Below are 114,335 nucleotides of genomic sequence, written 5' to 3' on the forward strand. Positions count from 1 at the left end.
CGCTCGTCACGGATAGCCCGGCCACGCTCGCGGCACCAGATATAGCCGCGGCTCTTGTGGCGCATGCGAAATTCGAACACGTACTCGCCGCTGCCGCCGGGGGCGACGATTTCACGCTCGAAGATGGCCATGACACCCGGCAGGTCGTCGGGGTGCGAGATATTGACCTGAGTGTCCCAGCCGTCGGGCAGTTCGTGCGGGGCATAGCCCATCAAGGTGCGAAACGGGTCGGAGATGCGCATCAGGCTCGCCGGATCGTCGATGCGGCCATTGGCAACCCGAATGTCCCAGAAGCCTTCGGTCATGGTCGATTGCAACAAGGTCCAGGCCCGCTGCTCTTGCTGAGCCGCCTGCACGCGCTCGTGCAATTGACGATTTTCGTCCTGCAAGGCCTGAACCTGCTGTTGCAGACACAAGTGTTCGGACTCCAGCGCCTGGCGCGCCTCATGCTCGCTGCACAATTGTGCCTGCAGTGCGGCCTGCCCGGCAGCTTCCTGGCCGACCCGCTCGCGCAAGCCAGCGTGCTGATCAGCCAGTTGCGCCAGATCATCAAGCACGGCCGGAAAACGCTGCAAGGTCGTCCCCTGCACCTCACCCACCGGCTGACCGGCGGCGATGCGTTGCAGCACCCGCCGGAGCTCATCAACCCACGTAGTGTTCTTGAAAAACATCGGTGCACTCCGGACATAAAGACTTCAACGCCAATCTGATCCCGGATCGCCCCCCGCGTGCATGTGCATGGCTGCCAACCTGCTTGCATCGCCCTGCCAAAGTGGCGGATAGGCAAGACCCCGACACAGGGTCAGGGTCTTGGGTCAATCACGGCAGGCCCTTCAGCCGTTGCGGATCACCGCCTGCAAGACGTGCTTGAAGGTGTCGATCTGCGCCTGACTGAACTGGCTGAACACCTTGTCTTGCTGTTCGCGGGCAATGCTCCACAGCCCCTCGGTCTCGTCCACGCCCTTGGGCGTCAGGCACACGCGCTCGTCGCGGTCGCACACCAGCCCCTTGCGTCGCAGGTTGGCCACGGCCTCGTCGATTTCGCGGACCGGCATTGCCACTTCGCGTTGCAGTTCGCTCAGGGCCAGCCCTGCATCGTTTTCCAGCACCATCAGCATGCGCGCCTCACTGGTGCGCAACCCGGTGGACAACTGGCGCGGCTGGTAACCGGCCTGATAGGCCCGCAGCGCCTGGGTCATCAGGTAATACAGGTTGTGCTGCAGGCGGCCCTGGAAGTGGCTGCTCGGTGGCTGGCCTTCTTCTCTTTTGGTCATCCGCGTGTGCGGCAGCACCATCGAGTAGGCACCCTGGTGATACAGCAAGGGCGAGCGGCCAAAGTCGTCGAAGGCCACCACCTTGCCGATCAGGATCCAGTGATCGCCGCCGTCGATCTGCTGGTATTTCTCGCAGTCGAAACGCGCCGAACAGTCAGCCAGCAAGGGCGAGCCGCCCACACCCGGCTCATGCTCGATACCGGCAAAGCGGTCGTCCTTGGGTCGGGCAAAATTGTTCGACACATCAATCTGGTCGGCCGCCAGGATGTTCACCGCAAAGTGCGAGGCCTCGGCGAACACTTCATGGCTGGTAGAGCGCTTGTCCAGGCTCCAGAGGATCAACGGCGGGTCCAGCGACACCGAGTTGAAACTGTTGGCGGTGACGCCGACCTTCTGGCCGGCTTCGGTGGCGGCGGTGATCACCGTGACGCCGGTGGCGAAGTTGCCCAGGGCACGGCGAAACGCGCGGCCGTCCAGCGGGTTGTTGGCGGCAGGTGCAGCAGTGGCTGATTCGGACATGCAAGACTCCCGGGCAGCGCTCGACACGCTGCCCTGCTGACGATTTTTATGAGAATGAAGGGAGGACGCCGCGGATCAGGCCAGCGACGGATCGGGCTCCAGGCCCATCAGTTCACGACCCAGAATCTGCGCACAGACGTCATAGTCGGTGTAGGCGTGCGCGCCGGTCATGTGCACGTCGCGGAACAAGCGCTGCATCTCGTTGCTTTCGTACCAGGCGGTGCCGCCGGCGGCTTCGAACAGGCGGTCCACGGCCTGGATGCACATCTTGACCGCGTAGGCCTGGTTGGTGCGCCAGAAGGCCAGGGTTTCACGCGCCGGGTACTGGTGACGCTCGCTATGGTCAGCATGTTCCTCCCAGGTCTTTTCCAGAAAAGCCCGTGCAGCCGCCACCTGATGGGTCGACTCGGCCAGGCGCATCAGCGCAGGCGTGGCGGCGCCCACCGAGGCACCGGTGTAGGCGCGCACACGGTTCTGGGTCTTTTCGCGGAAGGCCACCAGCATGCGCTCGGCAACGCCCAGGCTGATGGTCGAAAAGCCACTGGCGAAATACGGGCGGTACGGCGAATAGAAGATCTTGCTGTCCGGGTACAGGCCAAAACCTGCGGACTTGCCTTCCATCATGTCCTTGGCTTTCTCGATGCGGTACTCGGGCACGAATACGTTGTCGATGATCAAGGTCTTGGTGCCGCTGCCCTTCATGCCGGCGGCGTACCAGTCATCACGAATCTCATAGTCGCTGCGCGGCAATACAGCGAAGCAGTAGTCCTGGGTGCCTTCGGCGTTCTTGCGCCGAAAACCGACGATGGCCCACTCGGCATGGTCGCTGCCGCTGCTCCAGCCCATCTCGCCGCTGAACATCACGCCGCCCTCGGTCTCTTCGGTGCGGCCGAACGGCGCCACGCTGCTGCTGGCGGTGGCGTCGCGATCTTCGCCCCAGACTTCATCCTGCAGGCGGGACGAGAACATGGCCAGTTGGTGACTGTGGGTGCACAGCAGGCTCATGGCCCAGGCGGTGCTGGCACAGGCGCCGGCCAGCAGGGCGATGCAATCACCGAACTGTGGCAGGGAAATCTCCAGGCCACCGTAATGGCGCGGCTGGAAGGCACGGTGCAGGCCGATGCGCTTGAGCATGGCGATGTTCTCGTCAGGCACCTGGCGGTCCTTCTCGGCCTGGGCGGCATTGGCCGCGATGGCTGGCAGGATTGCACGCAGGTCTTCGAGCAGCGGATTGGGCTTTTTCATGAGGGGGCTCTGCTTATTATTGGAAAACGCTTTGCGGGCTGGCGCATCGGGCATCACCTTGAAGGTATTGCCCTGCCACCCGAACACGACTTCAGTATGGGCGTCGCCCACGCCGTGGAAAATGCACCTTCCACATGGAAGATTGCACTTTTCATAGCGTGCGTCCCTGCATTGGCCTGCTTCCATCTGGCAGGCAGAGACAAGCCCGGGTCAGGGACGATCAAGATTGCCGGCCAGCCGAAAAGTACCCTGAACGCCTGCGACTTTCCCTTTCTGCCGCCGCTGCTGCCCGAGGTACATTGCATGTCCGATATTCAACTGCTTCCCCAGGTCCAGGCCTTTCTGGACCGTGACCATGGCCTGTTCATCGATGGCCGCCACGTTGCTGCGCACGGCAGCGAGAAAATCGACGTGGTCAGCCCGGCCAACGCCCAGGTCATCTCGCGGGTCAGCAATGCCAACAGCGAGGACATCGACGCGGCGGTGGCCTCGGCGCGCCAGGGTTTCAAGACCTGGTCACAGACAGCACCGGCGGTGCGCAGCAGCGTACTGCACAAGCTGGCCGACCTGATGGAGCAGCATGGCGAAGAGCTGGCGCAGATCGAGACCCTGCAATCGGGCAAGATCATTCAGATCTCGCGGGCCTTCGAAGTCGGCATGGCCGCCAATTTCCTGCGCTATTTCGCCGGCTGGGCGACCAAGATCACCGGGCAGACCATCACCCCGTCATTGCCATCATTCAACGGTGAGCAGTACACCGCCTACACCCTGCGCCAGCCGATCGGCGTGGTCGTCGGCATCGTGCCGTGGAACTTCTCGACCATGATCGCCATCTGGAAACTGGCCTCGGCGCTGACCACCGGCTGCAGCGTGATCATCAAGCCGAGCGAGTTCACCCCGCTGACCATCCTGCGCATCGCTGAACTGGGCATGCAGGCCGGGCTGCCGGCCGGCGCGCTGAACGTGGTAACCGGCATGGGCAAGGTCGGCCAGGCGCTGATCGAACACTCGGGCACCGACAAGGTGTCGTTCACCGGCTCTGTACCGACCGGCATCGCAGTGGGCAAGACGGCCTTTGGCGCCAACCTGACCCGTGCCACGCTGGAGCTGGGCGGCAAGAACTCGGTAGGTTTCCTGGCCGATGTGGACATCGACAAGGCGGTCAACGGCGCCATTGAAGCCGGTTTCCTGCATTCGGGGCAGATCTGTGCAGCAGCCGAGCGCTTCTTTGCGCCGCGTCACCGTATCGATGAACTGATGGACAAGCTGTCGCTGCGCCTCAAGGCCTTGAAGATCGGCTCGCCGCTGGATGAAAGCACCGAGTTCGGACCGGTCACCAATCGTGTCCACCAACAGAAACTGGGCGCGTTCTTTGACAAGGCGCGCGCCGAACACTGCACCATCGTGCATGGCGGCCGGCTGATCGAGCGTGAGGGGTTCTATGTCGAGCCGACCGTGATCCTGGCCAACTCGGTGAACGACAGTCTGCTCAACGAAGAAACCTTCGGCCCCATCGCCACCTTCCTGCCATATGACGACGAGGAGGAAATGCTGGCCCTGATGAACAACACCCCTTACGGGCTGAGCGCCAGCCTGTGGACCAACGACCTGGGCAAGGCCATGCGCATGGTGCCACGCATCGAAGCCGGCACCGTGTGGGTCAACATGCACACCCTGCTCGACCCGGCCGTGCCGTTTGGCGGCATCAAAGCCTCAGGTATCGGCCGTGAGTTCGGCGAGGCGTTCATCGATGATTACACCGAGCTCAAATCGGTGATGATCCGCTACTGATCGAGACGTGCTGTAGCGCCTTGGCAGGAGCGACCGGGCGGTGAACCGCTTTGGCCGTAAAGGGCATGGCACAGGCGTGTGGTGCGCCCTTCCCGGCTAAAGCCGGTCCTACAGCACCCTCGGGACGGTGAAACGAAACTCGCTGCCCTGTCCCACTTCGCTTTCGGCCGTCAGCACCCCACCATGAGCCTTGATAATGCCCTGGGAGATGTACAGTCCAAGGCCGGTGCCACTGGGGTTGTTGTCCTTGAGCGTCCAGTACCGATCAAAAATGTGCGGCAGTTGCTCAGGGGCAATCCCTTCGCCACTGTCGCGCACACTGAAGGCAATATCGCTGCCGCACGGCTCGGCTGTGACGGTGATACGGCCCTGCTTGGGGCTGAACTTGATGGCATTGCCGATCAGGTTCGACAACACCTGGAACAGACGCTCCGGGTCGGCATTGACCCTGAGGTCCAGGCACGGCATGAACACCAGTTCGACAGCCTTGTCCAGCGCCAGGGGCGACAGCAGCGTATAAGCCTCATCGAGAATCTGACTGACCTCCAGGTGCCTGGGGGTGATGGTGTAGCGACCGGCTTCGATCTTCGAGGTGTCGAGCAAGTCTTCGAGCAGCACATTCATGCGGCTGGCCGCCTGTTGCATGGTGTCGAGTGCCGAAGCGATGCGTCTTGAAGTGTGCGGCCCTTCAGAGCTGAACGACTTTTGCATCATGCCGCAAAGCATGGAAATCACGGTCATGGGGCTGCGCAAGTCATGGGAAACCACCGCGACCAAGTCATCGCGGGCCCGGACAGCCTGCTGTTCACGCAAGACCTGACGAGCCAGATCGTTTTCCAGGGCCGAACGGCGCAGGTCCTGGGCAGCGAACAGGTCACCATGACTCCACGGCGCGGCAATGCCGGCCACCTCGACCTTCCAGATTTCGAACGAGGTGCGTGGCCGCAGGCGCGGCGTGCCTTCGGCATCACTCATGTCCAGCGGCTTTTCCGGGTTGCCGCTCCACGGAATGCTTTCCTTGACCTCCCGACGAAACCACAAGACCCCGTTATCCACCGGCTTGGGCAGGCTCATGGCCAATACACCGCTGGCCTCTTTCTGGTAATCGGCGGCCGGTGCATACACGCTGGACAGATGATGGCTGGCGAACACCGGCTCGCCCTGCGCCCGCAGCCAGGCGTGCAAGGCATGGATCTGCCCGGGCTCGGGGCACTTGCCATATCGGTGCAAGGTCGTGCCCTCGATGATCGCCACGCCGCTGGCATCGACCATGTCCATCAACGTTTGCGGCTCTGCACTCAAGCCTTCGAACACCGTGTCTTGCGCATTGACCATCAAGGCATTGAGCCGCGCCAGGGTCTGCAACTTGGTTTCACGCTGGCGGCTGACTTCCAGCGCCTCCATGGCACTGATCTGCAACGACAGCACCTGCCCCAGGGTCTGACAGGCGCTGCGCAGTTCAGGTGGCACATACAGCGGCGTACGGTGGCCGCAGGTAATCAACCCCCACAGCCGGTCGCCCTTGAGCAGCGACACACTCATGGACGAACGCACGCCCATGTTGCGCATGTACTCGCAATGCACCGGCGACACGCTGCGCAGCGTGGCAAAGCTCATGTCCAGCGGCTGGCCGGTGTCGGGACGCAGCGACGGCACCAGCTCGACCGCCGTGTAGTCGGCGTCGGGAATGATCCGCAACCAGTTGCGCCGGTACAGTTCACGCGCCTGCTCGGGAATGTCGGAGGCCGGAAAAAACAGGCCGTTGTACAGTTCCATGGCCGGCGAAGACGCTTCGGCAATCACCTGGCCGTGACCTTGCGCTTCGAAGCGGTAGATCAGCACCCGATCGTAACCGGTGAGCCGCTGAATCTCGTGCACGCAGGCTTCATACAAGGCCGGCAGGCTTTGTGCGGCCTGCAGGTTACGCAGAATGCGCCCCAGGTTGCGGCTCGTGGCCTTGTCGTCGACCGGCATGGCCGGCAGGTCCTGGCGCTCGAGTTCCAGCACCAGCACACCCTGGTGACGATGCAGCAAGGCTTCGAAGGCGTGGCCCTGGATACTGACCCGCAAGGGCGAGGCATCGGCGAATGACTCGGCGGTGCAAGCCTCGGCAATGCTGGCCGCCTGTACCGGACCCAGCAGGCAGGCCAGGGGCTGGCCCAGCACCTGCGCCGGTTGCACGCCGAACAGGGGTTCGATGTTGGCGCTGACCTGCAACAGCTCAAGGCCCGGCTCGCTCAGCGTCAACAGCACACCGTGGGGCTGGATGGCCCCGGGATATTGAATCGGCTCGCTGGCACAGTTGGCCAGTAACTGCTTGAAGAGTGCCGGATCGTGAGGGCTCATGACAGGACTCCCTGACGTTCAAGCCATTGCTCGAAACAGTTGAACGTGGCACACGCGGCCTGGGCGGCGGCCTGATGCAAGGCAGGGTCTGCCGGCTGCTCGTCCAGCAGCGCCAGAAAGGCCTTCCAGCGTCGACCGGTCTCGGCACCGTAGACGTTCATGAACGCAGCGCCTGTGTGCTCATCCAGCCCCAGAGTGACGTGCATCTGCCGACGCAAGACCTGGCCGCCCAGGGTCGCCCCTTCCAGTACATACAGCACCCCCAGGCACGCGCCGGGACTGTCGATACACGGCAAGTCCTGGCACACAGGCCATTGCGCGAACGAGTGGACGTCATGGCCCAGGGCTTGAAGGTCGCGCTGCAGGGTCGGGGCCTTCAGGCGCAGGGCCAGGTCGAGCCCGGACGGCGCGCACATGCAGTCCATGAGCGCCGCTTCCAGCGGCTGGTAGAAACCGTAATAGGCTTGAATCAGGCGGACATACAGCGCGTGATTCATGCCGGGCGAGAAAAACGGCATGCGCTTTTCCAGCCGGGTGTGCAAATGGCCTGTCTGCGCCCTGAGTGCATCAAGCATTCTGGGCGAGTCCAGGCGAATAGGCGTTGCCGACATCCGGTAAGGCTCTCAGAGGGTTGGACCGCAAAACGCATCCCAGCGATCAAAGCGCCTCAACATACAGGCGCAAAGCCATTGCCAACAGCCATTTCATTGCGTAATAAACACAATCAAGGGCTGTCGGCGACCAAAGGGCATGTTTCAGCCACTTTTTCTGAGGCAGGCACCGGTCTGGAAAGGTTCGTTCGATGAAAGCACGGGGCTATACGATGGCGGGCTCACTTGCCGGGCAACCCCCAGTAGCCTGGTATAGGCACGCAAACTTTGCGCAATGTTCTGTAGAAAAACCGGATGCCGGGCAAAGCAGGCACTGGCCAGGCTGTCAGCGCCCCAGACCTGGCGAAAGGCCGGGATACGCAACAAACGCTGCATGATGTCGACCGGTACGGCCGCAAGGTCTTGATCCTCACTCGACGGTGCGTCACTACTGACGCGGATGAGTGCCTCGATCTGACGATCGTCGGCGCTGTAGAGCACAGGCTCCTGGACACTGCCCTGGGCCGGCCAGCCTCTGGCCAAAGCGCCCTGCGGATCCGGCGCCAGGCCCGGAACCATCAGCCAGGTGGCCTCGCTGTAGCCAAGCATGGCACCGCTCAAGGCCCGATACAGGGCAACCTCGGCCCAGCGCTGTTCGGTGGCCGACAGTTCAATGCCAAACTGCGCGGCCTGCATCTTGAATTCAGGGTGAGCCATCAAACCGGTATAGATGACGCTGATCAGATGCCGGGTACGCTTGAGGCAGACGCCCTGGCTCAAGGCTCGTTGGCGCCCGCGCCGAATGGCCGCCAGCCCCGCCCGCAGTTGTGCCACGCTGAAACACAGGCTGGCATTGACCGCATGACCGGTGGCGACCAATTCTTCGATGACCTCACACCCCATTTCGCTGAGTGGCACGCTGACCATGATATTGGGCATCAGGTTGGCCAGCTCGCGCGCGCGCCTGAGCGTGCCAGCGGCGCTGTGATACTCACTCGGCTCGATCTCCACGGCCACCCAGCCACGCACCGCCTCACTGGCCTGCCAGGCGTCGAACAGCAATTCGGCGCTTTCGCGCAAGGCGGCTTCATAGAGCGTTCGATGCAGCGGGGCCGGCGTCAGTAACTGACTCCAGGGTCGGGCACGACGCGCCCAGTGCTGCAGATTGGAATTGAGATAGGTATTGATCGAAGCCAGGGTCGTGATCGCGCCACCGATACCCGCCTCGGCCGAGGCAAATCCCACAGGCAGAAGCGTCTCGATGCGGTGATGGGCTTGCGGGTAGTCCTTGAGCATCCGCGCCTTGAACACCGGGTAAGACGCCGGTGCGCCCTCCCACCAATAATATGACTGGCAACGCCGACGGTTGAAGTCGTGCATCAGGCTATGCGATTCCATGCATCCTGCCCTAACAAAGTGATAGTTTGAATGGTTCAGGGCCTGTGCCCCGAATGCTTATAAGCGAACCTGGCAGCGGATTAATACAGATTAAACAGGGTTTCCTGCGGTCACGAAAACGCACCGCCAGCGCACCCTTGACGCACTGTAATTATTATAAGAATGGGCCACGCAACGAGGATGCTGCCACCACGGATGTACGCACCCGCCAATGGCCTTGGTCACCGGCCAACACATGCTTCAAGTGCGCCAGAGCCGGTGCACTAGAGGGCTTAAATAGCCTGTCAACGGGCGTTAGAATGTAGCAGCATTATTCAACTGTCAAACCATTGGGCGGCACTTTCTCGTCGCACAAACGGCCTGAATTTATCGATTATTTTAATACTTCATTTTTATGACAGCATTGAACAACTGCAACCCCCTCAAATAACCTTTTCCCTGACTGACAAAAAAAGGATGCCCCCTCATTTGAGGGAACATCCCTTTTATTACACAGATCGTTATAACCCGGGATCAGAACGTGCCGCGTACGGTCACTTCCAGGCTGCGCGGTTCGCCCCAGTAATAACTGGTGGCCGTCGTGCCAATCTTCTTGTAATAGGCCTTGTCGAACAGGTTATTGGCATTGAGCTGCACGGAATAATGGTCATTGAGGCGATAGTTGGCCATGGCGCTGTATACCGCATAGCCGCTCTGGGTGGCCAGGGCATTGCCGCTGCGCGAGTAGATATCGCTCTGCGCCCGCACCCCGCCACCGACGGTAAGGTCCGACCAGGCGCCAGGCAGGCGATAGCTGGTAAACAGCTTGAGCATGCGCTTGGGGTCGGTGGAGCGCAGCACGTTACCGGTATTGCTGATCGTGTCCTTGAGGTATTCGGTGCTGGTGTAGGTGTAGCCACCGGACACCTGCCAGCCGGGCAGGACCTCACCGGACACTTCGATCTCAAAACCGTCGCTGCGGCTCTTGCCGCTGGCCGTCTGGCAGTAGCCGGAGGCGTAGAACGGCGGGCACGGGTTGGGGCTGTTGATGTCGTCGAGTGCCTTGCCCACCTGATTGATGCGGAACAGCGCCAGCGAAGTGTTCAGGCGCCCCTCATAGAACTCGCCCTTGATGCCCATTTCATAGGCCTCACCGGTGATCGGCTCCAGCACCGAACCGGCCGCGTCCGTGGCGCTTTGCGGGTTGAAGATCTCGGTGTAGCTGGCGTAGGTGCTGAAATTGTCGTTGAGGTCATAGATCAGCGCCGCGTACGGGACGATTTCCTGGTTGACGCTGTAGTCGCCGGTGGCGGTGGTCGACTGGTCGTACTTCCACCAGTTCATGCGCGCACCGAGGATGGCGGTCAATGGCTCGGCCAGCGAGAGGCGCCAGGTGGCGTGGGCGCCTTCCTGGGTGGTGCGGGTCATGACCGGGCGGGCGGTGATGTTGATGGCAGGCTCGGCAATCGCCTTGGGGTCCCAGTTACGGATATCGAAGTCACTCAAGACACCTACGACCCGATTGGTGGCCGAGGCGGTGGAATCATTGCGAATACGTTCGAGGCCCAGCATCAGTTCATGCTGGCGACCGAACAGATCGAATGGACCGTTAAGCGTGGCGCTGAGATTGGTCTGCTCGCTTTCACCACCATCGCCCTCGGTCACTTGCATGTTCATCAGGTAAGGGTTGGTGGTACTGGCACGCTCGATAAAAGTCTGTTTGAAGCCATTATTATCCAGGCGAAAATGCGTGCGCGTGCCGGACAGTTTCAGTGCCCAGTCGTTATCGAACAGATGCTCGAGCTCGACAAAAGTCTGCAGGTTGCTGCGGTTCCAGCGGTTCCAGTCGGCCCCCAGGTAGGTGCTGCGCGACAGCTCCAGCGGCTGGCCGCTGAAATCCGCCGGCAACCCGCCCCAGGCGCCGGTGGCGTCCAGCTCGGTGTACTCGATGCCAGTGGTCAGGGTGGTGCGCTCGCCGAGGTCGGCAGCCAGCGAGCCGTAGAGCACGTTCTTGCGCTCCATACGGCTGTCCTGAAACAGGTCGCGGTCATCGTGCACCGCGATCATCCGGCCACGCAGGGCACCTTCGGCGGCCAGCGGGCCGGACACATCCAGTACATAACGCTGGGCATCCCAGGAACCGGCGGTGACGCTGGCCGAACCCTGGAACTCGCGTGTCGGGCGCTTGCGCACCATATTGACCGTGCCGGACGGGTTGCCCGAACCGCGCAGCATGCCGGTGGCGCCACGCAGCACCTCAACGTGGTCGATGATGGCCGAGTCGCTCTGGATGAATGAGCCGCCACCACTGCCCTGCACCACTGTCGCGCCATCGTACTGGATCGCGTCGATCTGGTAGCCGCGCGAATAATAGGTAACCCGTTCACTGTCGACATAATCGACGACCACGCCCGGCGTCTGCTCCAGCACTGTGGTCAGGTTGGTCAGGCCTTGATCCTGCAAGCGCTGGCTGGTCAGCACCGTGACCGATTGCGGGGTACGGCGCAGGGTCTGCGGCGACTTGCCGATGCTCACGGCACCGGTGGTATAGGAGCCTGAGTTCTCGGTCACGCTGCCCAGACCGCTGCCGGTCACACTGATGGCGCCCAGTTCGATGGCGCCGTCAGCCAGTGCCTCGGGCCTGGCGATCAGCACATAACTGCCGTTACCCTGCGCCACCACCTGAAAGTTGCTGCCGGCCAGCAGCGTGGCAAAGCCTTCATGGAGGCTGTAGCTGCCACGCAAGCCCGGCGACTGACGCCCCTGCAATTGCGCGGCATCGAACGAGATGGCCGCCCCGGCCTCGACGGCAAAGCGGCTGAGCACTTCGGTCAGGCTGCCGCTGGCAATGTCATAGCTGCGCACACGGCTTTCGCTCGCGGTTTCGGCGGCCACCGTCTGCAACGATGGCATCAGGCAGACAGCCCCCAGGCCGAACAGGCAAACGCGAATGGCCGTGCTCAACACGCTGTATTTGGGCTTGCAAGGTGTCATGTGTCCCCTCCCCTCGGGTATGTAATGACCGGTATCGAGGGGTTAGCCGAACGGGACACCCGATTAATGCAAAGACGATGCATTTTTATTTGCGCACGCTTGCCCTGTTGCGAAAACAGCCTCTGTCAGGCGCGGCTGACGGTTACCCACAAGGCGGTATGGCGCACCACTTTCAGGCCCAGGCCGCTTTCCAGCGCCGCCAGGGCGATGTCGGTATTGGCCAGCGGAAAGGCACCCGACACCTTGAGTCCGGCCACGGCCGGATCGCAGCGCAACCAGCCACGCCGGTAGCGGCTCAGCTCGGCCAGCAGCTCGCCCAAGGGTTGTTCGATGGCCAGCAGGCTGCCGTGCTGCCAGGCAGCCGTGGCCGGCGTATTGGGCCGCACGGCCTCGATATGTTCGCGGTCGAACTGCACCTGCTGGCCCGCCTGCAGCGATTGCGCCGGGCCGCTATCGGGCAGGTGCACCTCGGCACTGTTGCGCAGCACCGAGACCTGCGCGCCGTGCCCGAGCACGCGCACGGTCAGGCGAGTGTCCTGCGCCTGCACGCGACCATAGGGGGTTTGCACCCACAGCGGCCGGCCCAATGAATCGGGGGAGGCATTGACCAGGATTTCGCCGGCACGCAGGGTCAACTGCCGCTGCCGGGCATTGAAGTCGACATCCAGCGCGGTGTCGGTATTGAGCTTGATGACGCTGCCGTCGGCCAGTTGCAGGTCGCGCTGCTCGCCCACAGCGGTACGGTACTGGGCGAGCAAGGCGGCCCCGGTGTCGCTGCGCCAGCCGGCAATGCCCAGGCCGCCGGCAGCGGCCAGCAGCACCACGCTGCGCAGCACCTGGCGACGCGACTGGCCGCCGCGTAGCACGGGCGCCGCGACCTGGCCGGGCACCCGGGCAAATTGCGAACTGACTGACTCGACCCGTTGCCAGGCTTGCCGGTGCAGCGGGTCGGCATCATGCCAGCGTTGCCAGCCCTCGCGGTCATGCTCGCTGTCTTCGCCACTGGCCAGCCGCGCATACCAGTGCGCGGCCATGCGAATGGCTTCGCGCTCGGGGCCGGAAGGGCTCACGTCGGCGCCATCATGAAAACTGCATCAGGCAACAATGCTCCATCGCCTTGGCCATGTGGTTGTTGACGGTGCGCACCGAAATACCCAGGCGCTCGGCAATGACCGGGTAGGTCAGGCCGTCGAACTGCGCCAGCAGGAAGGTCTGCTTGACCTTGCCACCCAGGCCGTCAAGCATGCGGTCGATCTCGATCAGGCTCTCGACAATGATGGCCTGGTCTTCCAGCGACGGCTGCTCGCCCGGCGGCACGCTGGCCAGCCACTCCAGGTAACTCTGTTCCAGGGCACGTCGGCGGAACAGGTCGATCAGCAGCCCACGGGCAATGGTCGACAGATAATGACGTGGCTCGCGCACTTCCAGCGCCGTGCGCGCCTTGAGCAGACGCACGAAGGTGTCCTGTGCCAGGTCCGCCGCATCGCTGCGATTGCCCAGGCGCTGGCGCAACCAGCCTTGCAGCCAACCGTGGTGCTCGATGTACAGGTCGTTGACGGCACAGCGCAAGGAAGGAGAATCGACAGTCATGGGACTTCATTCGATGGGAATGAAAGTGATTATCAGATACGTGTACAGCATTTTGCAACCGCCTGTGATCAGACAACCCCTACAGCCCTGACGCGTGCTGTAGGAGCGCGCTCTGCCCGCGACCGGCTGCGTTAGCAGTCGTAAAATTGTGGCGTTTCGCAGATTTTAAAGTGTTCATAGCCGTAAATCTGTGGCGTTTCGCAGATTTTAAAGTGTTCACAGCCATAAATCTGTGGCGTTTCGCAGATTTTACGAGCGCTACGCACTCGGTCGCGGTGGTCCGGCATTCCGGCAGAGCGCGCTCCTACTAGCGTTGCTGTGCGTAGATATTCACTGCGGGCTTGCGGCGGGCAAAGGCGATCAACAGGATGGCGCCTGTCACCGCAGCCGTCAGCAGGGTTTCATAGCGGTAGCTCGGGCTGATCAGCATATAGCCCAGCACCAGGGTGATCAGGCCGATGACCAGCCAGGTCAGCCACGGAAACAACCACATCCTGAAGGCAATCTCGGTGCCCTGGCGTTCCATGATGGCGCGCATGCGCAGTTGCGAAACGGCAATCACCAGGTACACCAGCAAGGCAATCGCCCCGGTGGTGGACAACAGGAAACCGAACACCTGACCCGGAAAGGCATAGTTCACGAAGCAACCGACAAAACCTGCCAGGGTCGACAGCACCACCGCCACGGTCGGCACGCCATTGCCCGAAACGCGACGTACCGCATCAGGCGCCTCGCCGCGCGCGGCCAGTGAATACAGCATGCGCGAGGCGGTATACAGGCCCGAGTTCATGCAACTGGTCACCGCCACGAACACCACGATGTCGACCATCAGCTTGGCGCCAGGCACGTTGAGCACTTCCAGTACGCGCTGGAACGAGCCGACCTTGAGCAGTTGCGGGTCGTTCCAGGCCACCAGCGAAACGATGAAGAAAATCGAAAAGATGTAGAAAATCGCGATGCGGTACACCACCAGGTTGGTGGCGCGACGGATCTTTTCCTTGGGGTTGGCCGTTTCGTCAGCGGCAATGGTGACGATCTCGGCCCCGAAGAACGAGAAGATCGTGACCAGCACGCCGCCCAGCACGGCACCAAAGCCATTGGGCATGAAGCCACCGCTCTGCCACAGATGCTGCACGCCAGAGACTTCGGCCAGTGGCCAGAAGCCCAGCACCGCCGCGCTGCACACGCCAATGAAGGCCAGGATGGCGATGACCTTGACCAGCGCGAACCAGTACTCAAACTCACCGAAGTTCTTCACGCTGACCAGATTGGTACCGGCCAGCACGATCATGATCAGGAAGGCGAACAGCCAGGAAGGCACGGCGGGCATCCAGGCGTGCAGGATGTCGGCGCCGGCAATGGCTTCGACCGGAATGATCAGCACCCAGAACCACCAGTACAACCAGCCGATGGTAAAGCCGGCCCATGGCCCGATGGCCTGGCCTGCGTAGGTAGAGAAAGAACCGCTGTTGGGATTGGCGATGGCCATTTCACCCAGCATGCGCATGACCAGCAGCACCAGAGTGCCGGCGATCAGGTAGGAAATCAGGATCGCGGGGCCGGCCGTGGCGATGGCATTGGACGAACCGATGAACAGCCCGGCGCCAATGATGCCGGCAATCGAAATCATTGACACCTGACGCGAAGTCAGGCCGTGCTTGAGTGAGCGGTGCTCGTTTTTCTTGTCGGTAGTCATGGTGTTCTCTCAACGTGGACGCCCAATTGCACGCAGCCGAGACCGCGCCGCGCCACAAGGCGACGTAATGCTGAATCAGCACTGTGATGGGCTTGAAGGCAGGCTCGCCGATAGGACAAGCCTGCTTATTGCATCGAGGGCTGGCGCCGGCACGCAGGCGGACATCAGCGGATGAAATGAAGCCTTATTGTTGTTTTAGCCGGCGCGCCTGATCAAAGCACTACGCGCAGGCATTGGCCGGCGTGGTACAGCGAAAAGCCAGCCTCATACGCCAGGCTGCGCAACGAGTTGCCTGCCGCCGCCTTACCGGTGGTGAACGACACGGGCAAGGCCCTGGCATCGTTGTCGCCCAACAGGTAGTCGGCAAAGCACTTGCCCACCAGGGTGCCGGTGGTCACGCCACGCCCGTTGAAACCGGTGGCGGCCAACAGCCCCGGCGCTGGCTCGAACAGCCGCAGCAAATGGTCGGGGGTAAAGCCGATGCGCCCGGTCCAGGTGCACTCCCACTCGACCTTGTTGCCCAGTTGCGGGAAGTAATGCTGCTGGATGCGGTCGGCCCACTGGCGAATGAACCACAGTGGGTAATTGCCGGCATTGCCCAGGCTACCCAGCACCAGGCGCCCGTCCACATCGCGACGGATGCTGCTCAGCACCGTGCGGGTGTCCCATGACCCCTGGCCGCCCTTGAGAATGCCGGCCTGTTCGGCACCCTGCAGCGGGGTCGATGCCACCTGGTAGTAGTAACCGGCAAAGATGTGGCTCTTGATGTCGGTCCATTCCCCTTCGGTATAGGCATTGGAGGCGATGATGACCTTTTCGGCACGCACACTGCCGCGCTCGGTGGTCACCTGCCAGCCATCGCCCGTGCGACGCAAGCCGTTGACCGGCGAATCGCCATACAGCTCGCCGCCCTTTTTCACCACGTTGAGCGCCAGCCCCGAGACATAAGCCATCGGGTTGACAGTGCCCGCACGGTGGTCGAGCACGGCACCGGCGATTTTATCGGTGCCGCAGGCGTCTTCGCAGGTCTTGCCGGTCAGCAATTCGACCGGCGCGCCCCGGCGCTGCCACTGTTCGACACGGCTGCGCAGATCGTCCAGCCCCTTGGCGTTGTGCGCCATGTGCAAGGTCCCGGTGCGGGTGTCCTGGCAGTCGATGGCGTACTTGTCGATGGTCGAGAACACCAGCGACGGCGCCGCCCCCAGGGCCGTGTTGAGGCGCGTGGCCTCGGCACTGCCCAAGGCTTTGTCCAGGTCGTCGGGGGCGACCCAGGTGCCGGCATTGACCAACCCGACATTGCGCCCCGAACCGCCATGGCCGACCTGATGCGCCTCGACGATACACACCGACTTGCCGCCTTCAAGCAACTGCAAGGCGGCCGACAGGCCGGTAAAGCCGGCGCCGATGATGCAGACGTCGGCGCTGCGCTCGCCTGTCAATGGCGGATGGATCGGGCGCTGTGGGGTCAACTGTTCCCAGAGACACCCTTGACGAAATTGCGCCATGCAAGAACTCCCCGGCAATGGCCAGAATAAAAGACAGGTAGGAGCGCGCTCTGTCCGCGACCGAGTGCGAAGCGCTCGCAGAAATCTCGAAAACGCTGAAAATCTACGACTGCTGCGCAGCCGGTCGCGGGCAGAGCGCGCTCCTACGTCAGACCGCTTGCCAGCCGATCAATCAAACACAATGCCCTGGGCCAGTGGCAGCTCGCGGGAATAGTTGACGGTGTTGGTCTGGCGACGCATGTAGCCTTTCCAGGCATCGGAGCCGGACTCGCGACCGCCGCCGGTTTCTTTCTCGCCGCCAAAAGCGCCACCGATTTCCGCACCGCTGGTGCCGATGTTGACGTTGGCAATGCCGCAGTCGCTGCCGGCCGAGCTCTGGAAGGCTTCGGCTTCACGCACGTCGGTGGTGAAGATGCACGACGACAGGCCTTGCGGCACTTCGTTGTTCAGGCGCAGGGCGTCTTCGAACTCGTCGTAGGCCAGCACATACAGAATCGGCGCGAAGGTTTCGTGGCGTACCACAGCACTCTGGCCTGGCATCTCGGCAATGGCCGGGCTGACGTAGTAACCGTTGGGGAATTGCTCGGCCAGTTGCCGCTCGCCGCCGAACACCTGGCCGCCTTCGTCGCGGGCCTTGGTCAGCGCATCCTGCATGGCACTGAAGGCCTGCTTGTCGATCAGCGGGCCGATCAGGTTGCCTTCACGCGGGTCACCGATGCGCACCTTGGCGTAGGCGGCCTTGACGCGGGCCACCACTTCGTCCTTGATCGAACGGTGCACGATCAGGCGGCGCAAGGTGGTGCAACGCTGGCCGGCGGTGCCGACGGCGCTGAACAGGATGCCGCGTACGGCCAGGTCCAGGTCGGCGCTCGGCGCCAGGATCATGGCGTTGTTGCCACCCAGTTCGAGGATGCTGCGGCCAAAACGGGCGGCCACACGCGGGCCGACTTCACGGCCCATGCGGGTGCTGCCGGTGGCGCTGACCAGCGGCACGCGCGGGTCGTCGACCAGCACTTCGCCGGCTTCACGGTCGCCGATGATCAGTTGCGCCAGGCCTTCGGGCGCATCGCCGAAGATTTTCAGCGCCTTGTCGAACAGCGCCTGGGAGGCCAGGGCCGTCAGCGGGGTCTTTTCCGACGGTTTCCACAGCACGGCGTTACCGGCCACCAGTGCCAGTGCGGTGTTCCAGGCCCAGACGGCCACCGGAAAGTTGAAGGCACTGATCACGCCGACCACGCCCAGCGGGTGCCAGGTTTCACGCATGTGGTGGCCTGGACGCTCGGAGGCGATGGTCAGGCCGTACAACTGGCGCGACAGGCCGACGGCGAAGTCACAGATGTCGATCATTTCCTGCACTTCGCCCAGGCCTTCCTGAGTGATCTTGCCGGCCTCGATCGACACCAGCTCGCCCAGCTCGGCTTTGTGCTCACGCAGCACCTCGCCCAGGATGCGCACCAGCTCGCCACGACGAGGGGCCGGCACACTGCGCCACTTCAGGAAGGCGTCGTGGGCGCGCTGCACACGGGCGGCGACCTGCTCTTTGCTTTCGAGGGTGACGGAAGCGATCTGGCTGCCATCGATGGGAGTGAAGACGGCATGATTGCCGCCCGTGTAGGCACTTTTATCCACGCCCAGACTTTCTAACAATTTGGCAACCACGTTGATTCTCCTGCGTTGACACTGGTTGAAAGCATTGATGTCGGTCAGTATTGATCCACACCCGCCATCGTCACAAACGACGATTTAGAAAAACATGATTCCGTTTTGGAATGTTCTACCTTAGCAGGAACCCACCGATGTCCAAGCGTCTGATGCCCTCCACCACCGCCCTGCAATGTTTCGAGGCAGCGGCCCGGCATCTGAGCTTCACCCGCGCCGCGCAGGAATTGCACCTGACCCAGAGCGCGGTCAGCAAACAGGTCGCGCAGCTCGAAGAAATGCTCTGCCATCCGTTGTTCCAGCGCATTCGCCGGCGCCTGCACCTGACCCCGGCCGGCGAGCTGTACATGGCCGAGGTGAACAAGATCCTCATCCAGGTCGACATGTCCAGCCGCTACATCCTGACTTACGGTGGCGAGACCGAAGTCTTGAAAATCGCCACCCAGCCGACCTTCGGCGACCGCTGGCTGGTGCCCAACCTCAAGGGCTTCAGCAGCCACAATCCCGGCATCCACCTGGACATCCGCAGCGAGCTGGAGCCGTTCGACCTGGTGCGGGCCAAGGCTGACGTGGCGTTCTTTTTCGGCCAGGGCACCTGGCCCGGCGCCACCTGCATCGAGCTGTTCAAGGAACAGGTGGTGCCGGTCTGCGCCCCGGAGATCATGGCCCGCCATGTGTTCGAGAGCGCCGAGGCCTTGACCGGACACTTGCTGCTGCAATGCACCTCGCGCCCCGAGGCCTGGCACGAATGGTTTCTGGAGCAGAACCTGCATTCGCAGAACAGCTACCATGGCCCGCGCTTCGACACTTTCTACATGTGCATCCGCGCCGCGCAGGCCGGGTGCGGCATCGCGCTGGTGCCACGTTATCTGGTCAATGAAGAGCTGGCCGAGGGCAAGCTGGTCATTGCCTGGAATCATCCGTTGCAAAGCGACGGTTCGCATTTTCTGGCACACGCCGAACATGCCGCCCAGGTGCCCAAGGTCAAGGCATTCGTGGACTGGATCCGGCACAAGGTCAACGCCGGTACGTCATGAGGCAGGCATCGGCGACTTCCCGAATTATTGGAATGACACAGCGATTTTATTTCGTTTGCGGGGCCGGCCGGTTGTTCGCTTAGATAGAGAAAACGTCCAACAGCCAGGATGAACCATGTCTTCGCACGCCGGCATGCCGCATGCCCCCGCTTCATGTTCTACCCACATTGCGCTCACGAGGTTCATGCCATGAGCCGCGAGAACATCAGCCAGTCGATCTCGGCGGTGCACCCGCTGACCCTCTCCCACGGCCGCAATGCCGAAGTCTGGGATACCGCCGGCAAGCGCTACATCGACTTCATGGGTGGCATTGGCGTACTGAACCTGGGGCACTGCAACCCGGACGTGGTCAGGGCCATCCAGGACCAGGCCGGCAAACTGACGCACTATGCCTTCAATGCCGTGCCGCACGATCCGTATATCCGGTTCATGGATCGGCTGGAGGCGTTCATGCCCGTGAGCTACCCGCTCAGCGGCATGCTCACCAACAGTGGCGCGGAAGCGGCCGAAAATGCGCTGAAAATCGTCCGTGGCGTGACCGGCCGCACCGGCGTGATTGCCTTCGACGGCGGTTTTCATGGCCGTACCCTGGCGACCCTGAATCTCAATGGCAAGGTCGCGCCTTATAAACAGCGCATCGGCGTGCTGCCCGGCCCGGTGTTTCATGTGCCGTACCCGAGCCAGGACACCGGTGTCACCTGCGAGCAGGCCCTCAAGGCCATCGACCGCTTGTTCAGTGTCGAGATCGATGTCAATGAAATCGGCTGCTTCATCATTGAGCCGGTGCAAGGCGAAGGCGGCTTTCTGGCGCTGGAACCGGCATTCGCCGTGGCCTTGCGCACCTTGTGCGATGCCCACGGCATTCTGTTGATCGCCGATGAAATCCAGTCCGGTTTCGGTCGTACCGGCCAGCGCTTCGCCTTTTCTCGCCTGGGCATCGAGCCGGACCTGATCCTGCTGGGCAAGAGCATCGCTGGCGGCATTCCATTGGGTGCGGTGGTCGGACGCCGCGCCTTGCTCGACACCCTGCCCAAGGGCGGGCTGGGTGGCACCTATTCCGGCAACCCGATTGCCTGTGCGGCGGGCCTGGCCTCGCTGGCACAGATGACTGACGAAAACCTGGCCTTATGGGGCCAGCGCCAGGAACAGGCTATCGTCAATCGCTACCACACCTGGCAGGAAAACGGGCTTTCGCCTTACCTGGGACGTCTGACCGGTGTGGGCTGCATGCGTGGCATCGAACTGGCGACGCCCGAAGGCGCACCGGGCACTGCGCAACTGGCGCAATTGCTGGGTGCCGCCCGCGAGGCCGGGCTGTTGCTGATGCCCAGCGGCAAGGCGCGACACATCATCCGCCTGCTGCCACCGCTGACCACGGAGCTGGCAATTCTTGAAGAAGGCCTGGACATCTTCGAGCGCTGCCTGGCCGAACTGAACTGACAAGCCCCCGTTGACTGACCGGATTTTGTGCGGAGAAACATCCTTGATGAGCACTGCAAATTTCGCTGACCGCGACCTGATTCGCGCCAGCTTTTCCCGCGCCATGTCGCACATGTACCAACAGGAGGTGCCACTGTACGGCACCTTGATGGAACTGGTGGCCGAGACCAACGCTGACGTATTCAAACACCAGCCCCAGCTCCTGGACAGCCTGAAGAAAACCGGCGAAATCGAGCGCCTGGACATGGAGCGTCACGGCGCCATTCGTGTCGGCACCCCGCAGGAACTGGCGACTCTGGCGCGCCTGTTTGCGGTCATGGGCATGCAGCCGGTGGGCTATTACGACCTGACCCCGGCCGGCGTGCCGGTGCACTCCACCGCTTTTCGTGCCGTGCATGAAGACGCCCTGCAGGTCAGCCCGTTCCGGGTGTTCACCTCGCTGCTGCGCCTGGAACTGATCGATAACGCCGAGCTGCGCGCTTTCGCATCTCAAGTTCTGGCCAAGCGTTCGATCTTTACCCCGCGTGCGCTGGAACTGATCGCCCAGGATGAGCGCGATGGCGGCCTGAGCGAATCCGAGGCGGCCGAGTTCGTCGAACAAGCGCTGGAAACCTTTCGCTGGCACAACACCTCGACCGTGTCGCTGGGCGAATACCAGCAACTGCTGGCCCAGCACCGGCTGATCGCCGACGTGGTGGCCTTTCGTGGTCCGCACATCAATCACCTGACCCCACGCACCCTGGACATCGACACCGTGCAGAGCGGCATGCCACTCAAGGGCATCACACCCAAGGCGGTGGTCGAAGGTCCACCGCGCCGCCAGCACCCGATCCTGTTGCGCCAGACCAGCTTCAAGGCGCTGGAAGAGCCGATCACCTTTGTCGGCCAGGGCGTCAACGAGTCAGGCAGCCATTCGGCACGCTTCGGCGAGATCGAACAACGCGGGGCCGCGCTGACACCCAAGGGCCGTGCGCTGTACGACCAGTTGCTCAATGCGGCGCGTGATGAACTGGGTGAATTCCCCAACGAAGCCAATGCCGTGCGTTACGCGCAGTTGCTGGAGAAGGCCTTCAAGGATTTCCCCGATGACCTGCACGCCATGCGCACGCAGGGCCTGGCCTACTTCCGCTTCTTCGCGACCGATAAAGGCCTGGACGCGCGCAGCAGCGAGCTGCCGCTCAAGGATCTGGAAGCCTTGATCGAGGCCGGCCATATCGATTTTGCGCCACTGGTGTACGAGGACTTTCTACCCGTCAGCGCGGCGGGTATTTTCCAGTCCAACCTGGGCGACGACTCGCAGGCGCACTACTCGGCCAGCTCCAACCAGCAGCAGTTCCAGCTCGACCTGGGACGCGAGACCATCAATGAGTTGAAGCTGTACGCCGACACCCAGCGTCGTTCACTGCTGGAATGCTCGACACAACTGCGGGTGCCGCCGCTGGTATAAACCGCTTCAGCCACGACTGGCTAAAACACCCTGCTGCGCCGTTCCCGCTTTCCCGGCTGAAGCGGTTCGCCCCCGGCCGGTCCTGCAGGAATGGCGTCTACATCAGGTTGCGCCGTTCCCGGCCAGCACCGATCCTGCACCGGCTTCATTCACCAGCCAGTCGTGCACTGCACGGCGGGCCGGGGTGTTCAGGGCGCCTTCGCGGTAGACCAGCACGTACTTCTTGCGTGCCTTGATCGGCTGGCCGAACGGCACGATCAGCGAGCCTTGCACCAACTCGTCGGTGATCAGGGTCTTGCGCGCAATCGCCACGCCCATGCCCATACGCGCCGCCTCGATGGTCAGGTGGTTGCGGTTGAAGGTATGCCCGCGCCGCACATCCACGCCGGCGGCCCCGATGGCGGCCAGGTAGAACTCCCACTCGGCATATTCATAACTGCCCCGCCAGGCAGTGATGTCGTGCAGCAACGGGTAATGCACCAGTTGCCCGGGGCCGTCCAGCGGCGGGCGGCCTTCGAGCAAGGCCGGCGAGCAGACCGGAAACAGTTCCTCCTCCAGCAGCGGCGTGGTCAGAAGCCCCGGATAGCTGCCGTCATTAAGATCGATGGCCAGGTCGAAATCGTCGTCGCGCAACGAGCCACTGCTGTCTTCGGCAATGATGCGCAGCTGGATATCGGGAAAGGCTTGCTGCAAGCCCGGCAGGCGCGGCATCAGCCATTTATGCAGGAACGAGGGAATCGAGCGCAGCTTGAACACGCCGCCGATACGCCCCGAATACAACAGCCGCAATTCATCGCTGATGCGGCTTTGCACCTCGTTGGCCACCAGCGCCAGGCGCTGGCCTTCAGCGGTCAATTCCAGCCCGCGCCCAACCCGGTGAAACAGGGCAAAGCCCAGGCGCTCTTCGAGCTGGCGCATCTGCTGGCTGATGGCTCCCGGGGTGACGTGCAGCTCATCGGCGCAGCGGGTAAACGACAGGTGCCGCGCCGCACAGGCAAAGACCTGCAGCCACGCGTGCATCTGGGCATTGAAGATTCGGCTCATTGAGGAGTTCTGCTAATACGTTGCATAGGAACAATCGTTTGTCGTTTCACGGTGCCCAGCCAAAGATAGCCCCATTACAGATGAGGTCATTGCGCCTCAGGCTACTTATCCCAAGGGTGCACCAGATGGCTATCAGCGTCTTCGACATGTTCAAAATCGGCATCGGGCCTTCCAGCTCGCACACGGTAGGGCCGATGCGTGCCGGAGCATTGTTCGTCACCGACCTGCGCGAGCAAAACCTGCTCGACAGCGTAGAGCGGATGGAGGTGCGATTGTACGGCTCTCTGTCGGCCACTGGCATCGGCCATGCTACTGATCGCGCGACCGTCATGGGCCTGATGGGCGAATGGCCCGACCAGGTTGATCCCAGCGCAGTCAATGAGCGGATCGAAGCCCTGCTTCACACCCACCAGTTGCTGCTGGGCGGCGAACGGGAAATTGAATTCGTCTGGCAACGCGATATGCGCCTGCTCGACGAAAGCCTGGACTTCCATCCCAATGGCATGACCCTGTGCGCCTATGGCAAGAGCGGCGAGCTGTACGAGCAGACCTACTATTCGATCGGGGGCGGCTTTGTCATCGACGCCCGGCAAGCGGCCAGCGGCACACTGGATGGCGACAGCACCGTGCTGCCTTATGACTTTTCCAGCGGTAAGGAACTGCTGGCGCTGTGCAAGACCCATAACATGAGCATCTCGACGCTGATGATGGAGAACGAAAAGGTCTGGCGCAGCGAAGCCGAGATCCGTGAAAAACTCATGGGCATCTGGGAGGCGATGCAGGCCTGCGTCAACAAGGGCCTGAAGGAACAGGGCATTTTGCCCGGCGGGCTGAATGTACGCCGCCGTGCCTATCGCCTGCACCAGAACCTGTTGAATCTGGACAACCCCAATGTCATCGGTTCGACCATGAGCGCGATGGAGTGGGTCAACCTGTTCGCCCTGGCAGTCAATGAAGAGAACGCCGCCGGCGGGCGCATGGTGACGGCGCCCACCAATGGCGCGGCCGGCATCGTGCCAGCCGTGCTGCACTACTTCATGAAATTCAATCCGGCCGCCAACGAAGACGACGTAGTGCGGTTTTTCCTCAGCGCTTCGGCCGTCGGCATCCTGTGCAAGAAGAATGCGTCCATCTCTGGTGCTGAAGTCGGCTGCCAGGGCGAGGTGGGCTCGGCCTGCGCCATGGCTGCCGCCGGTATCGCCGAAATTCTCGGTGCCACGCCCTCGCAAGTAGAGAACGCTGCCGAAATCGGCCTGGAGCACAACCTCGGCCTGACCTGCGACCCGGTGGGCGGCCTGGTCCAGGTGCCCTGCATCGAGCGCAATGCCATCGCCGCCGTCAAGGCCATCAACGCCGCGCAGATGGCGCTGCGCGGCGATGGCGAACACTTCATCTCCCTTGACCAGGCAATCCGCACAATGCGTGATACCGGTGCCGACATGCACGACAAGTACAAGGAGACCTCACGCGGCGGCCTGGCGGTCAGCCTCGTGGAGTGTTGAGCGACTGCTTGTCAGCGTCGCGCCCGGCAGGTCTTTGCCGGGCACGTGCCTGATCGTCTTCTTCGGTCGCCTGCCCGGCGCTCTGTTCGGCAATCATGGTCAGCTTCTGATCGGCAGACTTCTCTTCGTCCAGCGTCTTGCGCAATAGCTTGGCGGCGTCCTTGATGCCGAGCTGATTGGCCATGGCGATCAAGGTGCCATAACTGGCGATTTCATAGTGTTCCACCTTCTGGCAGGCCGCGATCAGGCCGGCATCGAGCACATGACCACGCTCGACCTCCTCGATCAACTCCTTGCCCTCCTCGATCAGGCCTTCCATGGCCAGGCACTTGACGCGCTTGAGTCTGAAATTCGAAGCCTCGACCAACTGGTCGATGCGCTCGATCTGGCCTTGGGTTTCTTCCAGATGAGACTTGAAAGCCTCCTGCAATGCTTCATTGGTGGCGGCACGAGCCAGTTTCGGCAGGGCCTTGGTGAGTTGTTTTTCGGCACTGTAGACGTCGGACAGTTCGTGGATAAACAGGTCGTCCAGCGTCTTTCTGCTTGCTGTTCTGCTCATCGCGGGTTTCATCCCTTCAGATTGACGGCGTGAGATTGACGGCACGGGAGGCACAGTACGCTTCCCTCGTGAAGTCGACCGGGCGCGCAGCCACCCTGTTCAGCACAGCCGACGAACAGTCATGGGACGGACATGTATTTTGGGAGTGGGGACGAGGCGGGATGCAGACAAGGTGTCATGAATCGATGGTCAGGCGGAGGCTGACCCAGATGCTGGAATGTGTCCCCTGCAGGAATCGAACCTGCATCTAGCCCTTAGGAGGGGCTCGTTCTATCCGTTGAACTAAGAGGACTCAACATCAACTGAAATGACCTGAAGACTTGCCATCAGGTGCTGGGCATTTTACGCAAAAACAAGGATTTAGCAAAAACTTCGTGCCCTCGCTGTGGACCCGAGACGCTGAACGGTATCCTGCATGAATAGCCATCCCTCTGTCTTGTCAGCCATTGCCGACACAATCCTGAGGATACGGTTCCGTGCCCTTGTCGTGCAATTTGCAATCTCCCAAATGGCCAGCATTGCAAAACGCAAGGCCAAGAGCTTTGAATGCAAGAGTAAACCATTGATTTATATGATTTTTTTTAAGTAAAGAAACTGGCATGCACGCTGCATTATCTCTTTCAAGCGAGCAGACTTTTTTCTACCCTCCGGCGCAGGTACTCAAAATGAACATGATCCTCACCGCGTTGAACGCAACAGCCCTGGTGGCCCTGGTGACTTTTCATTTTCAAGGCACTGCCAGCCAGGAGACCCAGCTGAACAATCATGCACAGATCCAGCACACCCTGCGCCAGACGCCTCAACTGGCAATCATGGCTGACAAAGGCGCCAACCCGGCTATGCTGACCAATGACGCGCAACAGATGCCCCAGGCAACAAGCAGTGCGGCACAGCGCTGGGTCTTCTGAACCGTCTCTAGCAGCATCATCCCCACATGAGAGAGCCGCCATGTCGAAATCCGCACTGTCATTTCTGATCCTGACCCTGATGGCCATTGCCACTGACCTGCTGTTACTCGACCAGGCCCCCGCCTTCAGTACTGCAGCCAAGGCTATCGCCGGGGTATCTGGCAGCCTGTTCTTCGGCGCCCTCATCATCGGCCGTCGCTTCAAGTTCGATCCGGTATTGCGCTGAGGCTGAATCTGTCGCATCGCACCTTCAGAACCTCCTGCCCCACCCAGAGTTCAATCAACCTTTCACGCTGATGGTCGTACTGGTCTGACGTCATGGCCAGGCATCGGCGACATGATCCAGCCCTCTCTCTGCTTCACCCTCTCCTGCTCCCAGTCATGACGCTCGCCCTTCACAGCGCGTTTGTCGGACCGGATTCGTATTCGTTTCCATAACCATCTACGCTCTGAATACAGGTAGCCATGATGGCAAAAAGCAGTCAGACGTTCACCACACCGACAGCAAAGCGACAGCTTCCCCGCTATGCAAAGTAATTCGCAATTCTGATAATCGGTGCTGGCCAAACGCCTTTATCTGAGTCAATATTTGTCACAGATTTGACGCCAAGTAATCGTCGTAATGGGGCATGATGCTGACCCCCCGATAGCGCGGTTGAACATTTGGCCAAATGGATTGTCATACGTGGACAAGCTTGCGGCCATTTGCTAGAACCGCTTCCCCTGAACTAACCGGTTAAATATATGAGCCCTATGAAACAGGCTACTTATTCCAGCCGTACGGCTGACAAGTTCGTCGTCCGTCTACCCGATGGCATGCGTAATCGTGTGCAAGAGGTGGCCAAGAATCATCACCGCAGCATGAACTCGGAAATCATTGCTCGCCTCGAGCAGAGTCTGATCCAGGAAGGTGCCTTTGGCGACGAGCCAAGCGTGCGCCTTGATAGCCCTGAGCTGACCCTGAACGAACGCGAACTGCTTCAGCGTTTCCGTCAACTTTCACACCGGCAACAGACTGCACTGGTATCGCTGATTGCACACGATACCGAACTTGCGAACGAAGAGTCGTAAGCGATGTGCACGCTGTTAAAGCCAGCTCACTGCTGGCTGTTTTAAGGTTATAAAACGCCCCGTTAGTTGTAGGACGTTTCTTCAGGCCACAAAAAAACCGCTTTAAAGCGGTTTTTTTGTGCGTGCCATTTAACCAACTAAAGCAGAAAGACCGTTGCCAGCCCCAGGAAGATAAAGAACCCTCCACTGTCGGTCATGGCCGTGATCATCACGCTGGCCCCCATTGCCGGGTCACGCCCGAAACGCACCAGGGTCATCGGAATGGTCACGCCCATGAAGGCTGCCAGCAGCAGGTTGAGGGTCATCGCAGCGGTCATCACCACACCCAGCGACCAGCTGTCATAGAGCAGGAAAGCCACGACCCCGATCACACCACCCCACACCAGGCCATTGACCAGCCCGACCGCCAGCTCTTTGCGCAACAGGCGCGCGGTATTGCCGGTACTGACCTGATCGAGCGCCATGGCGCGTACGATCATGGTAATGGTCTGGTTACCGGAGTTGCCCCCGATACCGGCGACGATCGGCATCAGCGCTGCCAGCGCCACCAGCTTCTCGATGGAACCCTCGAACAGGCCGATGACCCGCGACGCCAGGAAGGCGGTGATCAGGTTGACGGCCAGCCACGCCCAGCGGTTGCGCAATGAACGCCAGACCGAAGCGAAGATGTCTTCATCCTCACGCAGACCGGCCATGCTGCGCACTTCGCTTTCGCTTTCTTCACGGATCAGGTCGACCATTTCATCGATGGTCAGACGGCCGATCAGCTTGCCGTTCTTGTCCACCACCGGCGAGGAAATCAGGTCATAACGCTCGAATGCCTGCGCGGCCTCGTAGGCGTCACCTTCAGGGTGGAAGCTGACCGGGTCGTTGGCCATGACATCGGCGACCTGCCGCTCCGGGTCGTTGACCAGCAGGCGCTTGATCGGCAGCACGCCCTTGAGTACGCCATCGCTGTCGACGACAAACAGCTTGTCGGTGTGGCTGGGCAGCTCCTTGAGCCGGCGCAGGTAGCGCAACACCACTTCCAGGCTGACATCCTCGCGGATGGTCACCATCTGGAAGTCCATCAGCGCACCGACCTGCTCCTCATCGTAGGACAGCGCCGAACGCACACGCTCGCGTTGCTGGGCATCCAGCGTTTCCATCAATTCATGGACCACATCGCGCGGCAGCTCGGCCGCCAGGTCCGCCAGTTCATCGGCGTCCATGTCGCGGGCAGCGGCCAGCAACTCATGATCGTCCATGTCGGCGATCAGGGTTTCGCGTACCGCGTCCGAGACTTCAAGCAGGATGTCGCCGTCGCGCTCGGCCTTGACCAGCTGCCAGACCGTCAGGCGGTCTTCCAGCGGCAAGGCTTCAAGGATATAGGCGACGTCGGCGGAGTGCAGGTCGTCGAGCTTGCGCTGCAGCTCGACCAGGTTCTGCCGGTGTACCAGGTTTTCCACGCGGTCCTGGTGCTGGCTTTCCTGACGATGGGTCAGGTCTTCGACAAGACGCTGGCGGTGCAGCAGGTCGATGACTTGCGCCAGACGATCCTGCAGGCTTGCCTGCGTTTTTTTTACTTCTCTTTCGGTCATAGGCGAACTCCACCCCCAGCAGCGGAGCACGCCAGGGGATCAATCAGGTGAGACTTGATTGGTGAAATGTGATGTCAAGTAACTACTGGGTAAGTCCATGGAGGTATTCCATAAGCCCCGGCGGGGCTGACGGGCGCAATGATACACCGCTTTGGCCGGATAGCATGTGAGAAAATTCGGGCAAGAACAGATGCTTGCAGCACAAACCTAACAATCGTGCGAGTCAGTATTACTACGACGTCACATCCTGCGAAGAAAACACGCTCGCCGCTGCAATCAAGTCGCACTAGGCTGTGGCGGATCAGTCATGGAGGACTCGACGATGCCTATTCAGACCGCCCGCACCCTGATAGGTGCCCTGCTCTGCCTGCCGCTTGCAAGCCAGGCCACCAGCACTGTCCAGCGCTGCGAGGACGCCAGCGGCGCCATCACCTACACTTCGCTGGGCTGCCAGGCCGAGCAGCACAGTCAGCAGGTCAATGCCTACAACGCACCACCTGGCAGCCTGCAGCACCTGCTGCCTTCGGGCAGAGCCGACAGAGCGGCACGCACAGCGCCCAGAGAGCTTGTGGTGGTCGGCCAGCACGATGACGGTTGCGGCAACCGCCTGAGCGCGGAACAACGGCGCAGCGCGATCATCAACCAGCGCACCCCGGCCGGCATGACCCGGCGCGACGTCGAAAGCCTGCTGGGTCGTCCCGACAAGGTCTCCCAACGCAACGGCGAGATGCGCTATCACTACGCACAGAAAGGTGGACGCAGCCACCAGGTAACATTCGACGAAGACGGCTGCGTAAAAGGAAAACGCTGACCAAACAAAAAGCCCGTATCTTTCGATACGGGCTTTCTGATGTTTGGTGCACTCGACAGGATTCGAACCTGTGACCGCTCGGTTCGTAGCCGAGTACTCTATCCAGCTGAGCTACGAGTGCATTTGTTGGTGCGCATTATAGGCCAGGAAATTATTCTGTAAAGCGATTTTTTAAAATAAATTCAACGACTTACGACAACAGAAAATAACCGGGCTTTGTTGAAATACAGCAGCCGGAAAAGCAGAAAGCCCATACCTTTCGATATGGGCTTTCTGGTGTATGGTGCACTCGACAGGATTCGAACCTGTGACCGCTCGGTTCGTAGCCGAGTACTCTATCCAGCTGAGCTACGAGTGCAGGTATGTTTTTAGACCAGACCATCTCTGGTTGAAACAGGTTACTTGCCAGAACTTGAGCGACCAAGCCCGGTTCTTGCAAACAACCTTTAAATGGTGCACTCGACAGGATTCGAACCTGTGACCGCTCGGTTCGTAGCCGAGTACTCTATCCAGCTGAGCTACGAGTGCATATTCAGTGTTGCGCATTTTAGGTCGTCGAATCGTTTTGTAAAGCGCTTTTTCCATCACCCCGAGTAGAAGGTTTCAGGTAAAGCCGGACTCGACGCACTACACAAATAATGGCGGAGAACGGGGGATTCGAACCCCCGACACCCTTTTGAGGTGTACTCCCTTAGCAGGGGAGCGCCTTCGGCCACTCGGCCAGCTCTCCGCAACACGGGGCGTATAATAACCACGCTTATCCCGCTTTGCAAACAAAAAATTCAAATAAATTAATGGCTTGGTTCCTGGTCCTTCTCTTTCTTGATCCGCAGGTAGATTTCCTCACGGTGAACCGCGACTTCCTTGGGCGCATTCACACCAATACGCACCTGATTACCCTTGACGCCGAGCACAGTCACGGTGATCTCACCATCACCAATGATCAGGCTTTCTGCGCACCGACGAGTCAGAATCAGCATACTTTTCTCCTCACGCAATACATTCAGGAACAACAGTCTGCACCACCACCCGGCAACAGCTGGCGACAAGAAAGCCACGAGCCAAGCCTGAGTATTGACCAACCCACCGAAAAGAACAGGCTGTGTGCGCCATTCAAAAAGCACAAGGCGCGGTCATGCCGCGCCTTGTGTCAGTTGCAGCTCACTCGCCCTGACGAGGGGCATCCAGCTCGAAGGCCGTGTGCAGCGCGCGTACGGCCAGCTCGAGGTACTTCTCCTCGATGACGACCGACACCTTGATCTCGGACGTGGAGATCATCTGGATATTGATGCTCTCCTTGGCCAGGGCTTCGAACATGCGGCTGGCGACACCGGCGTGCGAGCGCATGCCGACACCGACGATCGACACCTTGGCGATCTTGGTATCGCCGGAGACTTCACGGGCGCTGATTTCGCGCGCAGTGTTCTCCAGGATCTGCAAGGCCGCCTGGTAATCGTTGCGGTGCACGGTAAAGGTGAAGTCGGTGGTGTTATCGTGCGAAACATTTTGCACGATCATGTCGACTTCGACATTTGCGGCACTGACAGGGCCCAGGATCTTGAAGGCCACGCCCGGGGTGTCTGGCACGCCACGGATCGTCAGCTTGGCTTCATCGCGGTTGAAAGCGATGCCGGAAATGATCGGCTGTTCCATGGATTCCTCTTCGTCAATGGTAATGAGGGTGCCCGGACCCTCCTTGAAGCTGTGCAGAACGCGCAGCGGGACATTGTATTTGCCGGCGAACTCGACGGAACGGATCTGCAACACCTTGGACCCGAGGCTGGCCATTTCCAGCATCTCTTCGAAGGTGATCTTCTCCAGCCGCCGCGCCTGTGCCACGACCCGAGGGTCGGTGGTGTAGACGCCGTCGACGTCGGTGTAGATCTGGCACTCACTGGCCTTCAGGGCTGCCGCCAGGGCCACGCCCGTGGTGTCCGAACCGCCACGACCGAGAGTCGTGATGTTGCCGCTCTCGTCGACCCCCTGGAACCCTGCGACCACCACCACGCGACCGGCCTTGAGGTCGGCGCGAATCTTCTGGTCATCGATGTCCAGGATACGCGCCTTGGTGTGCGCACTGTCGGTCAGGATCCGCACCTGGTTGCCGGTGTAGGACACCGCCGGCACGCCACGCTTGATCAGGGCCATGGCCAGCAGACCAATGGTCACCTGTTCGCCGGTGGACACGATCACGTCCAGCTCGCGCGGGACCGGCTGATCGGTGATCTGCCGGGCCAGGTCGATCAGCCGGTTGGTTTCGCCGCTCATGGCCGACAGCACGACCACCAGGTCGTCACCGGCCTCGCGGAACTTCTTGATTTTCTCGGCCACCTGTTCGATCCGCTCGACAGTGCCGACGGAGGTGCCGCCAAATTTCTGTACGATCAAAGCCATCTCAATGCCGCCTCAGAGCCTTTAAAAGGCACCCGTTAACATTCAATCCAGGCCCGGCCTGCCGGTTGTCCGACAGGCCGGCACGCCGGGTCAGATACCCTGTTCCACGAAAGGCACGGTCAATGCCAGCGCCGCATCCAGCGCCGTCGCATCGACGCCACCGCCCTGGGCCATGTCAGGACGACCGCCGCCCTTGCCACCGACCGCCGCGGCCGCCTGCTTCATCAGATCACCGGCCTTGAGTTGGCCGGTCAGGTCCTTGGTCACGCCTGCAACCAGTACGACCTTGCCATCCTGCACCCCGCCGAGCAGGATCACTGCGCGACCGAGCTTGTTCTTCAACTGATCGACCAGCGCCAGCAGCGCCTTGCCATCCTGACCATCCAGGCGGGCAGTCAGGACCTTGACACCCTTGACGTCCACTGCGGTCGACGACAAATCGTCGCCGGCTGCGCTGGCCGCCTTGGCCTGCAGTTGTTCCAGTTGTTTTTCCAGCTGACGATTGCGCTCCAGCACCGCCGAGAGCTTGTCGAGCAGGTTGTCGCGATTACCCTTGACCAGGGTCGCCGCTTCCTTGAGTTGTTCCTCGGCCGAGTTCAGCCAGGCCAGTGCCGCTGCACCGGTGATCGCTTCGATACGACGCACGCCGGCGGCCACGCCGCTTTCACTGACAATCTTGAACAGCGCGATATCGCCGGTGCGATTGGCATGGATACCGCCGCACAGCTCGACGGAGAAATCCCCGCCCATGCTCAGTACGCGCACGGTGTCGCCATACTTCTCGCCGAACAGCGCCATGGCGCCCTTGGCCTTGGCGGTTTCGATATCGGTTTCTTCGGTCAGCACTTCAGTGTTCTTGCGCACCTCGGCGTTGACGATGTCTTCGAGCTGGCGCAACTGCTCGGGCTTGATGGCCTCGAAGTGGCTGAAGTCGAAACGCAGGCGCTGGCTGTCGACCAGAGAGCCTTTTTGCTGCACATGCTCACCGAGCACGCGGCGCAGGGCCTCGTGCAACAGGTGGGTGGCCGAGTGGTTCAGGGACGTGGCCTGACGCACCTCGGCAGTCACCTGAGTCTGCAGCCGGTCGCCTACTTTCAGGCTGCCAGAGGCCACGACGCCATGGTGCAGGAACGCACCGCCGGTCTTGGTGGTGTCACGCACGTCAAAGCGCACATCGCCCGCCTGCAGGTAGCCACTGTCGCCGATCTGGCCGCCGGACTCGGCGTAGAACGGCGTGGTGTCGAGGATGACTACGCCCTCCTCGCCTTCACCGAGCTGCGTGACTGCCTGGCCATCCTTGTAGAGCGCCACCACAGCGGCATCGCCGCAGGTGGCTGCATAGCCGGTGAACACGGTCGGCACATCGACCTTGACCAGGCTGTTGTAGTCCATGCCGAACGAGCTGGCCGAACGCGCACGCACACGCTGGGCTTCCATCTCGCGCTCGAAGCCGGCCTCATCCAGGGTCAGCTCGCGCTCGCGGGCGATGTCGCCGGTCAGGTCCATCGGGAAACCGTAGGTGTCGTAGAGCTTGAACACCACTTCACCCGGCACCACGGTGCCCTTGAGCTCGGCCAGGTCCTGCTCGAGGATTTTCAGGCCCTGCTCCAGGGTCTTGGCGAACTGTTCTTCCTCGGCCTGCAACACGCGCTCGATGTGCGCCTGCTGCTGCACCAGCTCCGGATAGGCGTGGCCCATCTCGGCCACCAGCGCGGCGACGATCTTGTGGAAAAAGCTGCCCTTGGCGCCCAGTTTGTTGCCGTGACGGCAGGCACGACGAATGATGCGACGCAGCACGTAGCCGCGACCTTCATTGGACGGCAGCACGCCGTCGGCGATCAGGAAGCCGCACGAGCGAATGTGGTCGGCCACGACCTTGAGCGATGCCTGGGCATCGTTGCTGCAACCGATGGCCTGGGCCGAGCCGGCCAGCAGGTTCTGGAACAGGTCGATCTCGTAGTTCGAATGCACATGCTGCATGACCGCACTGACCCGCTCCAGGCCCATGCCGGTATCGACCGACGGCGCTGGCAATGGATGCAGCACGCCATCGGCAGTGCGATTGAACTGCATGAAGACGTTGTTCCAGATCTCGATGTAGCGGTCTCCGTCTTCTTCGGGCGAACCGGGCGGACCGCCCCAGATGTCGGCGCCATGGTCAAAGAAGATCTCGGTGCACGGGCCGCAGGGACCGGTGTCGCCCATGGTCCAGAAGTTATCCGAAGCGTAAGGCGCGCCCTTGTTGTCGCCGATGCGCACCATGCGCTCGGCCGGTACGCCGACTTCCCTGGTCCAGATGTCGTAGGCTTCGTCGTCGGTGGCGTAGACGGTGACCCACAGCTTTTCCTTGGGCAGGTTCAGCCACTTGTCGGAGGTCAGGAACGTCCAGGCGAAGGTGATGGCATCACGCTTGAAATAGTCACCGAAACTGAAGTTGCCCAGCATTTCGAAGAATGTGTGGTGACGGGCGGTGTAGCCGACGTTTTCCAGGTCGTTGTGCTTGCCACCGGCACGCACGCACTTCTGGCTGGTCACGGCACGGGTGTAGGCCCGCTTTTCCTGGCCCAGGAAGCAGTCCTTGAACTGGTTCATGCCGGCGTTGGTGAACAGCAGGGTCGGGTCGTTGCCCGGGATCAGGGAGCTGGAGGCAACACGGGTGTGGCCTTGCTCTTCGAAGAAGCTCAGGAAGGCTTCACGGATTTCTGCGCTTTTCATTAGGTTCTTCCACGGAAACTGCAGCCAGGCCCGTACACAACGTCACGCGACGTAACGACGGCAAAGGGCCGCATTATATAGGCGTTACCGCCTCGGTACAGTGTGTTTGTGTGATAGGGACGTTCAATTGGACTATCGGGCACCTCAGAAACTACAGGCGTTGTCATCGCCGGCGCTTTCAAAGGTGCCTTGGGGGCTTCAGGCGCGGACAAAGCCTGCAAATACTTCCAGCACCTGCTCGATCTGCGCCGCCGAGACATCCAGGTGCGTCACCAGGCGCAAGCGCGGCGCGGCACTCACGATCACGCCGTGCGCAGCGCAATACGCCTTGAGTGCGGCGGCACGCTCGCCCATGTGCACGTAGACCATATTGGTCTGCACCGGCTCGACTTCCAGGCCCAGCGCGCTCAGTCCCTCGCCCAGACGGGCAGCATGGGCGTGGTCGTCCGCCAGACGCTGCACCTGGTGATCCAGGGCATAGAGCCCTGCGGCCGCCAGCAGGCCGGCCTGGCGCATGCCGCCGCCGACCATCTTGCGCAACCGCGCCGCCTTGCCGATCAGCGCCTGCGAGCCGCACAGCACCGACCCTACCGGCGCGCCCAGGCCCTTGGACAGGCATATCGAAACCGAGTCGAAATACCGGGTGATTTCCCGGGCATCGACACCCAGTCGCACCGCGGCGTTGTACAACCGGGCGCCGTCCAGGTGCAGGGCCAGGCCGTGCGCGTGGGTCAACTGGCGGGCGGCGGCCAGGTAATCGAGCGGCAGCACCTTGCCCTGCATGGTGTTTTCCAGGGCCAGCAAGCGGGTGCGGGCAAAGTGGAAATCGTCCGGCTTGATCGCAGCCAGCACCTGCTGCAGATCCAGAGAGCCATCGGCCTGCACTTCCAGCGGCTGTGGCTGGATGGAACCCAGCACCGCCGCGCCGCCGCCTTCGTATTTGTAGGTGTGTGCCTGCTGGCCGACGATGTATTCATCGCCTCGCTCGCAATGGGCCATCAGGCCCAGCAGGTTGCTCATGGTGCCGCTGGGCACGAACAACGCCGCCTCGAAACCCAGGCGTTCGGCCAGCACCGCTTGCAGGCGATTGACGGTGGGGTCTTCACCGTACACATCATCGCCCAGCGGTGCCTCGGCCATGGCCTTTCGCATACCGACAGAGGGCTGGGTAACCGTGTCGCTGCGCAGATCGATCGTGATCATGAAAAACTCCCTGGGCAAAACGCGGACATCGTGGCAGAGCGCCGCCGTTATAAGCAAAATGCATGAACACCATACTAAAGTGTCCAAGCATCTTGGCCATAACTGTGATAAAAATCCTGCGCCGGCGCCACACAGTGTCGGCAACGTTCTCAGGGCGGGGTGCAAGTCCCCACCGGCGGTAATGACGCACAACGTCTAGCCCGCGAGCGCTGCAGCCTCATGGCCGCAGGTCAGCAGACCCGGTGTGATCCCGGGGCCGACGGTCATAGTCCGGATGAAGAGAGAACGGGATGTGTGTCGACCGTATCGAGTGTTTTATCGAAAGCCTGCAAGGTTTCGATGCGCTCATGCGCCACCGGTATCCCCTTCGATCAAAACGCCCTGTTTTATTGATAAACAGGAGTCAGAACACGTGCAACCTACCGCTATCAACAGCAAGAGCCACGCCAACGAACGCATCGCGTTCATCCAGGCCAGCTGGCACAAGGACATCGTCGACCAGAGCCGCAAGGGCTTTCTCGCCGAAATCACCCGCCTGGGCTACAGCGAAAACGACATCGACCTGTTCGAAGTCGGCGGTGCCTTTGAAATTCCCCTGCACGCCAAACTGCTCGCCAATACCGGCCGCTATGCCGGCATCGTCGCTGCAGGCCTGGTGGTCGACGGCGGTATCTACCGTCACGAATTCGTCGCCCAGTCGGTGATCAGCGGCCTGATGCAAGTGCAGCTGGAAACCCAGGTGCCAGTGTTCTCGGTGGTTTTGACCCCGCACCATTTCCACGCCGGCGAAGAACACCACAAATTCTTCTTTGAGCACTTCGTGCACAAAGGTGAAGAAGCCGCGCGCACCTGCGCCGATACGCTGGCCAAGGTACGTCAGCTGCATCACCTGGCCGCGCCGCAGAAAGCGGCAGGCTGATTCTGCCCCGGATTGGGGAGGCCACTCCCCAATCGCCCTTTGCTTACCCTCCCCACTCTGCCCTGCCCTGCTTTTCCTGCCTGCTCGCCCATCGGCACACCCTCCTTACTCATCATATCTCTACGCTCTGATCGAACGATCCAGTCTTTTTCGACCTTTCACCTTAACGCTGAATATTGGCCCAAGTTCTTTAAAACCGGCTGTATGACGCGCGTATCGAAGAAGTAATACTGGTCATTGCAGAAAAAAAATTTCTGGTGTCATACTATGTCCTACAACAAAACGGGTGCCATTACGGCCCGAGAGATCTTCACGAAAGGCGAGCATTTTCATGGATTTTGAAAGTCGACGCGTCAAACAGATTTCTTCATCTCCCAGCATGGTCATCTCGATGCGTGCCAAGGAGCTGGCCAGCCAGGGCCGCGACATTGTCGACATGAGCATCGGCGAACCGGACTTCGATACCCCCCCTCATATCATTGAAGCCGCCCACCAGGCGATGCTGGCCGGCCATACCCGCTATACCGCGCCGCAAGGCACGCTGGCATTGCGCAAGGCCATCGCCGGCAAGCTTCAACGCGAAAACGGCCTGACCTACAGCATCGATGAGATCACCGTGGGCAATGGTGCCAAACAGGTCATCTACAACACCTTCGTAGCGACCCTGGAACCTGATGACGAAGTCATCATTCCGGCGCCGTACTGGGTCTCCTACTCCGACATCGTCACGCTCAACGGCGGCATTGCGCGGGTCATTGCGTGTGACATCGATGCAGGCTTCAAGCTCACGCCCGCCAGGCTGCAAGACACGCTGAACAACAAGACCCGTTGGCTGATCCTCAACTCGCCTTGCAACCCCAGCGGCGCCATCTACTCGCAGGACGAGCTGCAGGCCCTGGGCAAGGTCCTGGAAGCGTTTCCGAATGTGCTGATCATGTCCGACGAGATCTACGAGCATGTCGTGCTGGCGGACCAGCCTTTTGTGTCATTCGCCAACGCCTGCCCGCATCTGCGCGAGCGCACCCTGCTGATCAATGGCGTAGCCAAGGCCTACGCCATGACCGGCTGGCGGATCGGCTATGGAGCAGGTCCCAAGGCACTGATCGCCGCCATCAGCAAGATCCAGTCGCAAAGCACCTCGGGCGCCAGCGGGATCTCCCAAGAAGCTTCACGCGTAGCACTTGAAGGCCCTCAGGATTTTGTCAGCCAATGTGCAAAAGAATATGCCGAGCGCGGCCGATTGCTGGTCGACGGCTTGAGCGAATGCGACGGCCTGCGCGTGAGCGCACCGGCAGGTGCCTTTTATGCGTTTCCCGAATGCAGCCAGCTGTTCGGGCGCACCACCCCGGATGGCCAGGTGATTGACAACGATGTCCAGCTGTCTGCCTACCTGCTTGATCAAGCGGGCGTCGCGGTGGTGCCGGGTATTGCATTCGGCCTGCCGGGATACTTTCGACTGTCTTTTGCAACCTCTCGCGAACACATAACAAAAGCCGTCGGATCCATTCGCGAAGCCCTGGCAGCCCTGCGCTGACAGCCTTTGCTTTTTGCTGCACCCAAAGCTGCCAATAACAACGTCGGAGATCCTCATGTTTGATCACCAGAAAAAGCTGCTTGCCCTTATTGTGACCGCTTGCGTGGCGTGCAGTGCCGCCCAGGCCGAAGACCTCACCGGCACTCTGAAAAAGATCAAGGAGTCGGGCACCGTCACCCTCGGTTACCGCGATGCATCGCTGCCGTTTTCCTACCTCGACGATGCCCAGAAACCTATCGGCTACAGCATCGAGCTGTGCCAGAAGATCGTTGACCAGATCAAGGTCAAGGTCGGCGAGCCGAACCTCAAGACTGAATATGTTTCGGTGGTGGCCGCGACCCGTACCCCGCTGCTGATCAACGGCACCATCGACATGGAGTGTGGCGTCACCACCAACACGGTCGAACGCCAGAAACAGATCGGTTTCCTGCTGACCAGCTATGTTGCGAGCGCCAAGTACGCCGTGAAAAAGAGTGCCGGCATCAATAGCGTGGCCGACCTCAAAGGCAAGTCGGTGGTCGTCATCACAGGCGGCAGCGGTGAGTGGATCACCAAGAACCTTGACCGTGACAAAGCCATGGGCCTGAAGCTGCTCAATGCCAAGGACGGTGCTGAAGCATTCCTGATGCTGGAGACCGGCCGCGCCGTTGCCTACATCAATGACGATGTGCAGTTGATGGCCACCATCGCGCAAAGCCGCAGCCCGGACGCTTACGCACTGCTGCCTGAACCGATGTCGGCAGAACCCTACGCCATCGGCATCCGCAAGAACGACCCCCAGTTCAAGACGTTCGCTGACGACGTGCTGCGCAACCTGTACAGCACAGGTGTGATCGACACCCAATACCCCAAGTGGTTCTTGCAGCCGATCCCGCCGAAAAACGCTGTGATCAACCTGCCCATGAGCGATGCCCTCAAGCAGCTTATCGCCAACCCCAACGACACGGGCGTCTGATCCGACATCATCCGCCTGACAGTAATGCGGCCTCTGCCCGTTACTGCCAGGCACACCCCCCTGCCTTTTCAGTCCCACTCAAACGCTGGTGCCTGCATGGATTACAACTGGAACTGGGGCATTTTCTGGGAATTCGCACCCGGAGAAACCTCCTCTTATCTGCAATGGCTGCTCACCGGCACGGCCTGGACCCTGGCGACCACTGTGGTTGCATTCGGCCTGGCGCTGGTGATCGGTGCGCTGGTCGGCACCTTGCGGACCGGCACGATCATGCCGCTGGTGTGGTTGTGCAACCTGTACACCGAGGTGTTTCGCAACATTCCCTTGCTGGTGCAGATGTTCATCTGTTTCTTCGTCATCCCCGAACTGCTGCCGGTCAGCATGGGTGATTACCTCAAGCAAGATCTGCCCTACCCCTCTTTTTTCAGTGCTGTCGCGGCACTGACCCTGTTCACGTCGGCCAAGCTGTCGGAGCTGTTCAAGGCGGGCATTGAATCGATTGCTCACGGTCAGCGTGGTGCGGCCCTGGCGCTGGGACTGCGGCCGCGGCAGATGTACATGAACGTGCTGCTTCCCCAAGCGATCCGGATCGTATTTCCACCCCTGACCTCCGAGGCGCTCAACACACTGAAAAACTCCTCGGTGGCATTGACCATCGGGCTCATGGAGTTGACCGCACAAGCCCGTAACGTCAGTGAGTACTCGTTCAATACCTTCGAGGCCTTCAGTGCGGCAACCCTGATCTATGTGGTTGTCTCACTGCTGGTGACTTTCGTCATGGGGCGCATTGAGCGCGCCTTGACCCTGCGCGGCGCGGTGAGGTAGTCATGTTCGATCTTGACCCAAGCGTTATCGTCCGGGCCCTGCCGGCACTCTGGAACGGACTGAAATTCACCTTGCTGCTGACAGCGGTCGCCATGTCGGTGGGCATCGTGGCCGGCACGCTGGTCGCCCTGATGCGTCTGTCGAGCAATCGGTTATTGCGCGGCTTCGCCCTGGGCTATGTCACCGTCATGCGCAGCATTCCGCTGGTGCTGGTGATTTTCTGGTTCTACTTCCTGATGCCGCTGCTGCTGCAAATGGCGTTCAACAGCGAACGGCCCGTACAGATCGGGCCGGTGGTGACCGCTTTTGTCACCTTCTGCATGTTCGAGACAGCCTATTACAGCGAGATCGTGCGCGGTGGCATCCAGAGCATCAGCGCCGGACAGCGACAGGCCGCCGCCGCGCTGGGGCTGCGCCCGACACAATCGATGCTGTATGTAATCCTGCCCCAGGCGCTGCGGCGCATGCTGCCACTGTTGCTGACCCAGACCATCATCCTGTTCCAGGACACCTCACTGGTCTACGTGCTGTCCATCGCCGACTTCACCGGGGCCGCGAGCAAGTTCGCGCAACGTGACGGCCGCCTGGTCGAGCTGTACCTGTTCGTGGCCCTGGTCTACCTAGTGATCTGCTACGGCCTGTCGCGCCTGAGTAAGCGGCTGAAAAGAAATACGGAGCTCAAAGCATGATCCAGCTGAACAATCTGAGCAAATGGTACGGTGATTTCCAAGTGCTGAAAAACTGCACCACCCAACTGTCGCGTGGCGAAGTGGTGGTGGTCTGTGGGCCGTCCGGCTCGGGCAAAAGCACCCTGATCAAATGCGTCAATGGCCTGGAGCCGGTGCAGGAAGGCGAGATTCTCATCGACAGCCAACCGGTGACTGGCCGCGGCGTCGATCTGCCGAAACTGCGTGCCCGCGTGGGCATGGTGTTTCAGCACTTCGAGCTGTTTCCGCACCTGAGCATCATCGACAACATCAACCTGGCACAGATCAAGGTCCTGGGCCGCGACCGTGATACGGCCACACAAAAAGGCCTGGCGCTGCTTGATCGGGTAGGCCTGAAAAGCCATGCGCATAAATTCCCGATCCAGCTTTCAGGAGGACAACAACAACGCGTTGCCATCGCTCGCGCCCTGGCCATGGACCCTATCGCCATGCTGTTCGATGAACCTACTTCGGCGCTCGACCCGGAAATGGTCAATGAGGTGCTTGATGTCATGGTCGAGCTGGCCCGCGAAGGCATGACCATGATGTGCGTCACCCACGAAATGGGTTTTGCACGCAAGGTGGCTGATCGTGTCGTGTTCATGGACGGCGGTGAGATCATTGAAGACGTGAAGTCTGAAGATTTCTTCAGCGCCCCACGCTCGGACCGGGCACGCAACTTCCTGTCAAAGATCCTCCAGCACTGACAAGCCGCCCGGCGCCGCCGGGCCGGCAACCGCCTGGCGGCTGGCCGGTGCCAGCACGTCCTGATCGACCGGTACGATCAGGATCGCGGCCCGCAAGCCACTGGCCACCCGCGGATTGGGAAAGATGATTCGCGTCCCCTTGTGCTCGATCACCCAACGTTTGCCACCGATGTCCTGCGCCAGCACATAGCCTTTTTGCAACACTGAAAAATTCTCTACATCCTCGGGCAGGTGCAGCAGGAAACTCTCACTGTACTTGATCACCTCTTCAGACACCTGAAACAACTGCAGCCCTTGCAGCGAATTGTCGGTTTCAGGCTCGCGGCCTTCGATCATCTGCATCAGGCGTTCGCGCAAGGCTGACAGGTCGACCTGCTGGTTTTGACCAAAGGGCCGGGACTTGCCCAGCTCCAGCGTAAAGGCCTGGGCATCGAGTCGATCACAGGTGTAGGCGCTGAATACGGTGGAAGGCTTGCTCTGGATCAGCACGGCACCCATGCCTGCGGCGTGCAAACGCGCCAATTCGACACGCGAAGGCTGGCGCCCTTCTTTCCACGGGCACAGGGCAAACTGCTCGATCGCCGAGCCACGAATCGCCGTGTGCAGGTCGTAATGCACACGCTCGCGTCCGGGCAGGCTGAAAAAGCTGGCTGCCAGCCGTTCCAGCAGGCAGGCACGCAGCGCTTCAAGGCCACTGCTTTGCTCGTGACCGCCACTGAACAGCCGGTTGACGTCCTGCTCGACATAGCGCACCCCACGGCGCATGGCCTCAGGGTTGCCGAACAGGAAAAGAATGCGGGCCCGGGGCTTGAGTTCACCCCGGGCAATGGCGCGGATCAGCGCATCGAGCAGTTCGATGGGCGCGGTTTCGTTGCCATGGATGCCGGCCGACAGTAACAGGTCCAGGCCGTTGTCGCGGCCCTCGGGTGGCCGCACTTCCAGCGCGCCTTGGTCCAGCCAGCGCAGGCGTACGCCGCCGACGGTCAGTTGAGTCTTTTCTGCAGGCTCGCGGCCCGCCAGAGTCAGGTCAAGCAGTTTACCGAGGGCGAGCATAGGCAGATCCTCAATGGTTGCAGTCCGGACCGTGGACATGGTCGTCACCGGCGTCAGGGTCAGCCGGTTCCATCTCCAGCTGCAGGCTGACCAGGTTGGTGGCCAGCGGACGCAGCAGCAGGTTGGCGTACTCTTCGTCGTCCTCTTCGACATCGACCCCGATCAGCAACTGGCCACGGCCGTCCTGCTGGATCCACACTTGCTTGCCTTGCCAGACCACGGCCAGGCGCGTCGAAGAAATCTCGGTCTGCTTGCCGTCGGCATCTTCAAGAATCAACTGCAGGGTGTCGCTCATAACGGGGATGCTCCAGGCAAATGAACCTCAGCGCACGATCACGCTGTATCGTCAGTTCTGTTGAAAAGGGTAAACGGACCCCAGTGTAAGGATTTGCGTCAGTTGATCCAATGCCGTGCGGCATTCAAGCAGCAATTGCGGGTCGGCCAGGTCGTGTTCGTGCATGCGGTCGCGGTAATGCCGCGCCACCCAGCCGGTCAACTGTTCATACAGGGCCTCATTCAATATCACGCCCGGATTGACCGCCGCCAGCTCCTGCTCATTCAGCACCACGCGCAAGCGCAGGCAGGCCGGCCCGCCACCGTTGCGCATGCTTTGCTTGAGGTCGAAGGCTTTGACTTGCGCGACGGGACCACCCTCGGCCAACAGGCCTTGCAGGTAGCTCCAGACACGAGGGTTGTCCTGGCACTCCTGGGGCACCACCAGCAGCATCGAACCGTCGCTTCGGGTCAATAACTGGCTGTTGAACAGGTAAGAGCGCACGGCATCGTCGACACTGACGGCGGCGCGCGGCACGACGACGGGCTGCAAGTGCCCACCGACCCGCTCCAGTTTGCCGTGCAACTCGTCCAGCAGCGCCTGGCTGTGCAAAAAGGCGTCCTGGTGATACAGCAGCACCTGGCCATTGCCCACGGCGATGACATCGTTGTGAAACACACCCTGATCGATCACCGACGGGTTCTGCTGGCCGAACACCACACGCTCATCGCTCAGCCCGTGCAGGCGTGCCACGGCTTTGGAGGCTTCCAGGGTCTGGCGCGCCGGGTACTTGTGCGGCGCGGTGTAGCGGGTGTCGAACGCGCTGCGGCCAAAAACGAAGAATTCGACGCCGGGCTGGCCATGGTCGCGGCACAGCCGGGTATGGTTGGCCGCGCCCTCGTCGCCAAATTGAGTCACGTCCGGCAGCGCCGGATGATGGGCAAAATACCGGGCATCGGCGAACATCGCCTCCAGCAGCCGGCGGGTGGTCGGATGCTCCAGGCTGCGGTGGTATTTGCAATTGAGGTTGGCGGCGGTGAAATGCACCCGGCCATCGGCGGTGTCGGCGCTGGGGCTGACGGTGGCGGCGTTGGCCACCCACATGCTCGATGCTGAACAGGTCGCCGCCAGCAACGGCATGTCCTGGCGCGCGGCCTTCTCGATGACCTGCGCATCACTGCCGGCAAAGCCCAGGCGGCGCAGGCTGGCCACGTCCGGGCGCTCTTGCGGGGCGATCAGCCCCTGGGTAAAGCCCAGATCCATCAGGGCCTTCATCTTTGCCAGGCCCTGCAAGGCGGCTTCACGCGGGTTGGAGCTGAGCTGGCTGTTGTTCTGCGAGGCCACGTTGCCGTAGGACAACCCCCCATAGTTGTGGGTCGGACCCACCAGGCCGTCAAAATTGACTTCACGGGTTTTCATCAAGCACGGCTCCATGGATCTGTTTTTTATCAGGCCGACACCCGGACACTCAGTCCAGACGGATGCCCGGCGTCAGGCTGCCAGGCAGGGTCAGGTCCGCAGCCTCCAGCGAAGCCACCGGCCACGCGCAATAATCGGCGGCGTGGTAGGCGCTGGCGCGGTGATTGCCAGAGGCGCCCACGCCGCCGAACGGCGCGGTGCTGGCGGCGCCGGTCAGTGGTTTGTTCCAGTTGACGATCCCGGCGCGGCTGTGCAACCAGAACTCGCGGTAGCGCGCTTCGCTGTCCGACAGCAATCCGGCGGCCAGGCCGAATTGCGTGGCATTGGCCTCGGCGATTGCACCCGCAAAATCACGGTAGCGGATCACCTGCAGCAGCGGCCCGAACAGCTCCTGGTCAGGGCGCTGTTCCACTTCGGTGACGTCGAGGATGCCAGGGCCGAGCAAGGCGGTGCCCGGTTGCAAACGGGTCATTTCCAGCAACGCCACCGCACCACTGGCCAGCAGGTCATGCTGGGCCTGCAACAGGCTGTCGGCGGCTGGCAAGGAAATCACCGCGCCCATGAACGGCGCTGGCTGCTGGTCGAAAGCCGCCACCTGCAAGGTTTTGCTCACCGCCACCAGGCGTTGCAGGAACGCATCGCCCCAGGCACCCTCGGGCACCAGCAGGCGCCGGGCACAGGTGCAGCGTTGGCCGGCCGAAATGAAGGCCGACTGGATCACGGCGTATACCGCCGCGTCCACGTCACGCACTTCATCGACCACCAGTGGGTTATTGCCACCCATTTCCAGCGCCAGGATCTTTTCCGGACGCCCGCCAAACTGTTGGTGCAAGGCCTGCCCGGTGCGGCTGGAGCCCGTGAAGAACAGCCCGTCGAGGCCCGCATGCGCGGCCAGCGCCATGCCAGTGTCGCGCCCCCCCTGCAACAGGTTGAGCACGCCGGCCGGCAAGCCGGCCTCGACCCAGCACTGCAGGGTCAGCTCGGCCACGCCGGGGGTCAGCTCACTGGGCTTGAACAAAACGGTGTTGCCGGCCAGCAGCGCCGGCACGATATGGCCGTTGGGCAGATGACCGGGAAAGTTATAGGGGCCGAACACCGCGACCACGCCATGCGGCTTGTGGCGCAAGACCGTCCGGGCGTCGCCGAGCACACCGCTCGTTTCGCCGGTGCGCTCGCGATAGCTCTGCACCGAAATGGCGATCTTGTTGACCATGCTGGTCACCTCGGTGGCCGATTCCCACAGCGGCTTGCCGGTCTCGGCACCGATACGATAAGCCAGCTCGTCGGCCCGGGCCTTGAGGCGGGCGGCAAAAGCTTCGAGCAGGTCGATACGTGCCTGCAAGGGCCGCAAGGCCCAGTCGGCAAAGGCCCGGCGAGCGGCCTGCACGGCCTGGTCGACCTGGCCTGCGCTGGCGGCTTCACCGGCCCAGATCACCTGCTGGCTTACCGGGTTGCGCGAAGCAAACGCCTCGCCCTGCCCCGGCTGCCAGGCACCGTCTATGTACAGGGCACTCATCAGGCACCTGCCGCCATCGGCACGGCACGCACATTATCGCCAGGACTCATGCGCAGACGCCGGGCGGTGGCCGGATCGACCACCAGCGTGCCGGCCACCGAGCGGGCGCGGCCCACGGTGATGCGGCAGTCTTCACGCTTGCGGTTATGAATCAGGAACAGTGGCGCCTCTTCGCCGGCGGTGCCGATGGCCAGCACCAGGGTCTGGCTGTCACGCACCGCGCGGACCTTGCCAGTCTCGCACTCGATGGCCGGTCCGGCATCGAAGATGTCGACATAGCCCTGATAGGTGAAGCCTTCGCTCTTGAGCATGGTCAGCGCCGGTTCCGTCTCGGCATGAACCCGACCAATCACCTGGCGCGCCGCCTCGGACAGGAAACAGGCGTACAGCGGAAACTTGGGCATCAGTTCGGCAATGAATGCCTTGTTGCCGACCCCGGTCAGGTAATCGGCCTGGCTGAATTCCATCTTGAAAAAGTGCCGGCCCAGGCTTTCCCAGAACGGCGAATGGCCCTGGTCATCGGAAATACCGCGCATTTCGGCGATGAGCTTGGGACCGAACAGGTCGGGAAACTCGGCGATGAACAGCATGCGCGCCTTGGATAGCAAGCGGCCGTTGAGGCCGGTACGCGCGTCGCTGTGCAGGAACAACGAGCACAACTCCGAGTTGCCGGTCAGGTCATTGGCCAGGAACAGGGTCGGGATCTCGCGATAGATGTTCAATTCCTGCGAAGCGTTGACCGTCAGGCCCACACGGTAGTTGTACCAGGGCTCGCGCAGGCCGACCGCGCCGGCGATGGCGGAAATACCGATGACCCGCTCCTGATCATCTTCCAGCACAAACAGGTAATCGGAGTCGGCCCGCTCGGCCTGGCCGCGAAAGCTTTTTTCGGCCCAGCCAACGCGGTGCGTCAGGCGTTGCTCGTTGGCCGGCAGGGTCGTCAGGCCCGCACCGGTGCTGCGCGCCAGGTCGATCAGCGCGGGCAGGTCAGTGCTGCGTACAGGACGAACGATCATGTTTTCTCCTCATGAGGCTCTGCGAGCCCCGACAAACGAACCGACCGCTGCCAGTCAGACCGCGACAATGCGCACACTGGCGCCTTCACCGACACCCAGTGCCTCAGCGGCCTGCGTATTGAGCACCACCGGACGCCCCGGGGCCCAGTCCAGCTCCAGCAAGACCGCCCGGTAATCCTGCAGCAGGTCGTTGGCGACCAGGTACGGTCGCCCGCCACGCACGACCTCAGCGCCCTGCCCGACCTGGATCTTGACCGGCACCAGGCGGCTCTGGGCAATCGAGCGGATCCCTGAAGTACGTGCATGCAAGGTGGGACCGCCATCGAAGATATCGATGTAATGGTCGGTCTCGAAACCTTCGCGCATCAAGATATCGAAAGTGACTTGCGCACGCGGATGCACCTGACCCATGGCCTCTTGCGCATCATCAGACAGCAAGGGCACATAGATGGGGTAATGCGGCATCAGTTCGGCCAGGAAGGTCCGGCTCTTGAGCCCGCAGAGGCGCTCGGCGTCGGCGTAGTTGAGGTCGAAGAAGTGTCGCCCGATCGAGTCCCAGAACGGCGAATCGCCATGCTCGTCGCTGTAGCCGACGATTTCGGTGACCACCGAGTCGGCAAAGCGCTCGGGATGACTGGCAATGAACAGCAACCGGCCACGGGAGTTGAGTTCCGACCAGGCACTGCCGACCAGTTCGGGAATGACATAGAAACTGGTCAACAGGCTGTTGCCGGTCAGGTCGTGACACAGCGACAGTACGTGTGTCTTGTTGTGAATCTTCAGTTCACGCGAGGCGTGGACGAACGTCTCGTTACGAAAGCTGTAGAACGGCTCGGAATAGCCCGCCGAGGCGACGATGCCCGAGCAGCCCACCAGGCGACCGGTGTCGCTGTCTTCAAGGACGAAAAAGTAGGTTTCCTCGCCGTTGAAGCTCACTTCGGCGGCAAACGAAGACTCCGAAGCGACAATCTTGTCGCCCAGCCGACCGGCATCGTCAGGCAGGGACGTGACACCGATCGGGCTGTCAGCGGCCAGCCGCTGGACCTCGGCCAGGTCAGCCATTTGCGCGGGGCGCATCACCAGCATGGTGTCACTCCTTGGCGTTCAGTAAATGGGATATTCGGTAGCAACCGGTGCAATCGTTGTAGGAGCGCGCTCTGCCCGCGACCGGCTGCGTTAGCAGTCGTAAATTTGTGGCGTTTCACAGATTTACAGTCGTAAATTTGTGGCGTCTCGTCAATTTTGCGAGCGCTGCGCACTCGGTCGCGGGCAGAGCGCGCTCCTACGCCCTGTCAGGCCACCAGTTTGGCGATGGCGCGCTCGAAGCGGTCGAGACCTTCTTCGATGTCGGCGTCCAGAATCACCAGGCTGGGTGCAAAGCGGATCACGTCGGGACCGGCCTGCAGGATCATCAGGTCTTCGGTCTCGGCAGCAGCAAAGATGTCCTTGGCCCGGCCTTTCCAGGCATCCGACAGCACCGCGCCGATCAGCAGGCCCAGACCGCGCACCTCACTGAATACACCGTATTGCTGGCCGATGCGCTCCAGGCGCTCGCGGAACAGTTGATGCTTGGCATTGACGCCTTCGAGCACCTGCTCGGTGTTGATGATGTCGATCACCGCCTCGCCCACCGCGCAGGCCAGCGGGTTACCACCATAGGTGGTGCCGTGCACGCCGACGGCAAAGTGCTTGGCCAGCGTCTCGGTGGTCAGCATGGCCGCCAGCGGGAAACCACCGCCGATGCTCTTGGCGCTGGACAGGATGTCCGGAGTCACGCCGTAGTGCTGATAGGCAAACAGCTTGCCGGAGCGGCCCATGCCGCTTTGTACTTCATCGAAAATCAGCAGTGCGTTGTGCTGGTCACACAGTTCGCGCGCGCCTTGCAGGTAGGCAAGATCGGCCGGCAGTACGCCGCCCTCGCCCTGGATCGGCTCCAGCACCACGGCGCAGGTCTTGTCGCTGACGGCGGCTTTCAGCGCCTCCAGATCGTTGTACGGCACATGTGAGATGCCGGTGATCTTCGGGCCGAAGCCATCGGAATACTTGGGCTGGCCACCGACGCTGACAGTGAACAGGGTGCGGCCGTGGAAGCTGTTGAGCGCGGCGATGATTTCGTACTTTTCCGGGCCGAACTTATCGTGTGCCACGCGGCGTGCCAGCTTGAAGGCCGCTTCGTTGGCCTCGGCGCCGGAGTTGCAGAAGAATACGCGCTCGGCAAAGGTGGCTTCGACCAGCTTGTGCGCCAGGCGCAGGGCCGGCTCGTTGGTAAAGACGTTGGAGACGTGCCAGAGGCTGTTGGCCTGTACGGTCAGCGCGCCGACCAGGGCCGGATGGCAATGACCCAGCACATTCACCGCGATACCGCCGGAAAAGTCCACCAGTTCACGACCGGCCTGGTCCCAGACCCGCGAGCCTGCCCCGCGTACGGGAATGAACCCGGCGGGTGCATAGTTGGGGACCATTACCTGGTCGAAGTCGGCGCGTTGCACCGCAGCATGCTCAACGGACATCAGAGTCTCCTGAAGAGAAACACCTGCCGGGACCCGGCAAGCGATTGATAAGGGATTGTAAGGACTGCATTTTGCGCGGCCTTGTCATCAGGCGACAAGTTGTTACAGCGGTTGGATACGGTTTTATCCGTCAACCGCGCTCGGCCGGCACCGACGACAGTTCGAACGGGCTGTTGCTGCGCCGCTGGTTGCGGTCTTCGCGCGGGGTGGCACCAAAGAAATTGCGGTAGGCGCTGGAAAAGTGCGGCCCCGAGGAGAAACCGCACGACAGGCCGATCTGGATGATCGACTTGCTGGTCTGCATCAGCATCTGGCGGGCCTTGTTCAGGCGCAGCTCCAGGTAATACTGGCTCGGAACGCGATTGAGGTACTGCTTGAAGATGCGCTCCAGTTGCCGGCGCGACACGCAGACATGCTGGGCGATTTCATCGGTGGTCAGCGGCTCTTCGATATTGGCTTCCATCAGCAGCACCGCCTGGGTCAGCTTCGGATGGCTGGAGCCCAGGCGATTCTGCAAGGGAATGCGCTGGCGCTCGCCGCCTTCGCGGATGCGCTCGACCACCAGCTCTTCGGACACCGCACCGGCCAGTTCCGCGCCGTGATCACGCGACAGCACGGCCAGCAACAGGTCCAGCACCGACAACCCGCCACAGGCGCTCAGCCGGTCGCGATCCCAGTCAAACAGATGACTGGTGGCAATCACCTTGGGAAAGCGCTCGCTGAAGTCATCCTGCCAGCGCCAGTGCACCGCTGCCCGATAACCATCGAGCAACCCCAGCATGGCCAACGGGTAGACGCCTGCCGACAGACCGCCGACCAGGCAGCCACTGCGCACCAGTTGCTTGATCGCGCTGCCCAGCGCCGGCGCAACGGCCGTCGGCGGCTCATCGGCAATCACGAACAACTTTTGCAGGCCCTCAAGGCGCGCTGTGCTCCACAGCTCGCCGGGCAGGCGCCAGTCCGCCGCACCGGCGCCAGCCTCGATCGCTTCGGCGTGCAGGATCACCCGCTCGTACGACACGTCGGGATGGACATGCTGGGCGACGCTCAAGGCTTCTTCAGCCAGCGCCAGGGTCAGGGCCTTGGTGCCGGGCCAGATGAGAAAACCTATTCGATGGGCAGTCATTGGGACATCCAGTACGTATCGCCACTCAACGGAACTCTGTCGCCCCCAGGGGCCGACGCAGCATGCCTTGTTCCACATCCAAAAGCACCAATCTGGTGCAAATCACTTCAGGCTTCCCGACAGGAACTGCTGTAACCGCTCCGATTGCGGATTGCTCAGCACTTCACGCGGGTCACCATGCTCCTGCACCAGCCCCTGATGCAGGAATACCAGTTGGTTGGACACTTCGCGGGCAAAGCCCATTTCGTGGGTCACCACCACCATGGTCCGGCCTTCCTGGGCCAGGCTCTGCATGACCTTGAGCACGTCACCCACCAGCTCAGGGTCCAGCGCCGAAGTCGGCTCGTCGAACAGCATCACCTCAGGCTCCATCGCCAGCGCCCGGGCAATGGCCACGCGCTGCTGCTCACCCCCGGACATATGCCCGGGGTAGGCGTCCTTGCGATGCGCCACACCGACCCGGGCCAGATAATGCTCGGCCTTTTCCAGCGCCTCGCGGCGCGGCACGCCAAGGACCTGCACCGGGGCTTCGATAACGTTTTCCAGGGCGGTCATGTGCGCCCACAGGTTGAAGTGCTGAAACACCATGGTCAGCCGCGAGCGCATGCGCTGGAGCTGTTTAGGCTCGGCGGCGTGCAGGCTGCCGTCCTTGCCGGGCACCAGACGCAGTTCCTCGCCATTGAGCAGGATCTTGCCGGCATGGGGCTGTTCAAGCAGGTTGATGCAACGCAGGAAGGTACTCTTGCCCGAGCCACTGGAACCGATGATGCTGATGACATCCCCGGCCCGGGCGGTCAGAGACACACCCTTGAGCACCTCGTGGGTGCCATAGCGCTTGTGCAGATCCTGGACTTGCAGTTTGATCATCTGAGAGTTCTCGAAAATACGGTCAGTCGCTGAGCAGGCGCCCGTGTCGTCGCGCCGTGCGCCCCGCCACCTTGGCCAGCCAGAAACCGGGTTGAGCGTAACGAAGCCGCTCGACGGCGAACAACACGCCGGCAGTGGACGAACACACGGTGCTGGCCTGGTCGGACAGCGGGTCGATGACCTCGAACAACGGTTCGCCCGCCTCGACCCAGACACCCGGCGCACGCAGGTAAGTCACCACACCCGGGTGCGGTGCATGAATCAGTTCGGTGCCTTCGAAGGGCATGCCTTCGCACGGCTCACCCGCCGGGGCCGCCACGTCTCCATCGATCAGGCCCTGTTCGGCAAGAAACGCCAGGATGCCCTCGGCATGCGCGCAGGCCTGGGCCTGGCCGGTGTCGGCCTGACCGCCCAGCTCCAGCGTGGTCGCAAGGCACGCCAGGGGAATCTGCGCCTGCGGGAAAATGCGCGACAGGCGCAGCCACGGCAGCGAGCAGGCCTCATCGAACGAGCTGCCACCCGAATCTTCAGCCAGCAAGGCGACGGTCATGCGCAAGTGCGCCGACAGCGAGCGCCACTGCGGCCAGTGCTGCGGCAAGGCATACATATGCAATGACGCCTCGGCATCGCAATGCAGGTCCAGCACCACATCGGCGTCGCAGGCATGGCTGAGCAGTAACCGCTGCAAGCCTTCCAGCTCGCTTTGCGCCGCCGGTAGCCCGGCCAGCGCCTCACGCATGGCCTGACGGATCATCTGCACGTTGGCCCGCGGATCATCGCCCAGCCGGCCTTCGAGTTGCGCGGCCACCGGCTCGCTCAGCTCGGCAAAGTCGCGGTTGAAATTCTTGCCGCTGCCGAACTCGAAACGCCCTTGATGCGCGCCCTGGATCAACTGGCCCAGCCCCAGCGGGTTGGCCACCGGCACCAGCTCGATAATGCCTTTGAGCCGGCCTTGGGCTTCAAGCTCGACCAGGCGCTTTTTCAGTTCCCAGGCGGTGCGCATGCCGGGCAACTCATCGGCGTGCAGGCTGGCCTGCAGATAAGCCTTGCGCTCGCCGGCGCCGAAACGGAAGACGCTCAAGTGGCGCTGGGTGCCAAGGGTGCTCCATGGCAGTGGGTGATCGATTCGTTGCATGTCAGACCTTCCTTGGGGCCAGGTAACCCAGCCAGCGCCGCTCAGCCAGCCTGAACAGCCGCACGAGAATGAAAGTCAGGCACAGATAGAAAACGCCTGCGGTGATATAGGCCTCGAAAGGCAGGTAATACTGGGCATTGACCGTGCGTGCAGCACCGGTCAGGTCGATCAGGGTCACGATCGACGCCAGGCTGGTGGCCTGCATCATCATCAGCACTTCGTTGCTGTACTGCGGCAAGGCCCGGCGCATGGCCGACGGCAACAGGATGCGCCGGTACAGGGTGACCGATGACATGCCCATGGCCCGCGCGGCCTCGATCTCGCCGGCCGGCGTGGCCCTGAGGCTGCCGGCCACGATCTCGGCGGTGTAGGCGCTGGTGTTGATGGCAAACGCCAGGCACGCACAGAAGGTCGCGCTGGACAGCCATGGCCACAGGTAACTGTCGCGCACCCCTTCGAACTGCGCCAGCCCGTAGTAGATCAGAAACAACTGCACCAGCATCGGCGTGCCACGAATCACATAGGTGTACAGCCACGCCGGGAAGTTGATCCAGCGGTTCTTCGATACGCGCATGATGCCCAGCGGCAGCGCCGCGAGCAGGCCGAAGAACAGGGAAATCCCCAGCAGCTTGAGGGTGACCAGCAGGCCGCCCAGGTACAGCGGCAGGCTGTCCCAGATCACGTTGTAGTCGAACATCATAGGTCAGCCGCCCTTACGCCCACGCTGTAGCGTTTTTCCAGATAGCGCAGCACCAGCAACGAAACGCTGGTGATCAGCAGGTACAACGCCGCCACCGTCAGAAAGAACGTGAAGGGTTCGCGGGTGGCATCGGCGGCCTGCTTGGCCTTGAACATCATGTCCTGCAAGCCGACCACGGAAATCAGCGCCGTGGCCTTGACCAGCACCAGCCAGTTATTGGTGAAGCCGGGAATGGCCAGGCGCACCATCTGCGGCACCTGGACACGCCGGAACACCTGGAAGCGGCTCATGCCATACGCGGCACCGGCCTCGGCCTGTCCCTTGGGAATGCCCAGGAAGGCGCCACGAAAAGTCTCGGACAAATAGGCACCGAAGATGAAGCCCAGGGTGCAGATACCGGCGCCCAAGGGGTTGAGATCGATGTACTCGTCGTAGCCGAGCAACGGCCCGACGCGGTTGATCAGGTCCTGGCCGCCATAGAAGATCAGCAGGATCAGCACCAGGTCGGGAATCCCGCGCACCACGGTGCTGTACAAGTCACCCAGCCAGGCCAGCCAGCGCACTGGCGACAGGCGTATGGCCACGCCGATCAGCCCCAGGACGATGGCCAGCGCCATCGACGCCAGGGCCAATTGCAGGGTCAGCCAGGTGCCTTCGAGGATCACGGCCCCGTAGCCTTTCAACATGGTGTACGGCCCTCAAGCATGAAGATAAAAAATGGCGCAAGCAGGATGTCCCGGCTTGCGCCATTTTCGACAGTGACTGGCGAGGTTTTACTGGCCGTAGATATCAAAATCGAAATATTTGTCCTGGATGGCCTTGTACTTGCCATTGGCGCGAATGGCCGCGATAGCCGCGTTCAGACGCTCCAGATTCTCTTTGTCACCCTTGCGCACGGCAATGCCGATGCCTTCGCCGAAGTACTTGGGATCGGTGAAGGACGGGCCGACGAAGGCGTAGCCCTTGCCCGAATCGGTCTTCAGGAAGCCGTCCTGCAGCAGCGTGGCGTCAGCCAGGGTGCCATCCAGACGACCGGCGCCGATGTCCAGGTAGATTTCGTTCTGCGAACCATACGGTTTGACCACGGCACCCAGCGGCGCCAGCACTTCGCGGGCATAGCGCTCATGGATGGAGCCGCGCTGCACGCCGATGTTCTTGCCCTTGAGTTCGGTCAGGCCGTCGCTGACCACTACACCGTCCTTCATGACCAGGCGTGCCGGGGAATTGTAGTACTTGCCGGTGAAGTCCACGGACTTCTTGCGATCGTCCGTGATGGACATCGACGACAGGATGGCGTCGATCTTGCGCACTTTCAGTGCCGGGATCAAACCGTCGAATTCCTGCTCGACCCAGGTGCACTTGGCTTTCATTTCTTCGCACAGGGCGTTGCCGATGTCGTAGTCGAACCCGACGATACTGCCATCGGCAGTCTTGGAGGCGAACGGAGGGTAAGCGGCTTCGATACCGATCTTCAGTGGTTTTTCATCGGCAAAAACCGGCTGCGCGAGCACAGACAATGCCAGTGCGCCGAAAAGCATGAGCTTTTTCATTCCTGAGACTCCGTCGTAAACAATCGGGTGGCAGATTGAGCAAAGCGCTCAATATACGAAGAGGCAGCGAGCGTGCGGTGCCAAGGGCTGGAACTTGAAAACCGGGCATCGCGGATGGGCGGGCATTCTAGCGGCAGGTGGCCAGCCAATAGTTCTTCAATGCGACAACTAATTACAGATGCCGCCTCATATCACACAGGCGCTATTGACAACGCCCCGCAAGCCTGAACACACAGCGCAGTATTCAAACCCGCCCGGCAAAAAGCGCGCCCATTATTGGCAATGCCTTGGCATACGGCAAGTCTGCGGGGTGATCGTTCATCGATCCATCGACCTTTATCATCAAGCCCATGAAAAACGCCCCGTACGGCAAGGCCGGACGGGGCGTGATCAGACCAGCAAGCCTCAGGCCACTTTCATGGTCTTGTGAGTATCGATCAGGTGCTGCACCACACCCGGATCAGCCAATGTGGAAATATCACCCAGTGCGTCGTATTCGCCGGTGGCGATCTTGCGCAGGATACGACGCATGATCTTGCCCGAACGGGTCTTGGGCAGACCAGGCGCCCACTGGATCACGTCCGGGGACGCGATCGGGCCGATTTCCTTGCGCACCCAGTTACGCAGCTCGATGCGCAACGCTTCGTCCGGCACCTCACCGGAGTTGAGCGTCACATACACATAGATGCCCTGCCCCTTCAGGTCGTGCGGCACACCGACCACTGCCGCCTCGGCGACTTTCGGGTGCGCGACCATGGCGCTTTCGATCTCGGCAGTGCCCATGCGATGCCCGGAAACGTTGAGCACATCGTCGACGCGACCGGTGATCCAGTAGTAGCCGTCCTCGTCGCGGCGCGCGCCGTCACCGGTGAAGTACATGCCACGAAAGGTCTTGAAGTAGGTGTCGACGAAACGGTCATGGTCGCCGTACAGGGTGCGCGACTGGCCCGGCCAGGAGTCGAGGATCACCAGGTTGCCCTCGGCGGCACCTTCGATCAGGTTGCCCAGGTTGTCGACCAGCGCCGGAATCACGCCAAAGAACGGCCGGGTCGCCGAGCCTGGCTTGAGCGCGGTGGCGCCCGGCAGCGGGCTGATCAGGATGCCGCCGGTCTCGGTCTGCCACCAGGTGTCGACGATCGGGCAATTCTGCTTGCCCACGGTGTCGTAGTACCAGCCCCAGGCCTCGGGGTTGATCGGCTCGCCCACCGAGCCCAGCAGGCGCAGGCTGGAGCCGTCGGCGCCTTCGACCGATTTGGTGCCTTCGGCCATCATCGCGCGAATGGCGGTCGGCGCGGTGTAGAGAATGTTGACCTTGTGCTTGTCGACGATCTTCGACACGCGGGTGATGTCCGGGTAGTTCGGCACGCCTTCGAACAGCAAGGTGGTCGCGCCATTGGCCAGCGGACCATAGACGATGTAACTGTGGCCGGTGACCCAGCCGACGTCGGCGGTGCACCAGTAGACTTCGCCGGGCTTGTAGTCGAACACGCGCTCGTGGGTCAGCGCGGCATACAGCAGGTAGCCGGCGGTGGTGTGCAATACGCCCTTGGGCTTGCCGGTGGAGCCGGAGGTGTAGAGGATGAACAGCGATTCTTCGGCACCCATCTCTTTGGGCGCACAGGTGCTCGACGCCACTTCCAGCAGCGCGTGGTACCAGATGTCGCGGTGGCGGTTCCACTCGATCTCGCCGCCGGTGCGCTTGCAGACGATGACCTTCTGCACGCTGCTGGTTTCCGGGTTGGTCAGGGCGCGGTCGACGTTGGCCTTGAGCGGCGTCTTCTTGCCACCCCGCAGGCCTTCGTCGGCGGTGATCACCACCTTGGAGCTGCAATCGATGATGCGCCCGGCCAGGGCCTCGGGCGAGAAGCCGCCGAACACCACCGAGTGGATCGCGCCGATGCGGGCGCAGGCCAGCATGGCCACCACGGCTTCGGGGATCATCGGCATATAGATGGTCACCACATCACCGCGGTGCACGTCCTGGCCACGCAGGGCGTTGGCGAACTTGCAGACTTCGGCGTGCAGTTCGCGGTAGGTGATTTCGCGATGCTCGGACGGATCGTCGCCCTCCCAGATGATCGCGATGCTGTCGCCGCGCTCTTCCAGATGACGGTCCAGGCAGTTGTAGGCCACGTTGAGGGTGCCGTCGGCAAACCATTTGATGTCGACGCGGTGGTCATCAAAGGAGGTCTGCTTGACGTGGGTGAAGGGCTTGATCCAGTCGAGGCGCTTGGCCTGTTCGCGCCAGAAGCCATCGGGGTTGACCACCGATTGCTGGTACATGGCCTTGTAGGTGGCCTCGTCGGTCAACGTATTGGCCGCAACTTCTGGGCGCACGGGGTACAGGGAAGCTGCACTCATCTTGGTTACCTCGGTGAATAGTTGTTGTTGTATGCCTGTGTTTTATCCCGCCACAGAGTGTGGGGCCATTCGACGATGGTCTTACCGTACACCCCGCGCACCGTAACAGCGCCAGGCCAGGGACGTTTGCAGCATTGTTGCAGTTTTGCCAAAAACGCTTATCAGTCTGGCACCTGTATCCCGGATTGCCACCTCCCTAGAATGGACCTCGCCAACCGGCAACCCCCCACGCAGACAGGCTGAACCCATCGATCCGGACACGGATCGATGCGGCCTCTCTCGCACTCGATAAAGGTCCCTACATGAAACGCTCACTCTGGGTTTTGGCACTTTGCGGTTTCAGCCTGCAGGTACTGGCTGATCAAGCTTCGACCGAAACAGTCAACCAGACCGACCCCGTTGCCGTCGATACCGTCGAAACCTACACCTACGATTCGCACCCGGATATTTCGCGGGTCATCTCCATCAGCCCGACGCCGAATGTCTGTGGGGTCGTGCCAGCGCGCATGACTTATGAAGACTCCCATGGGCAGCGGCATGTGATGCGCTATCAGGTCATGGCCAACGGCTGCGGCAACAGCTGACCTGTAGCCGGCCTGTAGACAACAACAAGAAAACGCCTCCCGGGCATGCCCGGCGAGGCGCTTTTGTCTGGCAGCGACAAGGGTCTGGCGTGCGCTATGGTGTAATCATCGTTTTCTTGCCCAGGACTGCCACCATGACCGACCTGCACCAGCAAACCTGCCAACCCTGCCACGCCAATGCCCGGCCTGTGGAGGACAAGGACCTGCCAGCCTTGCTGGTGCAACTGCCCGACTGGCAGCTCGAAACCCGTGATGGCGTCAAGCAGTTGGAAAAGGCCTACGCCTTCAAGGATTTTGCCAGCGCACTGGCGTTTACCAACACGATGGGCGCCCTGGCCGAAGAACAGGACCACCACCCGGCCCTGCTCACCGAGTGGGGCCGGGTCACCGTCACCTGGTGGACGCATGCGATCAACGGCCTGCACAGCAATGACTTCATTCTCGCAGCCCGTACCGAAGCCCTTGCCCAACACGCTCCGGGCCGTAAATGAGCCCTCTTTCCCGAGGGTCGCACAGACCGTCAAAAGCCGCTTTTGTTGCATCAAGGGCAAATTAAAAGTCTGATTGTCATCTTCACTGCGTTATCCTGACGCCGCTTTATTCAAGCACGGTTCAACCTGCAACCCCCTTGAGAGGAGTGATGACGATGCACGAAATACCCAACTTCCCCTTCACAGGCCCCCAGGAACCTTCGCAGTCCGTTCTGGCTCGACAAGAGCTCGGACATGCGGCTGATATCAAAGCGACAACCCCGGCTGAAGACAGCCAACAGGCCTTGAGCGAAGACTGAACCACGCAAAAGGCCAACCACAGGCGTATCGAAAACGGTCTGCACTGTTTTCCGTACGCCTGTCATGCCTTGGTGTTCGCGCATCAGGCCCGCCGCCAAAGAAGTGCCCTCATGAATGATTTCAAGCCTGAACAAGCCGACGTGTTGATCGGCACCGCAGAAAAAATGATCGACCTCTGGACCCGCCTGACCCCGGAAAATCAGGAGGCACTGCTGGCACGCTTCGGCACCCAGGAAAACGCCCTGGCCGCGCTGGTGACCACGCATTTGCTGACGGCTGCCAATAGCTGATATGGGGACTGGCCAGCGCCTGCTTCCCGGTTGAAGCGGATCGCCGCCCGGCCAGCCCTGCGTGCGGCTGCATTCATACAAAACGATGGTGCATTACCTGTACCGCGCATCACCCGCTATGATGAACGCCGATCGTAAGCTTGCTAATGTTCTGGCGCCCTTCTGATGACCTCATTCGAAAAAACCTCGGCCCCCACCCAGATGCAGGTCACCCGGCAGGTCGTGTCTGTGGTGCTGTTCACCTTTATCGGCTACCTGAACATCGGTATTCCGCTGGCTGTACTGCCCGGTTACGTGCACAGCGACCTGGGCTTCGGTGCGGTCACGGCCGGGCTGGTGATCAGCGTGCAGTACCTGGCCACGCTGCTCAGCCGGCCCTGGGCCAGCAAGGTGATCGACAACCTGGGCTGCAAGAAATCGGTGCAATACGGTTTGCTCGGCTGTGGCTTGAGCGGCGTATTCATGCTGCTGGCGGTGCTGTTGCAGGGTTGGCCCATGGCCAGCCTGATCAGCCTGCTGCTGGGTCGAGTGCTGCTGGGCAGCGCGGAAAGCCTGGTGGGTTCGGGCGCAATTGGCTGGGGCATCGGCCGGGTCGGCGCGCAGCACACCGCCAAGGTGATTTCCTGGAACGGCATCGCCAGCTATGGCGCCCTGGCCGTCGGTGCGCCACTGGGGTTCTGGCTGGTGGGCACCTTCGGCCTGGCCAGCATGGGCATCGGCATTATCCTGCTGGGTGTGGTTGGTCAGCTGCTGGCCTGGAAACGCGCACCGGTGCCCATCGTTGTCGGCGAGCGCCTGCCATTCATGCACGTACTGGGACGCGTCTTCCCACACGGCATGGGCCTGGCGCTGGGCTCGATCGGCTTTGGCACCATTGCCACCTTCATCACCCTGTACTACGCCAGCAATCACTGGCCCAATGCGGCCTTGTGCCTGAGCCTGTTCGGCGGCTGCTTCATCATTGCCCGCTTGCTGTTCGGCAACTTCATCAACCGCCTGGGGGGCTTTCGCGTGGCGATCGTCTGCCTGGGCGTCGAGACCCTGGGGCTGTTGCTGCTGTGGCTGGCACAGACGCCGGAGTGGGCACTGGTCGGCGCGGCGCTGACCGGCTTTGGTTTCTCGCTGGTGTTTCCGGCGCTGGGGGTCGAGGCGGTGAACCTGGTGCCGGCCTCCAGCCGCGGTGCGGCGGTGGGCGCCTACTCGCTGTTCATCGATCTGTCGCTGGGCATTACCGGGCCACTGGCGGGCGCGGTGGCGGCAGGCTTCGGCTTTGTGTCGATCTTTCTGTTCGCCGCCGCCGCTTCGCTGGGCGGACTGGCACTGAGTGTCTGGCTATACAGGCGCAGCCGGACACCAGGCATTCAATAATCGATCTTGCCGCGCCCCGCCTTGATCGAACCACGCTTGGTCTTGGACTCCAGACGACGCTTCTGCGAACCGAAAGTCGGCTTGGTCGGTCGACGCTTCTTCTCGACCTTGGTGGCATTGATGATCAGCTCGGTCAGGCGCAGCAAGGCATCGGCACGGTTCTGCTCCTGAGTGCGGTATTGCTGGGCCTTGATTACGATCACCCCGTCACTGGTGATACGGCTGTCGCTCAGCGCCAGCAGGCGCTCCTTGTAGAACGGCGGCAACGAAGAGGCCTGGATGTCGAAGCGCAAGTGCATCGCGCTCGACACCTTGTTGACGTTCTGCCCGCCGGCGCCCTGGGCGCGAATGGCGCTCCACTCGATTTCGCCATCCGGTACGTGCACGTTACTGGAGATGATCAGCATATTCAGGCCTTGCGACGGGTCTTGAGCCAGTAGAACAGCGCCATTGCCAGCAACCATACCGGAATGGCGAACACCGAAAGGCGAATGCCCGGAATCATCAGCATGATGACCAGGATCACCCCGACAAATGCCAGGCACAGGTAATTGCCGAACGGGTACCACAAGGCCTTGAAGGCCGGAACCTGTCCGGTGTGACGCAGGTGCTGGCGAAACTTGAGGTGCGAGTAACTGATCATTGCCCAGTTGATCACCAGGGTGGCCACCACCAGCGACATCAACAGTTCCAGCGCCTTGCCCGGCATCAGGTAGTTGAGCAGCACGGCCACCAGCGTGACCGCCGCCGAGACCAGAATCGCCCGCACCGGCACGCCACGTCGGTCAATGCGCGCCAAGGCACGCGGGGCGTCGCCCTGCTCGGCCATGCCGACCAGCATGCGGCTGTTGCAGTAGGTGCCGCTGTTGTACACCGACAAGGCAGCGGTCAATACCACGAAATTGAGGATGTGCGCGGCCGTGTCACTGCCCAGCATGGAGAACACCTGGACGAAGGGACTGCCGCTGTAGGCATCGCCCGAAGCATTCAGGGTCATGAGCAGGCTGTCCCAGGGCGTCAGCGACAGCAACACCACCAGCGCGCCGATATAGAAAATCAGGATGCGGTAGATGACCTGGTTGATCGCCTTGGGGATCACGGTCCTGGGCTGTTCGGCCTCGGCAGCGGTGAAGCCGAGCATTTCCAGGCCACCGAAGGAAAACATGATGAATGCCAGGGCCATCACCAGACCACCCACGCCATGCGGAAAGAAACCGCCATGCGCCCACAGGTTGCTGACCGAGGCCTGCGGGCCGCCCTTGCCACTGACCAGCAGGTAGCTGCCCAGGGCAATCATGCCGATGATCGCCACCACTTTGATGATCGCGAACCAGAACTCGGTCTCGCCGAATACCTTGACGTTGGTCAGGTTAATGGCATTGATCAGCAGGAAGAAGGCGGCGGCGGTGACCCAGGTCGGAATGTCCGGCCACCAGTAATGCACGTATTTACCGACGGCGGTCAGCTCCGACATGCCCACCAGGATGTACAGCAGCCAGCAGTTCCAGCCCGACAGAAAGCCGGCAAAGCCGCCCCAGTAACGGTGAGCGAAGTGGCTGAACGAACCGGCCACCGGTTCCTCGACGATCATCTCGCCCAGCTGGCGCATGATCAAAAAGGCAATGAAACCACACAGCGCATAGCCCAGGATCATCGAGGGGCCGGCCGATTTCAGTACCCCGGCCGAGCCCAGGAACAGTCCGGTACCAATGGCGCCGCCCAGGGCGATCAACTGGATATGGCGGTTCTTCAGCCCGCGTTTCAGCTCGCCTGGCGGTGAGTCGGTTGCACTCATGAAAAGCTACCTGTTCGATGCAATTGAACCCTGCTGCGTGTGTGACGCGGCATTCGCGACCGTGTTGCCCATCGTGTTCGCGACCGTTGGTCGCTCCTACAGGCCGTGCAAAAACAAACGCCGGTCGAAACCGGCGTTTGTTCAGGCAGTCATCACTGCGGCTTGCGGCCTGGACCGCGGCGCGGTGCGTCGGCACCGCCACGCTTGCCGGCGGGCTTTCCGCCTGGCTTGCCATCCGGGCTGCCCGGACGGGGACGCACGTCCTTGCGCATTTCGCTTGGGCGTTCGGCCACGGTGCTGACGCGTTCACGCTCAGGCGTACGCGGGCTGCGGGCCGGCTTGTCGCCGATGCGCGGCTTGTCGCTGCTGCCGCGCGTGGCCGGACGGCTACGCTCTTCGCCGGCTGGCTGGCGCGGAGCACGTTCGGCACGCTCACCACTGTCCACTGGCGGACGCACGTTACGCACGCGCTCGCCCTTGCCCAGCGGGCGCGACGACTGGCGCTGCAGGCGCTCGAGCTTTTCACGGCTCTTGGCATTGAGCACCGGCATGGCCACCGGCGTCAGGCCCACTTCGGCGGCGAGGATGTCGACTTCCTGCTGGCTCATTTCGCGCCAGCGGCCCATCGGCAGGTCGGAGTTGAGGAACACCGGCCCGTAACGCACACGCTTGAGGCGGCTGACCACCAGGCCTTGCGATTCCCACAGACGGCGTACTTCACGGTTGCGACCTTCCATCACCACGCAGTGATACCAGTGGTTGAAGCCTTCGCCACCGGGGGCTTTCTTGATGTCGGTGAAGCGGGCCGGACCGTCTTCGAGGATCACGCCATTCTTGAGGCGCAGCAGCATGTCGTCGTCGACTTCGCCACGCACACGCACTGCGTATTCGCGGTCCATCTCGTAGGACGGGTGCATCAGGCGGTTGGCCAGCTCACCGTCAGTGGTGAACATCAGCAAGCCTGTGGTGTTGATGTCCAAGCGGCCAATGTTGACCCAGCGGCCTTCTTTCGGGCGCGGCAGGCGGTCGAACACGGTCGGACGGCCTTCAGGGTCGTCGCGGGTGCAGATCTCGCCGTCCGGCTTGTTATACATGATGACCCGGCGCACGTTCTCGCGCGACTCTTCGCGCTTGACCACCTGGCCGTCGACGCTGATGGCATCGAACAGGTCGACACGCTGGCCGAGGCTGGCGACCGCGCCATTGACCTTGATCCGGCCCTGGCCGATCCAGGCCTCGACATCGCGACGCGAACCGACACCAATACGCGCCAGGACCTTTTGCAGTTTTTCGCCTGCAGGTTTCTCGGCCTGGTCGTCTTTAACTTCTATTTCACTCATCTGGGCACCTCCCGGTGTGTCGAATCAGGGCTCACCGAGGACCGGAAAGACCTGTTGCCCGGCAGGCAGTGTGTGCCGTGCCCGAGCGCAATTCAAGAATCATGGCTTGATGAACAGCCAGAGGGGCGCGAATCATACGCGCTTGCGCACGGTTGCGCATCACCGCTCATTTCTTTTTCCGCCGACCGGGGGCCTTGAGCCCGGCCAGGCGCTGTTTGCTGGCGTCGATAACCTCGCGCCGTTCGTCCTTGTCGAGCTTTTTCCAGGCCTTGATTTCCTTCTTGCTGCGGCCACAGCCCAGGCAGATGTCATCGGTGAACTTGCACAGGCCGGTGCAGGGGCTTTTGCTCGAACTCATGGTAGGGGCTCATTCAAAACGACTGTTCGCAGCCTGGGCCACGCTCTTCAGACACACATTGACTTGCTGATTTCACTGACTATCGAATTCGCCGGTTAGTAGGAGATCATCCTGTGTCACTGACACCGCGCTGTCGCGCCTCAAACATGGACCCGGTAGGAGCGCGTTTACCCGCGACCGAGTGCGCAGCGCTCGCAAAATCTCGGAAACGCCACAAATTTACGACTGCGAACGTACTCTGTCGCGGTGGCCCGGCATTGCGGCAAGCGCGTTCCTACCGGGGCTTCAGCGTTACAGCGTGCGACAGGATCATCCGGGTGGATCAGTGCGGTTCGTCGTCCTTGTATTCGTCACCGGCATCGTCTGCCGGTTCCGCTGGCAGCAAATCGTCGAAGTCGATCTTCAGCCCTTCCTCCATGCTGTCGAGCTCCACCAGCAGGCTGCGGAAACTGGTTTCCGCCGCTGGCGCCTCGGGTTCGCCGTCATCGCTCAGGCTGGCGTCGGCCAGGGCCTGCAGGTGCGCCGGCACCGGTGCGTCCTCGGGATCGAACAGCGGCTCGGGCTCCAGCTCGCGGATGTCCGCCAGCGGCGGCAAGTCCTCAAGCCCCTTGAGGTTGAAGTGATCAAGAAAGCCTTTGGTGGTGGCAAACATCGCCGGCCGGCCCGGCACGTCGCGGTAACCGACCACCCGGATCCACTCGCGCTCCAGCAGGGTCTTGACGATCTGGCTGTTGACCGTCACCCCGCGCACGTCTTCGATTTCACCCCGGGTGATGGGCTGGCGGTAGGCGATCAGCGCCAGGGTTTCCAGCATGGCCCGCGAATAGCGCTGCGGACGCTCTTCCCATAGCCTGCCAACCCAGGGCGCGTAGCGCTCACGAATCTGCAAGCGATAACCCGTGGCGACTTCCTTGAGTTCGAAAGCACGGCCTTCACACGACTTGGCCAGCACTTGTAGGGCTTTCTTGAACACCGAGGGGCCAGGCCGCTCGGCTTCCTCGAACAGCTCGTACAGGCGCTCCAGCGGTTGCGGCTTGCCACTGGCCAACAGAAAGGCTTCCAGCAATGGCGCCAGGTCGCGAGGTTCATTGAGGTTCATGGGGTTCTTGCTCTATTGGGCTCGGGCACGCACATGGATGGCGGCAAAGGGTTCGTTCTGCACCAGCTCGACCAGCGATTCCTTGACCAGCTCCAGGACAGCCATGAAAGTCACGACCACGCCCAGACGGCCTTCATCGGCGCCGTACAGCTCGATGAACGGCACGAAGCCGCCGCCTTTGAGGCGTTCGAGCACATCGCTCATGCGCTCGCGGGTCGACAGGGTTTCGCGGCTGACCTGGTGGCTTTCGAACATGTCGGCGCGGCGCAGCACCTCGGCCATCGACATCAGCAGCTCTTCGATACTGACGTCCGGCAGCAGCTTGCGGGCCTTGGCCTCAGGGGCCTCCAGGCGCGGCACATAGGTGTCGCGGCCCACCCGGTTCAAACGGTCGAGGCCCTCGGCGGCGCTCTTGAAACGCTCGTACTCCTGCAAGCGACGGATCAGTTCGGCACGCGGGTCGTCTTCCTCGGTCTCGATCTCCTGGGAACGCGGCAACAGCATGCGCGACTTGATCTCGGCCAGCATGGCCGCCATCACCAGGTACTCGGCGGCCAGCTCCAGGCGCACGTTTTTCATCAGCTCGACATAACCCATGTACTGGCGAGTGATTTCCGCGACCGGGATGTCGAGAATATCGATGTTCTGCTTGCGGATCAGGTACAACAACAGGTCCAGTGGCCCCTCGAAGGCTTCAAGAAACACTTCCAGGGCATCCGGCGGGATGTACAGATCCAGCGGCAGCTGGCCGAACGGCTGGCCGTAGACCCGCGCCGGTTGCTGCCCGGTGGCGTCCGGGCTTTCAGCGGCGGTCATCAGGCCGGTTCACCAAACGGGGTCGGGTCGCCACAGCCCACGCGAATGATCTGCGGATCGCCTTCGGCGAGGCTGATGACTGTGGAGGCATCAACGCCGCCGATGCCGCCGTCGATGATCAGGTCGACGTGATGCTCGAGAATATCACGCATCTCCTCGGGGTCGCTCAGTGGCAAGGTATCGCCCGGCATGATCAGGCTCACGCTCATCAGCGGCTCGCCCAGTTGCGCCAGCAAGGCCTGGGCAATCGGGTGGCCCGGCACGCGCAGGCCGATGGTGCGGCGCTTGGCGTGCAGCAGCAGGCGCGGCACTTCGCGCGTGGCGTTGAGGATGAAGGTGTAAGGCCCCGGCGTATGCGCCTTGAGGGCGCGAAAGGCGCCGGTGTCGACCTTGGCGAACAGCCCCAGTTGCGACAGATCGCAGCACATCAGGGTGAAATTGTGCTTGTCGTCGAGCTTGCGCAGGCGACGAATGCGCTCGATGGCGCCCTTGTCGCCGATCTGGCAACCCAGTGCGTACGACGAATCGGTCGGGTACACCACCAGCCCGCCGGCCTTGATGATCTCCACGGCCTGCTTGATCAGACGTGGTTGCGGGTTCTCCGGGTGCACCTGGAAAAATTGACTCACGGTTATGTCCTGTTCAAACGGCGGTAATAGCGGGTTCATGTCTGAATTTGCTCCACAACGGCGGCAAATCCTCGGGCAGCGGCCGATAAATGCCGATCTCCGACCAGTGGCCGGGGCCATGGAAATCACTGCCGGCGCTGACCAGCAGGCCGAACTCGCGGGCCAGTATCGAGAGGCTGCCGACCTGATCGGCCGACTGCATGCCATTGACCGCTTCGATGGCATGGCCGCCGGCCTTGATGAAGTCGGTGACCAACCGGCGCCGCTTGCTGCGTGTGAAATCATAATGCATAGGGTGTGCCAGGCTGATCCAGGCGCCGGAGTCACGCAAGGTGCCTACGGTTTCCTCAAGGGTAGGCCAGTGTTGCTTGACGTCGCCCAGCTTGCCGGCGCCCAGCCACTTGCGAAAGGCTTCGCCACGGTCCTTGACGAAGCCGGCATTGACTAGAAAGTCGGCAAAGTGCGGCCGGGCCGGCGCATTGCCGCTGTCGCCCAGAGCCTGCTGCACGGCGCGGGCCCCCTCCAGCGCACCGGGCATGCCCTTGAGCGCCAGCTTGCGGCTGATTTCTTCGGCACGCAGCCAGCGGCCCTTGTGCAGGCTGGCGATGGCCTCGGCCAGCACCGGCGTATCGAGGGCGAACCCGTACCCCAATATATGGATGGTCGAGCCATTCCACACGCAGGACAGTTCGACGCCGTTGATCAGTTGCATGCCCAATGCCTGGGCTGCAGCCCGGGCTTCGGGCAGGCCTTCGACAGTGTCATGGTCGGTCAGGGCCAGGACGCGCACGCCGTTCTCATAGGCTCGGGCCACCACCGCCGAAGGCGCGAGGGCCCCGTCGGAAGCGGTGCTGTGGCAATGCAGGTCAACATTCATTGGATGGCTTTCGCGGTCTTTGATGTTTGTTATTATGCCGCCACATCCCGCGTCTGGCTGCCATTGTGAAACAACTCATCGACTTCATCCCGCTGATTCTGTTCTTCATCGTCTACAAGATCGAACCTCACGCCGTCGATATCCTGGGTCACAGCTTCATGCTGGGGGGTATATTCAGTGCGACCAAAGTGCTGATCGCCAGTTCCGTCGTGGTCTACGGCATCCTGTACATCAAGCAGCGCAAGCTGGAAAAGAGCCAGTGGCTGACCCTGATCGCGTGCATCGTCTTCGGCAGCCTGACCCTGACCTTCCACAGTGAAGCCATCCTCAAGTGGAAAGCCCCGGCGGTCAACTGGCTGTTTGCCCTGGCTTTTGCCGGCAGCCACTTCATCGGCGACAAGCCGCTGGTGCAACGTGCGATGGGCCACGCCCTGACCCTGCCGGCAGCGGTGTGGACACGCCTGAACATTTCCTGGGTCATATTCTTTCTGTTCAGCGGCGCGGCCAACCTGTACGTGGCCTTTACCTACGAGCAATTCTGGGTCGACTTCAAGGTCTTCGGCAGCCTGGCCATGACCCTGATCTTCATGGTCCTGCAAGGCCTGTACCTGGCCCGCTACCTGAGCGACACCCCTCAATCGACCACCAAGACCAAGGACTGACATGCTCTACGCCATTATTGCCACCGACACCGCCGACTCCCTGGAAAAACGCCTGAGCGTGCGCCCTGCCCACCTGGAACGCCTCAACGTCCTCAAGGACGCCGGTCGCCTGGTCCTGGCCGGTCCTCATCCGGCCATCGACAGCAACGACCCGGGCCCGGCCGGCTTCAGCGGCAGCCTGATCGTGGCCGAGTTCGATTCCCTGTCGGCGGCCGAAACCTGGGCCAAGGCCGACCCTTTCGTCGAAGCCGGTGTCTATGCCCAGGTAGTGGTCAAGCCGTTTCGCCAGGTCCTGCCCTGACGGCACGGCGGCTTCTCTGCAACCCTCCAGGTCTTATCGAGTGAGTCATGAGCGAACTGTTATTGATTGATGATGACCAGGAGCTGTGCGAGCTGCTGGGCAGTTGGCTGTCTCAGGAAGGTTTTCAGATCCGCGCCTGCCACGACGGCCAGAGTGCCCGCAAGGCGCTGGCCGAGGCGGCGCCCGATGCTGTGGTGCTGGACGTGATGCTGCCCGACGGCAGTGGCCTTGAATTGCTCAAGCAACTGCGCACCGAACACCCCGACCTGCCGGTGCTGATGCTGTCGGCCCGCGGCGAACCCCTGGACCGCATCCTGGGCCTGGAGCTGGGCGCCGACGATTACCTGGCCAAGCCGTGCGACCCGCGCGAGCTGACCGCCCGCCTGCGCGCCGTGCTGCGCCGCAGCCACCCGGCCACCGCCACCAGTCAGCTGGAACTGGGCGACCTGAGTTTCAGTGCCGCGCGGGGCGTGGTGATCATCGACGAACAGGAAATGACCCTGACCGTCTCCGAAAGCCGCCTGCTCGAGGCCTTGCTGAGCCAGCCCGGCGAGCCCCTGGACAAGCAGGAACTGGCGCAACTGGCCCTGGGCCGCAAGCTGACCCTCTACGATCGCAGCCTGGACATGCACGTCAGCAACCTGCGCAAGAAGATCGGCCCCCACCCCGACGGTCGCCCGCGCATCGTCGCGCTGCGCAGCCGGGGTTACTACTACAGCCTGTAAAAGCGGATTTATCCGCGAACGGCGCAAACAGCAAGCATGGCAGCGCCTGCATTCCCGGCTGAAGCCGGTCCTGCATGTGTTGTACGGGCTTTACAGAAGCTTTACGCAGCCTTGACCGCGCTTGACCTTGATCTCCCTAAACTGGGCACCAACGGCAAACAAGCCGCACCAGAAACAAGGAGATCCACCATGCGCAAGACCCTGACCGCTTTGATGTTCGCCGCGACCCTGCCAGCCCTGGCCATGGCCGCGCCACCTGCACCGGCCGATGGTCCTGAGCACGACGGCCCGCGCTACCACCAGGAGCAAGGCCCTGGCAAACACCGCGGCGGCCCGTTCGCCGACCTGGACCTGAGCCGCGAACAGCGCCAGCAGATCGGCAAGCTGATGGGCGAGCAGGCCCATGAACGCAAAGAGATCAACAAACGCTTCCTGGCCAAGCTGCCGGCCGCCGACCAGAAGGCCATGCAGGACGAGATGCAGGCCAGCCGCGACAAGACCGACAGCGCCATCCGCGCCCTGCTCAAGCCCGAGCAGCAGAAGGAATTCGACGCCGACAAGAAAAAGCGCGAAGAACGTCGCGCCGAGTGGGCCGAATTCCAGGCCTGGAAAGCGGAAAAGGCCAAAAAGGCGCAGTAATCGCTACACTCCCCGACCCGACATGCCTGCATGTCGGGTTTTTTCCGTTGCTGTGAGGTCACACCGTGCGTTCATTGTTCTGGCGAATCCTGGCCAGCTTCTGGCTGGCCATCGCCCTGGTCGCGGGCCTGTCGGTCCTGCTCGGGCATATGCTTAACCAGGATGCCTGGATCCTCAGCCGTCATCCGGTGCTCAACGAGTTGCCGCAGAAGTGGGCCAGCCGCTTCGAAGAGCAAGGGCCAGACGCCGCGCAGGAGTTTCTGCAGACCGTCAAGCGCAAGCATCGCATCGATGTGCAGGTGCTCAACAGCAGCGGCGAGCCGGTGGTGCCCGGCACCTTCCCGCCGCGCGCGGCGGCCTATGAAGCGCGCCAGGGTGACGACTCACGGCCCCTGCCCTGGCGGCGCCTGACCACTGAATACACCAGTGAAAGCAGCGGCGAGACCTACCTGCTGATCTACCGTATTCCTCACCCTGAAGTCGAAGAGTGGCATCGCCAGAGCCTGATGTGGCCGCTCAGCGCGCTGGGCATTGCCCTGGTGGTGCTGACCCTGTTCAGCCTGTTCGTCACCCTGTCGATCACTCGCCCGCTCAACCGCCTGCGCGGCGCGGTGCATGACCTGGGCCAGGCCAGCTACCAGCAACACAGCCTGGCGCAACTGGCCAACCGCCGCGATGAATTCGGCGTGCTGGCGACGGACTTCAACCGCATGGGCGCGCGCTTGCAAAGCCTGATCGGCAGCCAGCGCCAGTTGCTGCGCGATGTGTCGCATGAGTTGCGCTCGCCCCTGGCGCGCCTGCGCATCGCCCTGGCGCTGGCCGGGCGCGCCACGCCCGAGGAGCGCGAAAAACTGTGGCCGCGCCTGGACCGCGAATGCGACCGGCTCGAAGCGCTGATCAGTGAAATCCTTGCCTTGGCGCGGCTGGACGCCGACATGGCCAAGGCAGAACCGGTGGACCTCAACGAGCTGTTGCAACGGCTGCGCAACGACGCCCTGCTCGACGGCCAGGAACCGGGCATCACCCTGCAAGTGGAAAGCGCGCTGAGTGTGGAAGGCTGGCCGGACATGATCGAACGCGCCGTCGACAACCTGTTGCGCAACGCCCGGCGCTTCAGCCCGCCCGAACAGCCCGTGGAGGTACAGGCCGCCCGGTTCGAAGAACGCGTTCGTATCAGCGTGCGCGACCACGGCCCGGGGGCGGCGCCCGAGCATCTGGCGCAACTGGGCGAGCCGTTCTACCGCGCCCCGGGCCAGAGCAGCGCCGGCCACGGCCTGGGCCTGGCCATCGCCCGCCGCGCCGCCGAACGCCACGGCGGCAGCCTGACCCTGAGCAACCACCCTGAGGGCGGATTCCTGGCCGTGATCGAACTGCCGCGGGTGCCGGTCATTACCCTGGCGTGAAGCCACCCCATGCAATGACCTGAATGCCAGGTAGAGCGCGCTCTGCCCGCGACCGAGTGCGTAGCAGTCGTAAAATTTCAGCGTTTCGCAGATTTACAGTCGTAAATTTGTGGCGTTTCCGAGATTTTGCGAGCGCTTCGCACTCGGTCGCGGGCAAGCGCGCTCCTACGAGAATTGAATTTAATATTCAATTAAATCAATAATTTATTTCTTATAAGAGCGCGCAGCTTTACCAGGCGCTGACAAACCCGCCGATGTCTTCACGGGCGGCGATCCGTGGCGGATTCAGCGGGGTGCCCAGGTACAGGAAGCCCAGCACTTCTTCACCTTCGCCCAACCCCAGCCCTTGGGCCACGCTGGCGGCGTAGGACAATTCACCGGTGCGCCATACCCCGCCCAGCCCCAGCGCGTAAGTGGCCAGCAAGACACCGTGGGCGGCGCAGGCAGCGGTCAGGCGCTGCTCCGAGCGCGGCACCTTCGGGTGATCCTGCAAGCAGGCAATCACCACCACGACCAACGGCGCACGCAGCGGGCCCTGGCGGGCCTTGTCCAGTTTCGCCGCGTCCGGGGCGCTGTCCTGCTCCAGCAACGCCTGGGCCAGCAACTCGCCCAGCCGTTCACGCGACTCGCCTTCGACGGTCAGGAAACGATAGGGCTTGAGAAAACCATGGTCTGGCGCGCGCAAGGCGGCGCCAAACAGAATCTCGCGCTGGGCCGCATCCGGGGCCGGTTCGACCAGGCGCGGGACTGAAACACGGTTGAGTAAAACATCGAGGGCCTGCATGAGCGCATCTCCTTGAAAAGTCGTCGGGCATTCTAGGCCAGGCCTGCCTGCAATAACGAGCGCAACCTGCATCAGGCGCTACGCTTGAGCTACAGGTTTACATGCCACGGCGCGCAGGTAGAATGGCGCCCTCTCTTCCTCAGCCCGAGCAGTTTCATGGCGTTGCCGACCCTACGCATCATCGGTTTCATCATCGGCATCTTCCTGATCACCCTGGCGATCTCGATGATCGTGCCCATGGCGACCCTGGTGATCTACGACCGCCTCGAAGACCTGCGCTCGTTCCTCTGGGCCAGCGCCATCACGTTTATCGCAGGGCTCGCCCTGGTGCTGCCGGGGCGCCCGGAACATGTGCACCTGCGCCCGCGCGACATGTACATGCTGACCGTGAGCAGCTGGATCGTGGTGTGCATCTTTGCCGCGCTGCCCTTCCTGCTGACCCAGCACATCAGCTACACCGACTCGTTCTTCGAAAGCATGTCGGGCATCACCGCCACCGGTTCCACCGTGCTCAACCACCTCGACAGCATGTCGCCGGGCATCCTGATCTGGCGTTCGATGCTGCACTGGCTGGGCGGCATCGGCTTTATCGGCATGGCGGTGGCGATCCTGCCGCTGCTGCGCATCGGTGGCATGCGCCTGTTCCAGACCGAATCATCGGACCGCTCGGAAAAGGTCATGCCGCGCTCACACATGGTGGCCAAGTACATCATCCTCGCGTATGTGGGCTTTACCGTACTGGGCAGCCTGGGGTTCTGGTGGGCAGGCATGAGCCTGTTCGACGCCATTAACCATGCGATGTCGGCCATCTCGACCGGCGGTTTCTCGACCTCGGACCTGTCACTGGCCAAGTGGCCGCAGCCGGCGGTGCACTGGGTGGCAATCGTGGTGATGATCCTCGGCAGCCTGCCGTTCACCCTCTACGTCGCGACCTTGCGCGGCAATCGCAAGGCCTTGATCCGTGACGAACAGGTGCAGGGCATGCTCGGCCTGCTGCTGGTAACCTGGGCGGTGATGACCCTGTGGTACGGCCTGACCACCGACCTGCCCTGGCTCGATGCCCTGCGCCATGTGGCGCTGAACGTCACCTCGGTGGTCACCACCACCGGCTTTGCCCTGGGCGACTACAGCCTGTGGGGCAACTTCTCGCTGATGCTGTTCTTCTACCTGGGCTTCATCGGCGGCTGTTCGGGTTCCACTGCCGGCGGGGTAAAGATTTTCCGCTTCCAGGTAGCCTACATCCTGCTCAAGGCCAACCTCAATCAGCTGATTCACCCACGGGCGGTGATCAAGCAGCGCTACAACGGTCATCGCCTCGACGACGAGATCGTGCGTTCGATCCTGACCTTCTCGTTCTTTTTCACCATCACCATCTGCGTCATCGCCCTGCTGTTGTCGCTGCTGGGCCTGGACTGGATGACCGCCCTGACCGGCGCGGCCAGCACCGTGTCAGGCGTGGGGCCGGGCCTGGGCGAGGTGATCGGGCCGGCCGGCAACTTCGCCAGCCTGCCGGATGCCGCCAAATGGATCCTGTCGGGGGGCATGCTGCTGGGCCGGCTGGAAATCATCACCATCCTGGTGCTGTGCGTACCGGCCTTCTGGCGACACTGATGACGTGGCGGCCCGGCCGCGGCTAGACTGGCGAAAGACCGACCTGAGGACGCACACCATGGAACACGTCAGGCATTTCGCGAACTTCGCCCAGTTTTATCCGTATTACCTCGAAGAACACCGCAACAGCACCTGTCGGCGCCTGCACTTTGTCGGCACCAGCCTGGTGATCTTCCTGCTGGCGTTTGGTGTTGGCAGTGGCCGCTGGCAACTGCTGTGGCTGGTGCCGTTGGCAGGCTACGGCTTTGCCTGGGCCGGGCATTACCTGTTCGAACGCAATCGCCCGGCGACGTTCCAGCATCCGCTGTACAGCCTGATGGGCGATTTCGTGATGTTTCGCGACATGCTGCTGGGGCGGGTGCCGTTCTAGACCGGCAGCGCTTCCTGGGCCTGCTGCTTCTGCAGCATCTGCGCGTCCGCCAGACGATACAGCTCGATGCTGCCGTCCAGATGCTCGATCAGCGCTGTGCACGACTCCACCCAGTCCCCGCAATTGAGGTACTCCACCTCGCCCATCTGGCGGATCTCGGCGTGGTGGATGTGCCCGCACACCACGCCGTCGAGCCCGCGCTTGATGCATTCATGGGCAATGGCCTGTTCAAAGTCGCTGATGAAGTTCACCGCACCCTTGACCTTGTGCTTGAGGTAAGCCGACAACGACCAGTAACCATGGCCATAGCGGGCGCGCCAATGGTTGAGCCAGCGGTTCAGGGTCAGGGTGAACTCGTAGGCCGAGTCGCCGAGAAACGCCAGCCAGCGGTGATAGCGGGTAATGACATCGAACTGGTCACCATGAATCACCAGCAGGCGTCGACCATCGGCGGTGGTGTGCACGGCTTCGTCGAGCAGCTTGATATTGCCCAGCACCAGCCTGGAATAACGGCGCAGGAACTCATCGTGGTTGCCGGTGATGTAGATCACCTCGGTGCCGCGCTTGCTCATGGTCAGCAGGCGGCGGATCACGTTGGTGTGCGCCTGGGGCCAGTACATGCCGCTGCGCAGCTTCCAGCCGTCGATGATGTCGCCGACCAGGTAGATTCTGTCGGCCTGATAGCCCTTGAGAAACGCCGACAAGTGCTCGGCCTGGCAATCGCGGGTGCCCAGGTGCACATCGGAAATCCATAGGGTACGCACGTGTTGCTTGCGGCTGGGCCTGGCGAACTGAGCGCTGCTCATGGGCAACCTCCGAGGGGTTTTGCCCAGCGTGCCTGCGCGCAGTGAAGCGCATGTGACATCGCCGTGGCGTTAGCGTGACAGCCGACCGGCGCGCCCACGGTGTAGACTTGCCCGCCCCCCCTCTTCAAGGATAACCATGACTCCACGCACCGCATTGGGCGCCCTGCACCTGGGCGCCATCCTGGTCGGTATGGCCGGTGTGCTCGGCAAACTGGCAGCCACCACGCCGGTCGTCATCGTTTTCGCTCGCGCAGCCTTTGCCGTCCTGGCACTGGGGGCCTTCATCACACTGCTCCAGCGCACCGGCTGGCAACCACTGCAACGCCGTCACCGGTGGCAGATGCTGCTGTCCGGTGTCCTGCTGTGCGTGCACTGGGTGGCCTTTTTCATGGCCATCAAGACTGCCGGCGTGGCCATCGCTACCCTGGGGTTTGCCACCTTTCCAGCCTTTACCGTGGTGCTCGAAGGCTTGCTGTTCAAAGAGAAGATCCACCGCCGGGAAATCATGCTGGTGGGGCTGGTCAGCGCCGGGCTGGTGCTGGTGACCCCGACCTTCGACCTGGCCAGCCAGGCCACCGGCGGTCTGTTATGGGGCGTCTTTTCCGGGCTGACCTTCGCGTTGCTGTCGCTGACCAACCGGGCCAGTGCGGCGCATGTACCGCCCGTGCAGGCGGCGCTGTGCCAGAACCTGGTGGTGATGCTGTGCCTGGTGCCGTTCGCGGTGCCCCAACTGCACAGCCTGCGCGCCATCGACTGGCTGTGGCTGGCGCTGCTCGGGGTGATCTGCACAGGGCTCGCCCATAGCCTGTTTGTCGCCAGCCTGGCGGTGGTCAAGGCCCGCATCGCCGCCGTGGTGTTCGCCATGGAGCCGGTCTATGGCATTGCCCTGGCCTGGCTGGTCTTTGCCGAAGCGCCAACACTGCGCATGCTGGCCGGTGGCGCGTTGATCATCGCCGCCATTCTGCTGTCGGGGCTCAAGCCTGCCGACCAGGCCGCTTCCACTCACTGAGCCGGGCGGTCGTTATGCCCCAGGTCGCGCTCGGGGTCGATGCAATCGCGCACCCGCTGCTTGAGCACCTTGGCCTCGGGAAAACCGCCGTCCAGCTTGCGCTCCCAGATCTGCACCTCATCACAGGTGATGCGAAAAATGCCGCCTGTGCCCGGCTCCAGGCACACCCGCCCCAGATCATCGCCGAAGGTGCTCAACAGTTCCTGGGCCAGCCAGGCCGCGCGCAGCAACCACTGGCACTGGGTGCAATAGGTGATGACAATCTGGGCTTTGGCGGTGCTCATTGCAGGGCTCTCGAAACAAGGTCGATGAAGACCGTCATCATACCGCTTCACCGATAGCCCTCGGCCTTGATGCGCAGAAAGTTGCACAGCCAGCGGTGGATAACCCTGTGGACGGACGTCTGTCGCTCAACACCCTCACGGCCTTCGCGGTGGCGCGCAAAGGCGTGCATAGCCGTGCAGGCTTTTGCGCAATATCAGCTACCTGACTGGTCAAAAAACACTCAATAGAAGGCAATAAAAAACGTAAGACCCTGAATTAAAAGATAAATATTTTACCGGCACAGATCTTGGAATGGCTTATCCATCAGCCATAACCGGTAGATCCGCCATGAGCACCCGCGCCAATCAGCCGACCTTTATCCTCAGCCTGCCCGGCAAGCATGACTTCCAGGTCCTGGCCTTCAAGGGCCATGAAGCCCTCAACCAGCCGTTTCGCTTCGATCTGCAACTGGTCAGCGAACGTCACGATGTGGACCTTGAGGCACTGTTGCATCAGCCGGCATTCCTGCAACTGAGCCCGGCAGGCACCGGTATCCACGGCCAGGTCGAGCGCATCGCCCAGGGTGATCGCGGCCGCAGGCTGAGCCATTATCAGCTCAGCCTGCGGCCCCGGCTGGCCAATCTGGCGTACCGCATCAACCAGCGCATTTTCCAGAACCTCACGGCACCGGACATCATCGGCCAGGTGCTCAAGGACCACGGCATCCTGGCTGATGCCTGGTGCTTCAACCTGGGCAAAGACTGCCCGGTGCGCGACTACTGCGTGCAGTACGACGAGTCGGACCTGCATTTCATCCAGCGCCTGTGTGAAGAAGAAGGCCTGCACTACCACTTCAGGCACAGCCGTGACGGCCATGTGCTGGTGTTCGGCGACGACCAGGCCTTCTTTGCCTCCCTGCCGCCCCTGGCCTATCACCCGGATCAATCGCAGGTTGCCGACGGACCGGTGATCGAGCGCTTCAACCTGCGCCTGGAAACCCGCACCAACCACGTCACCCGCCGCGACTACCACTTCGAAATTCCCAGGGTCGACCTGATCAACAGCGCCGACAGCCAGGCGGTACTGGCGCTTGAGGACTACGACTACCCGGGCCGTTTCGTGCACCGCGACCGTGGCCAGGTGGTCGCACAACGTGCGCTGGAGCGGCATCGCCACGACTACCGCCTGGCCGAAGGCCACAGCAACCAGCCGGGCCTGGTCAGCGGTCATTTTTTGCCGATGACCGAACACCCACAGGCGCAGTACAACCAGCCATGGCTGCTGATCGAAGTGCATCACGAAGGCCGCCAGCCGCAGGTACTGGAAGAGTCGGCCGCGTTCGACGCCAGCGCCGACTTCACCCAGGGCTACCGCAACCGCTTTGTGGCCACCCCTTGGGACACCCTGTACCGTCCGCCGCTGCGCCACCCCAGGCCACGCATTCTCGGCAGCCAGACTGCCAGGGTCACCGGCCCCACCGGGCAAGAGGTCTATTGCGACCGCCATGGGCGGGTCAAGGTGCAATTCCACTGGGACCGCGAAGGTGAACGCAACGAGCGCTCCAGTTGCTGGGTCAGGGTCGCCAGCGGCTGGGCCGGCAATCGCTATGGCGCGGTAAGCCTGCCCCGGGTCGGCATGGAAGTGCTGGTGACCTTTCTCGAAGGCGATCCCGACCAGCCACTGATCAATGGCTGCCTGCACCACAGCGACCACCCGCCTCCCTACGCGCTGCCTGAACACAAGACCCGCAGCGTCTTCAAGAGCCTGAGCAGCCCAGGCGGCCAGGGCTATAACGAACTGCGCATCGAAGACCGTGCCGGTGAAGAGCAGATTTTCATCCATGCCCAGCGCAACTGGGACCAGGAAATCGAAAACGACCAGAGCATCAGTGTCGGCCATGAGCGCCACGACCGGGTCAAGGCCAACAGCTACAGCCATTTCCAGGCCGAGCAACATCGCACCACGGATGCGGCACGCCTCACCGAGGTCAAGGCCGACGATCACCTGACCGTCGGCCAGACCCAGCACATTCGCCTGGGCGTTGCGCAACTGGTCGAGGCCAACAGCGAGATCCACCTCAAGGCCGGGCAAAAGCTGATTCTCGATGCCGGCCAGCACATCACCCTCAAGGCCGGCGGCAGCGTCATGACCCTCGACGCCAGCGGCGTGACCCTCACCGGCGCGGCCATCAAGCTCAACAGCGGCGCCAGCCCCGGCAATGGCACACCGGCGGCCCCCCTGCTGCCCGGCGCAGCACGGCCTGCCGACAGCGACCAGGCCGGCGACCTGCTGCAGCCGGCCCAGCAAGTGACCTTCAAGCGCCACAGCCGCTGCGAAGCGTGTGAAAAAGCCGCTCTGGAGGCCCACCAATGAGCGCCCAGGTCTTTGTACTGATCGACGGTCTGTTGCTGCCCGACGCCCTGAAAACCCTGTATGGCCGCGGCGAAACCCTGGAGATCGACCCGCTCTACCTCGGCACCCGCTGGGACGGCCTCAAGGACAAGGGACCGATCCTGGTCCAGGCCAGCGACCGCCTGCGCGATGAATGGCAGCAGCAAGACCACTGGCAGGCCTGCTCGTGCCTGCTGCACAGCCCGGCACCGCGATCGGCGATCATTGCCCACCTGCGCCACTTCATCTGCCCGCCCGATCATCTGGGCAACGCCAGCCTGCTGCGCTTTGCCGATCCGCTGGTGCTGCACTTCTGGCTGGCCAGCCAGGAGCAGGCGCATCGCAACCGGACGCTTGGCCCGATTGAGCGGGTGCAGGTGGCGAGTCCTCGGCAGCCTTGGCATCCCGAACCGGCCACTGCGATGGCGGGTATCACCACCTTCGCCATCGATGGCGATCCCTACCAATGGCAATCCCGATTTGCGGTGCAAGGCCCGGCCCAGCTTGAAGCCTTCGAGCACGCCTTCGACTTTCTGTTCAAGCGCCGCCTGCATGCCTGGATCACCCGACTCACACCCACCGCCTTTGCCGACCAGCGCCCGGAGCAGATCGATGCCTGGCTCGATGAAGTGCTGCGCAGCGGTCGCGACTGGGGTCTGGTCAGCGAATTCGCCCTGGCCACCTGGGCCGAGTACAGCCACACGCTGGGACGGGACTTCACCACAAGCGCAGGCGGCGACTGGCAGCGGTGGCTGAGCGAGCACCCCACTCCCCTCTGCCCGGCGCCGGAACGGCAACTGGACGCTTTTGACCTCTACCGTGAACGCCGCACGACCCAGGAGCTGACTGATGGAAAACCTTAAACAAGGCACTGTGCGGCAGTGCCGTGCGACCGAATTCGACAAGACACCAGCCACCGGCACCAGCCTGTGCCCTTTCAAGGGCGCCGGCATCGCCATCGTACCGGTGCGCTATGCCCTGGACCGCTCGCGCTACGATCCCAACCCGACGGCCCGCAAACTGTTGCCCAAGACCGGCAAATGGCCCGCCTTGCCATCGATCAGAAGCCGCACCTACACCCTGCGCCAACTCTACGACGGCTACGTCTATGTGTTCGACGAAACCGCCGGCACTTTCCACGAATACGCCTACAGCGCCAGCGACGCCGGCCTGCAACGTATCGTCTGGACCGACGCCCACATGGGCCAGGACATACGCACCGGCAGCGGCGAAGCCCAGCCTTACCTGCTCTACCCGCGCAAGAACACCCTGCACATCGCCTACGCGCCGGTGCAATGGACCTGGCGAATCTGCGAGCACATGCGCTCGCACGAAGACAGCCGGGCGCTGTGGATGAAACGCCTGGACCTGGCCGGTTACTGCATCACCATGAACGAGCCGGGGACCTTGCCGTTGAGCGAGATGACCAAGGCGGTGGCGGATGTCGACCCGGGCTGCATCAATGAAGACCATCGGTTCGCCGACAGCGCCCTGCCCACCATCCAACCGCCGCCTGACCCTGAAAAAACCGGCGCCAAACTGGCCTGGGTGCCTCTGGGCGCCGACGTGCACTGGCTGGGCAGCGTGCCGGACAAGGACAGTGCGCTGTTGATTGCGCTGGACGATCCGTTGGCCATCCTGCAGGACCTGGGCATGCAACTGGCGGGCGATCAGGCTGCTTATCACGCATGGGAGGCCGAGCATGGACACAAGGTCGACATGGCCACGACCGTCACCCACCTGTGTGGCCTGCCCATCGAGCCTGACGAAAAACTGTCCTTTCCGCTCAGGGATGACCCCGTCGCAACCCAACAGTACCTGCTGGATGCGGAACGCTACCTGGAGCAATGCGAACACGAACACTACCTGCTCAGTCCGCCGGCCATCGCCCATGACACCTTTCCCGCGATAGAAATCAAAAGCGATGCCATGCGCCAGCAACTGCTCGACAGGTACGGCCGTGCACCCGGCCCGGCGGATCAGCAAGTGTGGCAGGAGCGCAGCAAATGGCGTCGTGAAGTTGACCTCAAGGCTGCACGGGGTCATCTGCAACGACAAAGCCTGACCAGCGGCTCCTTGTTGCAACAGGTGCGCGATACCCAGGCCGATATCCGCAAGTGGGCCGAACACATCGGCGCAGAACCACAGCAGTTGTTCATCGACACCGGCAACCCCAGGACACTGCTGCACCTGCAAAAGATCATGGTCGAGATCACCACCCTTCTGAATCAGGATCAGAAAGCGATCAGATGGCTCATGGCAGAGGAAAAAAACGCCACCAGCCTGTTCGGCACCCTGCGCTATGGCTTTTCGCTGGGCTTGAAGGACGCGCTGCAACAGCAAGCCGACAAGCTGATCAGCGGCTTCGGCGACATTGCCAACATCGCCACCCGCGCCGGCGAACTCAATAGCGCACTGAACCACGACGGGTTCGCCGAGGCGGCCTGGATGAAAGCCCTCAAGCAACCGGTGCAAGACACGTTCAAGGCACTGCGCACTCTGGCCAGCAGCGCGGCCGATGACGCCGTGCACACCGCACAGAACATCCTGATCGCCCTGCTGCCTGCAGACAGCCAACTGGCTCACGGCAAACAGCAAAGCCTGAGTACCTTGCTGGCCAATCTGCTCATCGGCCAGCTCCTCAACGACTCTCCGGAACGACTGGCCATCGACAAGGAGATTGCAAGAAAACTGCGCGAATGGAAAATCGAGCGCCTGCGCCTGGAGCGTGTCCTCCAAAAAGCACAATTCGCGTGGTTCTACCCCCGTGCGCCCTGGGTACGAAAAGGCCTGACCCACCACGTGCAGGAGAGCGCCGACCGCCTCAAGGCCCATGACCTGAAACTGCCGATGCTGATGGACTTCCAGAACAACCAGTACGCCCGATTGTTCCAGGGACAAATCGCAAACTTCTTCCAGTCGGGCAAGGACATTGCCAAACACTGGCGACAACAGGCCAGACAGTGGAGCCATCAACTGGGATCAACGGCGCCAGCATCAGCTGGAGCGTGATCATGCTCAACTTCATCAATACCGGATTGACGTGGGAGCAAGTCAGCCGCGATGGCGACCTCTCGGCCAAGGACATGGTCAAGGTGGGGTATAACCTGGCGTACAGTTTTAATTTGTTGATGGCGCTGTATGTCGAGGCGCCGTGGGGGGTTATCAAAAATGCGAAACCGGTACAAATAGGCGACTATCAAGTTGGGATACTAGATCGCTCTTCGCGCTATTGGAAAGCGCAGGGGCGTACAGTCTGGGGCGAGACTGTGCGTAGTTTCAAAATAAGACTATTGGCAACGGGAGCCTTTGCAATAGGTGCCGTATTACTGGAGGCTTGGGACATATACGACGACCACCAGCATGCAGCAACCAAGAATGAAAAAATAGTTACACGCATCAAAGGACTGGCTGTTGCTTTAATGGGGCTAGGCGGTGGACTGCAAATCCATGCAGTCGTCAAGACTTCCTCCGTTATGGCCTCCATTGCTATGGGACCTTGGTTTGCGGTGGGGATGCTGGCTGCAGGCGCAATTTACCTTGCAGCTACGCTGCTGCTCAACCACCTCAAACAGGACAACATCGGATCATGGCTTAGAAAATGCGCCTGGTCCCACTCACCTGAATACCGCTTCCCCGCTACACCAGAAGGTCAGAAAGAAGAAAAACGAGCATTACTGGAAATCCAGCTCAGCCCGCAGATCATGGTCAAAAGCACGGTAACGTACCAGCATAGGCAAATGGTGCAATCTTATGTGGTGCAAGCCATACAAAATGGTGCCTGGGTCCAGATTCGCTTTCCCAATGCGCTACGAGGAAAGAGCGTGCTCTTCAACGTCATTGCCAGCAAGCGCCTGCTTGGCATACTGCCTCCCGAAAAGATTGATTCCTCTGTCCAGGCGGAGTTCTTAGACAAAGGCATCTACTACCCTCTTTCGAACTGGGGAAACATTGACAACCAACGCCCACCTGTTGGCTTTTACCCATTCTCTTGCCCTGCCATACCTGAAGAAGAAGACATTATCTGGAGCGTCTGGGTCCCGCTCGATCAGGAAGCCAAATTTCTGGAATTTCAAATCTGGTACCCACAGGACTTACTTCACCCTTCCTCTCAGGACACCGGCTATCTCTACCAGATAAAACTGAGTGAGCAAGGCGCCAGTAGCTCCGATGGACTGAGCAAAACAGAACTGAATATAAGAGATGAAAGCAAGAAGGAGGCAACACAACTTTTCATAATCCCATAATCAAACACACCCCTAGAGCCCATGCTCAATCACACCTCCGGACAAGGTTACCAGCCTCGTCCGGCAGGTACTTATCAAGCTGGAAAAACATAATCATACTCAGAGCCTGACAATGAAGACCCCCTTTCTAAACACCGAAAACATTGAAGCAACAGACATCTCCAACACCCACCACAGCATCATGAAGTGGTCTATAAAAACATCAACCCACCCCCCTCAACCAAGCGTGAAATATACATTATCTTCTTAGGCATACCATTAGCGATTTGCATCTATATTACATGGAGAATGCGAAACAGCCTCATTGAAGACTTCGACCTATGGCTAAGCCTTTGCTTATCCCTAATGATTCTTGGCTCACTTCCTGTCGCCCTGTTAATGCAAAAAACTGCTTTTGATTACATCATTCATCCTGACCGGGGCGAGGTTGAACATCAACTTTACTTCCCCAGTTTTGCAGGGGGCCTTTTTAAAGGAGTCGCAACAGTCGCTATTCTTATGTTCGTCGGCGCTGCCATTCTCACAGGTTCCTTGCTCTTCCTGTTTGGTCCTGCCGCCGTTGCAGTCGGCTCAGCCATGAAGCTGATGAACTGGGAAAAACCTCCTGTCGAGAAAGAAAAGAGCATGCCATGGCGCAACCACCACTTTGTGACAGTCGATCGAAAATACCTGATCATCGTGGTACATACCACTGACATTACTACCGGATTCAAAGCCCGCTTCCCCAACACAGAGCTATTTGAGCAATACCTTGCCTTTTTATATACCGCTGTCGCGCCAAACGCAGAATTTACTGAAAAAGTCTGGGAGTGGTGAGATGCACAACAATAAAGAAAAACCCCCTCATTGCGACGCCGTACGCTTTTGCTGGTCCATCAAGGTATCAAGAGCCACCCCTTCAGACAGGCAGATGATATATGGACTTTTCTGGGGCATCCCCTTGATCGTATGCCTTATAACAACCTGGAACATGTGGGGATCCATCGCTGAAAACCTGGACACTTGGTTAATGATCTGCGTCTCCATGATGCTCATAGGGCTATCCTTCGTGGCCATGATGCTGCAAAAAACCGCCTTCAACTATAAAATTTATGCCCATCAAGGCGAGGTTGATTATCAGCTGTATTTCCCCGACTTCGCAGGCGGTCTTTTCAAAGGAATCGCAACAGTCATTATTCTCATGTTCGTCGGCGCTGCCCTGCTCACAGGCTCCTTGCTCTTCCTGTTTGCCCCCGCCGCCGTTGCAGTCGGTTCAGCCATAAAACTAATGAATTGGGAAAAGCCCGCTCCAACGCATGAGGTAAGCATGCCATGGAGCGATCACTATTTCGTTACCGTCGACCGTAAATACCTGATCATCGTTGCACACCACACAGACACCACCATTGGTTTCAAGGCACGCTTTTCTGATAAGGCGCTCTTTGACCAGTACCTGGCCTTTTTACGTACTGTCGTCGCCCCGCATGCAGAGTTCACTGAAAAAGTCTGGGAGTGGTGAGATGAACTAAAAAACTGAAATCTGGCGATTGAAACGAAATCAATCATGAAGACCTCAAGGCTCACATACAGATTTACCAACCTTCTCCAACAGACACCCATCGACCCGGAAAAACATAAACTCACACTCAAAGATCCGACAATGAAGCCACCAAATATAAACACCGAAAACATTGAAGCACCAGACATCTCCAACACCCACCACAGCATCATGAAGTGGTCTATAAAAACATCCACCCACCCCCCCTCAACCAAGCGTGAAATACACATTATCTTCTTAGGCATACCATTAGCGATTTGCATGTATATTACATGGAGAATGCGGAACAGCCTCATTGAAGACTTCGACCTATGGCCAACCCTTTGCTTATCCCTAATGATTCTTGGCTCACTTCCTGTCGCCCTGTTGATGCAAAAAACTGCTTTTGATTACATCATTCATCCTGACCGGGGCGAGGTTGAACATCAACTTTACTTCCCCAATTTTGCAGGGGGCTTTTTTAAAGGGTTCGCAACAGTCGCTATTCTTATGTTCGTCGGCGCCGCCCTGCTCACAGGCTCCTTGCTCTTCCTGTTTGGCCCCGCCGCCGTTGCAGCCGGCTCAGCCATGAAGCTGATGAACTGGGAAAAACCACCCGTTGAATACGAAAAAAGCATGCCGTGGCACTACTACAACTTCGTCACGGTGGACCGCAAATACCGGGTCACCGTCATCCATTGCACCGATGTGACGCTGGGCTTCGAAGCCCGCTTCCCCAATAAAGAACTATTTGAAAAATACCTAGCCTTCCTTCGCACCGCGCTTCCATCCTCCGCAACATTTACTGAAACGGTCTGGAGGTGGTGATATGAACTCAAGGAAAACCCAACACCCTAAAACAACAAAACATCCAGCTATAAAATCCACCCTGATGAAATGGAGCATCAAAGCTATCAACCAGTCACCCAGTGACATTCGCGCTGCATTTTACTTCTGTTTCGGCACACCCATAATTTGCATAAGCGGTCTGTCGTGGTGGTTGTGGCCCGAAATGGAAATCATGTTTGGTTTTTGGTTAGGCCTGTGCATGGCAACCATCGTTTTCCCTATGATATTCCTAGCCATTCTTCGACAAAAAACTGTATTCAACTATAAAATCCAACTCGACTACGGCGAGGTGGAACACCAACTCTACTTCCCTGACTTTGCCAGCGATCTGTTTCAGGGCCTTGCCGCTTTTGCCATTCTGATCTTCGTCGGCGTCGCCCTGCTCACGGGCTCTCTGCTCTTCTTGCTCGGCCCTGCCGCGATTGCTGTAGGCTCAGCCATGACATTGATGAATTGGGAGAAGCCACCTGTCGTCTATGAAAGAAGCATGTCATGGAACGACCACGACTTCGTTACCGTCGACCGTAAATACCTGATCATCGTTGCACACCACACAGACACCACCATTGGTTTCAAGGCACGCTTTCCTGACAAGGCGCTCTTTGAGCAGTACCTGGCCTTTTTACGTACCGTCGTCGCCCCGCATGCAGAGTTCACTGAAAAAGTCTGGGAGTGGTGAGATGCGCAGTACCCAGCATAAAGAAAAAAACCACAAAATACATATATTCCAATGGACTACAAAAACCGTTAACCAACCACGAAGTGATATTCATGGTGCATTTTACTTCTGTTTCGGCACACCCATAATTTGCATAAGCGGTCTGACGTGGTGGCTGTGGCCCGAAATGGAAATCATGTTTGGTTTTTGGTTAGGCCTGTGCATGGCAACGATCGTTTCCCCTATGATATTCCTGGCCATTCTCCGACAAAAAACTGTGTTCAACTATAAAATCCAAGCCGACTACGGCGAGGTGGAACATCAACTCTACTTTCCTGACTTCGCCAGCGATCTGTTTCAGGGCATTGCCGCTTTTGCCATTCTGATCTTCGTCGGCGTCGCCCTGCTCACAGGCTCTCTGCTCTTTTTGTTCGGTCCCGCCGCGATTGCAGCAGGGGCCGCCATGCAACTGATGAATTGGGAAAAACCCCCGGTCGAGCATGAAAAAAGCCTGCCATGGAGTGAGTACAACTTCGTTACGGTGGATCGAAAATATCAGGTTATCGTCACCCATCGCACGATGCTGAATCTGGGCTTCGAAGCCCGCTTCCCCAACAAAGAACTGTTCGAGCAATACCTCGCCTTCCTGCGCACCGCCCTCCCACCCTCCGCCACATTCACCGAAACGGTCTGGAAATGGTAAAGCCAACCGTCTTTACCTCAACGCGCATTGCCCACTCGCCGCAAGGCATTGAGCGTCGGGTCTTGCGCCGATACCGCAGCCACCTCATCACCGCCTACCTTCACCCCCAACAACCCCAGCAACCGCGCCCGAATCGCCTGGAAGCCCGGCTGGCTGCTGTCGCGCTGGCGGGGCAGGTCGATGGGGATCTGGTCGGCGATCTTGCCGTGGGCCAGGACGATTACACGGTCGGCCAGCAGGATGGCTTCGTCGACGTCGTGGGTGACCAGCAGCACGGCCGGGGTGTGTTTGCGCCACAGGTCGATGATCAACTGGTGCATGCGGATGCGGGTCAGTGCGTCCAGGGCGGCGAAGGGTTCGTCGAGCAGCAGCAGTTGCGGTTCGCGCACCAGGGCGCGGGCCAGGGCGACGCGCTGGGCTTCACCGCCGGAGAGGGTCGCCGGGAAGGCGTCGATGCGGTGGGCCAGGCCGACTTCAGTCAGGGCCGCTTCGGCGCGGGCCCTGGCGTCGGCGCTGCGCACGCCGAGCATGACGTTTTTCCAGGCGCGCTTCCAGGGCATCAGCCGGGGCTCCTGGAATACGGCGGCGCGGGCGCGGGGCACGCGCAGTTCGCCGCCTTCGATGCTGTCCAGCCCGGCCAGGCTGCGCAGCAAGGTGGTCTTGCCCGAGCCGCTGGCGCCCAGCAGTGCGACGAATTCGCCGCTGCCGATGTCCAGGTGCAGGTTGTCGATTACCCGCTGGTCGCCGAACTGGCGCACCACGTTGCGCAGTTGCACCGCCGCCGGCAAGGCAGGGCTGGCGGCCGCGTGAGGGGTTACCGGGTCCAGCACATTGATTGCACTCATGTTCAGTTCCTCACGAAAGTGGGCCGCCAGGCCAGGGCGTGGCGCTCCAGCGTGCGGATAAGGCCGTCGATCAACAGGCCCAGGACGCTGTAGATCAGCAGGCAGATGACAATCACATCCGTGCGCATGAAGTCGCGCGCATCGCTGGCCAGAAAGCCGATGCCGACCGTGGTGTTGATCTGCTCGACGAACACCAGCGCCAGCCAGGAAATGCCCAGTGCATAGCGCAAGCCGACGAAGAACGAAGGCAAGGCGCCCGGCAGGATGACGTGCCAGATCAGTTCGCGGCGGCTCAGACCGAGGGTGTTGGCAGCCTCGATCAGTTTCGGGTCGATGTTGCGGATGCCGGAAAACAGGTTCAGGTACACCGGAAAGGTGGTGCCGGTGACGATCAGCGCGACCTTGGTGAATTCGCCGATGCCGAACCAGAGAATGAACAGCGGCACCAGGGCCAGCGAGGGAATGGTGCGCAGCATCTGCATCGGCGAGTCGAGAATCACCTCGCCGCGCCTGGACAGGCCGGTGAACAGCGCCGCGGCCACCCCGATGGTCACGCCAATGCTCAGGCCCAGCAAGGCACGCTGCAGGGACACCCATAAGTGCCCGGCCAGCTCGCCAGAGGCGATCATTGCCCAGAGCGTACCGCCGATCTGCGAGGGCGCGGCGATGACGCGACTGGGCAACAGGCCGGTCTGCGAAGCCAGCTCCCAGAGCAGCAGCAGGGCCAGCGGGCTGAGCAGGCGCACCAGAAAAGCCGGCACCTGCCACTGACGTGCCTGAGGCGTGCCGGCCTTGCCCGGGTCAGGTTTGCTGATCGTCAGAAAGCCGGCATTACCAGGTTCAAGGGTCTTTTCGGGCACAGGCACCTCCTTGGCGAGCCACCCGGAAACCAGCATCCGGGCAGGTAAAGCCCCATGCTAGGCGCATAAAAAAACGCCGTGAAATGCTATTTGGAAATAACCTAATCGTTAAAAAATACTGATCATAATAAATTTTTATAATGCGTATTTTTAATATTAACTTAGATCCAATCGGCATTTCACAGCCGCCCTGCCCGCCCCTTAAGGTGCCTGCCACGCGTCCGGGCCATCTGCGCCCTGACTTGCCTCTCACCCAGGATCCACGGCAGGAGATTTCATGAGCATTGAATTCATCGGTTACATCGGCACCCAGCCCGGTTCGGAAATTCACCCGCGCAGCGGCCCGGCCATTCAGCCGGAGTACGTGGCCAAAGTGGCCAGGGCGCATGAAGAGGCAGGCTTTGACCGGGCGCTGATCGCCTACCACTCCAGCAGCCCGGACAGTGCGTTCGTGGCCGCGCATGCGGCCAGCCTGACCACGCGCCTGAAGTTTCTGATTGCCCACCGTCCAGGCTTTATCGCCCCGACCGTGGCGGCGCGGCAGTTCGCCACGCTCGACACCTTCAATGGCGGACGCACCGCCGTGCACATCATCACCGGCGGCAACGATCAGGAGTTGCGCGCCGATGGCAGCCATATCGACAAGGATGCACGCTATGCCCGTACCGATGAATACCTGAGTGTGCTGCGCCAGGAGTGGACCGCCGAGGCGCCGTTCGATTATCAGGGCGAGTACTACCACGTCGAGGGCGCGCACTCGCACGTCAAGTCGCCGCAGCAGCCGCATATCCCGCTGTACTTTGGCGGCTCGTCGGCGGCGGCCATTGCGGTGGCTGGCAAGCATGCCGATGTCTACGCCTTGTGGGGTGAAACCTATGAGCAAGTGCGCGAGGTGGTCCGGCAGGTGCGCGTAGAAGCGGCCAGACATGGTCGCACCGTTCGCTTCAGCCTGTCGCTGCGCCCGATCCTGGCCGAGACCGAGGCGCAGGCCTGGGCCCGTGCCGACAGCATTCTGGAACGTGCCAAGGCGCTGGCCCAGAGCAATGGTTTTGTGCGCCAGGAGCCGCCAAACGAGGGCTCGCGCCGATTGCTGGCGGCCGCGGCTCAGGGAACGCGCCTGGACAAGCGCTTGTGGACCGGCATCGCCGGGTTGCTGGGCGCGCAGGGCAATTCCACGTCACTGGTCGGCACCCCGGAACAGGTGGCCGACGCCTTGCTGGACTATTACGACCTGGGGATCACCACCTTCCTGATTCGCGGCTTCGACCCGCTGGAGGACGCCATCGACTACGGCCGCCAACTGATCCCGCTGACCCGCGAGCGGGTAGCACAACGTGAGCGCGAAGCACGCGAAAAGGTCGCCTGACCTGCACGGCACAACGGTCCTGGCGTAGGAGCGCGCTTGCCGGAATGCCGGACCACCGCGACCGAGTGCGTTAGCGCTCGCAAAAATTGTATAGACGCTGAAAATTTACGACTGCTAACGCAGCCGGTCGCGGGCAAGCGCGCTCCTACCTGGCGCCAGGTTCGCGGCGCTTCAAGGCGGCAGTCGCGCAGTGATCAAACTCACGCCGCTGCCGACACCCGCTTGAGCGATTGCGCCACCAGGCTGCCGAAGGCCTGGACCGGCGCTTGCAGGTTGCCCAAAAAGCGCGGGTACACCAGCCACAGATCCATCACCGGTTTGAAGTCTTTCAGCGGCATGATTGCCAGTTGCTCGCGGTAGGCGCTGCGCTCCAGCAAGGGGCGCGGCACCAGGCCCAGGCCCATGCCGTCGGCCACCAGCCCCAGTTGCAGTTCGGTGCCGAAGGTTTCCAGGTTGACCTTAAGCCCCAGACCCTGGTCGGACAGCGTGCGCTGCAGGCCGGCGCGGAAGCCGCAACCGTCGGGGTTGAGCACCCAGCCCTGTTGATAGCAATCAGACAGCTTGCCGGGCTTTTTCGGCAGCGCATCGCGGGCACAGACCACCACCAGTTCGACCTTGCCGATCGACTCGCCCAGGATGTTGTCCGGAAAGATCTTGCCGGCCGGAAACAGGGCGGCAGCGGCATCCAGCTCGCCGTTTTCAATCTTGCCGATCAAGTGGCTGCCCCAGCCGGTCACCACCTGGGCGCGCAGGTCGGGAAAGGTGCCGCGCAGTTGCTTGAGCGCATCGAGCAGCACCACATCGCCAATGGTCTGCGGCACGCCCAGGCGCAACTGGCCGCTGGGCGGCGTGTCGCTGGCGACCAGTTCCCGCAGTGCATCCATCTCGCGGAGGATCGCCAGGCACTTCTGGTACACCTGATTGCCCATGGGCGTCGGTTTGAGCGGCTTGGTGTTGCGGTCGAATAGCTCGACCCCCAGTGCCTGCTCGAAATTCTGCACGCGCCGGGTGATGGCCGGCTGGGTGAGTTCCAGCGACTCGGCGGCATGGCTGATCGACTGACAGCGGATCACCGCGACGAAGGCATCGATATCATCAATTTTCATTCGAACCGCACATAAAGGCATAAAAGGAACATAGGCAAAAAGCATAGTGCGATTCAGCGTTTCTGGATAGCCCGGGTACAACCTGTCGGGGCCTGCATTTTTAACCCCCTCTATGCCTTACTGAAGCCATTCATTCGTTGGCAAAGAGCATTTGGCTATAAGCTAATCATGAAAAAATAGCATATTATCCATGCCTATTATGTTTATATCCATCCATGCCTCACCACTGCCTGGAATGGACATGCCACACACCCCACACCCCGAACGACTCAGGGCCTTCATTGGCGCCCTGGCCGAACTGATCGACAGCAACCCACCAGAAAGCGACCTGCTGCACCGCGGCGGCAAGCTGCTTGCGCAACTGGTCAGCCACGACGACTGGCTGCCCGATGAGTTTGCCGTGCCAGACCCGACCCGCTACCAGCAGTTCCTGCTGCATGCCGACTCGCGCCAGCGCTTTTCGGTGGTCAGTTTTGTCTGGGGCCCGGGCCAGAGCACACCGATCCACGATCACCGCGTCTGGGGCCTGATCGGCATGTTGCGCGGTGCCGAATATTCGCAAGGCTTTGCCCGCAGCGCCGATGGCCGCCTTGAGCGCGAAGGCCCGGCCATCCGTCTGGAACCGGGCCAGGTCGAGGCGCTGTCACCGCGCAGCAACGATGTGCATCAGGTCAACAACGCCTTCGACGACCAGGTGTCGATCAGCATCCATGTCTACGGCGCCAATATCGGCGCCGTGCGCCGCGCGGTGTACCTGCCCGACGGCACCGAGAAGCCGTTTATCTCCGGTTATTCCAATGCCTTTCTTCCCAACATCTGGGACCTGTCCAAAGAAGCGAGCCAAGCCCAATGACGACCTCTGCCACCCGTTCCTACACCGACATTCGCCAGGCCCTGCTCGACCGCCAGGAGCTGGCACTGGTCGATGTGCGCGAAGAAGCGCCGTTCGCCGAATCGCACCCGTTGTTTGCCGTGAATATCCCGCTGTCCAAGCTGGAGCTGGAAGTGCTGGCGCGCATCCCGCGCAAGGACACGCCGGTGACCGTCTATGACAATGGCGAAGGCCTGGCGCAACGGGCCCTGGAGCGCTTCGCGGCGCAGGGCTATGTCGACGTGAAATTACTCGAAGGCGGTCTGGCGGGCTGGCGCGACGCCGGCGGCGAGCTGTTCATCGACGTCAACGTGCCGAGCAAGGCGTTTGGCGAACTGGTCGAGCACCATCGTCACACCCCGTCGCTGGCCGCCGAAGAGGTCAAGGCGCTGCTCGATGCCAAGGCCGACGTGGTGGTGCTCGATGCCCGCCGCTTCGATGAATACCAGACCATGAGCATCCCCACCGGCATCAGCGTGCCCGGTGCCGAACTGGTGTTGCGCGCCCGCGAGCTGGCGCCTGACCCGGCCACGCGTATCGTGGTCAATTGCGCCGGTCGCACACGCAGCATCATCGGCACCCAGTCGCTGGTCAATGCCGGACTCCCCAATCCGATCAGTGCGCTGCGTAACGGCACCATCGGCTGGCTGCTGGCCGGCCAGACCCTCGAACACGGCCAGGCCCGGCGTTTTGCCCAGGTCACTGAAGACACCCGCGAAATCGCCAGCGCCGATGCCCGTCGGGTCGCCGACAAGGCCCGCGTGCAACGCGCCAGCCTGAATGAGCTGCACACCTGGCAGGCCGATACCACACGCACCACGTACCTGTTCGATGTGCGCACACCGGAAGAATTCGCCGCCGGCCACCTGCCGGGCGCGCGCTCCACCCCGGGCGGCCAGTTGGTACAGGAAACCGATCACTTTGCCAGCGTGCGCGGGGCGCGCATTGTGCTGGCCGACGACGACGGCGTGCGCGCCAACATGTCGGCTTCGTGGCTGGCGCAGTTGGGCTGGGAGGTCCATGTGCTCGACGGGCTGCAGGCCGCACACTTCAGCGAGCAGGGCGACTGGGACGCGCCCGGCCCCACCCCGCCGCAGGTCGAGGAAATCGCGCCTGAAACCCTGGCGCAATGGCAGGCCGAAGGCGTTGTCGCGGTGCTGGATTTCACTGCCAGCGCCAACTACGTCAAGCAGCATATTCCCGGTGCCTGGTGGACCCTGCGGGCCGACCTGAAAAACGCGGTGGCCAAGGTGCCGGTCGCCGAGCGCTATGTGCTGACCTGTGGCAGCAGCCGCCTGGCCCGCCTGGCCGTGGACGAGGTGCACGCCCTGACCGGCAAACCGGTGTTTCTGCTCAAGGGTGGCACCGCCAGTTGGGTCAAGGCCGACCTGGCGCTAGAGCACGGCGAGACGAACCTGGCCTCACCCCGCATCGACCGCTATCGCCGCCCGTACGAAGGCACCGAGGCTCCCCGTGAAGCGATGCAGGCGTACCTGGATTGGGAATACGGCCTGGTGGCACAACTGGACCGTGACGGGACCCACGGGTTCTATGTGATCTGACTTCAGTACACTGTGCAGGAGCGCGCTTGCCGGTATGCCTGACCACCGCGACCGGCTGCGCAACAGTCGTAAATTTTCAGCGTTTCATAGATTTCTGCGAGCGCTGCGCACTCGGTCGCGGGCAGAGCGCGCTCCTACCGCACCGATCACGCTTAAATCATAAAAAATCATATTAAATATAAAAATAATCAAACAAATACATAATTAGCATATAGCCAATCGTTCCTTCCCTCCCCGTTCTTATAGGCATAACTTCAATTCCAGACAGACCCCAGCCTGGCGGATGTCATCCCGTCGCCTGCTGTACCGTCTGGCCATGACCTGCTCGCTTCGACGACAGCGGCGCCCGGTGCGTGCAATCACTCGATTCATTCAAGGAGCAGCTTCATGAGCCAGCAACGTCATCTCAAACTCGGTGCCATGGTCCACGGTGTCGGTCATGGCTGGGGCGAATGGCGGCATCCCGAGGCCCAAGCCGATGCCAGCGTCAACTTCGGTTTCTACAAGCAGCAGACCCGCCTGGCCGAAGACGCCAAGTTCGATTTCGTATTCATCGCCGACAGCCTGCATATCCACGAAAAGTCCAGCCCCCACTACCTCAACCGCTTCGAGCCGCTGACTGTGCTGTCGGCGCTGGCGGCGACCACCGAGCACATCGGCCTGGTGGCCACCGTAACCGTCAGCTACACCGAGCCCTTCCAGGTGGCGCGTCAGTTCGCGTCGCTGGACCACATCAGCGCAGGCCGCGCAGGCTGGAACATCGTCACCTCCTGGCTCAGCGGCACCGCTGACAATTTCGGCAAATCCGAACATCCGCCGCATGCGGTGCGCTACCGCATTGCCAAGGAGCATGTGGCGGTGGTCAAGGGCCTTTGGGACTCCTGGGAAGACGACGCCTTTACCCGCAACAAACAGACCGGCGAATTTTTCGCCCCTGACAAACTGCACGCGCTCAACCACCAGGGCGAGTTTTTCAAGGTCAAGGGCCCGCTGAACATCGCCCGCTCCCGCCAGGGCCAGCCGGTGCTGTTCCAGGCTGGCACCAGCCACGATGGGCGCAACTTCGCTGCCGAGTATTCCGATGCGATCTTCGTGCATGTCGAGTCGCTGGAAGACGGCATTGCTTACGCCAAAGACTTGAAGCAACGCGCTGCCGGTTTTGGCCGCAACCCGCAGGACCTGTCGATCCTGCCGGGCATCCGCCCGATTGTCGGGCGCGATGAAGCCGAAGTGGAAGCACGATTCCAGCAGGCCGTGGAACTGGTCAGCATCGAGGACGCCATCGTCGCCCTGGGCCGACCGTTCAACGACCACGACTTCAGCCAGTACCCGCTGGACGAACCCTTTCCGGAGCTCGGCGACCTGGGCGCCAACAGCCAGAAAGGCGGCTCCGACCGCATCAAGCAACTGGCCCGCGACGAAGGCCTGACCCTGCGTGAAGTGGCGTTGTATTTCTCCCGCCCGCGCCGCGACTTTGTCGGCACCCCCGAACAGGTCGCCGATGCCGTGCAGACCTGGTTCGAGCAAGGCGCGGCCGACGGCTTCATCATCAACTCGGTGCTGCCCGACGGCCTGCAGTACTTCGCCGAACTCGTGGTGCCGATCCTCCAGCAGCGTGGCCTGTTTCGTACCCAGTACAGCGGCGCGACCCTGCGCGAGCATTTTGGCCTGCCCGTACCGGCCAACCGCTACAGCGTCGAGCGCCTGCATCAACCCACTCCAGAGGAGGCCGTGGCATGAGCCTGTCCCTGAACCGACAACTGGCTGACCTGCATGCCGAGCGGGTCGCCCACTGGGCGCCCGAGGTGCTGCAGGTCAATATCGACCAGCGCCAGCACCTGGTCGACACGGCCGACACCGAACGCTTCGTCAAGGCCGGTGACCGCATCGAGCCTTTTGAACTGCTCAAGGTCGAGGGCGGCACCTTAAGCCGTGATCAGCTCTTGCAAAACGGTGCCGCCGTGCTGGTGTTCTTTCGCTTTGCCGGCTGCCCGGCGTGCAATATCGCCATTCCCCATTACGACCGCCACCTGGTGCCCGCGCTCGAGGCGCTAGGCGTGCCGCTGGTGGCGATCAGCCCGCAGGTGCCGGAGCGCCTGGTCGAGATCAAGCACAGGCACAGCCTGCGTTTGCAGGTTGCCAGCGACAAGGACAACGCACTGGGTCGCCGCCTGGGCATTCTCTACAGCTTCGATGAGGCCTCGCGCCAGGCGGCGCTGCGCAAGGGCAGCAGCATTGGCGAAGTGACCGGCACCGGCACCTGGGAATTGCCGCAACCCACTGTGGTGGTGCTCGATGCCGATGCCCGCGTGGTGTTCGCCCAGGTCAGCCCCGACTGGCTGGTGCGCACCGAAGCCGAACCCATTATTCAGGCAGTCGAGCGGGCACTGGCCACACAACTGGCTGGCGCAACGACCTGAATGCGCTACCACCACTAATTGCGCAAGGAACCGCACATGAGCCTTTCAAGCCTTCGTCAGCGCCATGACGAACCCGAGTCCGCCGAGGCGTTCAGCGCCAGGCTGGACACCCTCACCGCACACCTGGCCGCCACGGCCGAGCACTACGATGAAACCGGTGAGTTTCCGCATGCCAACTTTCGCCTGCTGCACGAACATGGCCTGCTGGGCCTGACCGTGCCAAAGGCACTGGGCGGCGGCGGCGCCGACCTGGCGCAGGCGCTGCAAGTGATCAGCGCCGTGGCCAGGGGCGAGCCATCCACAGCACTGGTGCTGGTCATGCAGTACATCCAGCATGCCCGCCTGCAAGACAGCACCCAGTGGCCCGAGCACCTGCGCCGGCAAGTCGCCCTTGAGGCGGTGCGCGATGGCGCGCTGATCAACGCGCTGCGCGTCGAGCCGGACCTGGGCACTCCGGCACGCGGCGGCCTGCCATCGACCCTCGCCCGGCGTACCGCCGACGGCTGGCGTATCAGCGGGCGCAAGATCTACTCCACCGGCAGCCACGGCCTGACCTGGCTGGGCGTGTGGGCGCGCAGCGATGATGACGACCCGCTGGTGGGCACCTACCTGGTGCACAAGGACACCCCGGGCATTCGCATCGTCGAGGACTGGGATCACCTGGGTATGCGTGCCACCAGCAGCCATGAAGTGATCTTCGACGACGTGCTGGTGCCGCTGGAGCACGCCGTCAGCGTCAGCCCCTGGAGTGCGCCACGCGCCGAACTGGACCCGGACGGCATGCTCTGGATGTCGGTGTTGTTGTCGGCGGTCTACGACGGCGTGGCCCAGGCCGCCCGCGACTGGCTGGTGACGTGGCTGGAACAGCGCAAGCCGTCCAACCTGGGCGCCGCCCTGGCGACCTTGCCACGCTTTCAGGAAGTGGTCGGCCGGATCGACACCTTGTTGTTCGCCAACCAGAACCTGCTCGGCAGCGCCGCCCGAGGGCAGGTGCCAGGCCGGCATGCGGCGCAGATCAAATACCTGGCCACCGACAACGCCCTGCGCGCCGTGGAAGCGGCCATCGAAGCCAGCGGCAACCCCGGCCTGTCACGCAGCAACCCGCTGCAACGTCACTACCGCAATGTGCTGTGCGCCCGCGTGCACACGCCGCAGAACGACACCGTGCTGCAAGGCATCGGCAAGGCTGTCTTTGCAAGCCGTCACCCTGGCTGAACCTCATCCCCTGCACCGGCCTGAAACGGCGCCCCTGCGATGTTGCAGCGGCGCCGTTTTTGCACAGGCCCGTACCACATTTATTGCTTGAAAATTCACAAAACCGCTTCATCTCGTATGACAACCCTTAAGGCAATTTCTTAAATGGCCTTTTGGATCCATGTTCATCTTGAAAACAACCCATGCCATGCATCCATTGAGCCGATCGACTTTTAATTGGCCAGGCAGTCAACTTTGATTTTGCCGGTGTCAGCCGCCCCCCCACCTCCCTGCGCCAGGGCTTAGGGGTTCTCCCGATATAGACGTCAAATTGCCACCTATATGATCCCTCTTTCAGATCATCGAATGGACGCGAGAATGTTGATTTATCTTGCTTTCTGGGCAGGCCTGGCGCTGGCTGCAAGTGGACTTGCGCTGGGCCACATGCTGGTCGCCGGCGCCGGCCTGGTCGTCATTGCCATCGCCACCTTGAGCCTGCATCGACAGGCTGCCGTCGCCGCCCTGGCCAGCCAGGCCGCTCCGCTCGACCTCCCCGCTACAGCGTCCACCGGCCCCGATGTGCCTGCGTTGCTGCACAGCGTGGTGCCCAGCTGGAGCGACAGCATCGCCCAGAGCCGGCAGTTGCTGCAAAGCAACATCGGCGACCTGTTCGAACGCTTCAGCAACATTGCCAGCCGCCTGGAAGGCAGCCTGGGCAACTCGGAAAACATCCTGGCCAATGGTGGCGTCGGCAGCAGCCTGCGCGAGGCCAACCAGCGCCTGCAGGATGTCACCGAGGCTTTTCAGGCCAGCAGCGAACGCCAGCACAGTCTGATCGACACCATCAGCCAGTTGGGCAACTACGCCGGCCAGTTGCAGCAAATGGCCAAGCGCGTTCAGGAAATCGCCAGCCAGACCAACCTGCTGGCCCTTAACGCCGCCATCGAGGCCGCGCGGGCCGGCGAGCATGGCCGCGGCTTTTCAGTGGTGGCCGACGAGGTGCGCAAGCTCTCCTCGCTGTCGGCCGAAACCGGCCAGGGCATGGACGCCAAAGTGGTAGAAATCAACCGCGCCATCAGCTCGACCATTGCCGCCGCCGCCGCCCTGGGCGACAGCGAGCGCAGCAACCTGGAATTTCTCGACGGCTCGGTCAAGCAGGTCATGAGCCATCTGGAAAACAACCTCAACGAGCTGTCCAGCGCCTCCCAGAGCCTGCAGCGCGATGCCCGCGATACCCAGCACGACATCCAGGCCATCATGGTCAACCTGCAGTTCCAGGACCGCGCCGACCAGATGCTCGATCACGTGCAGAGCGACCAGCAGCAACTGCTCGACGCCCTGCATGAACAGGACCCCAGCCTGCATGATCCACGCGCCTGGCTCGAACGCCTGCGCCTGCGCTTCACGACCGAAGAGGAACGCCACGGACGCACCGCGAGCCCGGCCAGTGACGTGACCTTCTTCTGATGATTGCCCTTCTTTTGCACGAGACCTGACACATGGCCAAGACCGTAATGATCGTCGATGACTCCGCTTCGATGCGCCAGCTGGTGAAAATGAGCCTGACCGGCGCCGGCCATCAAGTGATCGAGGCCAGCGACGGCCGTGACGCCCTCAACAAGCTCACCGGGCAGAAAATCAACCTGATCATCAGCGACGTGAACATGCCCAACCTGGACGGCATCGGCCTGGTCAAGGCGGTCAAGGCGCGGCCTGAGTACCGCTTCACGCCGATCATCATGCTGACCACCGAGAGCGAGCAATCCAAGAAGGCCGAAGGCCAGGCCGCCGGCGCCAAGGCCTGGATCGTCAAGCCCTTCCAGCCCCAGCAGTTGCTCGCTGCGGTTGAAAAACTGATGGGGTGAAGCGGTGTTTTCGATCATTGCGCCAACCGCCGACAGTCCTGCACTGATGCAGGTCAAGGGCGACCTGACCATCTATGAAGTGCAACAGGCTCATGAGCAACTCATGGGCCTGTTGCCGCTTGAGGCACCGGCCTGGCAACTGGACCTGTCCGGCGTCCTTGAACTCGACAGCGCCGGGGTGCAATTGCTGCTGGCCCTGCATCAGGCGCTGTCGAGCGCCGAGCGGCCGGCCACCGTCCTGGCCGCCTCGCCCAGCGTGCTGGAACTGGCCGGTGTACTGGCCCTGGACGCTCTTTACCCCGTGGCCCTGGCCGAGGATTGAACCATGCTCAGCGCCGAACAATGGAACCAGTTGCTGCAGGGTTTTCTGGATGAGGGCCGCGACCTGCTCAAGGACGCCGAAGACAGCCTGCTGCGCCTGGAAACCTGCCCCGACGATGACGAGGCGGTCAACCAGTTGTTCCGTGCGGTGCACACCCTCAAGGGCTCGGCCGGGATCTTCTCGCTGGGCCCGCTGGTGGGCCTGACCCACCATCTCGAAAGCCTGCTGATGTCGGTACGCGACGGCCAGCTGGCGCTGACTTCACCGCTGACCTCACTGATCCTGACCTGCATGGATGAGTTGCGCACCATGCTCGAAAGCGTCAACCCGGACACCGGCGAACTGCTGGCCGATGATGAACGCCAGGCGCCACTGCTTGCCGCCCTGGCACAAGCGCAGGGCGCACTGTCATCGTCCGCAGCGGCGGTAGACGCGCCTGTGCATGCCCCTGAGCACACTGACACCGCCCTGGCGCATGACTGGCAGATCACGGTCGGGTTTGCCCCCGACCTGTTCGAAAACGGCTTCGACCCGGCCGCCTTCGTGCGCTACCTGAACAAGCTCGGGCGTATCACCCGCCTCGTGACACGCACCCCGAACCTGCCGGTGCTGCACGCCCTCGACCCGCACAAGTGCCATCTGGCGCTGGACATCAGCCTGTGCAGCACGGCCAGCCGCCAGGAAATCGAAGATGTTTTCGAATTCATCCAGGACTTCTGCACGTTGCAGGTCGAAGCGCGACCTGCCGATGCGCAAGACAATGGTTCCTCGTCCGTGTCCCAGGCAGACACCTTGGTCGAATCGCCGCAGGCACTGACGCCCGTCAGCGCAAACGGCACCGGCACCGCGCTGGTCCAGAGCGCTGCGGCCAGTGCGGTGCAGACCGCCCCCGCGGCGCAGGCGCGCAATGCGTCTACAGCGTCGGCCAGCGCGACGGCCAACCGCGAACGCCGGTCCAGCGAAACGGCGCTGATCAAGGTCTCGGCCAGCAAACTGGACGAGTTGATCAATCTGGTGGGTGAACTGGTCATCAGCACGGCCGGGGCGCAGATCCAGGCGCGCTTGTCCGGCAACAGTCGCTGCATCGAAAGCACCCAGGCGGTGCTGCAGCATGTCGAGCAGATCCGTGACAACGCGCTCAAGCTGCGCATGGTCGAAGTGGGCGAAACCTTCAATCGCTTTCATCGCGTGGTGCGCGATGTCAGCCAGGAGCTGGACAAGAAGATCCAGCTGACCATCCGCGGCGGCGAGACCGAGCTGGACAAGTCGGTGATCGACCGGATTGCCGACCCGCTCACGCACCTGGTGCGCAACGCCATCGACCACGGCATCGAGCCCGCCGCCGAGCGCCTGGCGGCCGGCAAGCCGGTCGAGGGCAACCTGAGCCTCAACGCCTATCACGACTCGGGCATGATCGTGCTCGAAATCAGCGACGACGGCCGCGGGCTCAATACCCGGCGCATCCTCGACAAGGCCATTGCCAAGGGCATGGTCGAGCCTGAGGCACAACTGGCCGAGCGCGATATCCATGCGCTGATCTTCGAACCGGGTTTCTCCACCGCCGAACAGGTGTCGAACCTGTCGGGCCGGGGCGTGGGCATGGACGTGGTGCGCAGCGCCATCGATCAGTTGCGCGGCCTGATCGAAATCGACTCGGTCGCCGGCGTCGGCTGCATCTTCCGCATTCGCCTGCCGCTGACCCTGGCGATCATCGATGGTTTTCAGGTCAGTGTCGGCGACGAGAGCTTCGTGATCCCGCTGGACATGGTCACCGAATGCATGGAAGCCCCCGAACAGGGCCTGGACAAAGGCTATGGCTACCTCAACCTGCGTGGCCACCCATTGCCGTGCATTGCCCTGGACAGCCACTTCGGCCTGAAGACGCAACCGTCACGGCGGCGCAACATCGTGGTGGTCAGCCAGGGCCGCCAGCAGGCGGGCCTGGTGGTCGACCAGTTGCATGGCGAGCTGCAAACCGTGATCAAGCCGCTGGGCACGATGTTCCAGCACCTGCGCGGCATCAGTGGCTCGACCATCCTGGGCTCCGGGCAAGTGGCCCTGATCCTGGACATTCCCAGCCTGCTGCGCCACCTGCAAACCCAGATGCAACCCCAGACCCCGCCGGCAACAGACCCCCAGGGACCGGCCACGGCAACACCCGGCATGGCCAACGCTTACTAACTTGTGCAGCCTTTCAGGAGATCGACCATGCAGTTCATTCGCAATATGAAAATAGGATTAAGGCTGACCCTGGGGTTTCTGGTGGTCGTGGTGCTGACCGGCGTGATCGGTGTCATCGGCATTCGTAACCTCGATCAGGTCAACCAGTTGTCCGACCGCATGTACGACGTTGACGTCGAAGGCATGAACCAGCTGCAAGAGGCCAATATCGAGTTGGTGATGATCGGTCGCGCGCTGCGCGGCGCCATCCTGAGCACCACGGCAAGCGAGCGCGAACGCCTGTTGGCCAGCACGCTCAAATCCATCGAGAACACCCGCGCGTCGATCACCAAGGGCCGCGAAAGCTTTCTGACCAAGGAAGGCCAGGACAAATTCGACGAAATCACCGCCCCGCTGAATGACTACGAAGCCGTGGTCAAGCAGGCGACTACGCAGATTCGCCAGTCGAGCCAGTTGCAGGAAAGCGGTGAAATCACCGACCTGCTGAGTCGGGCCATGATCAGTGGCGATGTCGTGGATCGCGTCCTGGGTGAGATCGTCGATCACAAGAAAATGCGCGCCGGCCAGGCCAATGAAGACATTGGCCTCATCGCGGCCAATTCGCGGGTGCAGATGATCGGCCTGATCATCGCCGCCACTCTGCTGGGCCTGCTGATCGGGGTGATCGTCACCCGCAGCATCACCAAGCCACTCAATGGGGCCGTGGAGGCCGCCAACCGCATGGCTGCCGGCGACCTGAGCAAGGACCTGGAAGTCACCAGCAAGGACGAGACCGGCCAGTTGCTGGGCGCGATGCAGAACATGGCCGTGCGCCTGCGCAGCATCCTGGGTGATGTGCGCAGCGCCGCCGACGCCTTGTCTTCGGCGTCCGAGCAGGTCAGCTCGACCTCGCAGTCGCTGAGCCAGGCGGCCAACGAACAGGCCGCCAGCGTCGAGCAGACCAGCGCCTCGGTCGAGCAGATGTCAGCGTCCATTTCGCAGAACACCGAAAGTGCCAAGATCACCGATGGCATTGCCGGCAAGGCCGCCAACGATGCCGTGCAAGGTGGGGGTGCCGTCAGTGACACGGTGCTGGCCATGAAGCAGATCGCCGACAAGATCAGCATCATCGATGACATTGCCTACCAGACCAACCTGCTGGCCCTGAACGCCGCCATCGAAGCGGCGCGTGCCGGTGATCATGGCAAGGGCTTTGCGGTGGTGGCCGCCGAAGTACGCAAACTGGCCGAACGCAGTCAGATCGCGGCCCAGGAAATCGGCCAGGTGGCCTCCAGCAGCGTGCAACTGGCCGAACAGGCCGGGCGCCTGCTCAACGAGATCGTGCCCAATATCCAGAGAACCTCGGACCTGGTGCAGGAAATCACTGCCGCCTCGCAGGAACAGAGCGGCGCGGCCGGACAGATCAATATCGCCATGGGCCAGATGAACCAGATCACCCAGCAGAACGCCTCTGCCTCCGAAGAGCTGGCCGCCACGGCCGAAGAAATGAACGCCCAGGCCGGCCAGTTGCAGGAACTGATCGGTTTCTTCCGCTTCGACGAAAACGCCGCCAGCCGGCCATTGCCGCGCATCAACGACAGCCATCCCGGTACGCCGGCGTCCTGGTCGCGTGGCAAGCGTCAGGTCGATGAAGGCCAATTCGTCAGTTTCAGTTGAGGAAAGGCCATGAACCTTGCCCAGAAAACCCTGCACGGCCTGAATGCTGCGCACCTTGATGCCGCGCAGGTCGAAAGCGTCCAGCACCTGTCGTTTCGCGTGCGTGAGGCAGCCTATGCGCTGCCCATCGACCTGGTGCGTGAAATCATCGAGTACCACGATGTCACGCCGGTGCCGATGATGCCGGCGTTCATCCACGGCGTGCTCAACCTGCGCGGCAATGTGGTGCCGGTGCTTGATCTGGCGGCGCGCTTTGGTTTCGAGCTGACGGTGGCGAACAAACGCACCTGCATCGTGATCATCGAGCTGCACCTGGAAGATCATGCGCAGTGCATCGGCCTGGTGGTCGATGCCGTGGATGCGGTGCTGGACATCGACCCGCAACAGGTGGTGCCACCTCCGCCGTTCGGCGCCGGCATCCGCACTGACTTCATTGCCGGCATGGCCCGCAACGAACAGACCTTCACGATCATTCTGAACATTCCGCAAGTGCTGTCTCTTGACGATATTCGCCAGCTCAGCCTTGCTGTGGTCAAGGGAAGCTGAGATGCCTGATGCATTGAAGATGCCGGCGCTGGGCGATGCCGAGTTCCGGCACCTGCAGAAACTCATGGCCGACGCCTCCGGCATCCAGATGGCCGCCAACAAGCGCCCGCTGGTGGCCGGCCGGTTGATGAAGCGCCTGCGCCATTACCGACTGGGCAGTTTCAACGAATACCTGCGCCTGATCGAACAGCCGCTGTACCGGCAGGAGCGCCGCCTGGTGGTCGACCTGCTGACCACCAACGAAACCTATTTTTTCCGCGAACACCCGCATTTCGACTTTCTGGCCAGCTGGCTGCTGCGCCAGCGCGGCCCCTTGCGGTTGTGGAGTGCCGCCTGCTCGTCAGGCGAAGAGCCCTACAGCATGGCCATGGTGATGAGCGAGCACGCCACCACCCGCGACTGGTCGATCACCGCCAGCGACCTGAGCCTGAGCATGCTGCACAAGGCCCAGGAGGCGATCTACGACATCAGCCAGGCCAAGTACTTTCCCGAAGGCTGGCTGCAGCGCTATTGCCTGAGCGGGGTCGGCGACATGAGCGGTCGCCTGCGCATCCAGGCGAGCCTGCGCGAACGCCTGGTCCTGCGCGAGGTCAATCTGGTCCAGCCACTGAGCGAAGACCTGGGCCTGTTCGATGTGATTTTCCTGCGCAACGTGCTGATCTACTTCGACAACGACGAAAAGAAACGCATCGTGCAGCGCCTCGTCCACCAGTTGCGCCCGGGCGGGCTGCTGTTCATCGGACATGCCGAAAGCATTCATGGCTTCAACCTGCCCGTGCGGCTGGTACAGCCTTCGGTGTACGAATGCCTGTAAGCCCTGCCCTGTTCCTGCGCCCCGGCGATTATTTTTTCGGGCATTACAACGGCCCGGTCACCACCTTGCTGGGCAGTTGTGTGTCGATCATCCTCTGGCACCCGGGTCGGCAATTGCTCGCCGTGTCGCATTACGTGCTGCCCAGGGACCCGCTGCTGCGCAGCGACCAGGCCCCCGGCGAGCCGTTCGACACCCGCTACGGCGACGCGGTGTTCCAGCGCCTGCTGGCCGATATGCAGCGCTGTGGCACCAACCCCGCTCAATACCGCAAAAGCCTGTTTGGCGGCGGCATTCTCTCCGGACTCAAGGGCCGTGCCGAACAGGCGGCCCTGAGGGTCGGCCACGCCAACAGCGAATTCGCCTGCCACCAGTTCGAGCAACGCAACTGGCCGGTGGACCACTGCGACCTGGCCGGCGAGCACTATCGTCGCCTGAGCATCGACGGCGCGAGCGGCCGTATCGATTGCCAGCGCAAGGCCATGCGGTTGCCTGTCAGCAGGAGGCTGAGCTCATGATCAAGGTCTTTATCGTCGATGATTCGGCGCTGGTGCGTCAGGTGCTGACCGGATGCCTGGACAATCACCCCGGCATCCGTGTCATCGGCCATGCCGCCGACCCGCTGTACGCCATCGACAAGATGCGCCGCGACTGGCCGGACGTGATCATTCTCGACATCGAGATGCCGCGCATGGACGGCCTGACATTCTTGCGCCAGATCATGAGCGAACGGCCGACGCCAACGCTGATATGCTCCACGCTCACCGAACAGGGCGCAAACGTTTCCGTGCAGGCCCTGGCCGCCGGTGCCGTGGGGATTTTCACCAAGGCGCGGCTGGGTCTGCGCCAGAGCCTGGAGCAAATGTCCGGTGAGCTGATTCGTACCATCGAAGACGCCGCACGCACCCGGCCGGGCGCCTTTCGCCCGCCGGCGGGCTTGCAGGCGGTGCAGCAAAAACCTGCGGCGGCCACCGGACTGTTGCAGACCACCGACCGGGTCGTGGCGCTGGGGTGTTCGACGGGCGGCACCCAGGCGCTGGAGTTCGTGTTGCGGCAATTGCCGCGTGACTGCGCGGGCATTGTGATCGTTCAACACATGCCGGAGAAGTTCACGGCAGATTTTGCCCGGCGCCTGGACAGTCTGTGCCAGATCGAAGTACGCGAGGCCAGGCATCTGGACCGTGTGCACACGGGGCTGGCATTGATTGCGCCGGGCGGGCTGCACATGCAACTCAAGCGCAATGGTGCGCATTATCAGGTCGAAGTGCTCGACGGCCCACCGGTCAATCGTCACAAACCCTCGGTAGACGTGCTGTTTCGTTCGGTGGCCCGGCAGGCCGGGGCCAACACCCTGGGGATCATCATGACCGGCATGGGCGACGATGGCGCACGCGGCCTGCTGGCCATGCGCGACAGTGGCGCACAGACCGTGGCCCAGGACGAGGCCAGTTGTGTGGTATTTGGTATGCCGAAGGAAGCTATCCGCATGGGCGCCGCGCAAACGATCGAACCGTTATCCAGGGTTCCGCTGCTGATCCAGCAGTTTGGTGACCACGCTCGACACGGCTGAAGGATCTTGCCGGTACACCGGGGCATCACCACCGGGATAGGGACGTCTTCCTGTGGGTGTTCACCAGCATGCCGGAGCCTCACCCGCCTACGGGATAAAAACAACGCCGCCTATATTGAAGGACGGCATCCTCATTCCCATGCGACACAGGCCTGACTTATGCCTTGCCGAATTTTGCTCGCCGATGACTACCCGCTGTTTCGGGCCGGCATCCGGGCACTTCTGGAAACGAAACACGAATACGAAATCGTCGGCGAGTCCGGTGATACCTTGAGCACCGTGGAGCTGGCGGTGGTGCAGGCACCGGAAATCGTCCTGCTGGACATGTCGGTGGAGCGTACCGCCAGCGTCCACACCCTGGAGGAGCTGTCGCTGCACGCCCCGCACAGCAAGGTACTGATGCTGTCGATGCACACCGACTCGGACTTCGTCATGAAATGCCTGCAACTGGGCGCCCATGGCTACCTGCTCAAGAGCGCCAGCGTACTGGAACTGGAACTGGCCTTGCAGGCCCTGCGCCGGGGCGGCCAGTACCTGTCTTCGGCCGTGGTGCCGCTGGTGGTCAGCCAGGCCGTGCGCAAAAGCCTGACGCAACCGACCAGGCCCGGCAATTTCACCCTGACCGAGCGCCAGCTGGAAATCCTGCGCCTGATCGCCCGTGGCGAATCGACCCGCTCGATTGCCGTGGGCCTTGGCCTGTCGGTCAAGACCATCGAAGCCCACCGCTCGCAGGTGATGCACCGCCTGGGCATCCACGACATCGCCAGCCTGGTGCTGTTCGCCGTGCGCGAGGGCATCATCGAGGTGAATGACTGAAGCTCACCCCCTATGCTTGCGGGCGGCGATCCGCTTCAACAGCGAAGCCTGCTTCCCGGCTGAAGCCGGTCCTACAAACACTCATCGCGCGCGGGACAGGTCGGAATCCGTAGGCGCGGCTTCAGCAGCGATAAGCTCAGAGTGTGTCAAACACCGGCGGTTCGAACGCCGTCACCGGCGGCAGCTCGCCCTGCCACTTGACCACCTCCACCGAGGCGGTCTGCGCCGAGCAGCCTTGCGACAGGCTGGAGGCGCCAATGTCATGGGTGATGACATTGGGGTTGCCGTGCTTTTCCAGGCTGCCCGGCGCGCCGTGTACCAGCGGGTCGAACCAGGCGCCGGTGGCGATCTGCACCACGCCCGGGCGGATGCCGTCGGACAGGATCGCCCCGGCCAGGAATGCCCCGCGCGCGTTGAACACCTTGATCACGTCCCCGTCACGAATCCCCCGCGCCTGGGCGTCCAGCGGATTAAGGGTCAGTGGCTCGCGGCCCTGGATTTTCGAGGCGCGACTGTAGGCGCCATGGTCGTACTGGCTGTGCAGCCGGGTGCGTGGCTGGTTGGAGAGCAAATGCAGGGCGTGCGTCGGGACAGGCTTGGCCAGCCACACCGGATGACCCGGACAATCGGCATAGCCAAAGCCTGCGATGCGCTCGGAAAACAGCTCGATGCGTCCTGACGGTGTCGTCAGCGGATGCGCCTCGGGGTCCTCGCGAAAATCCTTGAGCAGCACCCTGTCCTCGACCGGGCGCTGGACTTCGAACACGCCGTCACGCCAGAACCGGTCGTAGTCAGGCAGTTCGATGTCGAACTCGCCGGCACGCCCGCGCGACTCTTCGTAGATCGTGCGCAGCCAGTCCTCGGCATCGCGGCCTTCGGTGAAGGCCTCGGCCACCCCCAGGCGCTGCGCCAGGTCGGCAAAAATGCTGTAGTCGTCGCGCGACTCGCCCACCGGCTCAATGGCCTTGTGCATGGCGATCATGAAGCGGTCGGAGGCGGCGCTGCCGATGTCGTTGCGCTCCAGCGACGTGGTGGCCGGCAGCACGATGTCGGCGTATTTGGCCTGGGCGGTCCAGTACTGCTCGTGGACCACGATGGTCTGCGGCTTTTGCCAGGCCTCAAGCAGGCGGTTGAGGTCCTGGTGATGGTGAAAGATATTGCCACCGGCCCAATACACCAGGCGGATGTCCGGGTAGTGGCGCTGCTGGCCGTTGTAGTCGAACGGCGCACCGGGGTTGAGCAGCATGTCGGTGACCCGTGCCACCGGAATGAAATCCTTGACCTTGTTGCTGCCCTGGGAAAAACGCGGCCCGGAAAACGCCTTGCGCCCGCTGCCAGTGTTATTCATGCAGCCATAGCCCAGGCCGAAGCCACCGCCGGGCAGGCCGATCTGGCCGAGCAACGCGGCCAGGGTCACGGTCATCCAGAACGGTTGCTCGCCATGCACTGAGCGCTGCAGCGAGTAGGCAATGTTGATCATCGTGCGTTTACTGGCCATGCGCCGGGCCAGTTCGGTGATCTGCGCCGCCGGAATATCAGTCAGCGCCGCCGCCCACCCGGGCGTCTTGGGCTGGCCATCGAGCTCACCCAGCAGGTACTGGGCAAAGCGCTCGAAGCCCACTGTGCAGCGGGCGATAAAAGCCTGGTCATGCCGGTTTTCCGTGACCAGCACCCAGGCCAGCGCCAGCATCAAGGCGGTGTCGCTGCCGGGGCGCACCGGCAGCCATTCATTGTGCACCGGTCCCGCCAGGTCATCACGCAACGGGCTGACATTGACGAACTGCACGCCCGCGTTCGACAGGTTCTCCAGCGCCTCGTTGAGCAAGTGATCGCTGGCACCACCGGGGCTGGTCTGGGCATTCTTGTGCGGCAGCCCGCCAAAGGCCACGAACAGCTCGCAATGCTCGGCCAGGTTGCTCCACGAGGTGTGCCGGGCCAGCAGCCAGTCCATGTTGCCGACGATGTGGGGCATCAGCACCCGCCCGGCGCCCAGGCTGTAGCTGTCGGTGCTGAACACATAGCCGCCCAGGGTATTGAGGAAGCGGTGCAACTGGCTCTGGGCATGGTGAAAACGCCCGGCACTGCCCCAGCCGTAACTGCCGCCGAAAATCGCCTGGTTGCCATGCTCATGGCGCACGCGCTGCAGCTCGCCGGCCACCAGGTCCAGCGCCACCGCCCAGCTCACCTCGACGAACGGCTCCTGACCGCGCCGCTCGGGGCGGCCTTCACCGGTCAGGAAACTGCGGCGCACGGCCGGGCGCCGGATGCGCGTGGGTGAGGTAATGGCGCCGACCACCGAATCGCCGATCGGCGACGGGTCCTTGTCCCACGCCACCGGCACCATGGCCTGCAACTGGCCGTCGACCACCTGTGGTTGATAGGCGCCCCAATGCAGCGACGTAAAGCTCATGAATTCAGGTCTCCCGGGGTGATGGCGCTGTGCACAATGCCCATGACCCTAGCACGCGGTCAAAAATCAGCAAAAGTCATTTTTGGCTTATCTTTATATGCATTCTGGTAATTAAAATCAGCTGGACACATGCCTACAAGCCATAACCGCCGCCCGGCTTCATAGTCGGGTTTTCGATTCAAAGGCTGATCAGGCATGCGTGCTGTTCTTCTGCTCAACGGGTTGGCCTTGAGCGCCCTGGCCCACACGGCCGTCGCCGCCGACAACAGCCTGTGGCCCGATGCCCAGGCCTCGGTGCTGCTGCGCAATTACTTTCTGCACAACGACGACCGCAACGACCGGGTGCGTGCACAGAGCTACAAGCAGGAATGGGCCCAGGGCTTCATAGGCCGTATCGATTCCGGCTATACGCCAGGCACCTTCGGGCTGGGCGTAGAGGCCCATGGCTTTCTCGGCCTGCGCCTGGACAGCGGGCGTGGCACAGCCGGCACCGGCCTGTTGCCGCTGGACAGCGACGGCCGGGCAGAACCTGATTACTCCTCGGCCGGAGCGGCGTTGAAACTGCGCCTGGGCCAGACCCAACTGAAAGTCGGCGAAATGGAAGTCGAAACCCCGGTGTTCGACACCGCCGACAAACGCCTGCAACCGGAATACGCCAGCGGCGGTTTGCTCGACAGCCTTGAGGTGCCGGGCGTGCGCCTGGTGGCCGGGCATTTCACGGCCTTCAAGAACCAGAACCAGTCCAGCGGCCATGGCGACTTCGACGGCTATCAGGTCAGCACTGCCGGCCACAGCGTCAGCCTGGCCGGGATCGAAAGCCGCACGGAAGGCCCCTTGGGCGGCGCGCTGTACATGGGTGAATTGAGCGACACCTGGCGGCAGTACTACGCCAACCTGCACGGCGCGCACCCGTTGGGCAGCACCACGCGTTTATCGTGGGACGCCAACCTGTACCGCACCCTGGACACCGGTACGGCCAGCGCCGGCGCGATTGCCACCACGGCATCGAGCCTGATGCTCAAGCTGCGCCATCAGTGGCAGACGCTGGGCCTGGGCTACCAGAAGGTCCATGGGCAGACGCCGTTCGATTTTGTCGGCGGCGACTCGATCTACCTGGCCAACTCGATCAAGTACAGCGACTTCAACGGGGCCGGCGAGCACTCCTGGCAACTGCGCTACGACCGTGACCTGACCACGCTGTGGCCGGGCCTGAGCGTCATGGGCCGCTACGTGCGCGGCAGCGGCATCGAGACCGCCCTTGGCGACGGCAAGCACTGGGAACGCGACCTGACCCTGGCCTGGACCGCGCCTTCAGGGCCGGCCAGGGATTTGTCGGTGGAACTGTCGTATGTCACCCACCGCGGCAATGCCGCCCAAGGCAACAACGACCTGGACCGAATCTACGTTGTCGTGCAGTACCCGTGGGACATGGCAGGCCATTGAAGCGCTGGACTTGCCCACGCCCCCCCGTAGGAGCGCGCTTGCCCGCGACCGGCTGCGTAGCAGTCGTAAAATTGCAGCGTTTCGCAGATCTTGAATGTGTTCGCAGCCGTAAAATATGTGGCGTTTCGCAGATTTTGCGAGCGCTACGCACTCGGTCGCGGGCAAGCGCGCTCCTACAAGCCGGCTTCGATGCTGCCTTCGAGTTTTTCGCGCAGGAACTCGATGAAGGCCTGTACCGGTCGGGAGGTCTGGCGATGTTGCGGGTACACCGCCGAGAGCGTCAAAGGCGCCGGGCGCAGGGCGTCCAGCACCGGCACCAGGCTGCCGGCGCGCAGGGCGGCGCCGACGATGAAGGTCGGCAGGTAAGTGACGCCCAGCCCGGCAATCGCCGCATCACGCAACAGATCGCCGTTGTTGACGCGCATGCGCCCGGTGACGTTGAGCACAGTGGGCTTGCCGGGGCCTTCGAAGCGCCATTGCACCTGGCGGCTGTGGCCATAGGGCAGGCAATCGTGGTCGAGCAGGTCTTCGGGAACGTCGGGATGGCCGCGCTCGGCCAGGTACACGGGACTGGCGCAATACACCCGCTCGATGGTCGCGATGCGCCGCGCCACCAGCGAGGAGTCTTCCAGGATGCCGATGCGCAGCACCAGGTCGTAGCCTTCGCTGATCAGGTCCACCGGCCGGTCGCTGAGGTCGATTTCCATCGACACTTCGCGATGACGTTGCAGGAACAGCGGCACCAGGCAGCCCAGGTGGGCAATGGCAAACGACAGCGGCGCACTGACACGGATGGTGCCGCGCGGCTCGCTGTTCTGCCCGGCAATGCCCTGTTCGACCTGCTCCACCTCGCTGAGCAGGCGCAGCGACGATTCGTAGTAGCTCTGCCCCAGCGGCGTGACGTCCAGGCGCCGGGTCGAGCGGTTGAGCAGGCGCACGCCCAGGCGTTCTTCGAGCTGCATCAGGCGCCGGCTGACGAACTGCTTGGACAGCCCCAGCTTCTCGGAAGCGGCCGTGAAACTGCCCGACTCCATGACCTGGCAAAAGATACGCATGTCTTCAAAAGGGTTCATTGTCTCGTCCAGGTTGACAGCTAAACGCTTTATAACCGCTTTTTCTCATTTCGGCAGCAAATTAATCTGTGTCCACGGTGCAGCTGAGGCCATAGGCCAGCAGCCCTACCGACTTCCTACCTCATTGAATACGCAAGGAAACAACCATGAACCTGATCCAGAAGACCCTCGCTGCCAGCCTCCTGGCCCTGTCTGTCAATGCCGCCTTCGCCGCCGGCAGCCCGGGCGTCGAGCAGGACACCCAGGCGTTTCTCGAGGCCCTGGCCGCCGGCGGTGGCAAGCCGCTGGAGCAGATGAGCCCCAAGGATGCCCGTGCGGTGCTGACCGGCGCCCAGGCGTCGGTCAAGGTCGACCTGTCGGGTATCGAAGTCAGCCAGCGCACCATCCAGGCCGACGGCCAGGCCATCACGTTGCAGATCGTGCGTCCGGCCAAGGTCAAGGGTGACCTGCCAGTGTTCATGTTCTTCCACGGCGGCGGCTGGGTGCTGGGCGACTTCCCCACTCACCAGCGACTGATCCGCGACCTGGTGGTCGGCTCGGGCGCGGTGGCGGTGTACGTCGATTACACCCCCTCGCCTGAAGCCCAGTACCCGACCGCGATCAACCAGGCCTATGCCGCGACCCGCTGGGTGGCCGAGCATGGCAAACAGATCGGCGTCGACGGCAAGCGCCTGGCGGTGGCCGGCAACAGCGTCGGCGGCAACATGGCGGCGGTCGTGGCGCTGATGGCCAAGGAACAGAAAGCCCCGGCGCTGCGCTTCCAGCTGCTGCTGTGGCCGGTGACCGATGCCAACTTCGATGATGCTTCCTACGGGCAGTTTGCCGAAGGCCATTTCCTGACCCGCAACATGATGAAGTGGTTCTGGGACAACTACACCACCAACCCGGCCGAGCGCGCCCAGGTGCATGCCTCGCCGCTGCAAGCCACGCCCGAGCAACTGCGCGGCCTGCCGCCGGCGCTGGTGCAGACCGCCGAATTCGATGTGCTGCGCGATGAAGGCGAAGCCTATGCCCGCAAGCTCGACGCCGCCGGCGTGCCGGTCACCAGCGTGCGCTACAACGGCATGATCCACGACTACGGCCTGCTCAACCCGCTCAGCCATGTGCCGCAAGTGCGCACCGCCATGCGCCAGGCCGCCGACGAACTCAAGGCCCACCTCAACTGATCGCAACACCCCTGGCCAGACGGTGAACCCACCGCCTGGCCTTTGCGGGTGATAGAACATCCGCAGGAGCGGCCGGGCGGCGATCCGCTTGAGCCGGAAATGGACCACCTGCCGTATGCAGGCCTTGCCGTAAACCGATGTTTCATGGAGCCACCGTCATGTCCCTGTTGCTCAATCATCCGCTGCTGTGGAGTGCCCTGATCCTGCTGGCCGACGTGGTGCTCTGGTACCTGCTCGCGCAGCACCTGCGCGTGGTCCGGGTGGCGTTGCGCCTGGCGCTGTTCATGGCCTACAGCAGCCTGCTGATCAACTCGGGCATCAGCCCGTTGCTGGCCCCGGCCTGGGGTGACGACAGCGTGATGCAACTGGGCGCCACGGCCCTGGCGATTGGCTGGTGGCTGTTTGCAGCCAGGGTCATGACCGTGCTGATCGGGCTGATGCTGATGCGCCGCATCGGCCAGAGCGGACGTCTGCTGCAGGATGTGTTCGGGGCACTGATCTTTCTGGCCTGTGTGGTCGCGGCGGCCGGCTATGTGCTGGAGTTGCCGGTCAAGGGCCTGCTGGCCACTTCCGGAGCGGTCGCCATCATTGTCGGCCTGGCCTTGCAGAGCACGCTGAGCGATGTGTTCAGCGGCATCGTACTCAACACCACCAAGCCGTATCAGGTCGACGACTGGGTGAGCATCGATGGCGTCGAAGGCAAGGTGATCGATGTCGACTGGCGCGCCACGCACTTGCAGACCAGCGCCGGCGCCACTGCCGTGGTGCCCAACTCGGTGGCGGCCAAGGCCAAGATCGTCAACCTCAGCCGCCCGACCCATATGCACGGGGTGTCGATCAGCATCCAGGTGCCCAAACATGTGCGCCCACGGCGGGTGCTGGACGCCTTGAACCGTGCCTTGCAGGGCAGCGACAGCCTGCTGCTGAACCCGGCGCCCAAGGTGGTGCTCAAGGAATCGGGCGAAACCATGGCTGAATACGTGGCCAGCGGTTTCATCGCCGAACTGTCACGCAAGGGTGAAGTGCGCAACCAGTTGTTCGACCTGGCGCACCGCCATCTGGAAGCGGCCGGCATCATTCGCCAGGCCGAAGGCAACGCGGTACCGGTTTCCAGGGCCCGAGCCCTGCTCGATGAGGTCAAGGTGTTCCGCTCGCTGAGCGAGGAGGAACGCGATCGCCTGGCCGAGTCGATGACCGCCGAACAGTTCGTGGCCGGCCAGGTGGTGCTGGACCTCAATGAGGTGTCCGGGTCGCTGTTCGTGATCGGCACCGGCGTGGTGAGTGCGGCCGTGCAGGACGGCGAGCAGCGTGTCGAGGCCGGGCGCATGGGCCCCACCGAAATCATGGGTGAACAGGGCATCCTCGCCGACACGCCTTCCGAGGCCTGCTTCACCGCGCTGACCTCCAGCATCATCTACCGTATCGACAAAGAGATCGCCCGCGCTTCGCTCGAAAAATGCAAGCAGGTCACCCGCGCCTTCAACAAGCTCCAGGCCGTGCGCCAGAGCAACAGCCAGGGCGTGCTGCTGGCGCGCCCGGCCCCGGCGCGCAAGAACGGCTTCCTGAGCTGGCTGCAACGGCGCACCTGACCGGATAACACAAGACACCTGCCGCCTGAGCAACCAACGGTTGCGAAAAGGCCCGCATGACTCATTGCGGCATTCGCGACCGCTGGTCGCTCCTACGAGGGTGAATGTTCATGCCGGTCATGCGTTGGGTTTGATGAAAGCGGGATGTGAAAGGCCTTAACAAAATTAACAACGATTAACTCGTCAGTCCTGCTCGCGGCGTCAAGAATGGGCTTCTCAGCGCAAACATCAATCTGTTGAAAGTGCGAGTCCTGTTCAAGGCCCGATAGCCGCCCCGAGAATTAAGGACATTAACCATGATTCAAAA

The 114,335-nt window shown here is 61.9% G+C and carries 105 protein-coding genes, 5 tRNA genes, 1 pseudogene and 1 riboswitch (2 of these 112 cut by a window edge); of the genes and pseudogenes, 56 read left to right on the forward strand and 55 right to left on the reverse strand.

What is annotated here, in order from left to right; translation table 11 throughout:
* From DGA31_RS30460 to DGA31_RS05620, 3 genes are all read right to left on the reverse strand, one after another.
* Positions 1-671 carry the 5' portion of a methyl-accepting chemotaxis protein gene (locus tag DGA31_RS30460; RefSeq protein WP_109511878.1) on the reverse strand. 316 nt of this gene lie to the left of the window's left edge, so 671 of the gene's 987 nt are visible here — the first part of the coding sequence; its start codon is at positions 669-671; its stop codon lies beyond the left edge, outside the window.
* A gap of 162 nt (positions 672-833) precedes the next feature.
* Positions 834-1,793, reverse strand: coding sequence for a p-hydroxyphenylacetate 3-hydroxylase reductase component (locus DGA31_RS05615; RefSeq protein ID WP_109511879.1), 960 nt, complete (start codon positions 1,791-1,793; stop codon positions 834-836).
* Positions 1,794-1,868: 75 nt separating this feature from the next.
* Positions 1,869-3,038: a p-hydroxyphenylacetate 3-hydroxylase oxygenase component gene (locus DGA31_RS05620; protein ID WP_109512048.1), complete on the reverse strand. Its 1,170-nt coding sequence runs from the start codon at positions 3,036-3,038 to the stop codon at positions 1,869-1,871.
* Positions 3,039-3,341: 303 nt separating this feature from the next.
* On the opposite strand from DGA31_RS05620, the gene DGA31_RS05625 reads away from it, so the two are divergent.
* Positions 3,342-4,829 (forward strand): aldehyde dehydrogenase family protein, encoded by a 1,488-nt coding sequence (locus DGA31_RS05625; RefSeq protein ID WP_109512049.1) that lies wholly within the window; start codon positions 3,342-3,344, stop codon positions 4,827-4,829.
* Between the two features lie 108 nt (positions 4,830-4,937).
* On the opposite strand, the gene DGA31_RS05630 is transcribed toward DGA31_RS05625, so the two are convergent.
* The 9 genes from DGA31_RS05630 to amaB all read right to left on the reverse strand — a co-directional run bounded on the left by DGA31_RS05630 (position 4,938) and on the right by amaB (position 18,586).
* Entirely contained in the window at positions 4,938-7,175 is a 2,238-nt protein-coding gene (locus tag DGA31_RS05630; RefSeq protein ID WP_109511880.1) for an ATP-binding protein, read from the reverse strand.
* Positions 7,172-7,786 carry a biliverdin-producing heme oxygenase gene (locus DGA31_RS05635; protein ID WP_109511881.1) on the reverse strand — a complete coding sequence of 205 codons (615 nt, stop codon included), beginning with the start codon at positions 7,784-7,786 and terminating at the stop codon, positions 7,172-7,174. The genes DGA31_RS05630 and DGA31_RS05635 overlap by 4 nt, the downstream gene beginning before the upstream one ends.
* A 144-nt stretch (positions 7,787-7,930) precedes the next feature.
* Entirely contained in the window at positions 7,931-9,163 is a 1,233-nt protein-coding gene (locus DGA31_RS05640) for a transaldolase family protein (protein ID WP_109511882.1), read from the reverse strand.
* Between the two features lie 513 nt (positions 9,164-9,676).
* Complete coding sequence (locus tag DGA31_RS05645) at positions 9,677-12,136, reverse strand: TonB-dependent siderophore receptor (protein ID WP_109511883.1); 2,460 nt, start codon at positions 12,134-12,136, stop codon at positions 9,677-9,679.
* A gap of 125 nt (positions 12,137-12,261) precedes the next feature.
* Positions 12,262-13,206 (reverse strand): FecR domain-containing protein, encoded by a 945-nt coding sequence (locus tag DGA31_RS05650; RefSeq protein ID WP_241509531.1) that lies wholly within the window; start codon positions 13,204-13,206, stop codon positions 12,262-12,264.
* A gap of 10 nt (positions 13,207-13,216) precedes the next feature.
* Positions 13,217-13,726 carry a sigma-70 family RNA polymerase sigma factor gene (locus tag DGA31_RS05655; protein WP_056838572.1) on the reverse strand — a complete coding sequence of 170 codons (510 nt, stop codon included), beginning with the start codon at positions 13,724-13,726 and terminating at the stop codon, positions 13,217-13,219.
* A 307-nt stretch (positions 13,727-14,033) separates the two neighbouring features.
* The gene (locus tag DGA31_RS05660; RefSeq protein ID WP_109511884.1) at positions 14,034-15,422 is read right to left on the reverse strand and encodes an amino acid permease; all 1,389 of its coding nucleotides are present in this window, start codon (positions 15,420-15,422) and stop codon (positions 14,034-14,036) included.
* A gap of 212 nt (positions 15,423-15,634) precedes the next feature.
* Positions 15,635-16,927 (reverse strand): L-pipecolate oxidase, encoded by a 1,293-nt coding sequence (gene amaA / locus DGA31_RS05665; RefSeq protein WP_109511885.1) that lies wholly within the window; start codon positions 16,925-16,927, stop codon positions 15,635-15,637.
* A 168-nt stretch (positions 16,928-17,095) separates the two neighbouring features.
* Positions 17,096-18,586 carry an L-piperidine-6-carboxylate dehydrogenase gene (gene amaB / locus DGA31_RS05670; RefSeq protein WP_056838567.1) on the reverse strand — a complete coding sequence of 497 codons (1,491 nt, stop codon included), beginning with the start codon at positions 18,584-18,586 and terminating at the stop codon, positions 17,096-17,098.
* Between the two features lie 137 nt (positions 18,587-18,723).
* Between amaB and DGA31_RS05675 the strand changes: the two genes are divergently transcribed.
* From DGA31_RS05675 to hglS, 3 genes are all read left to right on the forward strand, one after another.
* Positions 18,724-19,623 carry a LysR family transcriptional regulator gene (locus DGA31_RS05675; protein ID WP_109511886.1) on the forward strand — a complete coding sequence of 300 codons (900 nt, stop codon included), beginning with the start codon at positions 18,724-18,726 and terminating at the stop codon, positions 19,621-19,623.
* 189 nt (positions 19,624-19,812) lie between these two features.
* Entirely contained in the window at positions 19,813-21,063 is a 1,251-nt protein-coding gene (locus DGA31_RS05680) for a 2-aminoadipate transaminase (RefSeq protein ID WP_109511887.1), read from the forward strand.
* 46 nt (positions 21,064-21,109) lie between these two features.
* Positions 21,110-22,510 carry a 2-oxoadipate dioxygenase/decarboxylase HglS gene (hglS, locus tag DGA31_RS05685; protein WP_109511888.1) on the forward strand — a complete coding sequence of 467 codons (1,401 nt, stop codon included), beginning with the start codon at positions 21,110-21,112 and terminating at the stop codon, positions 22,508-22,510.
* A 102-nt stretch (positions 22,511-22,612) separates the two neighbouring features.
* On the opposite strand, the gene DGA31_RS05690 is transcribed toward hglS, so the two are convergent.
* Positions 22,613-23,554, reverse strand: a complete 942-nt coding sequence (locus DGA31_RS05690) for a LysR substrate-binding domain-containing protein (protein WP_109511889.1) — start codon at positions 23,552-23,554, stop codon at positions 22,613-22,615.
* A gap of 125 nt (positions 23,555-23,679) precedes the next feature.
* Here DGA31_RS05690 and DGA31_RS05695 point away from each other — a divergent pair, with 125 nt between their 5' ends.
* Positions 23,680-25,056 carry an L-serine ammonia-lyase gene (locus DGA31_RS05695; RefSeq protein WP_056838556.1) on the forward strand — a complete coding sequence of 459 codons (1,377 nt, stop codon included), beginning with the start codon at positions 23,680-23,682 and terminating at the stop codon, positions 25,054-25,056.
* Here the strand turns inward: DGA31_RS05695 and DGA31_RS05700 are convergent.
* Entirely contained in the window at positions 25,037-25,615 is a 579-nt protein-coding gene (locus DGA31_RS05700; protein ID WP_082481548.1) for a YciE/YciF ferroxidase family protein, read from the reverse strand. The two genes, DGA31_RS05695 and DGA31_RS05700, sit on opposite strands and share 20 nt — an antisense overlap.
* Positions 25,616-25,835: 220 nt before the next feature.
* Positions 25,836-25,907 (reverse strand) — tRNA-Arg (locus tag DGA31_RS05705).
* Positions 25,908-26,280: 373 nt separating this feature from the next.
* Here DGA31_RS05705 and DGA31_RS05710 point away from each other — a divergent pair.
* The 3 genes from DGA31_RS05710 to DGA31_RS05720 all read left to right on the forward strand — a co-directional run bounded on the left by DGA31_RS05710 (position 26,281) and on the right by DGA31_RS05720 (position 27,594).
* Positions 26,281-26,523, forward strand: a complete 243-nt coding sequence (locus tag DGA31_RS05710) for a hypothetical protein (RefSeq protein ID WP_056838554.1) — start codon at positions 26,281-26,283, stop codon at positions 26,521-26,523.
* Positions 26,524-26,563: 40 nt separating this feature from the next.
* Complete coding sequence (locus DGA31_RS05715; RefSeq protein WP_109511890.1) at positions 26,564-26,749, forward strand: PA3371 family protein; 186 nt, start codon at positions 26,564-26,566, stop codon at positions 26,747-26,749.
* Between the two features lie 518 nt (positions 26,750-27,267).
* The gene (locus DGA31_RS05720; protein WP_109511891.1) at positions 27,268-27,594 is read left to right on the forward strand and encodes an Arc family DNA-binding protein; all 327 of its coding nucleotides are present in this window, start codon (positions 27,268-27,270) and stop codon (positions 27,592-27,594) included.
* Positions 27,595-27,731: 137 nt separating this feature from the next.
* On the opposite strand, the gene mgtE is transcribed toward DGA31_RS05720, so the two are convergent.
* A complete protein-coding gene (gene mgtE / locus DGA31_RS05725) occupies positions 27,732-29,174 on the reverse strand; it encodes a magnesium transporter (protein ID WP_056838549.1) in 1,443 nt (480 codons plus the stop codon).
* A gap of 322 nt (positions 29,175-29,496) precedes the next feature.
* On the opposite strand from mgtE, the gene DGA31_RS05730 reads away from it, so the two are divergent.
* Positions 29,497-29,985, forward strand: coding sequence for a DUF4124 domain-containing protein (locus tag DGA31_RS05730; protein WP_109511892.1), 489 nt, complete (start codon positions 29,497-29,499; stop codon positions 29,983-29,985).
* 44 nt (positions 29,986-30,029) lie between these two features.
* Here DGA31_RS05730 and DGA31_RS05735 read toward each other — a convergent pair.
* The 8 genes from DGA31_RS05735 to ltaE form a co-directional block, all read right to left on the reverse strand.
* Positions 30,030-30,106, reverse strand: a tRNA-Arg gene (locus tag DGA31_RS05735).
* A gap of 160 nt (positions 30,107-30,266) precedes the next feature.
* Positions 30,267-30,343: transfer RNA gene (locus tag DGA31_RS05740), tRNA-Arg, on the reverse strand.
* A gap of 93 nt (positions 30,344-30,436) precedes the next feature.
* Positions 30,437-30,513, reverse strand: a tRNA-Arg gene (locus tag DGA31_RS05745).
* A gap of 111 nt (positions 30,514-30,624) precedes the next feature.
* Positions 30,625-30,715: transfer RNA gene (locus DGA31_RS05750), tRNA-Ser, on the reverse strand.
* A gap of 61 nt (positions 30,716-30,776) precedes the next feature.
* Entirely contained in the window at positions 30,777-30,965 is a 189-nt protein-coding gene (gene csrA / locus DGA31_RS05755) for a carbon storage regulator CsrA (RefSeq protein WP_020290522.1), read from the reverse strand.
* A gap of 181 nt (positions 30,966-31,146) precedes the next feature.
* Positions 31,147-32,379: an aspartate kinase gene (locus DGA31_RS05760; RefSeq protein ID WP_056838545.1), complete on the reverse strand. Its 1,233-nt coding sequence runs from the start codon at positions 32,377-32,379 to the stop codon at positions 31,147-31,149.
* A 90-nt stretch (positions 32,380-32,469) separates the two neighbouring features.
* Entirely contained in the window at positions 32,470-35,094 is a 2,625-nt protein-coding gene (gene alaS, locus DGA31_RS05765) for an alanine--tRNA ligase (RefSeq protein WP_109511893.1), read from the reverse strand.
* A 198-nt stretch (positions 35,095-35,292) separates the two neighbouring features.
* Positions 35,293-36,297 (reverse strand): low-specificity L-threonine aldolase, encoded by a 1,005-nt coding sequence (gene ltaE / locus DGA31_RS05770; protein ID WP_056838542.1) that lies wholly within the window; start codon positions 36,295-36,297, stop codon positions 35,293-35,295.
* Positions 36,298-36,438: 141 nt separating this feature from the next.
* Positions 36,439-36,588, forward strand: a riboswitch (FMN riboswitch).
* Positions 36,589-36,709: 121 nt separating this feature from the next.
* Between ltaE and DGA31_RS05775 the strand changes: the two genes are divergently transcribed.
* The 6 genes from DGA31_RS05775 (at position 36,710) to DGA31_RS05800 (ending at position 41,944) form a co-directional block, all read left to right on the forward strand.
* The gene (locus DGA31_RS05775) at positions 36,710-37,216 is read left to right on the forward strand and encodes a 6,7-dimethyl-8-ribityllumazine synthase (RefSeq protein ID WP_056838539.1); all 507 of its coding nucleotides are present in this window, start codon (positions 36,710-36,712) and stop codon (positions 37,214-37,216) included.
* Positions 37,217-37,547: 331 nt separating this feature from the next.
* A complete protein-coding gene (locus DGA31_RS05780; RefSeq protein WP_109511894.1) occupies positions 37,548-38,750 on the forward strand; it encodes a pyridoxal phosphate-dependent aminotransferase in 1,203 nt (400 codons plus the stop codon).
* Between the two features lie 55 nt (positions 38,751-38,805).
* Positions 38,806-39,705 carry a transporter substrate-binding domain-containing protein gene (locus DGA31_RS05785; RefSeq protein ID WP_109511895.1) on the forward strand — a complete coding sequence of 300 codons (900 nt, stop codon included), beginning with the start codon at positions 38,806-38,808 and terminating at the stop codon, positions 39,703-39,705.
* 96 nt (positions 39,706-39,801) lie between these two features.
* The gene (locus DGA31_RS05790; RefSeq protein WP_109511896.1) at positions 39,802-40,530 is read left to right on the forward strand and encodes an amino acid ABC transporter permease; all 729 of its coding nucleotides are present in this window, start codon (positions 39,802-39,804) and stop codon (positions 40,528-40,530) included.
* 2 nt (positions 40,531-40,532) lie between these two features.
* Complete coding sequence (locus DGA31_RS05795) at positions 40,533-41,219, forward strand: amino acid ABC transporter permease (protein ID WP_109511897.1); 687 nt, start codon at positions 40,533-40,535, stop codon at positions 41,217-41,219.
* Entirely contained in the window at positions 41,216-41,944 is a 729-nt protein-coding gene (locus DGA31_RS05800; RefSeq protein WP_109511898.1) for an amino acid ABC transporter ATP-binding protein, read from the forward strand. The genes DGA31_RS05795 and DGA31_RS05800 overlap by 4 nt, the downstream gene beginning before the upstream one ends.
* Positions 41,945-41,992: 48 nt before the next feature.
* Here DGA31_RS05800 and astE read toward each other — a convergent pair.
* From astE to acs, 14 genes and pseudogenes are all read right to left on the reverse strand, one after another.
* Positions 41,993-42,997, reverse strand: a pseudogene (astE, locus tag DGA31_RS05805) (succinylglutamate desuccinylase); the annotation flags it as partial.
* A gap of 10 nt (positions 42,998-43,007) precedes the next feature.
* Entirely contained in the window at positions 43,008-43,292 is a 285-nt protein-coding gene (locus DGA31_RS05810; protein WP_056838535.1) for a hypothetical protein, read from the reverse strand.
* Positions 43,293-43,343: 51 nt separating this feature from the next.
* Positions 43,344-44,690: an N-succinylarginine dihydrolase gene (gene astB, locus DGA31_RS05815; protein ID WP_109511900.1), complete on the reverse strand. Its 1,347-nt coding sequence runs from the start codon at positions 44,688-44,690 to the stop codon at positions 43,344-43,346.
* A gap of 49 nt (positions 44,691-44,739) precedes the next feature.
* Entirely contained in the window at positions 44,740-46,209 is a 1,470-nt protein-coding gene (gene astD / locus DGA31_RS05820; protein ID WP_161959161.1) for a succinylglutamate-semialdehyde dehydrogenase, read from the reverse strand.
* Positions 46,206-47,222 (reverse strand): arginine N-succinyltransferase, encoded by a 1,017-nt coding sequence (astA, locus tag DGA31_RS05825; RefSeq protein WP_056838529.1) that lies wholly within the window; start codon positions 47,220-47,222, stop codon positions 46,206-46,208. The genes astD and astA overlap by 4 nt, the downstream gene beginning before the upstream one ends.
* Positions 47,223-47,276: 54 nt before the next feature.
* Positions 47,277-48,308: an arginine/ornithine succinyltransferase subunit alpha gene (gene aruF, locus DGA31_RS05830; protein ID WP_109511902.1), complete on the reverse strand. Its 1,032-nt coding sequence runs from the start codon at positions 48,306-48,308 to the stop codon at positions 47,277-47,279.
* A gap of 206 nt (positions 48,309-48,514) precedes the next feature.
* The gene (locus tag DGA31_RS05835) at positions 48,515-49,732 is read right to left on the reverse strand and encodes an aspartate aminotransferase family protein (protein ID WP_056838525.1); all 1,218 of its coding nucleotides are present in this window, start codon (positions 49,730-49,732) and stop codon (positions 48,515-48,517) included.
* 130 nt (positions 49,733-49,862) lie between these two features.
* Positions 49,863-50,858, reverse strand: coding sequence for a GlxA family transcriptional regulator (locus DGA31_RS05840; RefSeq protein WP_161959154.1), 996 nt, complete (start codon positions 50,856-50,858; stop codon positions 49,863-49,865).
* A 102-nt stretch (positions 50,859-50,960) separates the two neighbouring features.
* Positions 50,961-51,725: an ABC transporter ATP-binding protein gene (locus tag DGA31_RS05845; protein ID WP_109511904.1), complete on the reverse strand. Its 765-nt coding sequence runs from the start codon at positions 51,723-51,725 to the stop codon at positions 50,961-50,963.
* 22 nt (positions 51,726-51,747) lie between these two features.
* Positions 51,748-52,860 carry a succinylglutamate desuccinylase/aspartoacylase family protein gene (locus DGA31_RS05850; protein WP_056838521.1) on the reverse strand — a complete coding sequence of 371 codons (1,113 nt, stop codon included), beginning with the start codon at positions 52,858-52,860 and terminating at the stop codon, positions 51,748-51,750.
* Position 52,861: 1 nt separating this feature from the next.
* Positions 52,862-53,560, reverse strand: coding sequence for an ABC transporter permease (locus DGA31_RS05855; RefSeq protein WP_056838520.1), 699 nt, complete (start codon positions 53,558-53,560; stop codon positions 52,862-52,864).
* On the reverse strand, positions 53,557-54,246 hold the full coding sequence (locus tag DGA31_RS05860; protein WP_109511905.1) for an ABC transporter permease: 690 nt from the start codon (positions 54,244-54,246) through the stop codon (positions 53,557-53,559). The genes DGA31_RS05855 and DGA31_RS05860 overlap by 4 nt, the downstream gene beginning before the upstream one ends.
* An 87-nt stretch (positions 54,247-54,333) precedes the next feature.
* A complete protein-coding gene (locus DGA31_RS05865) occupies positions 54,334-55,110 on the reverse strand; it encodes an ABC transporter substrate-binding protein (protein ID WP_056838518.1) in 777 nt (258 codons plus the stop codon).
* A gap of 405 nt (positions 55,111-55,515) precedes the next feature.
* Positions 55,516-57,471 carry an acetate--CoA ligase gene (gene acs / locus DGA31_RS05870; protein WP_056838516.1) on the reverse strand — a complete coding sequence of 652 codons (1,956 nt, stop codon included), beginning with the start codon at positions 57,469-57,471 and terminating at the stop codon, positions 55,516-55,518.
* 302 nt (positions 57,472-57,773) lie between these two features.
* Between acs and DGA31_RS05875 the strand changes: the two genes are divergently transcribed.
* The 4 genes from DGA31_RS05875 to DGA31_RS05890 all read left to right on the forward strand — a co-directional run bounded on the left by DGA31_RS05875 (position 57,774) and on the right by DGA31_RS05890 (position 60,504).
* Positions 57,774-58,055, forward strand: coding sequence for a DUF2790 domain-containing protein (locus DGA31_RS05875; protein ID WP_056838514.1), 282 nt, complete (start codon positions 57,774-57,776; stop codon positions 58,053-58,055).
* Between the two features lie 134 nt (positions 58,056-58,189).
* On the forward strand, positions 58,190-58,546 hold the full coding sequence (locus DGA31_RS05880) for a 4a-hydroxytetrahydrobiopterin dehydratase (RefSeq protein WP_109511906.1): 357 nt from the start codon (positions 58,190-58,192) through the stop codon (positions 58,544-58,546).
* Between the two features lie 410 nt (positions 58,547-58,956).
* Positions 58,957-59,136, forward strand: coding sequence for a hypothetical protein (locus tag DGA31_RS05885; RefSeq protein ID WP_109511907.1), 180 nt, complete (start codon positions 58,957-58,959; stop codon positions 59,134-59,136).
* A gap of 165 nt (positions 59,137-59,301) precedes the next feature.
* Positions 59,302-60,504: an MFS transporter gene (locus tag DGA31_RS05890; protein ID WP_109511908.1), complete on the forward strand. Its 1,203-nt coding sequence runs from the start codon at positions 59,302-59,304 to the stop codon at positions 60,502-60,504.
* On the opposite strand, the gene arfB is transcribed toward DGA31_RS05890, so the two are convergent.
* The 8 genes from arfB to DGA31_RS05930 form a co-directional block, all read right to left on the reverse strand.
* Positions 60,498-60,911: an alternative ribosome rescue aminoacyl-tRNA hydrolase ArfB gene (arfB, locus tag DGA31_RS05895; protein WP_056838506.1), complete on the reverse strand. Its 414-nt coding sequence runs from the start codon at positions 60,909-60,911 to the stop codon at positions 60,498-60,500. The two genes, DGA31_RS05890 and arfB, sit on opposite strands and share 7 nt — an antisense overlap.
* Positions 60,912-60,913: 2 nt before the next feature.
* Entirely contained in the window at positions 60,914-62,299 is a 1,386-nt protein-coding gene (locus DGA31_RS05900; protein WP_109511909.1) for an amino acid permease, read from the reverse strand.
* Positions 62,300-62,451: 152 nt separating this feature from the next.
* Positions 62,452-63,639, reverse strand: a complete 1,188-nt coding sequence (rluB, locus tag DGA31_RS05905; protein WP_056838503.1) for a 23S rRNA pseudouridine(2605) synthase RluB — start codon at positions 63,637-63,639, stop codon at positions 62,452-62,454.
* Positions 63,640-63,805: 166 nt separating this feature from the next.
* Positions 63,806-63,997 carry a DUF1289 domain-containing protein gene (locus DGA31_RS05910; RefSeq protein ID WP_109511910.1) on the reverse strand — a complete coding sequence of 64 codons (192 nt, stop codon included), beginning with the start codon at positions 63,995-63,997 and terminating at the stop codon, positions 63,806-63,808.
* A 322-nt stretch (positions 63,998-64,319) separates the two neighbouring features.
* Positions 64,320-65,096 (reverse strand): SMC-Scp complex subunit ScpB, encoded by a 777-nt coding sequence (gene scpB, locus DGA31_RS05915; RefSeq protein WP_109511911.1) that lies wholly within the window; start codon positions 65,094-65,096, stop codon positions 64,320-64,322.
* A gap of 12 nt (positions 65,097-65,108) precedes the next feature.
* Positions 65,109-65,807, reverse strand: coding sequence for a segregation and condensation protein A (locus DGA31_RS05920; protein ID WP_161959162.1), 699 nt, complete (start codon positions 65,805-65,807; stop codon positions 65,109-65,111).
* Between the two features lie 104 nt (positions 65,808-65,911).
* Entirely contained in the window at positions 65,912-66,541 is a 630-nt protein-coding gene (locus DGA31_RS05925; RefSeq protein ID WP_056838495.1) for an L-threonylcarbamoyladenylate synthase, read from the reverse strand.
* Positions 66,542-66,554: 13 nt separating this feature from the next.
* On the reverse strand, positions 66,555-67,418 hold the full coding sequence (locus DGA31_RS05930) for a PHP domain-containing protein (RefSeq protein ID WP_109511912.1): 864 nt from the start codon (positions 67,416-67,418) through the stop codon (positions 66,555-66,557).
* Between the two features lie 65 nt (positions 67,419-67,483).
* On the opposite strand from DGA31_RS05930, the gene DGA31_RS05935 reads away from it, so the two are divergent.
* From DGA31_RS05935 to DGA31_RS05955, 5 genes are all read left to right on the forward strand, one after another.
* Complete coding sequence (locus tag DGA31_RS05935; protein ID WP_056838492.1) at positions 67,484-68,080, forward strand: septation protein A; 597 nt, start codon at positions 67,484-67,486, stop codon at positions 68,078-68,080.
* A gap of 1 nt (position 68,081) precedes the next feature.
* Entirely contained in the window at positions 68,082-68,381 is a 300-nt protein-coding gene (locus DGA31_RS05940; RefSeq protein WP_109511913.1) for a YciI family protein, read from the forward strand.
* A gap of 47 nt (positions 68,382-68,428) precedes the next feature.
* On the forward strand, positions 68,429-69,106 hold the full coding sequence (locus tag DGA31_RS05945) for a response regulator transcription factor (RefSeq protein WP_056838489.1): 678 nt from the start codon (positions 68,429-68,431) through the stop codon (positions 69,104-69,106).
* Between the two features lie 189 nt (positions 69,107-69,295).
* Positions 69,296-69,745: a Spy/CpxP family protein refolding chaperone gene (locus DGA31_RS05950; RefSeq protein WP_056838486.1), complete on the forward strand. Its 450-nt coding sequence runs from the start codon at positions 69,296-69,298 to the stop codon at positions 69,743-69,745.
* 65 nt (positions 69,746-69,810) lie between these two features.
* The gene (locus tag DGA31_RS05955; protein ID WP_109511914.1) at positions 69,811-71,148 is read left to right on the forward strand and encodes a sensor histidine kinase; all 1,338 of its coding nucleotides are present in this window, start codon (positions 69,811-69,813) and stop codon (positions 71,146-71,148) included.
* A 229-nt stretch (positions 71,149-71,377) separates the two neighbouring features.
* Here DGA31_RS05955 and DGA31_RS05960 read toward each other — a convergent pair whose 3' ends face one another.
* Positions 71,378-71,932: a nitroreductase family protein gene (locus tag DGA31_RS05960; RefSeq protein ID WP_109511915.1), complete on the reverse strand. Its 555-nt coding sequence runs from the start codon at positions 71,930-71,932 to the stop codon at positions 71,378-71,380.
* 156 nt (positions 71,933-72,088) lie between these two features.
* Between DGA31_RS05960 and DGA31_RS05965 the strand changes: the two genes are divergently transcribed.
* Positions 72,089-73,543, forward strand: a complete 1,455-nt coding sequence (locus tag DGA31_RS05965; protein WP_056838481.1) for a TrkH family potassium uptake protein — start codon at positions 72,089-72,091, stop codon at positions 73,541-73,543.
* A gap of 58 nt (positions 73,544-73,601) precedes the next feature.
* Positions 73,602-73,913: an Mpo1-like protein gene (locus DGA31_RS05970; RefSeq protein WP_056838479.1), complete on the forward strand. Its 312-nt coding sequence runs from the start codon at positions 73,602-73,604 to the stop codon at positions 73,911-73,913.
* Here the strand turns inward: DGA31_RS05970 and DGA31_RS05975 are convergent.
* Positions 73,910-74,719 carry a UDP-2,3-diacylglucosamine diphosphatase gene (locus DGA31_RS05975; protein ID WP_109511916.1) on the reverse strand — a complete coding sequence of 270 codons (810 nt, stop codon included), beginning with the start codon at positions 74,717-74,719 and terminating at the stop codon, positions 73,910-73,912. The two genes, DGA31_RS05970 and DGA31_RS05975, sit on opposite strands and share 4 nt — an antisense overlap.
* A gap of 136 nt (positions 74,720-74,855) precedes the next feature.
* Here DGA31_RS05975 and DGA31_RS05980 point away from each other — a divergent pair, with 136 nt between their 5' ends.
* Positions 74,856-75,728 (forward strand): DMT family transporter, encoded by an 873-nt coding sequence (locus DGA31_RS05980; protein ID WP_056838476.1) that lies wholly within the window; start codon positions 74,856-74,858, stop codon positions 75,726-75,728.
* Here DGA31_RS05980 and DGA31_RS05985 read toward each other — a convergent pair.
* On the reverse strand, positions 75,722-76,012 hold the full coding sequence (locus DGA31_RS05985) for an Rdx family protein (protein ID WP_056838474.1): 291 nt from the start codon (positions 76,010-76,012) through the stop codon (positions 75,722-75,724). The two genes, DGA31_RS05980 and DGA31_RS05985, sit on opposite strands and share 7 nt — an antisense overlap.
* Before the next feature lie 328 nt (positions 76,013-76,340).
* On the opposite strand from DGA31_RS05985, the gene DGA31_RS05990 reads away from it, so the two are divergent.
* The 9 genes from DGA31_RS05990 (at position 76,341) to DGA31_RS06025 (ending at position 86,356) form a co-directional block, all read left to right on the forward strand.
* Positions 76,341-78,365: a type VI secretion system Vgr family protein gene (locus DGA31_RS05990; RefSeq protein WP_109511917.1), complete on the forward strand. Its 2,025-nt coding sequence runs from the start codon at positions 76,341-76,343 to the stop codon at positions 78,363-78,365.
* Positions 78,362-79,246 (forward strand): DUF4123 domain-containing protein, encoded by an 885-nt coding sequence (locus DGA31_RS05995; RefSeq protein WP_109511918.1) that lies wholly within the window; start codon positions 78,362-78,364, stop codon positions 79,244-79,246. The genes DGA31_RS05990 and DGA31_RS05995 overlap by 4 nt, the downstream gene beginning before the upstream one ends.
* On the forward strand, positions 79,233-81,395 hold the full coding sequence (locus DGA31_RS30535; protein WP_338322855.1) for a toxin VasX: 2,163 nt from the start codon (positions 79,233-79,235) through the stop codon (positions 81,393-81,395). Before DGA31_RS05995 ends, DGA31_RS30535 begins: the two co-directional genes overlap by 14 nt.
* A gap of 2 nt (positions 81,396-81,397) precedes the next feature.
* A complete protein-coding gene (locus DGA31_RS30540) occupies positions 81,398-82,630 on the forward strand; it encodes a hypothetical protein (RefSeq protein ID WP_338322856.1) in 1,233 nt (410 codons plus the stop codon).
* Positions 82,631-82,816: 186 nt separating this feature from the next.
* Positions 82,817-83,446 carry a permease gene (locus DGA31_RS06005; protein WP_241509532.1) on the forward strand — a complete coding sequence of 210 codons (630 nt, stop codon included), beginning with the start codon at positions 82,817-82,819 and terminating at the stop codon, positions 83,444-83,446.
* A gap of 1 nt (position 83,447) precedes the next feature.
* Positions 83,448-84,128: a permease gene (locus tag DGA31_RS06010; protein ID WP_241509533.1), complete on the forward strand. Its 681-nt coding sequence runs from the start codon at positions 83,448-83,450 to the stop codon at positions 84,126-84,128.
* A 45-nt stretch (positions 84,129-84,173) separates the two neighbouring features.
* Complete coding sequence (locus DGA31_RS06015) at positions 84,174-84,974, forward strand: permease (RefSeq protein ID WP_109511921.1); 801 nt, start codon at positions 84,174-84,176, stop codon at positions 84,972-84,974.
* Position 84,975: 1 nt separating this feature from the next.
* Positions 84,976-85,674, forward strand: coding sequence for a permease (locus DGA31_RS06020; protein ID WP_109511922.1), 699 nt, complete (start codon positions 84,976-84,978; stop codon positions 85,672-85,674).
* Between the two features lies 1 nt (position 85,675).
* The gene (locus DGA31_RS06025) at positions 85,676-86,356 is read left to right on the forward strand and encodes a permease (RefSeq protein ID WP_152034998.1); all 681 of its coding nucleotides are present in this window, start codon (positions 85,676-85,678) and stop codon (positions 86,354-86,356) included.
* 17 nt (positions 86,357-86,373) lie between these two features.
* Here DGA31_RS06025 and DGA31_RS06030 read toward each other — a convergent pair whose 3' ends face one another.
* A complete protein-coding gene (locus DGA31_RS06030) occupies positions 86,374-87,201 on the reverse strand; it encodes an ABC transporter ATP-binding protein (RefSeq protein ID WP_056838462.1) in 828 nt (275 codons plus the stop codon).
* A 2-nt stretch (positions 87,202-87,203) separates the two neighbouring features.
* Positions 87,204-88,061: an ABC transporter permease gene (locus DGA31_RS06035; protein ID WP_109511924.1), complete on the reverse strand. Its 858-nt coding sequence runs from the start codon at positions 88,059-88,061 to the stop codon at positions 87,204-87,206.
* Between the two features lie 277 nt (positions 88,062-88,338).
* On the opposite strand from DGA31_RS06035, the gene DGA31_RS06040 reads away from it, so the two are divergent.
* Positions 88,339-89,427 (forward strand): LLM class flavin-dependent oxidoreductase, encoded by a 1,089-nt coding sequence (locus tag DGA31_RS06040; protein WP_109511925.1) that lies wholly within the window; start codon positions 88,339-88,341, stop codon positions 89,425-89,427.
* 200 nt (positions 89,428-89,627) lie between these two features.
* On the opposite strand, the gene DGA31_RS06045 is transcribed toward DGA31_RS06040, so the two are convergent.
* Entirely contained in the window at positions 89,628-90,533 is a 906-nt protein-coding gene (locus DGA31_RS06045) for a LysR family transcriptional regulator (protein ID WP_056838456.1), read from the reverse strand.
* 241 nt (positions 90,534-90,774) lie between these two features.
* On the opposite strand from DGA31_RS06045, the gene DGA31_RS06050 reads away from it, so the two are divergent.
* From DGA31_RS06050 to DGA31_RS06120, 15 genes are all read left to right on the forward strand, one after another.
* On the forward strand, positions 90,775-91,386 hold the full coding sequence (locus DGA31_RS06050) for a cysteine dioxygenase family protein (RefSeq protein WP_056838454.1): 612 nt from the start codon (positions 90,775-90,777) through the stop codon (positions 91,384-91,386).
* The gene (locus DGA31_RS06055) at positions 91,383-92,966 is read left to right on the forward strand and encodes a rhodanese-related sulfurtransferase (protein ID WP_109511926.1); all 1,584 of its coding nucleotides are present in this window, start codon (positions 91,383-91,385) and stop codon (positions 92,964-92,966) included. Before DGA31_RS06050 ends, DGA31_RS06055 begins: the two co-directional genes overlap by 4 nt.
* A gap of 387 nt (positions 92,967-93,353) precedes the next feature.
* Complete coding sequence (locus DGA31_RS06060; protein WP_056838450.1) at positions 93,354-94,706, forward strand: LLM class flavin-dependent oxidoreductase; 1,353 nt, start codon at positions 93,354-93,356, stop codon at positions 94,704-94,706.
* A complete protein-coding gene (locus tag DGA31_RS06065; protein WP_109511927.1) occupies positions 94,703-95,386 on the forward strand; it encodes a peroxiredoxin-like family protein in 684 nt (227 codons plus the stop codon). Before DGA31_RS06060 ends, DGA31_RS06065 begins: the two co-directional genes overlap by 4 nt.
* A 36-nt stretch (positions 95,387-95,422) precedes the next feature.
* Positions 95,423-96,601: an acyl-CoA dehydrogenase family protein gene (locus tag DGA31_RS06070; protein WP_109511928.1), complete on the forward strand. Its 1,179-nt coding sequence runs from the start codon at positions 95,423-95,425 to the stop codon at positions 96,599-96,601.
* Positions 96,602-97,024: 423 nt separating this feature from the next.
* Positions 97,025-98,047, forward strand: a complete 1,023-nt coding sequence (locus DGA31_RS06075) for a methyl-accepting chemotaxis protein (RefSeq protein WP_269084916.1) — start codon at positions 97,025-97,027, stop codon at positions 98,045-98,047.
* Positions 98,048-98,079: 32 nt separating this feature from the next.
* The gene (locus tag DGA31_RS06080; protein ID WP_056838443.1) at positions 98,080-98,445 is read left to right on the forward strand and encodes a response regulator; all 366 of its coding nucleotides are present in this window, start codon (positions 98,080-98,082) and stop codon (positions 98,443-98,445) included.
* Between the two features lie 4 nt (positions 98,446-98,449).
* A complete protein-coding gene (locus DGA31_RS06085) occupies positions 98,450-98,767 on the forward strand; it encodes an STAS domain-containing protein (RefSeq protein ID WP_109511929.1) in 318 nt (105 codons plus the stop codon).
* Between the two features lie 3 nt (positions 98,768-98,770).
* Positions 98,771-100,948 (forward strand): chemotaxis protein CheA, encoded by a 2,178-nt coding sequence (locus DGA31_RS06090; RefSeq protein WP_109511930.1) that lies wholly within the window; start codon positions 98,771-98,773, stop codon positions 100,946-100,948.
* 27 nt (positions 100,949-100,975) lie between these two features.
* Positions 100,976-102,604 carry a methyl-accepting chemotaxis protein gene (locus DGA31_RS06095; protein ID WP_056838438.1) on the forward strand — a complete coding sequence of 543 codons (1,629 nt, stop codon included), beginning with the start codon at positions 100,976-100,978 and terminating at the stop codon, positions 102,602-102,604.
* A gap of 9 nt (positions 102,605-102,613) precedes the next feature.
* Positions 102,614-103,150, forward strand: a complete 537-nt coding sequence (locus tag DGA31_RS06100; RefSeq protein WP_109511931.1) for a chemotaxis protein CheW — start codon at positions 102,614-102,616, stop codon at positions 103,148-103,150.
* A 1-nt stretch (position 103,151) separates the two neighbouring features.
* A complete protein-coding gene (locus DGA31_RS06105; protein WP_056838436.1) occupies positions 103,152-103,964 on the forward strand; it encodes a CheR family methyltransferase in 813 nt (270 codons plus the stop codon).
* A complete protein-coding gene (locus tag DGA31_RS06110) occupies positions 103,955-104,479 on the forward strand; it encodes a chemotaxis protein CheD (protein ID WP_109511932.1) in 525 nt (174 codons plus the stop codon). The genes DGA31_RS06105 and DGA31_RS06110 overlap by 10 nt, the downstream gene beginning before the upstream one ends.
* A complete protein-coding gene (locus DGA31_RS06115) occupies positions 104,476-105,531 on the forward strand; it encodes a protein-glutamate methylesterase/protein-glutamine glutaminase (RefSeq protein WP_109511933.1) in 1,056 nt (351 codons plus the stop codon). The genes DGA31_RS06110 and DGA31_RS06115 overlap by 4 nt, the downstream gene beginning before the upstream one ends.
* A 159-nt stretch (positions 105,532-105,690) precedes the next feature.
* Entirely contained in the window at positions 105,691-106,347 is a 657-nt protein-coding gene (locus tag DGA31_RS06120; RefSeq protein WP_056838429.1) for a response regulator, read from the forward strand.
* A 136-nt stretch (positions 106,348-106,483) separates the two neighbouring features.
* On the opposite strand, the gene DGA31_RS06125 is transcribed toward DGA31_RS06120, so the two are convergent.
* Positions 106,484-108,757, reverse strand: a complete 2,274-nt coding sequence (locus DGA31_RS06125; RefSeq protein ID WP_109511934.1) for a molybdopterin guanine dinucleotide-containing S/N-oxide reductase — start codon at positions 108,755-108,757, stop codon at positions 106,484-106,486.
* A 59-nt stretch (positions 108,758-108,816) separates the two neighbouring features.
* Positions 108,817-108,954 carry a hypothetical protein gene (locus tag DGA31_RS30065; protein ID WP_206606828.1) on the reverse strand — a complete coding sequence of 46 codons (138 nt, stop codon included), beginning with the start codon at positions 108,952-108,954 and terminating at the stop codon, positions 108,817-108,819.
* On the opposite strand from DGA31_RS30065, the gene DGA31_RS06130 reads away from it, so the two are divergent.
* Positions 108,953-110,200, forward strand: a complete 1,248-nt coding sequence (locus tag DGA31_RS06130) for an OprD family porin (protein WP_109511935.1) — start codon at positions 108,953-108,955, stop codon at positions 110,198-110,200. The genes DGA31_RS30065 and DGA31_RS06130 overlap by 2 nt on opposite strands.
* Before the next feature lie 173 nt (positions 110,201-110,373).
* On the opposite strand, the gene DGA31_RS06135 is transcribed toward DGA31_RS06130, so the two are convergent.
* Positions 110,374-111,273, reverse strand: coding sequence for a LysR family transcriptional regulator (locus DGA31_RS06135; RefSeq protein ID WP_056838424.1), 900 nt, complete (start codon positions 111,271-111,273; stop codon positions 110,374-110,376).
* Between the two features lie 146 nt (positions 111,274-111,419).
* Between DGA31_RS06135 and DGA31_RS06140 the strand changes: the two genes are divergently transcribed.
* The 3 genes from DGA31_RS06140 to DGA31_RS06150 all read left to right on the forward strand — a co-directional run.
* The gene (locus DGA31_RS06140; protein WP_109511936.1) at positions 111,420-112,439 is read left to right on the forward strand and encodes an alpha/beta hydrolase; all 1,020 of its coding nucleotides are present in this window, start codon (positions 111,420-111,422) and stop codon (positions 112,437-112,439) included.
* Positions 112,440-112,597: 158 nt separating this feature from the next.
* Positions 112,598-114,028, forward strand: a complete 1,431-nt coding sequence (locus tag DGA31_RS06145; protein ID WP_109511937.1) for a mechanosensitive ion channel family protein — start codon at positions 112,598-112,600, stop codon at positions 114,026-114,028.
* A 296-nt stretch (positions 114,029-114,324) separates the two neighbouring features.
* Positions 114,325-114,335: the 5' portion of an AraC family transcriptional regulator gene (locus DGA31_RS06150; protein ID WP_109511938.1), read on the forward strand. It continues 445 nt past the right edge of the window; the window shows 11 of its 456 coding nt (coding positions 1-11); the start codon lies at positions 114,325-114,327; its stop codon lies beyond the right edge, outside the window.

Source organism: Pseudomonas ovata, from assembly GCF_003131185.1.
Classification (GTDB): Bacteria; Pseudomonadota; Gammaproteobacteria; order Pseudomonadales; family Pseudomonadaceae; genus Aquipseudomonas; species Aquipseudomonas ovata.

What these genes read in the sequence shown, in the direction of transcription:
- DGA31_RS05615 (WP_109511879.1), bottom strand. Translation starts at nt 1,793, where the DNA reads ATGTCCGAATCAGCCACTGCTGCACCTGCCGCCAACAACCCGCTGGAC.
- DGA31_RS05620 (WP_109512048.1), bottom strand. Translation starts at nt 3,038, where the DNA reads ATGAAAAAGCCCAATCCGCTGCTCGAAGACCTGCGTGCAATCCTGCCA.
- DGA31_RS05625 (WP_109512049.1), top strand. Translation starts at nt 3,342, where the DNA reads ATGTCCGATATTCAACTGCTTCCCCAGGTCCAGGCCTTTCTGGACCGT.
- DGA31_RS05630 (WP_109511880.1), bottom strand. Translation starts at nt 7,175, where the DNA reads ATGAGCCCTCACGATCCGGCACTCTTCAAGCAGTTACTGGCCAACTGT.
- DGA31_RS05635 (WP_109511881.1), bottom strand. Translation starts at nt 7,786, where the DNA reads ATGTCGGCAACGCCTATTCGCCTGGACTCGCCCAGAATGCTTGATGCA.
- DGA31_RS05640 (WP_109511882.1), bottom strand. Translation starts at nt 9,163, where the DNA reads ATGGAATCGCATAGCCTGATGCACGACTTCAACCGTCGGCGTTGCCAG.
- DGA31_RS05645 (WP_109511883.1), bottom strand. Translation starts at nt 12,136, where the DNA reads ATGACACCTTGCAAGCCCAAATACAGCGTGTTGAGCACGGCCATTCGC.
- DGA31_RS05655 (WP_056838572.1), bottom strand. Translation starts at nt 13,726, where the DNA reads ATGACTGTCGATTCTCCTTCCTTGCGCTGTGCCGTCAACGACCTGTAC.
- DGA31_RS05660 (WP_109511884.1), bottom strand. Translation starts at nt 15,422, where the DNA reads ATGACTACCGACAAGAAAAACGAGCACCGCTCACTCAAGCACGGCCTG.
- amaA (WP_109511885.1), bottom strand. Translation starts at nt 16,927, where the DNA reads ATGGCGCAATTTCGTCAAGGGTGTCTCTGGGAACAGTTGACCCCACAG.
- DGA31_RS05675 (WP_109511886.1), top strand. Translation starts at nt 18,724, where the DNA reads ATGTCCAAGCGTCTGATGCCCTCCACCACCGCCCTGCAATGTTTCGAG.
- DGA31_RS05680 (WP_109511887.1), top strand. Translation starts at nt 19,813, where the DNA reads ATGAGCCGCGAGAACATCAGCCAGTCGATCTCGGCGGTGCACCCGCTG.
- hglS (WP_109511888.1), top strand. Translation starts at nt 21,110, where the DNA reads ATGAGCACTGCAAATTTCGCTGACCGCGACCTGATTCGCGCCAGCTTT.
- DGA31_RS05690 (WP_109511889.1), bottom strand. Translation starts at nt 23,554, where the DNA reads ATGAGCCGAATCTTCAATGCCCAGATGCACGCGTGGCTGCAGGTCTTT.
- DGA31_RS05695 (WP_056838556.1), top strand. Translation starts at nt 23,680, where the DNA reads ATGGCTATCAGCGTCTTCGACATGTTCAAAATCGGCATCGGGCCTTCC.
- DGA31_RS05700 (WP_082481548.1), bottom strand. Translation starts at nt 25,615, where the DNA reads ATGAGCAGAACAGCAAGCAGAAAGACGCTGGACGACCTGTTTATCCAC.
- DGA31_RS05710 (WP_056838554.1), top strand. Translation starts at nt 26,281, where the DNA reads ATGAACATGATCCTCACCGCGTTGAACGCAACAGCCCTGGTGGCCCTG.
- DGA31_RS05715 (WP_109511890.1), top strand. Translation starts at nt 26,564, where the DNA reads ATGTCGAAATCCGCACTGTCATTTCTGATCCTGACCCTGATGGCCATT.
- DGA31_RS05720 (WP_109511891.1), top strand. Translation starts at nt 27,268, where the DNA reads ATGAGCCCTATGAAACAGGCTACTTATTCCAGCCGTACGGCTGACAAG.
- mgtE (WP_056838549.1), bottom strand. Translation starts at nt 29,174, where the DNA reads ATGACCGAAAGAGAAGTAAAAAAAACGCAGGCAAGCCTGCAGGATCGT.
- DGA31_RS05730 (WP_109511892.1), top strand. Translation starts at nt 29,497, where the DNA reads ATGCCTATTCAGACCGCCCGCACCCTGATAGGTGCCCTGCTCTGCCTG.
- csrA (WP_020290522.1), bottom strand. Translation starts at nt 30,965, where the DNA reads ATGCTGATTCTGACTCGTCGGTGCGCAGAAAGCCTGATCATTGGTGAT.
- DGA31_RS05760 (WP_056838545.1), bottom strand. Translation starts at nt 32,379, where the DNA reads ATGGCTTTGATCGTACAGAAATTTGGCGGCACCTCCGTCGGCACTGTC.
- alaS (WP_109511893.1), bottom strand. Translation starts at nt 35,094, where the DNA reads ATGAAAAGCGCAGAAATCCGTGAAGCCTTCCTGAGCTTCTTCGAAGAG.
- ltaE (WP_056838542.1), bottom strand. Translation starts at nt 36,297, where the DNA reads ATGATCACGATCGATCTGCGCAGCGACACGGTTACCCAGCCCTCTGTC.
- DGA31_RS05780 (WP_109511894.1), top strand. Translation starts at nt 37,548, where the DNA reads ATGGATTTTGAAAGTCGACGCGTCAAACAGATTTCTTCATCTCCCAGC.
- DGA31_RS05785 (WP_109511895.1), top strand. Translation starts at nt 38,806, where the DNA reads ATGTTTGATCACCAGAAAAAGCTGCTTGCCCTTATTGTGACCGCTTGC.
- DGA31_RS05790 (WP_109511896.1), top strand. Translation starts at nt 39,802, where the DNA reads ATGGATTACAACTGGAACTGGGGCATTTTCTGGGAATTCGCACCCGGA.
- DGA31_RS05795 (WP_109511897.1), top strand. Translation starts at nt 40,533, where the DNA reads ATGTTCGATCTTGACCCAAGCGTTATCGTCCGGGCCCTGCCGGCACTC.
- DGA31_RS05800 (WP_109511898.1), top strand. Translation starts at nt 41,216, where the DNA reads ATGATCCAGCTGAACAATCTGAGCAAATGGTACGGTGATTTCCAAGTG.
- DGA31_RS05810 (WP_056838535.1), bottom strand. Translation starts at nt 43,292, where the DNA reads ATGAGCGACACCCTGCAGTTGATTCTTGAAGATGCCGACGGCAAGCAG.
- astB (WP_109511900.1), bottom strand. Translation starts at nt 44,690, where the DNA reads ATGAAAACCCGTGAAGTCAATTTTGACGGCCTGGTGGGTCCGACCCAC.
- astA (WP_056838529.1), bottom strand. Translation starts at nt 47,222, where the DNA reads ATGATCGTTCGTCCTGTACGCAGCACTGACCTGCCCGCGCTGATCGAC.
- aruF (WP_109511902.1), bottom strand. Translation starts at nt 48,308, where the DNA reads ATGCTGGTGATGCGCCCCGCGCAAATGGCTGACCTGGCCGAGGTCCAG.
- DGA31_RS05835 (WP_056838525.1), bottom strand. Translation starts at nt 49,732, where the DNA reads ATGTCCGTTGAGCATGCTGCGGTGCAACGCGCCGACTTCGACCAGGTA.
- DGA31_RS05840 (WP_161959154.1), bottom strand. Translation starts at nt 50,858, where the DNA reads ATGACTGCCCATCGAATAGGTTTTCTCATCTGGCCCGGCACCAAGGCC.
- DGA31_RS05845 (WP_109511904.1), bottom strand. Translation starts at nt 51,725, where the DNA reads ATGATCAAACTGCAAGTCCAGGATCTGCACAAGCGCTATGGCACCCAC.
- DGA31_RS05850 (WP_056838521.1), bottom strand. Translation starts at nt 52,860, where the DNA reads ATGCAACGAATCGATCACCCACTGCCATGGAGCACCCTTGGCACCCAG.
- DGA31_RS05855 (WP_056838520.1), bottom strand. Translation starts at nt 53,560, where the DNA reads ATGATGTTCGACTACAACGTGATCTGGGACAGCCTGCCGCTGTACCTG.
- DGA31_RS05860 (WP_109511905.1), bottom strand. Translation starts at nt 54,246, where the DNA reads ATGTTGAAAGGCTACGGGGCCGTGATCCTCGAAGGCACCTGGCTGACC.
- DGA31_RS05865 (WP_056838518.1), bottom strand. Translation starts at nt 55,110, where the DNA reads ATGAAAAAGCTCATGCTTTTCGGCGCACTGGCATTGTCTGTGCTCGCG.
- acs (WP_056838516.1), bottom strand. Translation starts at nt 57,471, where the DNA reads ATGAGTGCAGCTTCCCTGTACCCCGTGCGCCCAGAAGTTGCGGCCAAT.
- DGA31_RS05875 (WP_056838514.1), top strand. Translation starts at nt 57,774, where the DNA reads ATGAAACGCTCACTCTGGGTTTTGGCACTTTGCGGTTTCAGCCTGCAG.
- DGA31_RS05880 (WP_109511906.1), top strand. Translation starts at nt 58,190, where the DNA reads ATGACCGACCTGCACCAGCAAACCTGCCAACCCTGCCACGCCAATGCC.
- DGA31_RS05885 (WP_109511907.1), top strand. Translation starts at nt 58,957, where the DNA reads ATGAATGATTTCAAGCCTGAACAAGCCGACGTGTTGATCGGCACCGCA.
- DGA31_RS05890 (WP_109511908.1), top strand. Translation starts at nt 59,302, where the DNA reads ATGACCTCATTCGAAAAAACCTCGGCCCCCACCCAGATGCAGGTCACC.
- arfB (WP_056838506.1), bottom strand. Translation starts at nt 60,911, where the DNA reads ATGCTGATCATCTCCAGTAACGTGCACGTACCGGATGGCGAAATCGAG.
- DGA31_RS05900 (WP_109511909.1), bottom strand. Translation starts at nt 62,299, where the DNA reads ATGAGTGCAACCGACTCACCGCCAGGCGAGCTGAAACGCGGGCTGAAG.
- rluB (WP_056838503.1), bottom strand. Translation starts at nt 63,639, where the DNA reads ATGAGTGAAATAGAAGTTAAAGACGACCAGGCCGAGAAACCTGCAGGC.
- DGA31_RS05910 (WP_109511910.1), bottom strand. Translation starts at nt 63,997, where the DNA reads ATGAGTTCGAGCAAAAGCCCCTGCACCGGCCTGTGCAAGTTCACCGAT.
- scpB (WP_109511911.1), bottom strand. Translation starts at nt 65,096, where the DNA reads ATGAACCTCAATGAACCTCGCGACCTGGCGCCATTGCTGGAAGCCTTT.
- DGA31_RS05930 (WP_109511912.1), bottom strand. Translation starts at nt 67,418, where the DNA reads ATGAATGTTGACCTGCATTGCCACAGCACCGCTTCCGACGGGGCCCTC.
- DGA31_RS05940 (WP_109511913.1), top strand. Translation starts at nt 68,082, where the DNA reads ATGCTCTACGCCATTATTGCCACCGACACCGCCGACTCCCTGGAAAAA.
- DGA31_RS05945 (WP_056838489.1), top strand. Translation starts at nt 68,429, where the DNA reads ATGAGCGAACTGTTATTGATTGATGATGACCAGGAGCTGTGCGAGCTG.
- DGA31_RS05950 (WP_056838486.1), top strand. Translation starts at nt 69,296, where the DNA reads ATGCGCAAGACCCTGACCGCTTTGATGTTCGCCGCGACCCTGCCAGCC.
- DGA31_RS05960 (WP_109511915.1), bottom strand. Translation starts at nt 71,932, where the DNA reads ATGCAGGCCCTCGATGTTTTACTCAACCGTGTTTCAGTCCCGCGCCTG.
- DGA31_RS05965 (WP_056838481.1), top strand. Translation starts at nt 72,089, where the DNA reads ATGGCGTTGCCGACCCTACGCATCATCGGTTTCATCATCGGCATCTTC.
- DGA31_RS05970 (WP_056838479.1), top strand. Translation starts at nt 73,602, where the DNA reads ATGGAACACGTCAGGCATTTCGCGAACTTCGCCCAGTTTTATCCGTAT.
- DGA31_RS05975 (WP_109511916.1), bottom strand. Translation starts at nt 74,719, where the DNA reads ATGAGCAGCGCTCAGTTCGCCAGGCCCAGCCGCAAGCAACACGTGCGT.
- DGA31_RS05980 (WP_056838476.1), top strand. Translation starts at nt 74,856, where the DNA reads ATGACTCCACGCACCGCATTGGGCGCCCTGCACCTGGGCGCCATCCTG.
- DGA31_RS05985 (WP_056838474.1), bottom strand. Translation starts at nt 76,012, where the DNA reads ATGAGCACCGCCAAAGCCCAGATTGTCATCACCTATTGCACCCAGTGC.
- DGA31_RS05990 (WP_109511917.1), top strand. Translation starts at nt 76,341, where the DNA reads ATGAGCACCCGCGCCAATCAGCCGACCTTTATCCTCAGCCTGCCCGGC.
- DGA31_RS05995 (WP_109511918.1), top strand. Translation starts at nt 78,362, where the DNA reads ATGAGCGCCCAGGTCTTTGTACTGATCGACGGTCTGTTGCTGCCCGAC.
- DGA31_RS30535 (WP_338322855.1), top strand. Translation starts at nt 79,233, where the DNA reads ATGGAAAACCTTAAACAAGGCACTGTGCGGCAGTGCCGTGCGACCGAA.
- DGA31_RS30540 (WP_338322856.1), top strand. Translation starts at nt 81,398, where the DNA reads ATGCTCAACTTCATCAATACCGGATTGACGTGGGAGCAAGTCAGCCGC.
- DGA31_RS06010 (WP_241509533.1), top strand. Translation starts at nt 83,448, where the DNA reads ATGCACAACAATAAAGAAAAACCCCCTCATTGCGACGCCGTACGCTTT.
- DGA31_RS06015 (WP_109511921.1), top strand. Translation starts at nt 84,174, where the DNA reads ATGAAGACCTCAAGGCTCACATACAGATTTACCAACCTTCTCCAACAG.
- DGA31_RS06020 (WP_109511922.1), top strand. Translation starts at nt 84,976, where the DNA reads ATGAACTCAAGGAAAACCCAACACCCTAAAACAACAAAACATCCAGCT.
- DGA31_RS06025 (WP_152034998.1), top strand. Translation starts at nt 85,676, where the DNA reads ATGCGCAGTACCCAGCATAAAGAAAAAAACCACAAAATACATATATTC.
- DGA31_RS06030 (WP_056838462.1), bottom strand. Translation starts at nt 87,201, where the DNA reads ATGAGTGCAATCAATGTGCTGGACCCGGTAACCCCTCACGCGGCCGCC.
- DGA31_RS06040 (WP_109511925.1), top strand. Translation starts at nt 88,339, where the DNA reads ATGAGCATTGAATTCATCGGTTACATCGGCACCCAGCCCGGTTCGGAA.
- DGA31_RS06045 (WP_056838456.1), bottom strand. Translation starts at nt 90,533, where the DNA reads ATGAAAATTGATGATATCGATGCCTTCGTCGCGGTGATCCGCTGTCAG.
- DGA31_RS06050 (WP_056838454.1), top strand. Translation starts at nt 90,775, where the DNA reads ATGCCACACACCCCACACCCCGAACGACTCAGGGCCTTCATTGGCGCC.
- DGA31_RS06055 (WP_109511926.1), top strand. Translation starts at nt 91,383, where the DNA reads ATGACGACCTCTGCCACCCGTTCCTACACCGACATTCGCCAGGCCCTG.
- DGA31_RS06060 (WP_056838450.1), top strand. Translation starts at nt 93,354, where the DNA reads ATGAGCCAGCAACGTCATCTCAAACTCGGTGCCATGGTCCACGGTGTC.
- DGA31_RS06065 (WP_109511927.1), top strand. Translation starts at nt 94,703, where the DNA reads ATGAGCCTGTCCCTGAACCGACAACTGGCTGACCTGCATGCCGAGCGG.
- DGA31_RS06070 (WP_109511928.1), top strand. Translation starts at nt 95,423, where the DNA reads ATGAGCCTTTCAAGCCTTCGTCAGCGCCATGACGAACCCGAGTCCGCC.
- DGA31_RS06075 (WP_269084916.1), top strand. Translation starts at nt 97,025, where the DNA reads ATGCTGGTCGCCGGCGCCGGCCTGGTCGTCATTGCCATCGCCACCTTG.
- DGA31_RS06080 (WP_056838443.1), top strand. Translation starts at nt 98,080, where the DNA reads ATGGCCAAGACCGTAATGATCGTCGATGACTCCGCTTCGATGCGCCAG.
- DGA31_RS06090 (WP_109511930.1), top strand. Translation starts at nt 98,771, where the DNA reads ATGCTCAGCGCCGAACAATGGAACCAGTTGCTGCAGGGTTTTCTGGAT.
- DGA31_RS06095 (WP_056838438.1), top strand. Translation starts at nt 100,976, where the DNA reads ATGCAGTTCATTCGCAATATGAAAATAGGATTAAGGCTGACCCTGGGG.
- DGA31_RS06100 (WP_109511931.1), top strand. Translation starts at nt 102,614, where the DNA reads ATGAACCTTGCCCAGAAAACCCTGCACGGCCTGAATGCTGCGCACCTT.
- DGA31_RS06105 (WP_056838436.1), top strand. Translation starts at nt 103,152, where the DNA reads ATGCCTGATGCATTGAAGATGCCGGCGCTGGGCGATGCCGAGTTCCGG.
- DGA31_RS06110 (WP_109511932.1), top strand. Translation starts at nt 103,955, where the DNA reads ATGCCTGTAAGCCCTGCCCTGTTCCTGCGCCCCGGCGATTATTTTTTC.
- DGA31_RS06115 (WP_109511933.1), top strand. Translation starts at nt 104,476, where the DNA reads ATGATCAAGGTCTTTATCGTCGATGATTCGGCGCTGGTGCGTCAGGTG.
- DGA31_RS06120 (WP_056838429.1), top strand. Translation starts at nt 105,691, where the DNA reads ATGCCTTGCCGAATTTTGCTCGCCGATGACTACCCGCTGTTTCGGGCC.
- DGA31_RS06125 (WP_109511934.1), bottom strand. Translation starts at nt 108,757, where the DNA reads ATGAGCTTTACGTCGCTGCATTGGGGCGCCTATCAACCACAGGTGGTC.
- DGA31_RS06130 (WP_109511935.1), top strand. Translation starts at nt 108,953, where the DNA reads ATGCGTGCTGTTCTTCTGCTCAACGGGTTGGCCTTGAGCGCCCTGGCC.
- DGA31_RS30065 (WP_206606828.1), bottom strand. Translation starts at nt 108,954, where the DNA reads ATGCCTGATCAGCCTTTGAATCGAAAACCCGACTATGAAGCCGGGCGG.
- DGA31_RS06135 (WP_056838424.1), bottom strand. Translation starts at nt 111,273, where the DNA reads ATGAACCCTTTTGAAGACATGCGTATCTTTTGCCAGGTCATGGAGTCG.
- DGA31_RS06140 (WP_109511936.1), top strand. Translation starts at nt 111,420, where the DNA reads ATGAACCTGATCCAGAAGACCCTCGCTGCCAGCCTCCTGGCCCTGTCT.
- DGA31_RS06145 (WP_109511937.1), top strand. Translation starts at nt 112,598, where the DNA reads ATGTCCCTGTTGCTCAATCATCCGCTGCTGTGGAGTGCCCTGATCCTG.